This window comes from uncultured Pseudokineococcus sp. (genome assembly GCF_947495735.1).
Taxonomy (GTDB): Bacteria; Actinomycetota; Actinomycetes; order Actinomycetales; family Quadrisphaeraceae; genus Pseudokineococcus.
In genome coordinates, this window is sequence record NZ_CANMAA010000001.1 from 346,030 (window position 1) to 460,352 (window position 114,323).

105 protein-coding genes, 2 tRNA genes and 1 pseudogene (2 of these 108 only partly in view) are annotated in these 114,323 nt (G+C 77.4%); 77 read left to right on the forward strand and 31 right to left on the reverse strand.

The annotated features are described in order from the left end of the window. Positions 1-1,478 carry the 3' portion of an Asp-tRNA(Asn)/Glu-tRNA(Gln) amidotransferase subunit GatB gene (gatB, locus tag Q0848_RS01410; RefSeq protein WP_299033742.1) on the forward strand. It extends 67 nt beyond the left edge of the window, so 1,478 of the gene's 1,545 nt are visible here — the last part of the coding sequence; its start codon lies beyond the left edge, outside the window; it ends in the stop codon at positions 1,476-1,478. Between the two features lie 101 nt (positions 1,479-1,579). On the opposite strand, the gene Q0848_RS01415 is transcribed toward gatB, so the two are convergent. After that, the gene (locus tag Q0848_RS01415) at positions 1,580-3,355 is read right to left on the reverse strand and encodes an alkaline phosphatase (RefSeq protein WP_299033745.1); all 1,776 of its coding nucleotides are present in this window, start codon (positions 3,353-3,355) and stop codon (positions 1,580-1,582) included. 340 nt (positions 3,356-3,695) lie between these two features. Between Q0848_RS01415 and Q0848_RS01420 the strand changes: the two genes are divergently transcribed. Both Q0848_RS01420 and Q0848_RS01425 read left to right on the forward strand, forming a co-directional pair. Continuing rightward, positions 3,696-4,928, forward strand: coding sequence for an enhanced intracellular survival protein Eis (locus tag Q0848_RS01420; RefSeq protein ID WP_299033750.1), 1,233 nt, complete (start codon positions 3,696-3,698; stop codon positions 4,926-4,928). Between the two features lie 85 nt (positions 4,929-5,013). Continuing rightward, positions 5,014-7,785, forward strand: a complete 2,772-nt coding sequence (locus tag Q0848_RS01425; RefSeq protein ID WP_366146368.1) for an ATP-dependent helicase C-terminal domain-containing protein — start codon at positions 5,014-5,016, stop codon at positions 7,783-7,785. Between the two features lie 63 nt (positions 7,786-7,848). Here Q0848_RS01425 and Q0848_RS01430 read toward each other — a convergent pair whose 3' ends face one another. After that, the gene (locus tag Q0848_RS01430) at positions 7,849-9,075 is read right to left on the reverse strand and encodes a sorbosone dehydrogenase family protein (protein WP_299033757.1); all 1,227 of its coding nucleotides are present in this window, start codon (positions 9,073-9,075) and stop codon (positions 7,849-7,851) included. A gap of 114 nt (positions 9,076-9,189) precedes the next feature. On the opposite strand from Q0848_RS01430, the gene Q0848_RS01435 reads away from it, so the two are divergent. The 12 genes from Q0848_RS01435 (at position 9,190) to Q0848_RS01490 (ending at position 24,053) form a co-directional block, all read left to right on the forward strand. Beyond that, the gene (locus Q0848_RS01435; protein WP_299033759.1) at positions 9,190-10,176 is read left to right on the forward strand and encodes a 2-hydroxyacid dehydrogenase; all 987 of its coding nucleotides are present in this window, start codon (positions 9,190-9,192) and stop codon (positions 10,174-10,176) included. 91 nt (positions 10,177-10,267) lie between these two features. Beyond that, positions 10,268-12,046: a dihydroxy-acid dehydratase gene (gene ilvD / locus Q0848_RS01440; protein WP_299033762.1), complete on the forward strand. Its 1,779-nt coding sequence runs from the start codon at positions 10,268-10,270 to the stop codon at positions 12,044-12,046. A gap of 110 nt (positions 12,047-12,156) precedes the next feature. Next, complete coding sequence (locus tag Q0848_RS01445) at positions 12,157-12,618, forward strand: Lrp/AsnC family transcriptional regulator (protein ID WP_299033765.1); 462 nt, start codon at positions 12,157-12,159, stop codon at positions 12,616-12,618. Positions 12,619-12,754: 136 nt separating this feature from the next. Continuing rightward, the gene (locus Q0848_RS01450) at positions 12,755-13,747 is read left to right on the forward strand and encodes a hypothetical protein (RefSeq protein WP_299033768.1); all 993 of its coding nucleotides are present in this window, start codon (positions 12,755-12,757) and stop codon (positions 13,745-13,747) included. Positions 13,748-13,791: 44 nt separating this feature from the next. Then, the gene (locus tag Q0848_RS01455) at positions 13,792-14,646 is read left to right on the forward strand and encodes a DUF1028 domain-containing protein (protein ID WP_299033770.1); all 855 of its coding nucleotides are present in this window, start codon (positions 13,792-13,794) and stop codon (positions 14,644-14,646) included. Between the two features lie 85 nt (positions 14,647-14,731). After that, positions 14,732-16,201 carry an L-lysine 6-transaminase gene (gene lat / locus Q0848_RS01460; RefSeq protein WP_299033773.1) on the forward strand — a complete coding sequence of 490 codons (1,470 nt, stop codon included), beginning with the start codon at positions 14,732-14,734 and terminating at the stop codon, positions 16,199-16,201. Continuing rightward, complete coding sequence (locus Q0848_RS01465) at positions 16,198-17,595, forward strand: VOC family protein (protein WP_366146369.1); 1,398 nt, start codon at positions 16,198-16,200, stop codon at positions 17,593-17,595. Before lat ends, Q0848_RS01465 begins: the two co-directional genes overlap by 4 nt. Positions 17,596-17,845: 250 nt before the next feature. Further along, positions 17,846-19,378: an aldehyde dehydrogenase family protein gene (locus tag Q0848_RS01470; RefSeq protein ID WP_366146370.1), complete on the forward strand. Its 1,533-nt coding sequence runs from the start codon at positions 17,846-17,848 to the stop codon at positions 19,376-19,378. 358 nt (positions 19,379-19,736) lie between these two features. Next, positions 19,737-21,707, forward strand: a complete 1,971-nt coding sequence (locus Q0848_RS01475) for an acetolactate synthase large subunit (protein WP_299033779.1) — start codon at positions 19,737-19,739, stop codon at positions 21,705-21,707. Beyond that, positions 21,704-22,270 carry an acetolactate synthase small subunit gene (ilvN, locus tag Q0848_RS01480; protein ID WP_299033781.1) on the forward strand — a complete coding sequence of 189 codons (567 nt, stop codon included), beginning with the start codon at positions 21,704-21,706 and terminating at the stop codon, positions 22,268-22,270. The genes Q0848_RS01475 and ilvN overlap by 4 nt, the downstream gene beginning before the upstream one ends. An 84-nt stretch (positions 22,271-22,354) precedes the next feature. Continuing rightward, on the forward strand, positions 22,355-23,380 hold the full coding sequence (gene ilvC / locus Q0848_RS01485) for a ketol-acid reductoisomerase (protein ID WP_366146346.1): 1,026 nt from the start codon (positions 22,355-22,357) through the stop codon (positions 23,378-23,380). A 109-nt stretch (positions 23,381-23,489) separates the two neighbouring features. Then, positions 23,490-24,053, forward strand: coding sequence for an ASCH domain-containing protein (locus tag Q0848_RS01490; protein ID WP_299033784.1), 564 nt, complete (start codon positions 23,490-23,492; stop codon positions 24,051-24,053). A 77-nt stretch (positions 24,054-24,130) separates the two neighbouring features. Here Q0848_RS01490 and sdhA read toward each other — a convergent pair whose 3' ends face one another. After that, positions 24,131-25,897 (reverse strand): succinate dehydrogenase flavoprotein subunit, encoded by a 1,767-nt coding sequence (sdhA, locus tag Q0848_RS01495; protein ID WP_299033787.1) that lies wholly within the window; start codon positions 25,895-25,897, stop codon positions 24,131-24,133. 169 nt (positions 25,898-26,066) lie between these two features. Here sdhA and Q0848_RS01500 point away from each other — a divergent pair, with 169 nt between their 5' ends. Both Q0848_RS01500 and Q0848_RS01505 read left to right on the forward strand, forming a co-directional pair. Next, entirely contained in the window at positions 26,067-26,954 is an 888-nt protein-coding gene (locus Q0848_RS01500; protein ID WP_299033790.1) for a LysR family transcriptional regulator, read from the forward strand. A 167-nt stretch (positions 26,955-27,121) separates the two neighbouring features. Continuing rightward, positions 27,122-27,670, forward strand: coding sequence for a hypothetical protein (locus Q0848_RS01505; RefSeq protein WP_299033793.1), 549 nt, complete (start codon positions 27,122-27,124; stop codon positions 27,668-27,670). A 103-nt stretch (positions 27,671-27,773) separates the two neighbouring features. Here the strand turns inward: Q0848_RS01505 and Q0848_RS01510 are convergent, their stop codons facing one another. Both Q0848_RS01510 and Q0848_RS01515 read right to left on the reverse strand, forming a co-directional pair. After that, on the reverse strand, positions 27,774-28,205 hold the full coding sequence (locus Q0848_RS01510) for a hypothetical protein (RefSeq protein ID WP_299033796.1): 432 nt from the start codon (positions 28,203-28,205) through the stop codon (positions 27,774-27,776). Beyond that, the gene (locus tag Q0848_RS01515; protein WP_299033799.1) at positions 28,202-28,522 is read right to left on the reverse strand and encodes an antibiotic biosynthesis monooxygenase; all 321 of its coding nucleotides are present in this window, start codon (positions 28,520-28,522) and stop codon (positions 28,202-28,204) included. The genes Q0848_RS01510 and Q0848_RS01515 overlap by 4 nt, the downstream gene beginning before the upstream one ends. 120 nt (positions 28,523-28,642) lie before the next feature. Here Q0848_RS01515 and Q0848_RS01520 point away from each other — a divergent pair, with 120 nt between their 5' ends. The 3 genes from Q0848_RS01520 to Q0848_RS01530 are packed head-to-tail and all read left to right on the forward strand — an operon-like array spanning position 28,643 to position 31,778. Beyond that, positions 28,643-29,455, forward strand: coding sequence for an alpha/beta fold hydrolase (locus Q0848_RS01520; protein ID WP_299033802.1), 813 nt, complete (start codon positions 28,643-28,645; stop codon positions 29,453-29,455). Positions 29,456-29,485: 30 nt separating this feature from the next. Continuing rightward, on the forward strand, positions 29,486-30,529 hold the full coding sequence (locus tag Q0848_RS01525) for a 3-isopropylmalate dehydrogenase (RefSeq protein WP_299033805.1): 1,044 nt from the start codon (positions 29,486-29,488) through the stop codon (positions 30,527-30,529). A gap of 43 nt (positions 30,530-30,572) precedes the next feature. After that, complete coding sequence (locus Q0848_RS01530) at positions 30,573-31,778, forward strand: branched-chain amino acid aminotransferase (protein WP_299033807.1); 1,206 nt, start codon at positions 30,573-30,575, stop codon at positions 31,776-31,778. A 67-nt stretch (positions 31,779-31,845) separates the two neighbouring features. Here the strand turns inward: Q0848_RS01530 and Q0848_RS01535 are convergent, their stop codons facing one another. Beyond that, positions 31,846-32,793, reverse strand: coding sequence for a 3-methyladenine DNA glycosylase (locus tag Q0848_RS01535; protein WP_299033810.1), 948 nt, complete (start codon positions 32,791-32,793; stop codon positions 31,846-31,848). A gap of 78 nt (positions 32,794-32,871) precedes the next feature. Between Q0848_RS01535 and Q0848_RS01540 the strand changes: the two genes are divergently transcribed. The 4 genes from Q0848_RS01540 (at position 32,872) to Q0848_RS01555 (ending at position 35,547) form a co-directional block, all read left to right on the forward strand. Beyond that, complete coding sequence (locus tag Q0848_RS01540) at positions 32,872-33,648, forward strand: fumarylacetoacetate hydrolase family protein (protein ID WP_299033812.1); 777 nt, start codon at positions 32,872-32,874, stop codon at positions 33,646-33,648. After that, complete coding sequence (gltX, locus tag Q0848_RS01545) at positions 33,645-35,186, forward strand: glutamate--tRNA ligase (RefSeq protein WP_299033815.1); 1,542 nt, start codon at positions 33,645-33,647, stop codon at positions 35,184-35,186. The genes Q0848_RS01540 and gltX overlap by 4 nt, the downstream gene beginning before the upstream one ends. Positions 35,187-35,360: 174 nt before the next feature. After that, positions 35,361-35,432: transfer RNA gene (locus Q0848_RS01550), tRNA-Gln, on the forward strand. 42 nt (positions 35,433-35,474) lie between these two features. Next, a tRNA-Glu gene (locus tag Q0848_RS01555) sits at positions 35,475-35,547 on the forward strand. Positions 35,548-36,215: 668 nt separating this feature from the next. On the opposite strand, the gene Q0848_RS01560 is transcribed toward Q0848_RS01555, so the two are convergent. After that, on the reverse strand, positions 36,216-36,935 hold the full coding sequence (locus Q0848_RS01560) for an IclR family transcriptional regulator (RefSeq protein ID WP_299033818.1): 720 nt from the start codon (positions 36,933-36,935) through the stop codon (positions 36,216-36,218). Between the two features lie 149 nt (positions 36,936-37,084). Here Q0848_RS01560 and leuC point away from each other — a divergent pair, with 149 nt between their 5' ends. The 4 genes from leuC (at position 37,085) to murA (ending at position 41,519) form a co-directional block, all read left to right on the forward strand. Then, a complete protein-coding gene (gene leuC, locus Q0848_RS01565; protein ID WP_299033821.1) occupies positions 37,085-38,509 on the forward strand; it encodes a 3-isopropylmalate dehydratase large subunit in 1,425 nt (474 codons plus the stop codon). A gap of 73 nt (positions 38,510-38,582) precedes the next feature. Then, a complete protein-coding gene (gene leuD, locus Q0848_RS01570; RefSeq protein ID WP_299033824.1) occupies positions 38,583-39,179 on the forward strand; it encodes a 3-isopropylmalate dehydratase small subunit in 597 nt (198 codons plus the stop codon). Between the two features lie 207 nt (positions 39,180-39,386). Further along, positions 39,387-39,995 (forward strand): HU family DNA-binding protein, encoded by a 609-nt coding sequence (locus Q0848_RS01575; protein ID WP_299033827.1) that lies wholly within the window; start codon positions 39,387-39,389, stop codon positions 39,993-39,995. 159 nt (positions 39,996-40,154) lie between these two features. After that, positions 40,155-41,519, forward strand: a complete 1,365-nt coding sequence (gene murA, locus Q0848_RS01580; RefSeq protein ID WP_299033830.1) for a UDP-N-acetylglucosamine 1-carboxyvinyltransferase — start codon at positions 40,155-40,157, stop codon at positions 41,517-41,519. A 79-nt stretch (positions 41,520-41,598) separates the two neighbouring features. Here the strand turns inward: murA and Q0848_RS01585 are convergent, their stop codons facing one another. Then, complete coding sequence (locus Q0848_RS01585; RefSeq protein ID WP_299033833.1) at positions 41,599-42,351, reverse strand: hypothetical protein; 753 nt, start codon at positions 42,349-42,351, stop codon at positions 41,599-41,601. A gap of 245 nt (positions 42,352-42,596) precedes the next feature. On the opposite strand from Q0848_RS01585, the gene Q0848_RS01590 reads away from it, so the two are divergent. Continuing rightward, entirely contained in the window at positions 42,597-43,598 is a 1,002-nt protein-coding gene (locus tag Q0848_RS01590) for an NAD(P)H-dependent glycerol-3-phosphate dehydrogenase (RefSeq protein WP_299033835.1), read from the forward strand. 228 nt (positions 43,599-43,826) lie between these two features. After that, a complete protein-coding gene (locus Q0848_RS01595; RefSeq protein ID WP_299033838.1) occupies positions 43,827-44,498 on the forward strand; it encodes a pentapeptide repeat-containing protein in 672 nt (223 codons plus the stop codon). 55 nt (positions 44,499-44,553) lie between these two features. Here Q0848_RS01595 and Q0848_RS01600 read toward each other — a convergent pair whose 3' ends face one another. Next, positions 44,554-45,717, reverse strand: coding sequence for a PLP-dependent aspartate aminotransferase family protein (locus tag Q0848_RS01600; RefSeq protein ID WP_299033841.1), 1,164 nt, complete (start codon positions 45,715-45,717; stop codon positions 44,554-44,556). A 145-nt stretch (positions 45,718-45,862) separates the two neighbouring features. After that, positions 45,863-46,558: a DUF2071 domain-containing protein gene (locus tag Q0848_RS01605; RefSeq protein ID WP_299033843.1), complete on the reverse strand. Its 696-nt coding sequence runs from the start codon at positions 46,556-46,558 to the stop codon at positions 45,863-45,865. Between the two features lie 104 nt (positions 46,559-46,662). On the opposite strand from Q0848_RS01605, the gene Q0848_RS01610 reads away from it, so the two are divergent. Beyond that, positions 46,663-48,006 (forward strand): D-alanine--D-alanine ligase family protein, encoded by a 1,344-nt coding sequence (locus Q0848_RS01610; RefSeq protein ID WP_299033846.1) that lies wholly within the window; start codon positions 46,663-46,665, stop codon positions 48,004-48,006. Positions 48,007-48,037: 31 nt separating this feature from the next. On the opposite strand, the gene Q0848_RS01615 is transcribed toward Q0848_RS01610, so the two are convergent. Then, positions 48,038-48,556, reverse strand: coding sequence for a DUF3515 family protein (locus tag Q0848_RS01615; protein WP_299033849.1), 519 nt, complete (start codon positions 48,554-48,556; stop codon positions 48,038-48,040). Next, the gene (locus Q0848_RS01620; RefSeq protein WP_299033851.1) at positions 48,553-48,783 is read right to left on the reverse strand and encodes an Lrp/AsnC family transcriptional regulator; all 231 of its coding nucleotides are present in this window, start codon (positions 48,781-48,783) and stop codon (positions 48,553-48,555) included. Before Q0848_RS01620 ends, Q0848_RS01615 begins: the two co-directional genes overlap by 4 nt. Positions 48,784-49,098: 315 nt before the next feature. On the opposite strand from Q0848_RS01620, the gene Q0848_RS01625 reads away from it, so the two are divergent. Beyond that, on the forward strand, positions 49,099-50,217 hold the full coding sequence (locus tag Q0848_RS01625; protein WP_299033855.1) for a thiamine-phosphate kinase: 1,119 nt from the start codon (positions 49,099-49,101) through the stop codon (positions 50,215-50,217). A gap of 94 nt (positions 50,218-50,311) precedes the next feature. Here Q0848_RS01625 and rpmB read toward each other — a convergent pair whose 3' ends face one another. Continuing rightward, positions 50,312-50,497, reverse strand: a complete 186-nt coding sequence (rpmB, locus tag Q0848_RS01630; protein ID WP_299033858.1) for a 50S ribosomal protein L28 — start codon at positions 50,495-50,497, stop codon at positions 50,312-50,314. A 358-nt stretch (positions 50,498-50,855) separates the two neighbouring features. On the opposite strand from rpmB, the gene Q0848_RS01635 reads away from it, so the two are divergent. The 4 genes from Q0848_RS01635 to rsmD are packed head-to-tail and all read left to right on the forward strand — an operon-like array spanning position 50,856 to position 56,207. Continuing rightward, a complete protein-coding gene (locus Q0848_RS01635; protein WP_366146371.1) occupies positions 50,856-53,141 on the forward strand; it encodes an ATP-dependent DNA helicase RecG in 2,286 nt (761 codons plus the stop codon). Positions 53,142-53,155: 14 nt separating this feature from the next. After that, positions 53,156-53,848, forward strand: coding sequence for an ABC transporter ATP-binding protein (locus tag Q0848_RS01640; RefSeq protein WP_299033864.1), 693 nt, complete (start codon positions 53,156-53,158; stop codon positions 53,846-53,848). After that, positions 53,845-55,638 carry a DUF6297 family protein gene (locus Q0848_RS01645; RefSeq protein ID WP_299033867.1) on the forward strand — a complete coding sequence of 598 codons (1,794 nt, stop codon included), beginning with the start codon at positions 53,845-53,847 and terminating at the stop codon, positions 55,636-55,638. Before Q0848_RS01640 ends, Q0848_RS01645 begins: the two co-directional genes overlap by 4 nt. Continuing rightward, the gene (rsmD, locus tag Q0848_RS01650) at positions 55,635-56,207 is read left to right on the forward strand and encodes a 16S rRNA (guanine(966)-N(2))-methyltransferase RsmD (protein ID WP_299033870.1); all 573 of its coding nucleotides are present in this window, start codon (positions 55,635-55,637) and stop codon (positions 56,205-56,207) included. Before Q0848_RS01645 ends, rsmD begins: the two co-directional genes overlap by 4 nt. 77 nt (positions 56,208-56,284) lie before the next feature. Here rsmD and Q0848_RS01655 read toward each other — a convergent pair whose 3' ends face one another. From Q0848_RS01655 to Q0848_RS01670, 4 genes are all read right to left on the reverse strand, one after another. Further along, positions 56,285-56,812, reverse strand: coding sequence for a DUF3995 domain-containing protein (locus Q0848_RS01655; protein WP_299033873.1), 528 nt, complete (start codon positions 56,810-56,812; stop codon positions 56,285-56,287). A 168-nt stretch (positions 56,813-56,980) separates the two neighbouring features. Continuing rightward, positions 56,981-57,664, reverse strand: coding sequence for an HAD family hydrolase (locus tag Q0848_RS01660; protein WP_299033876.1), 684 nt, complete (start codon positions 57,662-57,664; stop codon positions 56,981-56,983). 21 nt (positions 57,665-57,685) lie between these two features. Continuing rightward, entirely contained in the window at positions 57,686-59,389 is a 1,704-nt protein-coding gene (locus Q0848_RS01665) for an AbgT family transporter (RefSeq protein ID WP_299033878.1), read from the reverse strand. Then, on the reverse strand, positions 59,386-60,780 hold the full coding sequence (locus Q0848_RS01670; RefSeq protein ID WP_299033881.1) for an amidohydrolase: 1,395 nt from the start codon (positions 60,778-60,780) through the stop codon (positions 59,386-59,388). The genes Q0848_RS01665 and Q0848_RS01670 overlap by 4 nt, the downstream gene beginning before the upstream one ends. Positions 60,781-60,940: 160 nt before the next feature. Here Q0848_RS01670 and coaD point away from each other — a divergent pair, with 160 nt between their 5' ends. The 8 genes from coaD (at position 60,941) to smc (ending at position 69,911) form a co-directional block, all read left to right on the forward strand. Further along, a complete protein-coding gene (coaD, locus tag Q0848_RS01675) occupies positions 60,941-61,438 on the forward strand; it encodes a pantetheine-phosphate adenylyltransferase (protein WP_299033884.1) in 498 nt (165 codons plus the stop codon). Positions 61,439-61,482: 44 nt separating this feature from the next. After that, positions 61,483-62,103, forward strand: a complete 621-nt coding sequence (locus Q0848_RS01680) for a hypothetical protein (RefSeq protein WP_299033887.1) — start codon at positions 61,483-61,485, stop codon at positions 62,101-62,103. Between the two features lie 154 nt (positions 62,104-62,257). Continuing rightward, positions 62,258-62,827 (forward strand): DUF177 domain-containing protein, encoded by a 570-nt coding sequence (locus tag Q0848_RS01685; RefSeq protein WP_299033890.1) that lies wholly within the window; start codon positions 62,258-62,260, stop codon positions 62,825-62,827. Between the two features lies 1 nt (position 62,828). Continuing rightward, positions 62,829-63,032, forward strand: coding sequence for a 50S ribosomal protein L32 (gene rpmF, locus Q0848_RS01690; RefSeq protein WP_171202927.1), 204 nt, complete (start codon positions 62,829-62,831; stop codon positions 63,030-63,032). Positions 63,033-63,124: 92 nt separating this feature from the next. Continuing rightward, entirely contained in the window at positions 63,125-63,853 is a 729-nt protein-coding gene (rnc, locus tag Q0848_RS01695; protein ID WP_299033893.1) for a ribonuclease III, read from the forward strand. 6 nt (positions 63,854-63,859) lie between these two features. After that, the gene (gene mutM / locus Q0848_RS01700; RefSeq protein WP_299033896.1) at positions 63,860-64,762 is read left to right on the forward strand and encodes a bifunctional DNA-formamidopyrimidine glycosylase/DNA-(apurinic or apyrimidinic site) lyase; all 903 of its coding nucleotides are present in this window, start codon (positions 63,860-63,862) and stop codon (positions 64,760-64,762) included. Next, entirely contained in the window at positions 64,759-65,085 is a 327-nt protein-coding gene (locus Q0848_RS18955) for an acylphosphatase (RefSeq protein ID WP_366146372.1), read from the forward strand. The genes mutM and Q0848_RS18955 overlap by 4 nt, the downstream gene beginning before the upstream one ends. 1,142 nt (positions 65,086-66,227) lie before the next feature. Next, positions 66,228-69,911, forward strand: a complete 3,684-nt coding sequence (gene smc, locus Q0848_RS01710) for a chromosome segregation protein SMC (protein ID WP_299033900.1) — start codon at positions 66,228-66,230, stop codon at positions 69,909-69,911. Between the two features lie 42 nt (positions 69,912-69,953). Here the strand turns inward: smc and Q0848_RS01715 are convergent, their stop codons facing one another. The 4 genes and pseudogenes from Q0848_RS01715 to Q0848_RS01730 all read right to left on the reverse strand — a co-directional run bounded on the left by Q0848_RS01715 (position 69,954) and on the right by Q0848_RS01730 (position 72,609). Continuing rightward, positions 69,954-70,664: a hypothetical protein gene (locus Q0848_RS01715; RefSeq protein WP_299033901.1), complete on the reverse strand. Its 711-nt coding sequence runs from the start codon at positions 70,662-70,664 to the stop codon at positions 69,954-69,956. Between the two features lie 26 nt (positions 70,665-70,690). After that, positions 70,691-71,269 (reverse strand): hypothetical protein, encoded by a 579-nt coding sequence (locus Q0848_RS01720; RefSeq protein ID WP_299033903.1) that lies wholly within the window; start codon positions 71,267-71,269, stop codon positions 70,691-70,693. Positions 71,270-71,438: 169 nt separating this feature from the next. Next, positions 71,439-72,185 (reverse strand): annotated as a pseudogene (locus Q0848_RS18960) (methyltransferase domain-containing protein); the annotation flags it as partial. A 121-nt stretch (positions 72,186-72,306) separates the two neighbouring features. Next, positions 72,307-72,609, reverse strand: coding sequence for a helix-turn-helix transcriptional regulator (locus Q0848_RS01730; protein ID WP_299033907.1), 303 nt, complete (start codon positions 72,607-72,609; stop codon positions 72,307-72,309). Positions 72,610-72,675: 66 nt separating this feature from the next. On the opposite strand from Q0848_RS01730, the gene map reads away from it, so the two are divergent. Next, on the forward strand, positions 72,676-73,458 hold the full coding sequence (gene map, locus Q0848_RS01735) for a type I methionyl aminopeptidase (protein ID WP_299033909.1): 783 nt from the start codon (positions 72,676-72,678) through the stop codon (positions 73,456-73,458). 82 nt (positions 73,459-73,540) lie between these two features. On the opposite strand, the gene Q0848_RS01740 is transcribed toward map, so the two are convergent. The 3 genes from Q0848_RS01740 to Q0848_RS01750 all read right to left on the reverse strand — a co-directional run bounded on the left by Q0848_RS01740 (position 73,541) and on the right by Q0848_RS01750 (position 75,575). After that, on the reverse strand, positions 73,541-74,248 hold the full coding sequence (locus Q0848_RS01740; RefSeq protein ID WP_299033911.1) for a maleylpyruvate isomerase family mycothiol-dependent enzyme: 708 nt from the start codon (positions 74,246-74,248) through the stop codon (positions 73,541-73,543). Between the two features lie 38 nt (positions 74,249-74,286). Continuing rightward, on the reverse strand, positions 74,287-74,745 hold the full coding sequence (locus Q0848_RS01745) for a pyridoxamine 5'-phosphate oxidase family protein (RefSeq protein ID WP_299033913.1): 459 nt from the start codon (positions 74,743-74,745) through the stop codon (positions 74,287-74,289). Positions 74,746-74,816: 71 nt separating this feature from the next. Next, positions 74,817-75,575, reverse strand: coding sequence for an SDR family oxidoreductase (locus tag Q0848_RS01750; protein WP_299033916.1), 759 nt, complete (start codon positions 75,573-75,575; stop codon positions 74,817-74,819). Between the two features lie 98 nt (positions 75,576-75,673). Here Q0848_RS01750 and Q0848_RS01755 point away from each other — a divergent pair, with 98 nt between their 5' ends. The 6 genes from Q0848_RS01755 to Q0848_RS01780 all read left to right on the forward strand — a co-directional run bounded on the left by Q0848_RS01755 (position 75,674) and on the right by Q0848_RS01780 (position 82,097). Continuing rightward, complete coding sequence (locus Q0848_RS01755; RefSeq protein WP_299033918.1) at positions 75,674-76,264, forward strand: hypothetical protein; 591 nt, start codon at positions 75,674-75,676, stop codon at positions 76,262-76,264. A 101-nt stretch (positions 76,265-76,365) separates the two neighbouring features. Next, positions 76,366-77,580: a signal recognition particle-docking protein FtsY gene (ftsY, locus tag Q0848_RS01760; RefSeq protein WP_299033920.1), complete on the forward strand. Its 1,215-nt coding sequence runs from the start codon at positions 76,366-76,368 to the stop codon at positions 77,578-77,580. A 40-nt stretch (positions 77,581-77,620) separates the two neighbouring features. Then, positions 77,621-79,057, forward strand: a complete 1,437-nt coding sequence (locus Q0848_RS01765) for a sensor histidine kinase (RefSeq protein WP_299033922.1) — start codon at positions 77,621-77,623, stop codon at positions 79,055-79,057. Further along, complete coding sequence (locus Q0848_RS01770; protein ID WP_299033924.1) at positions 79,054-79,785, forward strand: response regulator transcription factor; 732 nt, start codon at positions 79,054-79,056, stop codon at positions 79,783-79,785. The genes Q0848_RS01765 and Q0848_RS01770 overlap by 4 nt, the downstream gene beginning before the upstream one ends. 171 nt (positions 79,786-79,956) lie before the next feature. Beyond that, positions 79,957-80,865: an ATP-binding cassette domain-containing protein gene (locus Q0848_RS01775; RefSeq protein WP_366146347.1), complete on the forward strand. Its 909-nt coding sequence runs from the start codon at positions 79,957-79,959 to the stop codon at positions 80,863-80,865. Continuing rightward, entirely contained in the window at positions 80,862-82,097 is a 1,236-nt protein-coding gene (locus tag Q0848_RS01780; protein ID WP_299033929.1) for an ABC transporter permease, read from the forward strand. Before Q0848_RS01775 ends, Q0848_RS01780 begins: the two co-directional genes overlap by 4 nt. Before the next feature lie 70 nt (positions 82,098-82,167). Here the strand turns inward: Q0848_RS01780 and Q0848_RS01785 are convergent, their stop codons facing one another. Next, entirely contained in the window at positions 82,168-83,151 is a 984-nt protein-coding gene (locus tag Q0848_RS01785; RefSeq protein ID WP_299033931.1) for an acetamidase/formamidase family protein, read from the reverse strand. Positions 83,152-83,389: 238 nt separating this feature from the next. On the opposite strand from Q0848_RS01785, the gene Q0848_RS01790 reads away from it, so the two are divergent. The 18 genes from Q0848_RS01790 to whiG all read left to right on the forward strand — a co-directional run bounded on the left by Q0848_RS01790 (position 83,390) and on the right by whiG (position 101,512). Next, positions 83,390-84,712: an ammonium transporter gene (locus Q0848_RS01790; protein WP_299033934.1), complete on the forward strand. Its 1,323-nt coding sequence runs from the start codon at positions 83,390-83,392 to the stop codon at positions 84,710-84,712. After that, positions 84,709-85,047, forward strand: coding sequence for a P-II family nitrogen regulator (locus Q0848_RS01795; RefSeq protein WP_299033937.1), 339 nt, complete (start codon positions 84,709-84,711; stop codon positions 85,045-85,047). The genes Q0848_RS01790 and Q0848_RS01795 overlap by 4 nt, the downstream gene beginning before the upstream one ends. Positions 85,048-85,207: 160 nt before the next feature. Beyond that, positions 85,208-87,724 carry a [protein-PII] uridylyltransferase gene (locus Q0848_RS01800; protein ID WP_299033940.1) on the forward strand — a complete coding sequence of 839 codons (2,517 nt, stop codon included), beginning with the start codon at positions 85,208-85,210 and terminating at the stop codon, positions 87,722-87,724. 9 nt (positions 87,725-87,733) lie between these two features. Continuing rightward, positions 87,734-89,338 (forward strand): signal recognition particle protein, encoded by a 1,605-nt coding sequence (gene ffh / locus Q0848_RS01805; protein WP_299033943.1) that lies wholly within the window; start codon positions 87,734-87,736, stop codon positions 89,336-89,338. Between the two features lie 16 nt (positions 89,339-89,354). Continuing rightward, entirely contained in the window at positions 89,355-90,470 is a 1,116-nt protein-coding gene (locus tag Q0848_RS01810; RefSeq protein WP_366146373.1) for an amidohydrolase family protein, read from the forward strand. Positions 90,471-90,598: 128 nt separating this feature from the next. Continuing rightward, positions 90,599-91,042: a 30S ribosomal protein S16 gene (gene rpsP / locus Q0848_RS01815; RefSeq protein WP_299033949.1), complete on the forward strand. Its 444-nt coding sequence runs from the start codon at positions 90,599-90,601 to the stop codon at positions 91,040-91,042. A 1-nt stretch (position 91,043) separates the two neighbouring features. After that, positions 91,044-91,289, forward strand: a complete 246-nt coding sequence (locus Q0848_RS01820; RefSeq protein ID WP_299033951.1) for an RNA-binding protein — start codon at positions 91,044-91,046, stop codon at positions 91,287-91,289. Positions 91,290-91,420: 131 nt separating this feature from the next. Then, positions 91,421-92,002 carry a ribosome maturation factor RimM gene (gene rimM / locus Q0848_RS01825; RefSeq protein ID WP_299033954.1) on the forward strand — a complete coding sequence of 194 codons (582 nt, stop codon included), beginning with the start codon at positions 91,421-91,423 and terminating at the stop codon, positions 92,000-92,002. Position 92,003: 1 nt separating this feature from the next. Beyond that, a complete protein-coding gene (gene trmD, locus Q0848_RS01830; RefSeq protein WP_299033957.1) occupies positions 92,004-92,900 on the forward strand; it encodes a tRNA (guanosine(37)-N1)-methyltransferase TrmD in 897 nt (298 codons plus the stop codon). 231 nt (positions 92,901-93,131) lie between these two features. Beyond that, positions 93,132-93,488 (forward strand): 50S ribosomal protein L19, encoded by a 357-nt coding sequence (gene rplS / locus Q0848_RS01835; RefSeq protein ID WP_299033960.1) that lies wholly within the window; start codon positions 93,132-93,134, stop codon positions 93,486-93,488. Between the two features lie 227 nt (positions 93,489-93,715). After that, on the forward strand, positions 93,716-94,549 hold the full coding sequence (lepB, locus tag Q0848_RS01840) for a signal peptidase I (RefSeq protein WP_299033963.1): 834 nt from the start codon (positions 93,716-93,718) through the stop codon (positions 94,547-94,549). A gap of 47 nt (positions 94,550-94,596) precedes the next feature. Continuing rightward, positions 94,597-95,391, forward strand: a complete 795-nt coding sequence (locus Q0848_RS01845; protein ID WP_366146374.1) for a ribonuclease HII — start codon at positions 94,597-94,599, stop codon at positions 95,389-95,391. After that, on the forward strand, positions 95,388-95,696 hold the full coding sequence (locus Q0848_RS01850; RefSeq protein ID WP_299033969.1) for a DUF2469 domain-containing protein: 309 nt from the start codon (positions 95,388-95,390) through the stop codon (positions 95,694-95,696). Before Q0848_RS01845 ends, Q0848_RS01850 begins: the two co-directional genes overlap by 4 nt. A gap of 261 nt (positions 95,697-95,957) precedes the next feature. Beyond that, positions 95,958-96,338, forward strand: a complete 381-nt coding sequence (locus tag Q0848_RS01855; protein WP_299033971.1) for a YraN family protein — start codon at positions 95,958-95,960, stop codon at positions 96,336-96,338. Next, on the forward strand, positions 96,338-97,879 hold the full coding sequence (locus tag Q0848_RS01860) for a YifB family Mg chelatase-like AAA ATPase (protein WP_299033974.1): 1,542 nt from the start codon (positions 96,338-96,340) through the stop codon (positions 97,877-97,879). The genes Q0848_RS01855 and Q0848_RS01860 overlap by 1 nt, the downstream gene beginning before the upstream one ends. Further along, on the forward strand, positions 97,876-99,135 hold the full coding sequence (gene dprA / locus Q0848_RS01865; protein WP_299033977.1) for a DNA-processing protein DprA: 1,260 nt from the start codon (positions 97,876-97,878) through the stop codon (positions 99,133-99,135). The genes Q0848_RS01860 and dprA overlap by 4 nt, the downstream gene beginning before the upstream one ends. A gap of 181 nt (positions 99,136-99,316) precedes the next feature. After that, a complete protein-coding gene (locus tag Q0848_RS01870) occupies positions 99,317-100,537 on the forward strand; it encodes a tyrosine-type recombinase/integrase (protein ID WP_299033980.1) in 1,221 nt (406 codons plus the stop codon). A gap of 198 nt (positions 100,538-100,735) precedes the next feature. Continuing rightward, on the forward strand, positions 100,736-101,512 hold the full coding sequence (gene whiG, locus Q0848_RS01875; RefSeq protein ID WP_366146375.1) for an RNA polymerase sigma factor WhiG: 777 nt from the start codon (positions 100,736-100,738) through the stop codon (positions 101,510-101,512). Between the two features lie 58 nt (positions 101,513-101,570). Here the strand turns inward: whiG and Q0848_RS01880 are convergent, their stop codons facing one another. Then, complete coding sequence (locus tag Q0848_RS01880) at positions 101,571-102,185, reverse strand: peptidoglycan DD-metalloendopeptidase family protein (RefSeq protein ID WP_299033988.1); 615 nt, start codon at positions 102,183-102,185, stop codon at positions 101,571-101,573. 643 nt (positions 102,186-102,828) lie between these two features. On the opposite strand from Q0848_RS01880, the gene rpsB reads away from it, so the two are divergent. Beyond that, positions 102,829-103,794, forward strand: coding sequence for a 30S ribosomal protein S2 (gene rpsB / locus Q0848_RS01885; RefSeq protein WP_299033991.1), 966 nt, complete (start codon positions 102,829-102,831; stop codon positions 103,792-103,794). A 151-nt stretch (positions 103,795-103,945) separates the two neighbouring features. Then, complete coding sequence (gene tsf, locus Q0848_RS01890; protein WP_299033997.1) at positions 103,946-104,779, forward strand: translation elongation factor Ts; 834 nt, start codon at positions 103,946-103,948, stop codon at positions 104,777-104,779. A 121-nt stretch (positions 104,780-104,900) separates the two neighbouring features. Here tsf and Q0848_RS01895 read toward each other — a convergent pair whose 3' ends face one another. Continuing rightward, a complete protein-coding gene (locus tag Q0848_RS01895; protein ID WP_299034000.1) occupies positions 104,901-105,827 on the reverse strand; it encodes an alpha/beta fold hydrolase in 927 nt (308 codons plus the stop codon). A gap of 250 nt (positions 105,828-106,077) precedes the next feature. Between Q0848_RS01895 and pyrH the strand changes: the two genes are divergently transcribed. The 4 genes from pyrH (at position 106,078) to Q0848_RS01915 (ending at position 109,156) form a co-directional block, all read left to right on the forward strand. Beyond that, positions 106,078-106,800 (forward strand): UMP kinase, encoded by a 723-nt coding sequence (pyrH, locus tag Q0848_RS01900; protein ID WP_299034003.1) that lies wholly within the window; start codon positions 106,078-106,080, stop codon positions 106,798-106,800. Between the two features lie 111 nt (positions 106,801-106,911). Beyond that, complete coding sequence (gene frr / locus Q0848_RS01905; protein WP_299034006.1) at positions 106,912-107,469, forward strand: ribosome recycling factor; 558 nt, start codon at positions 106,912-106,914, stop codon at positions 107,467-107,469. An 89-nt stretch (positions 107,470-107,558) separates the two neighbouring features. Continuing rightward, complete coding sequence (locus tag Q0848_RS01910; protein ID WP_299034009.1) at positions 107,559-108,512, forward strand: phosphatidate cytidylyltransferase; 954 nt, start codon at positions 107,559-107,561, stop codon at positions 108,510-108,512. Beyond that, positions 108,509-109,156, forward strand: coding sequence for a histidine phosphatase family protein (locus Q0848_RS01915; protein ID WP_299034012.1), 648 nt, complete (start codon positions 108,509-108,511; stop codon positions 109,154-109,156). Before Q0848_RS01910 ends, Q0848_RS01915 begins: the two co-directional genes overlap by 4 nt. An 87-nt stretch (positions 109,157-109,243) precedes the next feature. On the opposite strand, the gene Q0848_RS01920 is transcribed toward Q0848_RS01915, so the two are convergent. Together Q0848_RS01920 and Q0848_RS01925 are read right to left on the reverse strand one after the other, a co-directional pair. After that, positions 109,244-109,639, reverse strand: a complete 396-nt coding sequence (locus Q0848_RS01920; RefSeq protein ID WP_299034014.1) for a hypothetical protein — start codon at positions 109,637-109,639, stop codon at positions 109,244-109,246. Then, positions 109,632-110,741: a serine hydrolase gene (locus tag Q0848_RS01925; RefSeq protein WP_299034017.1), complete on the reverse strand. Its 1,110-nt coding sequence runs from the start codon at positions 110,739-110,741 to the stop codon at positions 109,632-109,634. The genes Q0848_RS01920 and Q0848_RS01925 overlap by 8 nt, the downstream gene beginning before the upstream one ends. A 316-nt stretch (positions 110,742-111,057) precedes the next feature. On the opposite strand from Q0848_RS01925, the gene rlmN reads away from it, so the two are divergent. Then, entirely contained in the window at positions 111,058-112,275 is a 1,218-nt protein-coding gene (rlmN, locus tag Q0848_RS01930; RefSeq protein WP_299034019.1) for a 23S rRNA (adenine(2503)-C(2))-methyltransferase RlmN, read from the forward strand. Between the two features lie 77 nt (positions 112,276-112,352). Then, positions 112,353-112,988: a DivIVA domain-containing protein gene (locus tag Q0848_RS01935; RefSeq protein ID WP_299034021.1), complete on the forward strand. Its 636-nt coding sequence runs from the start codon at positions 112,353-112,355 to the stop codon at positions 112,986-112,988. Here the strand turns inward: Q0848_RS01935 and Q0848_RS01940 are convergent. Beyond that, the gene (locus Q0848_RS01940) at positions 112,972-114,042 is read right to left on the reverse strand and encodes an alpha/beta hydrolase (RefSeq protein ID WP_299034023.1); all 1,071 of its coding nucleotides are present in this window, start codon (positions 114,040-114,042) and stop codon (positions 112,972-112,974) included. The two genes, Q0848_RS01935 and Q0848_RS01940, sit on opposite strands and share 17 nt — an antisense overlap. Next, on the reverse strand, positions 114,039-114,323 hold the 3' portion of the coding sequence (locus Q0848_RS01945; protein ID WP_299034026.1) for a PPOX class F420-dependent oxidoreductase. It continues 129 nt past the right edge of the window; the window shows 285 of its 414 coding nt (coding positions 130-414); its start codon lies off the right edge, out of view; its stop codon occupies positions 114,039-114,041. Before Q0848_RS01945 ends, Q0848_RS01940 begins: the two co-directional genes overlap by 4 nt.

Sequence of the window (114,323 nt, forward strand, 5' to 3'; positions counted from 1 at the left end):
CCACGGCCCGCTACGACGTCGTCATCGGCCTCGAGGTCCACGTCGAGCTCGGCACGGCGACCAAGATGTTCGACGGCTCGTCCACCGCGTTCGGCGCCGAGCCCAACACCCAGGTCTCGCCGGTGTCGCTGGGGCTGCCGGGCGCCCTGCCCGTGGTCAACCGGCTCGCCGTCGAGCACGGCATCCGCATCGGCCTGGCGCTGTCCTGCGACATCGCGGAGTCCTGCCGCTTCGCGCGCAAGAACTACTTCTACCCGGACATGCCGAAGAACTTCCAGACCTCGCAGTACGACGAGCCCATCGCCGCGGACGGCCACCTCGAGGTCGTCCTGGACGACGGGACGCCGTGGCGGGTGGAGGTCGAGCGCGCGCACCTGGAGGAGGACACGGGCAAGTCGACGCACGTGGGCGGGTCCACCGGGCGCATCCACGGGGCCGACCACTCCCTCGTGGACTACAACCGCGCGGGCATCCCGCTCGTGGAGGTCGTCACCCGCCCGGTCACCGGCGCCGGCGCCCGGGCCCCCGAGGTGGCGCGCGCCTACGTCGCGGCGCTGCGCGACCTGCTGCGCGCCCTCGGCGTCTCCGAGGCCCGCATGGAGCAGGGGCAGATGCGCGCCGACGTCAACGTCTCGCTGCGCCCCTCGCCCGACGCCCCGCTCGGCACCCGCACGGAGACGAAGAACGTCAACTCCTTCCGCTCGGTGGAGCGGGCGGTGCGCTACGAGGTCTCGCGCCAGGCGGCCGTGCTGGACGCCGGTCGCGCGGTGCTGCAGGAGACCCGGCACTGGCACGAGGACACCGGCATCACGACGTCGGGGCGCGTGAAGTCCGACGCCGACGACTACCGGTACTTCCCCGAGCCCGACCTGGTCCCCGTGACGCCGTCGCGGGCGTGGGTCGAGGAGATCCGCGCGACGCTGCCGGAGATGCCCGTGGCCCGCCGCGCCCGGCTCCAGGGCGAGTGGGGGTACAGCGACCTCGAGATGCGCGACGTCGTCAACGCCGGGCTCCTGGAGACCATCTCGGCCACCGTCGCCGCCGGCGCGAGCCCCGCGGCGGCCCGCAAGTGGTGGGGCGGCGAGCTGGCCCGCACGGCCAACGAGCGCCAGGTCGAGGTGACGTCGCTGCCCGTCGGCCCGGAGGGTGTCGCGGAGCTCGCCGGGCTCGTGGAGTCCGGGCGCATCAACGACCGCATGGCCCGCCAGGTGCTGGAGGGCGTCCTCGCGGGGGAGGGGACGCCGACCGAGGTCGTCTCCGCCCGGGGGCTCGAGGTCGTCTCCGACGAGTCCGCCCTCGTGGCCGCCGTCGACGAGGCGCTCGCCGCGCAGCCCGACGTCGCGGAGAAGATCCGCGGCGGCAAGGTCGCGGCCGCCGGGGCCGTCGTCGGCGCGGTCATGAAGGCGACGCGCGGCGCCGCGGACGCCCAGCGCGTGCGCGAGATCGTGCTGGAGCGGGTCGGGGCCGCGGGCTCCTGACCCGTGGCGGCGTCGCCCGCGCCCGAGGGGCCGGTCTGCGGTGCGGACCGGCCCCTCGGGCGTGCGACGCCTCGTCGCGGCCCGGAGCAGAGGCCCGGAGGTCACACGCGGTGGAGCCCCGGACGACCCTCCTCGACGACGAAGGACGCGCGGGTGGAGACCGGCGCGCCCGGCTCCTGGACGGCGGGGAGCACCTTGAAGTCGGCGCGCACCTGACCCGCCTCGAGCCGGGTCAGCACGTACCCGCGCTGGCTGCTCGCGAAGCGGATGTGCGGGTTCTCCACGAGCTGGAGGTCGGTGCCGGCCGAGGTGTCCGAGCCGTCGCCGCCGGTGGAGATGGACGTCGTGACGAGCTCGGTCGCCACCGGGGCGCGCGAGAGGTCGGGCACCCCCTCGCCGCCGGGCGCGTCGGGGTGGACGTCGCAGGCGTAGTGGCGGTGGACGTCGCCGGTGAGGACCACCGGGTTGCGCACGCCGCGCTCGGCGAAGCCCTCGAGGAGCCGTGAGCGCGACGCCGTGTACCCGTCCCAGCCGTCCATCGAGAGCCGTCGCTCCGGCCCCTCGGCGAAGTCCCGCGGCGCGAAGAAGACCTGCTGGCCCAGCACGTCCCAGGTCGCGGGGGAGTCCGCGAGGCCGTCGAGCAGCCAGCGCTCCTGCTCGTGCCCGGGCAGCGAGCGAGCCGGGTCCAGGCGCTCCTCGCAGCCGACGTCGGTGCCGTCGCCGCAGGCCTGGTCGTCGCGGTACTGCCGCGTGTCGAGCATGTGGAAGGCGGCGAGGCGCCCCCAGTCCAGGCGCCGGTAGAGCTGCATGTCGAGGCCCCGGGGCACGCTGGTGCTCCGCAGCGGCATGTTCTCGTAGTAGGCCTGGAAGGCGGCGGCGCGGCGGTCCAGGAAGCCCGGCAGGGGGTCGCGCTCCAGGCTCTCCGGCACCTCGTCGGCCCAGTTGTTGTCGACCTCGTGGTCGTCCCAGACGACGGCCCACGGGGCCACGGCGTGGGCGGCCTGGAGGTCGGGGTCGGCCTTGTACTGGGAGTGGCGCTGGCGGTAGCCGGCCAGCGTGGTGGTCTCCGGACCGGCGTGGTCGCGGACGTTGCCCCCGGGCGCGACGTAGGAGTCGGCCCGGTACTCGTAGATGTAGTCCCCGAGGTGCAGGACGAGCTCCGGCTCCTCCTCGGCGAGGCGCCGGTAGGCGGTGAAGTAGCCGTGCTCGTACTGCGCGCACGAGGCGAAGGCCATCGTCAGCGACGCCGGCGAGCTCCCGACCGCCGGCGCCGTGCGGGTGCGGCCCACGGGGGAGAGCCGGCCCAGGGACTGGAAGCGGTAGAAGTACTCGCGGCCGGGCTCGAGCCCGGTGAGCTCCACGTGCACGCTGTGACCGAGCTCGGGCCGGGCCGTCGTCGTCCCGATCCGCTCCAGGCGCCGGAAGCGCTCGTCGCGGGCGACCTGCCAGCGCACGTTGACGCCGCGCTCCGGCATGCCCCCGCGGCCGTCCTCCGCGAGCGGGTCCGTCGCCAGGCGCGTCCACAGCACGACGCCGTCGGGCGACGGGTCGCCCGAGGCGACGCCGAGCGTGAAGGGGTCCCCCGGGCGCGAGCCGGCCGCGGCGAGGGCGCGGGGCGCCTGCGCACCGCCGACGAGGGACCCGGTGAGGACGGCCGCCGCCCCCGCCCCGAGCAGGACGCCCCGGCGCGACGGCGCGGAGGGGGAGGCTGCGACGAGGCCGGCCAGCGGGGACGCGGCGACCGGCCGGCCCGCCCGAGCGGGCTGTCGCGCAGGCGTGCCCGCGGCGGCCGGGACGGTGCGGGCGGCACGAGGACCGGCACCCGCAGCGGGCGGGGCCGTGACGGCGGTGGGAGGGACGGAGCGGGGCACGGGCATGACGACCTCCGGACGGGCGGACGGGCGGACGGGCGGACGGGCGGACGGGCGGACGGGCGGACGGGCGCCGGAGCCGTGGTCGGCGGACGCGCGCGGCGACGCGGCGTGGGGCGGACGCCAACCACCCGGACAAGGGGCGCACAACGGTCAGGTCCACGCTGGACCGCTCGGTGCGGCTCGCGGGCGACGGCCGGGTGAACGTCTCCCGGCGGTGGCGTGCGCGCCCGGCGTTCACCTCGTCCACGGCGCCCCCGGCGCGACCGCTGCCCGGCCCGGTCCCCCGTGCCCGGGGCCTCGTCGTGGACGAGGGGCACGACCAGCCGGCCGGTAGCGTTCCGGGGTGCCTGCCGAGACGACCGCCCCGTCCCCGGACGCCCGCCCCGACGACAGCGCTCCCCGGGTGCGCCCCCTCGGGCCCGAGGACCACGCCCGGCAGTGGCGCCTGCACGCGCTGTCCTTCGGCGAGGACCTCACCTCCCCGCCGGACCCGGGGTCCGAGCCCGAGGGCGCCGTCCGCTACGGGGCGGTCGGCCGGGGCGAGGACCTCCTCGGGGCGGTGACGCTGCTGCCGCGCGAGCACTGGTGGGGCGGGCGCCGCGTGGGGGCCGCCGACGTCACCGACGTCGCGGTGCAGCCGGAGGCGCGCGGGGCCGGCGTGGCGACGTCGCTGCTGCGCGCGCTGCTCGAGGGGGGCCGCGAGCGCGGCGCCGCGGTGTCCGCGCTGTTCCCCACGGTCGCCGGGCTCTACCGCCGCGCGGGCTGGGAGGTCACGGGCACGCTGACCACCGTCGAGGTGCCGACCCACGCGCTCAACCGCGGCGGCCCGGCCCCGGGGCTGGCGACCCGCACCGGCGGGCCCGCCGACCTGCCGGCGGTCGCCGAGCTCTACGAGCGCGAGGCGCGGGCCCGGAGCGGGATGCTCGTGCGGCCGGCCCCGCCGACCGATCGTCTGCCCGAGGGCGTCGACGGGCTCACGCTCGTCGAGGACGGCGACCGGCTCGTGGCCGCGGCCAGCTGGCACCGCGGCCGCGGCTACGGGCGCGAGGCGGTCTTCACCGTGCGCGACGTGGTGGCCGACACCCCGGCCGCGGCGCGGACGCTCCTCGGCGTCCTGGGGGGCTGGGCGCCCGTGGCCCGCAACCTCCACCTGCGGCTGCTGCGCGGGGACGCGGTCGCCGCGGCGCTGCCGGTCGAGCTGGCGCGCGTGGTGGACCGCAAGGTCGTCATGCACCGCGTCGTCGACGTCGAGCGGGCGATGGCCCAGCGCGGCTGGCCGTCCGCGGTGCGCGGCTCCGTCGTCGTCGCGCTGGAGGACGACCTGGCCCCGTGGAACAGCGGGACCTGGGAGCTCGCCGTCTCCGGCGGCGAGGGCGCCGCGCGGCGCACCGACGCCGAGCCGGTCGTGCGGCTCACCCCCAGCGGGCTGGCCGGGCTGTACGCCGGGTCGACGACGGCGCTCGGCGCCGTCCGCACCGCGGGCGCCGAGGTCCTCGTCGAGGACCGGGCCGCCGGGCTCGCGGCCCTCGACGTGCTCGCCTGCGGCGACCTCGTCGAGGTCCTCGACTACTTCTGAGCCGCTCGCGGTACCCGGGCCGTGCGCCGGCTCGGGTACCGCCCTCGCGGACCGGGCCGCGTCGGGCAGGCTCTGCGGCGTGCTGCTGACGACCGCGGAGGACGCCCTGGCGCGGGCGGGCACCCGGCTGCCCGCGTCGGCCGTGCTGCCCGAGCTGGTCTCGGTGCTGGGCGCCGCCGGTCGCGCGCTCCTCGTGGCCCCGCCGGGCACGGGCAAGACCACGCTGGCGCCCCTGGCGCTGGCCGACGCCCTCGACGCCGCGGACGCCCGGGACGGGCGGCGGGGTCCCGCGCGGCGCGTCGTCGTGACCGAGCCGCGCCGCGTCGCGGTGCGCGCCGCGGCGCAGCGGATGGCCTCCCTGCTCGGGGAGGACGTCGGCGGCCTCGTCGGCTACGCCGTGCGCGGCGAGCGGCGCACGGGGCCGCGCACGCGGGTGGAGGTCGTCACCACGGGACTGCTGCTGCGCCGGCTGCAGGCGGATCCCGAGCTGCCGGGCGTCGGCGCGGTGCTGCTGGACGAGGTCCACGAGCGGGCGCTGGACGCCGACCTCGCGCTGGCCCTCGTCGTGGACGTGCGCGAGGTGCTGCGCCCCGACCTCCTGCTCGTCGCGGCCTCGGCCACGCCCGACCAGGCGGCGCTGCGACGGGCGCTCGCCGGGGCTCTCCCGCCGGGGGCGGGCGCTGTCGCCGGCGCGTCGTCCGCGCCCGCGACGCCCGGGGACGGGGTCCCCCTGGTGGTCGCGACCGCGCCCGTGCACCCGCTCGCGGTGGTCCACGACCCCCCGCCCGCCGGCCTGGACCCTCCGCGGGGGCTGCGGGTGGACCCGCGCCTGCTCGACCACGTCGCCGCGGCGGTCCGCCGGGCCCTGGACGCCCATCCCGGCGACGTCCTCGTCGTGCTGCCCGGGGCCCGCGAGATCGCCCGGGTGTCCTCGCTCGTGCGCGCGGCGCGCCCCGACGTCGACGTCCTGGCCCTGCACGGGCGCACGCCCCGCGCCGAGCAGGACGCCGCCCTGCGCGCCGGCCCCCGGCGGCGCGTCGTGTGCGCCAGCGCGGTGGCCGAGTCCAGCCTCACGGTGCCCGGCGTGCGGGTCGTCGTCGACGCCGGCCTGGCGCGCGTCCCGCGGTCCGACCACGCCCGGGGCCTCGCCGGGCTGGACACCGTGCGGGTCTCCCGCGCCTCGGCGGTGCAGCGCGCGGGCCGTGCCGCGCGCGAGGGGCCGGGCGTGGTCGTGCGCTGCTGGTCCGAGGCCGACGACGCGCGCCTGCCGCCGCGGCCCGAGCCGGAGGTCGCGACCGCCGACCTCGCGGGCGCCGTGCTGGACCTCGCCTGCTGGGGCAGCCCCCGCGGCGAGGGCCTGGCCCTGCCGGACCACCTGCCCGCGGGCGCCGTCGCCGCGGCCGAGCAGGCCCTCGCGGTGCGGGGCCTGCTGGACGCCGGCGGACGGGCCACGCCGCTCGGACGCGCCGTCGCCCGCACGGGCGTCGACCCGCGGCTGGGCCGCGCCCTGCTGCTCGGCGCGCGGGCGGTCGGCGGTCGCCGCGCCGCGGAGGTCGTCGCGCTCCTGTCCGAGGACGGCCTGCTCGGCCGCGGGGCAGGGCCCGCGGGCGGGGACGACGTGGTGGCGACCTGGCGGGCGCTGCGGCACGGGGACGACCCTGCGCGCACGAGCCGCTGGGAGCAGGAGGTCCGCCGCCTGCGGTCCGCCCTGCGCGGGCTCGAGCGGGACGGGCAGGAGCGGGACGGGCCGGAGCGGCACGGGGTGGCGCGGGACGAGCCGGCGAGGGGCGGCCTCGGAGGAGGCGGTGGCTCGGCCGAGGCGCCCGGTGGTGCGGCGACGAGCGCCGGTGACGAGGAGGCCGCCGGGCACGTCGTCGCGCTCGCCCACCCCGAGCGGGTCGCGCGCCGGCGCCGCTCGGCCGCCGGCGGTCCCGGGCGCGACGAGGTGCTGCTCGCGGGCGGCACGGGCGCGCGGCTGCTGCCGGGATCGGCCTGGGCCGCGAGCGGACCGACGTCCGGGGCGGCCGCGCACGGCGCCCAGCAGGACTGGCTGGCCGTGGCGCTGCTCGACCGCCCCGTGGGCGCCGTCGACGCGGTGGTCCGCGCCGCGGCGCCCCTGACCGAGGCGGGCGCCCGCGCGGCCGCCGGCCCGCTGCTGGCCACGACGAGCGAGGTCGTCTGGGACGGCGGTGCCGGCGGGGACGTCGTCGCCCGGCGCGTCGAGAGGCTCGGGGCGCTGGTGCTCGCCGAGGCCCGGCTCCCCGACCCCCCGCGGGAGCTGCTGGAGGCGGCGCTGCTCGAGGGGCTGCGGCGCGGCGGCCTGGCGCTGCTGGCTCCCTCGGAGGGCGCCGAGCGCCTGCGCCAGCGCCTGGCGGCGGTCCGCGCCGCGCTGGGGGACCCGTGGCCCGACGTCTCGCCCGAGGCGCTCCTGGCGGGTGCGCAGACCTGGCTCGCCCCGGAGCTGGCCGGCGCGCGCCGCCGGGCCGACCTCGCGCGCACGGACGTCGCCGCGGCCCTGCGCCGGCTGCTGCCCTGGCCGCAGGCCGCCCGTCTGGACGAGCTGGCCCCCGAGCGGCTCCCGCTGCCCTCGGGCCGCGGCGCGCGGCTGGACTACGCCGACCCGGCCGCGCCGGTCCTCGCCGTCCGGCTGCAGGAGGTGCTCGGGTGGGAGGCCGGCCCGCGCGTCGCCGACGGCCGGACGGCCGTCGTCGTGCACCTGCTCTCCCCGGCGGGGCGACCGCTCGCCGTCACCGCGGACCTCGCCTCCTTCTGGCGCGGCCCCTACGCGCAGGTGCGGGCCGAGATGCGCGGCCGCTACCCCAAGCACGCCTGGCCGGCGGACCCGCTGGGCGGGTGAGGACCCGGCGGAGGAGCGGCTGAGGTGCCGGGCGGCCGAGGAGGCGGGCCGCGCCGCCCGCCCTCAGGCGAGCGGCACCCGCAGGAGCTCGTCCTCGCCGTCGCCGTCGTTGGTCAGCACCCACAGGGCGCCGCCGCCGGGCGCGGGCGAGACGTCGCGCAGGCGCCCGTGCTCGCCGACCAGGTGCGCCTCCGGCTGGCCGACGGCGCCGCCCGCGGGGGAGGTCTCGACCGGCACCCTCCACAGCCGCTCGCCCCGCAGGGCGCTGACCCACACCGCGTCGCGGACGACGGCCAGCCCGCTCGGCGACGCCTGCGCCGGCGACCACCACGCCACCGGGTCGGTGAAGCCCTGGCGCGCCGCGTCGTCGCCGCCCGGCCCCTCGACCTCCGGCCAGCCGTAGTTCGCCCCCGCGGTCAGGAGGTTCAGCTCGTCCCAGGTGTCCGCCCCGAACTCGGTGGCGTACAGGCGCCCCTGCGCGTCCCAGCCGAGCCCCTGCACGTTCCGGTGCCCCAGCGTCCACACCGGCGAGCCCTCCTCGGGGTTCCCCGGGGCCGGGGCGCCGTCGGGCGCCAGCCTGAGCACCTTGCCCGCCAGGGAGTCCGGGTCCTGGGCGAGGACGGGGTCGCGCGCGTCGCCCGTGGTGACGTAGAGCATCCCGTCCGGCCCGAAGGCCACGCGGCCGCCGTTGTGGACGCGCGCGCGGGGGACGCCCTCGAGGAGCACCTCCGGCTCGCCGAGGGAGTCCCCGTCCAGCACGGCGCGGACGACGGCGTTGTCGTCGGCGCGCGTCACGTAGGCGTAGACGAGGCCGTCCTCGGCGAAGCCTGGGGACAGGGCGAGGCCGAGGAGGCCGCCCTCGCCCGCCGGGGCGGCGCCGCCGAAGGAGCCGTCGGGCGAGGTGGTCGCCACGTCGACGACGTCGCCGTCCGGGCTCACGCGGACGACGCGGGCCTCGTCGCGCAGGCTGACCAGCGCCGAGCCGTCCGGCAGGGCCGCGACCGACCAGGGCAGCGGGAGGTCTCCGGCCACCACCTCGGCCTCGTCGGCGGGCACCCCCGCGACGACCGGCTCGGGCGGCGGGGGCGTCGCGTCCGGGCTCGAGGAGGGGGTCTGCGCCGCCTGCGGGGTCGAGGGCGGGACGACGCCGGTCGGGACCGGGGTCGCCGGCTCGGACGCCCCGCACCCGCCGACGAGGAGGGCGCCGGCCAGGAGCCCGGCGACCCCGTGCCGCGGTCGCCGGCCGTCCGGGGGCAGGGGTCGGCGGGGGCGCGGCCGGAGGACGTCCATGCCCCTCCCAACGCGCGGGGGGCGCGCCGTGCTCCCGGCCCCGGGCGGGCGCCGGCCCGGCTCGCCCGGTCGCTCCGGCGGGCCGGTGCCCGCACGGGCGGCCACGATGGCTGGGTGAGCACCCCCGACGGCCCGCGGCTCGTGTCCTTCCCCGACGAGGAGCTGGCCCGCGAGGTGGGGATCCCCCTCGTGGGGTCCGGAGGAGGGGCCCGTCCGGACGGCGTCGAGGCGGTGGTGTGGGACGTCGGGACGCCGCCGGCGCAGGCGCTGGCCCCGCAGGAGCTGGACCGGCTGTCCCTCGTCGTGCTGCCGTACCACGGAACCCCGTCGGCCATCGGCTCGCTCGGCGACCTGCCGGCGCTGCGCGTCGTCCAGACGCAGACGACCGGCGCCGACGCCGCGGCGCCGCACGTGCCCGAGGGAGCGGCCCTCGCCACGGCGTCGGGGGCGCACGACGCCGGGACGGCCGAGATCGCCGTCGCGCTGCTGCTCGCGAGCGTGCGCCGGCTGGACGAGGCCGTGCGCGACATGGCGCAGGAACGCTGGCGCGCCCCCGACGGCCTGCGCCCGGGACTGGCCGGTCGGACGGTCGTCGTCCTCGGCGCGGGCGGCATCGCCAACGCGATCGCGCGGCGCCTGGCCCCCTTCGAGCTGGAGCTCGTGCGGGTGGCCACCCGCGCCCGCACCGACGACCTCGGCGCCGTGCGCTCGACGGACGAGCTGCCCGGGCTGCTGCCGTCCGCCGACGCGCTCGTCGTCGCCGTCCCCCTCACCGACGGCACGCGCGGGCTCGTCGACGCCGACGTGCTCGCCGGGCTGGCGGACGGCGCCGTGGTGGTGAACGTGGCCCGCGGCCCGGTCGTGGACACGGACGCCCTCGTCGCGGAGGTCTCGGTCGGGCGCCTGCGGGCGGCGCTCGACGTCACCGACCCCGAGCCGCTGCCGCAGGACCACCCGCTGTGGAGCCTGCCGGGCAGCATCGTCACGCCGCACGTGGGCGGGGCCACCGACGCGATGCGCCCGCGCGTCGTCGCCCTCCTGCAGCGCCAGCTGCGAGCCTTCGCCTCGGGGCAGGACCTGGAGAACGTCGTCGGCGGCTGAGGGCCCCCGCCGAGCCGGTCGACCGCAGGGCGCCGACCGACGGGCGGACGCGCTGCCCGGGGAGTGGGACGGCGTCCTTACACTCCCCGGCATGGACCCCCGCACGGCCGAGGCACCCGAGCGCACCCGTCCCTCCGGCACCGGGGGCGGCGTCCCGTCCGGCGGGCCCGTCGCCGGCGAGGTCGACCGCAAGCCGCGCAGCCGCCAGGTCACCGACGGCCTCGAGGCCACCGCGTCGCGCGGCATGCTGCGCGCCGTCGGCATGGGCGACGACGACTTCAGCAAGCCGCAGATCGGCGTGGCCAGCTCCTGGAACGAGATCACGCCCTGCAACCTGTCCCTCGACCGCCTCGCGAAGTCGGTCAAGGACGGCGTCCACAGCGCGCAGGGCTACCCCCTGGAGTTCGGCACCATCTCCGTCTCCGACGGCATCTCGATGGGCCACGAGGGCATGCACTTCTCCCTCGTCAGCCGCGAGGTCATCGCCGACAGCGTCGAGACCGTGATGCAGGCCGAGCGCCTCGACGGCTCGGTGCTGCTGGCCGGCTGCGACAAGTCCCTGCCCGGCATGCTCATGGCCGCGGCGCGCCTGGACCTCGCCAGCGTCTTCCTCTACGCCGGCTCGATCCTGCCCGGCATCGCCAAGCTGTCCGACGGCAGCGAGAAGCAGGTCACGATCATCGACGCGTTCGAGGCCGTCGGCGCCTGCTCGCGCGGCCTCATGAGCCGCGAGGACGTCGACGTCATCGAGCGCGCCATCTGCCCGGGAGAGGGCGCCTGCGGCGGGATGTACACGGCCAACACGATGGCCAGCGCCGCCGAGGCGCTCGGCATGTCGCTGCCCGGCTCGGCCGCGCCGCCGGCCACCGACCGCCGCCGCGACGGCTACGCCCGCCGCTCCGGCGCCGCCGTCGTCGAGCTGCTGGCCCGCGGCACCACCGCCCGCGACATCATGACCAAGGAGGCGTTCGAGAACGCCATCGCGGTCGTCATGGCCTTCGGCGGCTCCACCAACGCGGTGCTCCACCTGCTCGCCATCGCCCACGAGGCCGAGGTCGACCTCACGCTCGACGACTTCGACCGGATCGGCAGCAGGGTCCCGCACCTCGCCGACGTGAAGCCCTTCGGCCGCCACGTCATGACCGACGTCGACCGCGTGGGCGGCGTGCCCGTCGTCATGCGCGCTCTGCTGGACGCCGGTCTCCTGCACGGGGACACGCTCACCGTGACGGGCCGCACGACGGCGGAGAACCTCGCCGACATCGCCCCGCCGGACGTCGACGGCACCGTGCTGCGGGCCATGGACCGGCCCATCCACAAGACCGGCGGCCTGACCATCCTCAAGGGCTCGCTGGCGCCCGGGGGCGCCGTCGTGAAGTCGGCCGGCTTCGAGTCGGACGTCTTCGAGGGCACGGCGCGCGTGTTCGACCGCGAGCGCGCGGCGATGGACGCCCTCGAGGACGGCACCATCAGCGCCGGCGACGTGGTCGTCATCCGCTACGAGGGCCCCAAGGGCGGGCCCGGCATGCGGGAGATGCTCGCCATCACCGGGGCCATCAAGGGCGCCGGCCTCGGCAAGGACGTGCTGCTGCTGACCGACGGCCGCTTCTCCGGCGGCACGACGGGCCTGTGCGTCGGGCACGTGGCGCCCGAGGCGGTGGACGGCGGCCCCATCGCCTTCGTCCGCGACGGCGACCGCATCCGCCTCGACGTCACCGGCAAGACCCTCGACGTCCTCGTCGACGACGCCGAGCTCGCGCAGCGCCGCGCCGACGGCTGGCAGCCGCTGCCGCAGCGCTACACCCGCGGCGTCCTCGCCAAGTACGCCAAGCTCGTCGGCTCGGCCTCGCACGGCGCCGTCCTGGACTGAGCGGGGACCCGTCGGCGGCCCGGCCGCCGAGACCGACGAACGGCACCTCCCCGGTCCTCCGGGAGGTGCCGTCCGTCGGTCTCGACGCCGGCCTGGGTAGCGTCCCCGCCATGCCGACCCAGCCCGCGGAGGTCGACGACGTCGACCGCGCCATCGTCGCCGCGCTCGTGGCGGACGGCCGCACCAGCTACACCGACCTGGGCAAGCAGGTGGGGCTGCCGACGTCGACGGTCCACCAGCGCGTGCGGCGCCTCGAGCAGCGCGGCGTGGTGACGGGGTACACGGCCGTCGTGGACCCCGAGGCGCTGGGTCTGCCGCTGTCGGCCATCGTCTCGGTGACGCCCTTCGACCCGGCGGCGCCGGACGACGTCCCCGAGCGCCTGGCCACCGTCGCCGAGGTCGAGTCCTGCTGGTCGGTCGCGGGGGAGGAGTCCTACGTGCTCCTCGTCCGCACCGAGACGCCGGGACGCCTCGAGGAGGTGCTCGCCGAGATCCGCACCGCCGGCTCGGTCGCCACCCGCACGACGGTGATCCTCTCCACCCCGTTCGAGGGCCGCCGCCGCACGTCCTGAGGACACCGACGACCGATCTCCCTCTCGAGCGCCACCGAGGGGCACACTGGCCGGCGGTCGCGGCGCCCCGAGGGCGGGCGCGCCGCGGGGCTCGTCGGGGGACGAGAGCCAGGACGACGGGATCCGGGGGACCGCTGTGGCGATGCGCGAGGGCTGGCCGTTCGACCGCGACGACGGGCGTGAGACCGCCCCGACGGACGACGGCTCGACCACCGGGCGCGGGGACGGCGGGCCGCGGGTCCGCTCGGGGTCGCGCCCCGTGCTGCGCGCCCTCGGCATCACGGCCGTCACCACGACCTCCGCGCTGGGCGTGCTGGGGCTCGGCGCTCTCGTGGTGAGCGGCCTGGGCGGGCTCGACGTCGTCCTCACCGGTGCGCGGGAACCCGCGGAGGCGTCCGCGCCCGCCGGCTCGGCGGGGTCCCAGGGCTCGAGCGAGCTCGGCGACGACTACCTCGCCTCCCTGGCCGAGGAGGAGCCGACGCCCCCGCCTCCCCCGCCCGACGCCGTCGAGCCGGCGGACGTGCCCGAGCCCGTGGTGCGGGTGGTGCCGCTCGCGCCGGGGGAGTCCTTCGCCGAGGACGACCACCCGTGGGCCGTCGCGTACGAGGTCCCGGACACCGGGGCGAGGTGGTCGGAGGCCCTCCCGGAGGGCCTGCTGCCGCTGGGCGACATCGGGCAGCACCGCTCCCAGCCCACCGTGCCGGGGCAGAGCTGCAACGGCCCGTCCTCGGCCGCCGTCGCGGGCCGCCAGTGGATGTGGGCGGAGGAGGACTCGAACAGGCTCGACCAGACCAGCGTCAGCCTCGTCGTCACGGGCTGGCCCACGGGCACCGGGCCGGCGGCCTTCGCCGACGTCCGCCAGGACGACGGACCCTGCTCGTGGCTCGACGACGTACCGGTCGAGGTCGACGTCCACGTCCCCTCCGGCGACGAGGACTGGGCCGGCGTGCGCGCGAGCCCGACGGGCGACGGGTCCGAGGTCCTGCTCGGCGCAGCGCGCACGGGCGACCTGGTCGTCGGCGTCGAGGTGCGGCCGCCCGGCGACGGCTCCGCCGAGCTCGTCGGCGAGCTGCTCGAGGCTGCCGTCGTCGAGCTGCGGGAGGCCGATCCCGGCAGCGCCGCCGGGTGAGGTCCGGGGGCTGGTGAGGCGGCCCCGCGGCTACGGTCGCGCGCATGACCTTCTCGATCGTGGGCCGCAGCCCCGACGGCTCGGCCCTCGGCGTGGCCGTGGCCTCGAAGTTCCTCGCCGTGGGCGGGTACGTGCCCGCCCTGGAGGTGGGCGTCGGCGCGCTCGCGACGCAGGCGGCGGTCAACCTCGCGCTGAAGGCCGAGGGTCTGGACCTCATGCGTGCCGGGGCGACGGCGGGCGAGGCCCTGGACCGCTTCCTCGCGCAGGACGCGGGGCGCGCCGAGCGCCAGGCCGGGGCCGTCGACGCGCACGGGCGCGCGGCCACCCGGACGGGGGAGGACTGCCACCCCTGGGCCGGGGGCGTGACCGGCGAGGGGCCCGAGGGCTCGTTCGCGGCGCAGGGGAACGTCCTCGCCGGGCCGGAGGTCGTCGACGCCATGGCCGCCGCCTGGCGCGCCTCCTCCGGGGAGCCCTCGCTGGCCCGGCGGCTGCTCGCGGCGCTCGAGGCCGGTGACGCCGCGGGCGGGGACCGGCGGGGCCGGCAGTCCGCCGCCCTCGTCGTGGTCGCGCCGGGCGGCGGCTACGGCGGGCACGACGTGGTCGTCGACCTGCGCAGCGACGACGACCCCGCGCCCGTCCCGCACCTGGCGCGGATGCTCGCCGAGCACGAGCTGCTCTTCGGCCGCACGGCGCCGGAGGACCTGCTGGCCTGGGACGACGCCCTGCGCGCCGAGGTCCGCCACCTCCTCGACGCGGCGGGCGTGAGCGGTGGCGACCTCGAGGCGGACCTCGAGCGGTGGGCGGGGGCGCAGAACCTCGAGGAGCGCGTGCGCCCCGGCGGCCTGGACCGCCTCGACCCGGTCGTCCTGACGCACCTCCGGGACGCCGGGGAGCGCTGATCCTCCCGGCGGCCGCGTCTCGATCGGGAGAGAGTGCTCCAAGGGGGGTTGTCCGGCGGAGGATCTCCCACCTAGTCTCGGCGCCATGAGCGCACCCACCGTCGACCGCGCGGCGACGACGCCGCCCGCCGCCCCCGCGCCCGGCAGCGGGGTGGTGACCGCCGCCACCGCGCACGAGCACGTGGCGGCGCACATGCTCGACGACGGCCTCGGGCTCGTCCTGGACCTGGCGGCCTCGCGCGGCTCGCGCCTCGTCGACGCGCGCGACGGCAGCTCCTACCTCGACATGTTCACGTTCTTCGCCTCCTCGGCCCTGGGCATGAACCACCCGGACGTCGCCGAGGACGAGGACTTCGCGGCCGAGCTCCTGCGCTCGGCGCTGTCCAAGCCGAGCAACTCCGACATCGTCACGGTCGAGCGCGCGCAGTTCGTCGACGTCTTCGCCCGGGTCCTCGGCGTCCCCGAGCTGCCGCACCTGTTCTTCGTGGAGGGCGGCGGCCTCGCCGTCGAGAACGCCCTCAAGACGGCCTTCGACTGGAAGAGCCGCTGGAACGAGAGCCACGGCCTGGACCCGGCGCTGGGCACGAAGGTGCTGCACCTGCGCCAGGCCTTCCACGGCCGCACCGGCTACACGATGTCCCTGACCAACACCGACCCGAACAAGGTCGCGCGCTTCCCGCAGTTCGACTGGCCGCGCATCGACAACCCCCACCCGGTCGAGGGCGAGGACGAGGCCGTCCTGCGCGCCCGCGAGGACGCCGCCCTGGCGCAGGCCCGTGCTGCGTTCGAGGCCGCCCCCCACGACGTCGCGTGCGCGATCGTCGAGCCGATCCAGGGCGAGGGCGGGGACAACCACCTCACCCCGCGCTTCCTGCAGGGTCTGCAGGCCCTCTGCCACGAGTTCGACGCCCTGTTCGTCTGCGACGAGGTGCAGACGGGCTGCGGCCTGACCGGCACGGCGTGGGCGCACACCCAGCTCGGCCTCGAGCCCGACGTCGTCGCCTTCGGCAAGAAGACGCAGGTCTGCGGGATCATGGCCGGTCGTCGCGTGGACCTCGTGCCCGACAACGTCTTCCGCGTCTCCAGCCGGATCAACTCCACCTGGGGCGGAGGTCTCGTCGACATGGTGCGCGCGCGCCGGATCCTCGAGGTGTGCGAGCGCGACGACCTCTTCGCCGGTGCGGCCCGCGCCGGGGAGCACCTGCGCGCCGGGCTCCGCGACCTCGCCTCCCGGCACCCCGAGGTCACCGACGTGCGCGGTCGCGGCCTGATGTGCGCCTTCGACCTGCCCGACGGCGAGCGCCGCGGGGCGCTGCTCGCCCACCTCGAGGAGCACGAGCACGTGCTCGCGCTCGGCTGCGGCTCGCGCAGCGTCCGCTTCCGCCCGGCGCTGACGGTGTCCACCGCGGAGCTGGACGAGGCCCTCGCGGCGGTCGACCGCTCCCTGGCGGCCCTGGCCGGCGCGGCGGCGGGTGACACGGCGATGGCCGGCGCCGCCGCGGGCGCGTCGGTCGGGACGCCGGCACCGGGCGGACCGTCGGGGGAGCCGTCCTGACCGGGGTAGCGGGGTTCGTCGGGACGACCGAGCTGCGGGCCCGCTTCGCCGCCGCGCTCTCCGCGCTGTACGCCACCGAGGTGCCCGCCTACGGCACGCTCGTCGAGGTCGCCGGCCAGGTCAACGCCGACGTCCTGGCCCAGGACCCGGCCGCGGCGCAGGCGCTCGGCAGCATCGAGCGCGTCACCGCGGAGCGGCACGGCGCCATCCGCGTGGGCACGGCGCGCGAGCTGGGGCAGGTCGGGCAGGTGTTCGCGGCCCTCGGCATGAGGCCGGTGGGCTTCTACGACCTGCGGGAGGCGGGGCAGCCCGTGCCGGTGGTCTCGACGGCCTTCCGGCCCGTCGACGACGACGAGCTGGCCGCCAACCCCTTCCGCGTCTTCACCTCCGTGCTCGCCACGGACGACCGCCGCTTCTTCGACGCGGACCTCCAGGCCCGGCTCGAGGAGCGCCTGGAGGCGCGTGAGCTCTTCAGCCCGCTGCTGCTCACCCTCTCCGCCCGGGCCGAGGAGGACGGCGGGCTCGCGCCGGAGGACGCCGACGCCCTCGTCCGGCTGGCGACCGCGGCCTTCGCGCTCTCGCCCGAGCCCGTCGACGCCGCGTGGTACGCCGAGCTGGAGCGGGTCTCCGGCGTCGCCGCGGACATCGGCGGCGTCGGGTCCACCCACGTCAACCACCTGACGCCGCGGGTGCTCGACATCGACGCGCTGTACGCCCGGATGACCGGGCGCGGGGTCGCGATGATCGACGCCATCCAGGGTCCGCCCGGCGGTGGTGCGCCGGTCCTGCTGCGCCAGACGAGCTTCCGCGCGCTGTCGGAGCCGCGGGCGATGCGCGACCCCGACGGCTCCGTGCGCGCCGGGTCCCTGCGCGTGCGCTTCGGCGAGGTGGAGGCCCGCGGCTGCGCCCTGACCCCGGCGGGGCGGGCCCGCTACGACGCCTGGATGGCGGCCGGCGGCACGCCCTCCGAGCAGGACCGCCTGTGGCGCAGCCTGATCCCGGACGACCCCGACGAGCAGGCCGCTGCCGGGCTCACCAGCGTGCGGTGGGTGCCGGTGGCCGACCGCCCGCGCGACGGCGCCGTCCCCGCGGCCGACCTGGCGCGCCTGCTCGCCGACGGGTGGGTGCGCGCCGAGCCCGTCGTCTACGAGGACTTCCTGCCCGCCTCGGCGGCGGGGATCTTCGCGTCCAACCTGGACGGGACGGGGGAGCGGGACGCCTCGGCGGGCCGCAGCCACCGCGACGCCGGCTGGCTGGCCGACGCGCTCGGCCGCGAGGTCCTCGAGCCGGCGGACCTGTACGCCGCCACGAGCGCGGCGAGCGCGGCCGAGGTGGCGCGCGTGCTGGACCTGCCCCCGCTCGAGCAGCCCGTCGCACCGTCGGCTCCCGCCTGACACGCTCGCCCACGAGAACCGGGGCGTCCCGGCGGACCGCCGTCCCCGACGACCCGGGCGCCGCACCCGCCACCCGCGGTGCGGCGCGACCGCCCCCGCACCGACCACTCCCACCGGAGGAACCACCGTGACCAGCCCTGAGCCCCCCACCCCCGGCCGCACCCCCGAGGGCGAGCCGCTCGAGGGGGCGCTCGCCGAGCCGGGGGGCCCGGCCGGCGCCGCCCTCGGCCTCGTCGCCGGCACCGACGAGATCCGCGAGCGCGCTCTGGCCGCGCTGCGGGCCTGCGGCGTCGACATCGACGGCCTGCGCGCCGAGGGCGAGGGCGCGGCCGCCCGCGGCGCGGCCGTCGTCACCGCACGCACCCCGGTGACGGGGGAGGACCTGCTGCCCCTGCCGGCCACGAGCGCCGACGGCGTCGAGGCCGCCGTCACCCTGGCCACGGGCGCCTTCGGCGTCTGGCGCACCACGCCCGCACCGGTGCGCGGCTTCCTCGTCAAGCGCCTCGGGGAGCTGCTGGTCGACCACCTCGACGACCTCGCCGTGCTCGTGACGACCGAGGTCGGCAAGACGCCGTCCGAGGCGCGCGGCGAGGTGCAGGAGATGGTCGACGTCTGCGACCTCGCCGTCGGCCTCTCGCGCCAGCTGACCGGGCGCACCATGCCGTCGGAGCGGCCCGGGCACCGCCTCATGGAGACCTGGCACCCCCTGGGGCCGGTCGCCGTCATCAGCGCCTTCAACTTCCCCGTCGCCGTCTGGGCGTGGAACAGCGCCCTGGCGCTCGTGTGCGGGGACCCGGTCGTGTGGAAGCCCTCGGAGCTGACGCCGCTGACCGCGCTGGCGTGCACCGCGCTCGCCGAGCGGGCGGCCCGGGAGAGCGGCGCCCCGGAGGGCCTCGTCCCGCTCGTGCTCGGCGGTGCCGAGGTCGGGAAGGCCCTGGTCGACGACGCCCGCGTCCCCCTGGTGTCGGCGACGGGCTCGGTCCCCATGGGCCGGGACGTCGGCGCCCGCGTCGCCGGCCGGTTCGGCCGGACGCTGCTGGAGCTCGGGGGCAACAACGCCGCCGTCGTCGCGCCCTCGGCCGACCTGGACCTCGCCGTGCGCGGCATCGTCTTCGCGGCCGCGGGGACCGCGGGCCAGCGCTGCACCACGCTGCGCCGCCTGCTCGTGCACTCCTCGGTCGTCGACGAGCTGCTGGCGCGGCTCGTGGACGTCTACCGACGGCTGCCCGTGGGCGACCCATCGGCGCCGGGCGCTCTGGTCGGGCCGCTGGTGGCGCCCCGCGCGCACGAGGCGATGGAGCGGGCCCTCGAGGCGGCCCGCGCCGACGGCGGCGAGGTGCTCGTCGGCGGCGAGCGCGTCCTCGTCGAGGAGGCGCCCGCGGCCCGCTACGTGCGCCCGGCCGTCGTGCGGATGCCGGCCCAGACCGACGTCGTGCGCGCCGAGACCTTCGCGCCGGTGCTCTACGTCCTCACCTACGACGACCTCGACGAGGCGATCGCCCTGCAGAACGACGTCCCGCAGGGGCTCTCGAGCGCGATCTTCACCCTCGACGCCCGCGAGGCTGAGCGCTTCATGGCCGCCGACGGCTCGGACTGCGGCATCGTCAACGTCAACATCGGCACCTCGGGGGCCGAGATCGGCGGCGCCTTCGGGGGCGAGAAGGAGACCGGGGGCGGTCGGGAGTCGGGCTCGGACTCCTGGCGCGCGTACATGCGCCGGGCCACCAACACGGTGAACTACAGCCGCGAGCTGCCGCTGGCCCAGGGCGTCGACTTCGGCTGAACGCCCGCCCGGTCCTGAGACGCCCGTCCCGCATCCTGGGACGGGCGTCTCGTCGGTTGACGACGCCCGGCCGCAGGAGCACTGTTGGCCCCATGTCGAGCCAGCAGGGCCTCCTCGTAGTTCCCGGGCGTGCGTGAGCCCACCGCCCTGACGGCTCCGCACGCGACCCCTCGAACCGCCCGCGCCCCGCGCAGGCCGAGGGGTCTCGTCATGTCCGGGCCCTGACGGGCCCGCCGGCACGACCAGGCACGATGAGCACCAGGAACGAGCACCACGGCACCACGAGCAGCACCGGGCCCTCCTGGGCCCATCGGAGCCCCTCGGGGCCCCGTCGACACCACTCGCGTGGAGGACAGCCATGGCCAGCGCCGACCAGCGCACCGCCCCTCGTCCGGGACCCCGCCCCGCGCCCCCGGCGCACTCGCAGGTCACGGTCGGGCAGGCGCGCCCGGCCGACCCGGCACCGACCGACGAGCACGGCGAGCCGATGACCGGGGCCCAGAGCCTCGTCCGCTCGCTGGAGGCGGCCGACGTCGAGGTCGTCTTCGGCATCCCGGGCGGCGCCATCCTGCCCGCGTACGACCCGCTGCTCGACAGCCCGACGGTGCGCCACATCCTGGTGCGCCACGAGCAGGGCGCCGGCCACGCCGCCCAGGGCTACGCGCAGGCCACCGGCCGCGTCGGCGTCTGCATGGCCACCTCGGGCCCGGGCGCCACGAACCTCGTCACCGCGATCGCCGACGCCCACATGGACTCGATCCCCATGGTCGCCATCACCGGGCAGGTCTCGTCGGCCGCGATCGGCACCGACGCCTTCCAGGAGGCCGACATCGTCGGGATGACGATGCCGGTGACCAAGCACAACTTCCTCGTCACCGACCCCCGGGACATCCCGCGGACGATCGCCGAGGCCTTCCACATCGCCTCCACCGGGCGGCCCGGGCCGGTCCTGGTGGACATCTCCAAGGACGCCCTCCAGGCGCGGACGACCTTCCGCTGGCCCACCCGCCTGGACCTGCCGGGCTACCGGCCCACCACCACCCCGCACCGGCGCCAGGTGCGCGAGGCCGCGAAGATGCTGGCGGCGGCCGAGCGCCCCGTCCTCTACGTGGGCGGCGGCGTCCTCAAGGCGCACGCCGCGGCCGAGCTGGCCGAGCTCGTCGAGCTCTCCGGCGCCCCCGTCGTCACGACGCTGATGGCCCGGGGCGCCCTGCCGGACAGCCACCCGAGCAACCTCGGCATGCCGGGGATGCACGGCACCGTCGCCGCCGTGACGGCGCTGCAGAAGGCCGACCTCCTCGTCGCCCTCGGCTCGCGCTTCGACGACCGCGTGACCGGCAAGCTCTCCAGCTTCGCGCCGGACGCCCGGGTCGTCCACGCCGACGTCGACCCCGCCGAGATCGGCAAGAACCGGGTCGTGGACGTGCCGATCGTCGGGGACGCGCGCGAGGTCCTCGCCGAGCTGGTGCCGGCCCTGCGCGCCGAGCACGCCGACGGCTCCCGCGCCGACCTGGCGGAGTGGTGGCGCCAGCTCGACCAGCTGCGCCGCACCTACCCGCTCGGCTACGCCGAGGCCGAGGACGGCTCGCTGGCCCCCCAGCGGGTCATCGCCCGCCTCGGGGAGATCGCCGGTCCGGAGGCGATCTACGTCTCCGGCGTCGGCCAGCACCAGATGTGGGCCGCCCAGTTCATCGGCTACGAGCGCCCCGGGAGCTGGATCAACTCCGGCGGCCTCGGCACGATGGGCTTCGCCGTGCCCGCGGCGATGGGCGCCAAGGTCGGCGACCCCGACCGCGTCGTCTGGGCCGTGGACGGCGACGGCTGCTTCCAGATGACCAACCAGGAGCTCGCCACCTGCGCCCTGAACGGCATCCCCATCAAGGTCGCCGTCATCAACAACTCCAGCCTGGGCATGGTGCGCCAGTGGCAGACCCTCTTCTACGAGGGCCGCTACTCCAACACCGACCTGCACACCGGCGCGGCGGTCGAGATGGGCCAGCGCATCCCCGACTTCGTCAAGCTCGCCGACGCCTACGGGTGCGTGGGGCTGCGCTGCGAGCGCCCCGAGGACCTCGACGCGACGATCGAGGCGGCCATGGCCGTCACCGACCGACCCGTCGTCGTGGACTTCGTCGTCCACCGCGACGCCATGGTGTGGCCGATGGTCGCCGCCGGCGTCAGCAACGACGAGATCCAGTACGCGCGCGGCGTCTCGCCGGAGTGGGACCGCGACGAGGAGACGAGCACCGAGGACGACACCGCCCCCACCCCGACCGGCCCCGGCGTCGCCCTCGAGGACGTGGTGGGCGACGAGGAGGGGCAGCGATGACGCTCCTGCAGCCGGCCCAGCAGGCCGGGCGGCCGTCGACGACGCGCCACACGCTCTCCGTCCTGGTCCAGGACGTCCCGGGCGTGCTCGCCCGGGTCGCCGGGCTCTTCTCCCGGCGCGGCTTCAACATCGTCAGCCTCGCGGTCGGACCCACCGAGCAGGTCGGGGTCTCGCGGATGACGGTCGTCGTCGACGTCGAGTCCCTGCCGCTCGAGCAGGTGGTCAAGCAGCTCAACAAGCTCGTCAACGTGCTCAAGATCGTCGAGCTCGACCCGGGTGCGGCCGTCCAGCGCGAGCTGCTGCTCGTCAAGGTGCGCGCCGACGCGACCACCCGCTCGCAGGTGCTCGACGTCGTGCAGCTCTTCCGCGCGCACGTCGTCGACGTCGCGCCGGAGGCCCTGACGATCGAGACCACCGGCGAGCCCGACAAGATCGCGGCGCTGCTGCGCATGCTCGAGCCCTTCGGGGTCCGCGAGCTCGTGCAGTCCGGCCAGGTGGCCCTCGCCCGCGGCTCGCGGGCGATGACCGACCGCGCCTCCGACCGGCCGCTCCGCTCCGCCTGAGCCCCCGGCCCGGCCCGGCCCGGCGCACCGACCGCACCACCCGCACCACCGACCAGCACCGCCGAGACGCGAGGAGCCCCACCCGTGGCCGAGATGTTCTACGACGACGACGCCGACCTGTCCCTCATCCAGGGCCGCACCGTGGCCGTCATCGGCTACGGCAGCCAGGGGCACGCGCACGCGCTGAGCCTCCGCGACTCGGGCGTCGACGTCCGCGTCGGCCTCAACGAGGGCAGCGGCAGCCGCGCCAAGGCCGAGGCCGAGGGCCTGCGCGTCGTGACGCCGGCCGAGGCGGCCGCCGAGGCCGACTTCGTCGTCGTCCTGACCCCCGACCAGACCCAGCGGGGCCTGTACGCCGAGGCCATCGCGCCGAACCTGGCCGACGGCGACGTGCTGCTCTTCGCGCACGGCTTCAACATCCGCTTCGGCTACATCGAGCCGCCGGCCAGCGCCGACGTCGTCATGGTCGCCCCGAAGGGCCCGGGCCACCTCGTGCGCCGCGAGTACGTCGACGGCCGCGGCGTGCCGGTCATCGTCGCCGTGGAGCAGGACGCGAGCGGCCAGGCCTGGCCCCTCGCGCTCTCCTACGCCAAGGCCATCGGCGGCCTGCGCGCGGGCGGGATCAGGACGACCTTCACCGAGGAGACCGAGACCGACCTCTTCGGCGAGCAGGCCGTCCTGTGCGGCGGCGCCTCCGCGCTGGTCCAGGCGGGCTTCGAGACCCTCGTCGAGGCCGGCTACCAGCCCGAGGTCGCCTACTTCGAGTGCCTGCACGAGCTCAAGCTCATCGTCGACCTCATGTACGAGGGCGGCATCGCCAAGCAGCGCTGGAGCGTCTCGGACACCGCCGAGTACGGCGACTACGTCTCCGGGCCCCGGGTCATCGACGGCCGCGTGAAGGACAACATGAAGGCGGTGCTGACCGACATCCAGGACGGCACCTTCGCGAAGCGCTTCATCGCCGACCAGGACGCCGGCAAGCCGGAGTTCACGCGCCTGCGCGAGCAGGGCGAGCAGCACCCCATCGAGGCCACCGGCCGCGAGCTGCGCGGGCTCATGAGCTGGGTCAAGAGCGACGACGACTACACCGAGGGCTCCGCGGCGCGCTGATGCCGCCGACGAGCTCATCCGGCTCGCGGCCCTGACGAACGGCGTGGTCCCCCGCGGGGGGACCACGCCGTTCGTGCGTCCGGGCCGGGCGAGGAGGAAGACTGGTGCCATGGACGACGTCGACCCGCGCAGCTCCGCCACCGGCAGCGAGATCAACCGCTTCTGGGAGACCGCCCGCGGCCGGGCGGGCCTGGGCCGGCTGGCCGTCGTCACGGGCGTGAGCGCCGCGACCGCCGTGCCGCCGCCCGCCTGGGCGTTCGGCGCGACGCCGGAGCAGGCCGACGAGCTGCTCGCCCTCGTGCTCGACGGCACCAAGACGGCCACCGCCAGCGCGCACTGGGAGTACGAGGCCGAGGGCGAGGCGCTCCCGAGCCCCGGCGACCTGTCGATCGTCCTCGACGGCGCCGGGCACCCCCGTGCGCTCGTGCGGACGACGGCGGTCGCCGTCGTGCCCTTCTCGCAGGTGGGGGAGGAGCACGCCCGCGCCGAGGGCGAGGGCGACCTCTCCCTGGCGCACTGGCGCGACGTCCACCAGCGCTTCTTCACCGCGACGCTGGCCGAGGTCGGGCGCCCCTTCGACGACGCGATGCCCGTGGTGTGCGAGACGCTCGAGCTGCTCTACCCGAGGCGGCGAGGGGCGCGCGAGCGCTCCCCGGAGCTCGTGGACGCCTGAGCGGCGCTCCGCGCCGACGCGAGACGCCCGCCCCGGCAGCAGCCGGGGCGGGCGTCGTCGTCAGCGGGCGAGGGGCGTCAGTACTTGCGCTCCATCGGCTGGTAGCGCGTCTGCACGACGGGCTTGTAGTCCAGGCGCACGGCCTCGCGGCCGTCCTCGTCCACGGCCCGGTAGGCCATGGTGTGGCGCATGAAGTTCACGTCGTCGCGGGCGGTGTAGTCCTCGCGGAAGTGGCCGCCGCGCGACTCCTGGCGGGCGAGGGCCCCGACGACGATGACCTCGGACAGCTCCAGCAGGAAGCCGAGCTCGACGGCCTCGAGGAGGTCGGTGTTGAAGCGCCGGCCCTTGTCCTGCACCACGACGCGGCTGTAGCGCTCGCGCAGCCCGGCGAGGTCGGTCAGGCACTGCTTGAGCGTCGCCTCGGTGCGGAACACCTGGGCGTTCGCGTCCATGGTCTCCTGCATGGCCTGGCGGATGGTGGACACGCGCTCGCCGCTCTCGCGGCCGCGGATGGTCTCCAGCGTCGTGATGACGCCCGCCTCGGCGCCCTCGGGCATGTCCACCAGCGACGTCGTCTCCGCGGTGGCGAAGTGCGCGGCCGCGAGGCCGGCGCGCTTGCCGAAGACGTTGATGTCGAGCAGGGAGTTGGTGCCCAGGCGGTTGGAGCCGTGCACCGAGACGCAGGCCACCTCGCCCGCGGCGTACAGGCCGCGGATGACGGTCTCGTTGTCGGACAGGACCTCGGCGTCGACGTTGGTCGGCACGCCGCCCATGGCGTAGTGCGCCGTCGGGTAGACCGGCACCGGCTCGGTGTAGGGCTCGACCCCGAGGTAGGTGCGCGCGAACTCGGTGATGTCGGGGAGCTTGGCGTCGATGTGCGCCGGCTCGAGGTGGGTCAGGTCGAGCAGCACGTAGTCCTTGTTCGGGCCGGCGCCGCGGCCCTCGCGCACCTCGTTGGCCATCGAGCGGGCGACGATGTCGCGGGGCGCGAGGTCCTTGATGGTGGGGGCGTAGCGCTCCATGAAGCGCTCGCCGTCGGCGTTGCGCAGGATGCCGCCCTCGCCGCGGGCCGCCTCCGACAGGAGGATGCCGAGGCCCGCCAGGCCCGTCGGGTGGAACTGGAAGAACTCCATGTCCTCCAGCGGGATCCCGCTGCGGTAGGCGATGCCCATGCCGTCACCCGTGAGGGTGTGGGCGTTGGACGTCGTCTTGAAGACCTTGCCGACGCCGCCGGTGGCGAGGACGACGGCCTTCGCGCGGAAGATGTGGATCTCGCCGGTGGCCAGCTCGTAGGCGATGACGCCCGCGGCGCTCTGCTCGCCGAGGTCGTTGGTGCCCATGATGAGGTCGAGCACGTAGAACTCGTTGTAGAACTCCACCTCGTGCTTGACGCACTGCTGGTAGAGCGTCTGCAGGATCATGTGGCCGGTGCGGTCGGCCGCGAAGCACGAGCGGCGGACGGCGGACTCGCCGTGGTTGCGCGTGTGCCCGCCGAAGCGGCGCTGGTCGATGGTGCCCTCGGGCGTCCGGTTGAAGGGCAGGCCCATCTTCTCGAGGTCGAGGACGGCGTCGATGGCCTCGCGGCACATCACCTCGGCGGCGTCCTGGTCGACGAGGTAGTCGCCGCCCTTGACCGTGTCGAAGGTGTGCCACTCCCAGTTGTCCTCCTCGACGTTCGCGAGGGCGGCGCACATGCCGCCCTGGGCGGCGCCGGTGTGGGAGCGGGTCGGGTAGAGCTTGGTGAGCACCGCCGTGCGCGAGCGCTGGCCGGACTCGATGGCGGCGCGCATGCCGGCGCCGCCGGCACCCACGATCACCACGTCGAAGATGTGCGTCTGGACCACGGGGGCCACCTCTCGGTCGTGCGGCGGGCGGGTCTGCCACGCGGCCTGCGCGCGGGGTCCACCTCGAGTGCCCCCAGAGTAGGGCGCTACGCCCTCTCGGTCGACGATCGAGCGACTCGGTCCGATCGCGAGTGCCTATCGACGACGGCGACAGGGCTACCGTCGGCGCGTGCAGCTGCAGCAGCTCGCCTGCTTCGTCGCCGTCGTCGACGAGCGCCACTTCACGCGCGCCGCCCAGCGCCTGCACCTGGCCCAGCCGTCGCTGTCCGCGCAGGTGCGCGGCCTGGAGCGCGAGGTCGGGGGCCCGCTGCTGCACCGACAGCGCGGCGCCGTGCGGCCGACCGAGGCGGGGGAGCGCCTCCTGCCCTACGCGCGGCGGATCCTCGCCGACGCGGAGGCCGCGGCCGCCGAGATGCGCCGCGTGCGCGGCTTGGAGACCGGCGTCCTGCGGGTCGGCGCCACGCCGAGCGCCGGCACGGCGCTGCTGCCGCCGGTGCTCCGCCGCTTCCACGACGCGCACCCCGGCGTCCTGCTCCGGCTCGCCGAGGCGGGGTCGCGGGACCTCGTCGAGCAGCTGGCCGTGGGCGCCCTCGACCTCGCCGTCGTCGTCCTGCCGGTGGCCGCGCACGGCGGCGCGCTGGCGACGACGCCGCTGCTGCGGGACGCGCTCGTCCTGGCCAGCGCCGCCGGCTCGCCGGCCCCGGTGCCGGGGCCCAGCGCCGGTCCCGAGGACCTCGCCGAGGTCGGGCTCGTGCTCCCGGGGGAGGGCTACGACCTGCGCGCGACGGCGCTCGCCGCCTGCGCTGCGGCGGGGGTCGAGCCGCGGGTCGTCGCCGACGGCGGCGAGCTCGACGTCGTCGTGGCGCTGGTGCGCGCCGGGGTGGGGGCCGCGGTGCTGCCGCGCACCGTCGTCGACGGCGCGGGCGGGGCGCTGCGGTGGACGCCGCTGCGCGGGCCGTCCCTGCACCGGACCGTCGGCGTCGCCCACCGCAAGGACGTCCCGCTCGGGCGCGCCGCCGCCGAGGTGCGACGGCTGCTCATCGAGCAGACGTCCTGACCCCGGGCCTCGCCTCGACGTCGACCGCTCCACCACCTGGGTGTGGTGAGGCCCACAGGGCGCTGGTCGAGAAGTCGTGCCGCGAGGCGCTGCCCGCGCGTAGCGTCGTCCCGCAGGGCTCGACGGGGAGTCCTGCACCGATCCGGTGATGGGAAGGGACATCGGTCATGAGAGCTCCCACAGCACTCCTCGCCCTCCTCCTCGGCGCCGCGCTCCTGGCGCCGACCGCCGCCCCAGCGGCGGCAGCCCCCTCCTGCGGCATCCGCTGGGGCTCGCTCCCCGAGCAGGTCACCGAGCCGGCCACGGGCGTCGTCGAGGACGTCCGCGCCGGCCGGCACGGCTGCTTCGACCGCCTCGTCGTCGACGTCGACGGCGACGTGGAGGGCTACTTCGTGGCCTACGTCGACCAGGTGCGACGCCCCGGCAGCGGCGACGTCGTCCCGCTGCGCGGGGGCGCCGCCCTCCAGGTCGTCCCGTACGTCCCGACCTACGACGTCGAGGACGGCAGCGCCACCTACGAGCCCGCTGATCCCGACGAGCTCGTCGACGTGGCCGGGTACCGCACCTTCCGCCAGGTCGCCCTCGCGGGGAGCTTCGAGGGCACGACCGACCTCGGGCTCGGCGTCCGGGCGCGGCTGCCCTTCCGGGCCTTCGTCCTGGACGGCCCGGGCGACGGCTCCCGCCTCGTCGTCGACGTCGCGCACCGCTGGTCCTGAGCGCCACGGTCCCTGCGCAGGTGCTCCCCGCACCAGTGCTCCCTGCGCAGGGACTGGCCTCGCGGGCCCGCGTCTCACGCAGGCCGCCGGGCAGGAGGGCGGGTCAGCCGGCGCGGGACGGGCGGCGCCGGCTCGCCGCACGGGCGAGGCCCCAGCCGACGAGCGCCGAGACGCTGACGCCGACCGCCAGCCCCGCGCCCAGCAGCACGGCGCCGACGGCGAAGAGCGGGGAGCCCGACGTCGCGGCGGCCCACGTGGTCCAGGCGACCCAGGAGCCGCCGGCGAGGCCGAGCGGTGCGAGCACGGGGTGGCGTCGCGCCGCCAGCAGCGCCGCGACGACGCCGGTGGTCGCGGCGCAGCCGAGCACCTGCAGCGTGACGTAGGGGTCCTGCACCGTGCCGGTGACGACGTCGCGGGAGGGGGAGCGGTCCCAGCCGAGCCAGACCAGCCAGACGACGACGCCCGCGGCGGCCCCCACGGCCGGCTCGACGCCGGCGCGCCGCCGGCGGGGCGGCGCCCCGCCGGTGCTGCTCATGACGGCTCGGACGCCGTCCCGGCGAGGTCGACGACCTCGAACTCCAGCAGGCTCGCGCCCGTCGCCACCGGCTTCGCGCGCTCGCCGCCGTGGGCGCGCGCCGCGTCGCCGCCCTCGCTCCAGGCGCGGAAGGACGCGTCGTCCTCCCAGCGCGTGAGGACGAAGTAGCGCTCCTCGCCCGCGGTCGGGCGCAGCAGCTCGAAGCCGAGGAAGCCCGGGGTGCCGTCCACGGCGCCCAGACGGGCGGCGAAGCGGCGCTCGAGCTCGGGTCCGGCGCCCTCGGGCACCTCGATGGCGTTGATCTTCACGACGGGCATGGCGCCAGCATCGCGCGTCCGGGGGCCGAGCGGGCAGGTGCCCGCTCCGCCGAGGAGGACCCGCCCCGCCGAGGAGGAGCGCGCAGATGCCTGTCCGGCGAGATCGTGCAAGGCTCAACCATGCACCTCCACCACGAGCGCCGCGGCGCCGGCGAGCCTCTCGTCCTCGTGCACGGCCTCGGGTCCACCTGGCGCAGCTGGGACCCGGTCCTGCCCGGCCTGGCCGCCCACCGCGAGGTCGTCGCGCTCGACCTGCCCGGGTTCGGCGACACGCCGCCGCTGGAGGGCGAGGTGTCGATCGCCACCCTCGCCGACGCCCTGGTCTCCTTCCTGGAGGAGCAGGGGCTGCGCGACGCCGACCTCGTGGGCAGCTCGGTCGGCGCGCGGCTGGTGCTGGAGCTCGCCCGCCGCGGCGTGGGCGGGGACGTGGTGGCGCTCGACCCGGGCGGCTTCTGGAACCGTCGCCAGGTGGCCGTCTTCGGGGCCACCATCGGGGCGTCCATCCGGCTCGTCCGAGCGATCCGGCCGGTCCTGCCCGTGCTGCTGGGCAACCCGGTGACGCGCTCGGCGCTGCTGGCGCAGCTCAGCCCCCGCCCGTGGGCGCTGCCGCCGGACCTGGTGCTGCGCGAGCTCCGGGGCTGGGCCGCGGCACCCAGCTACGACGCGCTGCTCAGCGCCCTCGTCCACGGGCCGCCGCAGGAGGGCGCACCGGCCGGTGGGACGCCGGGGCGGGTCGTCCTCGGCTGGGGCCGCCAGGACCGCGTCGTCACCCCGAGCCAGGCGGCCGTCGCCACCGAGCGCTTCCCGGACGCGCAGCTGCACCGGTTCGACTCCTGCGGGCACTTCCCGATGTGGGACCAGCCCGCGGAGACGGTGCGCCTCGTCCTGGAGAGCACCGGCCGGGGCGTCCGCTCGCCGGGACGCGAGTCCTGAGGGGCGGGACGGCTCACTAGCCTCGCGCGCATGGCGGAGACGGTTCGGCTGGCAGTGGTGGCGGGCGACGGCATCGGCCCGGAGGTGGTCGCCGAGGGGCTGAAGGTCCTCGACGTGGTCGCCGGCGAGCTCGGGGTCTCGGTGGAGCGCACCGAGTACGACCTCGGTGCCCGGCGCTGGCACGCGACGGGGGAGACCCTGCCCGAGCGCGCCCTCGAGGAGATCCGCGGGCACGACGCGATCCTGCTGGGCGCCGTCGGTGACCCCGGCGTCCCGAGCGGCGTCCTCGAGCGCGGCCTGCTGCTGCGCCTGCGCTTCGAGCTCGACCAGTACGTGAACCTGCGCCCCAGCCGGCTGCTCCCGGGTGTGGCTTCGCCGCTCGCCGAGCCCGGGGACATCGACTTCGTCGTGGTCCGCGAGGGCACTGAGGGCCCGTACACGGGCAACGGCGGCGCCCTGCGCGTCGGGACGCCGCACGAGGTCGCCACCGAGGTCAGCGTCAACACCGCCTTCGGCGTCGAGCGCGTGGTGCGCGACGCCTTCGCCCGTGCGCAGGCCCGGCCGCGCAAGCGGCTGACCCTCCTGCACAAGCACAACGTCCTGGCCTACGCCGGCGACCTGTGGCGCCGCACGGTCGAGGCCGTCGGGGCGGACTTCCCGGAGGTCACGACCGACTACCTCCACGTCGACGCCGCGATGATCTTCCTGGTCACCGACCCGGCGCGCTTCGACGTCGTCGTGACCGACAACCTCTTCGGCGACATCGTCACCGACCTCGCCGCCGCCGTCACCGGGGGCATCGGGCTCGCGGCGTCGGGCAACGTCAACCCGACGCGCGAGGCGCCGAGCATGTTCGAGCCCGTCCACGGCTCGGCGCCCGACATCGCGGGCACGGGGAGGGCCGACCCGACGGCCGCCGTCCTGTCCGTCGCGCTGCTCCTGGAGCACCTCGGCCACCCGGGCGCCGCCGGGCGGGTCGTCGACGCGGTCGGGGCCGACCTGGCGGCGCGCGCCGGCGGTCCGACGCGGACCACGGCGCAGATCGGTGACGCGATCGCCGGCGCCCTGGCCTGAGAGCCCCTCGGCCGGGCCGGCGCTCGGCGCTACGGTGACGGCCATGGCCAGCGACACGAGCACCCCCTCCGCCACGGCCGGGGGCGGCGCGCCCTCGGCGGTGTCGGCGCCGGACGCCCCCGCCTCCTCGACCGCGGGCGTCCCCACCGCGGGCAGCCAGGACGTCCGCCTCGACTTCGCGGTCGCGACGGGCGTCCCCCGGCTGCCGGAGGCCGAGCGCGCGGAGGTGCTGGCGAACCCCGGCTTCGGCAAGCACTTCACCGACCACATGGCCCGCGCCGTGTGGACGCCCGAGGGCTGGGGCCAGGACGCCGTCCTCGCGCACGGCCCCATCACCCTCAGCCCGGCCGCCGCCGTCCTGCACTACGCGCAGGAGGTCTTCGAGGGCCTCAAGGCCTACCGGCACGCCGACGGCTCCGTGTGGGCCTTCCGCCCCGAGGCCAACGCCCGCCGCTTCGCCGCTTCCGCGCGCCGCCTCGCGCTGCCGGTACTGCCCGAGGACGCCTTCGTGCGGTCCGTCGAGCAGCTGGTCGCCGCGGACGTCGACTGGGTGCCCGCCGGCGGGGAGAACAGCCTGTACCTGCGCCCCTTCATGTTCGCCTCCGAGAGCTTCCTCGGCGTGCGGCCGGCGACCGAGGTGACCTACCTCGTCATCGCCTCGCCGGCGGGCTCCTACTTCGGCGGCGGGGAGATCACCCCGGTCTCGATCTGGCTGTCCCAGGAGTACAGCCGGGCCGCACCGGGGGGCACCGGCGCCGCCAAGTGCGGCGGCAACTACGCCGCGAGCCTGCAGGCCCAGGCCGAGGCCGCTGCGCACGGCTGCGACCAGGTCGCCTTCCTCGACGCGGTCGAGCACCGCTGGGTCGAGGAGCTCGGCGGCATGAACCTCTTCTTCGTCCTCGACGACGGCACCGTGGTGACGCCGGCGCTCACCGGCACGATCCTCGAGGGCGTCACCCGCTCGTCGGTGCTGCAGATCGCGCGTGACCTCGGGCACGACGTCGTGGAGCGCCGGATCGACGTCGCGGAGTGGCGCGAGGGCTGCGAGTCCGGGCGCATCACCGAGGTGTTCGCCTGCGGCACAGCCGCCGTCGTCACGCCCGTCGGGGCGCTCGTCGAGCCCGACCGCCGCTCGGTGCCCGGCGACGGCGGCACGGGCGAGGTCACCGCCGCGATCCGCCAGCGGCTCACCGACGTCCAGCAGGGCCGCGCCGAGGACGCCCACGGCTGGATGCACCGGCTGGTCTGAGCCTGCTCGCCCGCGGGCGCGTCTGGACGCGGGACGCGGCTGACCGCGTCCTGCGTCCACCACCTCCTCAGCCGTCGGTGACGACGGCGTCGAGCAGGGGGAGCAGGGCGTCGCGCAGCAGCTGCCCGCGGGCGGCCAGGGCGCGCTGCTCGGCGGCGTACTGCGCGCGGCCCTCGGCGGTCTCCACGCGGACCGGCTCGCGCCCGTAGCGGCTCAGGTCGTAGGGCGAGGCGCGCATGTCCAGCTCCCGGATGGCGCGCGCGTGGAGGAAGGCCTCGAGCACCAGCGACGACGGCGCCAGCGGGACGAGCAGGAACGCCGCCCGGTAGAGGTCCATCCCGGCGTGCAGGCACCCGGGCTGCTCGAGGGCCGGCTGGGTCTCCCGCGTCGGCTCCAGCGGGCTCAGCGCGACGGCGCTCGGCGGGTAGAAGCGGAACGCGTCGACGTGGGTGCAGCGCAGCCACCCCCGCCGGGCGCCCTCCTCGACGACGGCGTCGGTGCCCGCCGCGCCCAGGCGCAGGGGCTGGCGCTCGTGGCGCAGCACCGAGGGGTCGGACGCCGAGCCGTGCACCATCGCCCACTCGTGCAGGCCGAAGCAGCCGAGCTCGGGGGTGCGGCCCCGCGTGGCGGCGACGACGTCGCGCACGTGCCCCAGCCGCCGGCTCTGCGAGGCGGCGACCGCGGCCGGGTCGACGACGACGCCCTCGCGTCCGTCGTCGGCCGTCCAGGCGGCGTACCCGCGCCAGTCGAGCCGCTCGCGCGCGGCGCCGCCGAGGAGCACGACGCCGGCGCCGGGGTGCCAGCGAGCCAGCTGGCCGGGGCGGAAGCGGTAGTAGGAGAAGAGGAAGTCCTCCACGGGGTGCGGCTCGCCCGCGCTCGCCCGCTCGCGGTGGCCGGCGGTCAGCGCCTCGACGCGCTCGCGGTGGGCCTCGGCCTCCGGGAGCCACTCGTCCTCGGCCCGGACGGACGGGGCCCCGACGGTCTGGACCGGGTCGGTCGGGGCGGTGGTCGGCACGCCACCACGGTAGGTGCCCCGCCGGGCGCCCCCTGCGGCCGCGGGGCGCCCGTCGCCGTCCTCGATACGCTCGCGGGCGTGCGCATCGCGAGGTTCACCCGGGACGACGACATCAGCTACGGGTTCGTGGAGGGCGAGCCGGGGGAGGAGCGCCTGCACGTGGTCGGCGGTGATCCGCTGTACACGAAGCTGACCCCGACCGGCGCCGTGGTGGGCCTCGACGAGGTCCGCCTGCTGGCCCCGATCATCCCCCGCAGCAAGGTGGTCGGGATCGGCCGCAACTACCGCGACCACGCGCGCGAGATGGGCAACGAGCTCCCCAGCAAGCCCCTGATGTTCCTGGTGCCCAACACGGCCGTCGTCGGCCCCGACGACCCGGTGGTGCTGCCCTCGTTCTCCGAGCAGGTGTCCTACGAGGGGGAGCTGGCCGTCGTCATCGGCCGCCTCTGCAAGGACGTGCCGCGCGAGCGGGTGCGCGAGGTGGTCTACGGCTACACCTGCGCCAACGACGTGACGGCCCGCGACGCCCAGCAGAGCGACGGCCAGTGGGCCCGCGCCAAGGGCTTCGACTCCTCCTGCCCGCTCGGGCCGTGGATCAGCACCGACCTCGACCCCGCCGACCTGGCCCTGCGCACCCGGCTGGACGGCGAGCTCGTCCAGGACGGGCGCACCTCCGACATGGTCTTCGACGTCCCCGACCTCGTGGCCGCCGTCTCCGCCGCCTTCACGCTGCTGCCGGGCGACGTCATCCTCACCGGCACCCCGGCGGGCGTCGGGCTGCTCTCCGCCGGCCAGCGGGTCGACGTCGAGATCGAGGGCATCGGCACCCTGAGCAACCCGGTGGTGTCCCGATGAGCGCTACCACCGGCTCCGGCGCGTCCCCGCGCGCCGCGACGGCCACCGGCCTCGCCGAGGCGACCGGTGCCGACGTGCGCGTGCGCTTCTGCCCCTCGCCCACCGGCACCCCGCACGTCGGGGTCATGCGCGCCGCGCTCTTCAACTGGGCCTACGCGCGGCACACGGGCGGCACCTTCGTGTTCCGCGTCGAGGACACCGACGCCGCGCGGGACAGCCAGGAGTCGATGGACGCCATCGTCGAGGGCCTGGCGTGGCTGGGCCTCGACTACGACGAGGGCCCCGGCGTCGGCGGCCCGCACGCCCCCTACCGGCAGAGCGAGCGCCGCGACCTGTACGCCGACGTCGCCCGCCGCCTCCTCGAGGAGGGCTACGCCTACGAGTCGTGGTCGACGCCGGAGGAGGTCGAGGAGCGCCACCGCGCCGCCGGCCGCGACCCCAAGCTCGGCTACGACGGCTTCGACCGCGACCTCACGCCCGCCCAGGTGCAGGCCTTCCGCGACCAGGGGCGCGAGCCCGTCCTGCGCGTGCGGATGCCGGACGAGGACGTCGTCGTGAGCGACCTGGTGCGCGGCGAGGTCGTGTTCCCCGCCGGCTCGGTGCCCGACTTCGTCGTCGTGCGCGCCAACGGCCAGCCGCTGTACACGCTGGTCAACCCCGTCGACGACGGCGTCATGGGCATCACCCACGTGCTGCGCGGGGAGGACCTGCTCTCCTCGACGCCGCGCCAGGTGGTGCTGCACCGCGCTCTCGTGGAGATGGGCCTCTCCCAGCGGGTCCCGCAGTTCGGCCACCTGCCGCTCGTGCTGGGCGAGGGCAACCGCAAGCTCAGCAAGCGCGACCCGGAGTCGGACCTGTTCCTGCACCGCGAGCGGGGCCTCCTGCCGGAGGGGATGGTCAACTACCTGGCGCTGCTGGGCTGGTCCATCGCGCCGGACCGCGACGTCTTCACGCGCGAGGAGCTCGTCGAGGCCTTCGACGTCCGCGACATCGGCGCCAACCCGGCCCGGTGGGACCAGAAGAAGGCCGAGGCCCTCAACGGCGACCACCTGCGGATGCTGGCGCCGGAGGTGCTGCTCGACCGCGTCCTGCCGCACCTGCGGTCGGCCGGGCTGCTGGACGGCGACCCGACGCCGGCGCAGCGCCGCCTGCTGGAGGGGGCGGTGCCCCTGGTCCAGACGCGCATGGCCGTGCTCTCCGAGGCCCCGGGGATGCTCGGCTTCCTCCTTGTGCCCGACGAGGAGCTGGTCGTGGAGGAGGACGCCCTCGGCGCGCTGCGCCCCGAGGCGGCGGACGTGCTCGACGCCTCCGCCGCGGCGCTCGTGGACCTCGTGGACTGGGACGCGGCGGCCGTCGAGTCGGCCCTGCGCGCCGCCGTCGTCGACGGGCTGGGCGTCAAGCCGAAGTTCGCCTTCGGCCCCCTGCGCACGGCGGTGACCGGTCGGCGCATCTCGCCGCCGCTGTTCGAGTCCCTGGAGCTCCTCGGCCGGGAGAGCTCGATGCTCCGCATCGCCGCGCTGCGGCGTCGGCTGGGCTGAGCCGCAGCCCGTCGGCCGCAGCCCGCAGCCCGCCGGCCGGCGTCGCCAGCCGGCGGGCGCCCGGGCTGAGTCGGTCCGGGCCGAGGACGGGAGCCGATTTTGGCTCGGGGCTCAGCACCGGTACTGTCCTCTCTCGGTAAGGCGCTCGGCCACGCGGCCAGCGTGGTACCCCGGTGGGGTATGGTGTAATTGGCAGCACGACTGGTTCTGGTCCAGTTAGTCTAGGTTCGAGTCCTGGTACCCCAGCGCACGACCCGCACCACCTGTTCGCACCAGAGCGAACGACATGGCCCCGTTGTGTAGCGGCCTAGCACGCCGCCCTCTCAAGGCGGTAGCGCCGGTTCGAATCCGGTCGGGGCTACATCGAGCGGCCCGGTCCCCTGCGGGGGACCGGGCCGCTTCGTCGTCCAAGACGTCGTGAGCGTGCGTGCCGGATGACGCTCGTCGCTCCGGGCGGCGTCCTCCTGGAGCTGGTCGCGGGCTGTCCCAGCGTCGGGTGTCGACCCCGACGTGGCCACATCGGCGGACCACCGCGGCGACGTGCCGACACGGTGCCGAGGAAGCCCCTCGACCGCGGCAGAATGCCGACACAGTGCCGAGGAGGCCCCTCCACCACCGCAAGGTGTCGATACAGTGCCGAGGGAACCCCTCCATCGCGGCATGGTGCCGACACAGTGCCGAGGGAACCCCTCCATCGCGGCATGGTGCCGACACAGTGCCGAGGAAGCCCCTCCACCACGGCAAGGTGTCGACACAGTGCCGAGGAAGTCCGTCCATCGCGGCCGGGTGTCGACACAGTGCCAAGGGTGGCCCCTCCATCGCGGCACGGTGCCGACACAGTGCCAAGGGCGGCCCCTCCATCGCGGCACGGTGCCGACACAGTGCCGAGGAAGCCCCTCCATCGCGGCAAGGTGTCGACACAGTGCCGAGGAAGCCCCTCCTCCACCGCGAGGCCAGGCGACGGCCCGGAGGGCCGTGGCGCGCGGAGGCGCGGACGGTCGCCGCGGGACCCACCCGCGACGACCGTCGTCAGGCCTCGGCGCGCTTGAGGGCCTCGGACAGGCGCTGCGCCGTCGTGACGACGGCGGCGGCGTGCAGGCGGCCGGGCTGGCGCGTGAGGCGCTGCAGGGGCCCCGAGATCGAGACGGCGGCGACGACGCGCCCGGCGGGCCCGCGGACGGGCGCCGAGACGGAGGCGACGCCGGCCTCGCGCTCGCCGATGCTCTGCGCCCACCCGCGGCGGCGGACGCCGGAGAGCACCGTCGCGGTGAAGCGGGCGCCCTGCAGGCCGCGGTGGAGCCGGTCGGGCTCCTCCCAGGCGAGGAGGACCTGGGCCGCCGAGCCGGCGAGCATCGACAGCGTCGCGCCCACCGGCACGGAGTCGCGCAGGCCCATCGGCAGCTCGGCGGCGGCGACGCACACGCGGGCGTCGCCCTGGCGGCGGAAGAGCGACGCGCTCTCGCCGGTGTGGTCGCGCAGCGTGGCCAGGGCGGGGCCGGCGGCGGCGATCAGGCGGTCCTCGCCGGCGGCCGAGGCCAGCTCGGGGAGGCGGGGTCCGAGGACGAAGCGCCCCTGCATGTCCCGACCCACGAGGCGGTGGTGCTCGAGGGCGACGGCGAGGCGGTGCGCCGTCGGCCGCGCGAGCCCCGTGGCCGCCACGAGCTGGGCGAGGCTGGCGGGGCCGGCCTCGAGCGCGGCGAGGACGGCGGCGGCCTTGTCGAGCACGCCGACTCCGCTAGACTTGTCCATAGGACGATATTGCCGTCTCTCACTGTGAGATCGCAAGTCTCCCGCCCGGAGCGGCGGGAGGGTCGGGCGCCCCGGACCGGGGCGGTGCCGGCCGGTCCCGCGCAGGAGCTTCAGCAGCGGCGCCGAACGGCGCCCGATCGGAGGACGAGATGGGCCGGACCCTGGCCGAGAAGGTGTGGGACGAGCACGTGGTGCGCCGTGGCGGCGACGGCGAGCCCGACCTGCTGTACATCGACCTCCACCTCCTGCACGAGGTCACCTCGCCGCAGGCCTTCGAGGGCCTCCGGCTCGAGGGGCGCACCCTCCGGCGCCGCGACCTCACGATCGCCACCGAGGACCACAACACCCCGACCCTCGACATCGACAAGCCGATCGCCGACCCGACGAGCCGGACCCAGATCGAGACGCTGCGGCGCAACTGCGCCGAGTTCGGCGTCCGGCTGCACCCGCTCGGCGACGCCGAGCAGGGCATCGTCCACGTCGTCGGCCCGCAGCTGGGTCTGACCCAGCCCGGCATGACCGTGGTCTGCGGCGACTCGCACACCTCCACCCACGGCGCCTTCGGCGCGCTGGCGATGGGCATCGGCACCAGCGAGGTCGAGCACGTGCTCGCCACGCAGACGCTGCCGCTGACGCGCCCCAGGACGATGGCCGTCACCGTCGAGGGCGAGCTGCCCGAGGGCGCGACGGCCAAGGACGTCATCCTCGCCGTGATCGCCCGCATCGGGACCGGCGGCGGCCAGGGGTACGTGCTCGAGTACCGGGGCTCGGCCATCCGCGCGCTGTCGATGGAGGCGCGGATGACCATCTGCAACATGTCCATCGAGGCCGGCGCGCGCGCCGGGATGGTCGCCCCGGACGAGACGACCTTCGCCTACCTGCAGGGCCGCGACCACGCCCCGACGGGTGAGGACTGGGACGCCGCCGTCGCGCACTGGCGCACGCTCGCCACCGACGAGGACGCCGAGTTCGACGCCGAGGTCGTGGTGGACGCGGCCGAGCTGCAGCCGTTCGTCACGTGGGGCACGAACCCCGGGCAGGGCCTGCCGCTGTCCGGCGCGGTGCCCGACCCGGACTCCATGGAGGAGAGCCAGGCCGCCGCGGCGCGCCGGGCCCTGGAGTACATGGATCTCGTGCCCGGGACGCCGCTGCGCGACATCGCGGTGGACGCGGTGTTCATCGGCTCGTGCACCAACGGCCGCATCGAGGACCTGCGCGCCGCCGCGGAGGTCGTGCGCGGCCAGCGCAAGGCCGACGGGGTGCGCGTGCTCGTCGTCCCCGGCTCCGCGCGCGTGCGCCTGCAGGCCGAGGCCGAGGGCCTCGACCGGGTCTTCACGGACTTCGGCGCGGAGTGGCGCTTCGCCGGCTGCTCGATGTGCCTCGGCATGAACCCGGACCAGCTGGCGCCGGGGGAGCGGGCGGCGTCCACGTCCAACCGCAACTTCGAGGGCCGTCAGGGCAAGGGCGGGCGCACGCACCTGGTCTCCCCGCTGGTCGCCGCGGCCACGGCCGTGCGCGGCACCCTGTCGGCACCGGTCGACCTCGAGGCCCCGCAGCCGCTCGTGCCCGCCTGAGCGGGGCTCCCGCCCCCTCGCCCGTCCTGCCCTCCGGCGCCGCCCGCCCGGACCGAACCGCCCAGGAGCGACCGTGGACCCCGTCACCCGTCACACCGGCGTCGGCGTGCCGCTGCGCCGCAGCGACGTCGACACCGACCAGATCATCCCCGCCGTCTACCTCAAGCGCGTCTCGCGCACGGGCTTCGAGGACGGCCTCTTCTCCGGCTGGCGCCAGGACCCGTCCTTCGTGCTCAACCAGCCGGCGTACTCCTCCGGGAGCGTGCTGGTGGCCGGGCCCGACTTCGGGACGGGCTCCTCGCGCGAGCACGCCGTCTGGGCGCTGAAGGACTACGGCTTCCGGGCCGTGCTGTCCTCGCGCTTCGCCGACATCTTCCGCGGGAACGCCGGCAAGCAGGGCCTCGTCGCCGGCCAGCTGGCCCAGGAGGACGTGGAGCTGATCTGGAAGCAGCTGGAGGCCCGGCCCGGCACCGAGGTGACCGTGGACCTCCGGGAGCGCGTCGTGCTCTGCGCAGACCTCGTCGCCCCGCTGCAGATCGACGACTACACGCGCTGGCGCCTGCTCGAGGGCCTCGACGACGTGGGGCTGACGCTCCGGGACGTCGGCGCCATCGACGCCTTCGAGGAGCAGCGCCCCGCCTGGAAGCCGCGCACCCTCCTCGAGCGGTAGCCGGACGCCGCGCCTCACCTCTGCGCGAGGGCTGGTCACGGCGCGTCACCACTCCGGGTCCCTCGGAGCCCTCCCAGGGGCCGGATCGCCAGATCACGTGCCCCAGAACCCCTTCGGCTCTGGTGCGCCCACCCTCGCGGGCCCTAGCGTGCGGCCCGGAGGCGCACGGGCCCGACGGTCGGGTCATCCCGCGCCGCAGGAGGACTCATGAACAAGGGCGAGCTCGTCGACGTCCTCGAGGAGCGGCTGGGCAGCCGTCGTGCCGCCAGCGACGCGATGGAGGCCGTGATCGACTCCGTCGTCCGCGCCGTCGCGCGCGGCGAGCGCGTCGCCATCAGCGGCTTCGGCACCTTCGAGCGGGCTGACCGCGCCCCCCGGACCGGTCGCAACCCCCGGACCGGGGAGACGGTGCCGATCGCCGGGACCTCCGTGCCGCGGTTCAAGCCGGGCACCGCCTTCCGGGCCTACGTCTCCGACCCGGCGTCGATGCCGGAGGCCGAGCAGACCGACCCGTCCGCGGGCGGGGCCGTGCGCGCCGTGACGACGCGCCGCGGGGGCGTCGAGCTCGCCGAGGGGGCGGCCGGGCGCACGCGGCAGTCCTCCCGCTCCACCGCTGCGGCCGCGCCCGAGGAGGCGGCCCCGGTCGAGGACGCCGCCGGGGACGAGCCCTCGACCGACGCCTCGTCGTCGGCGGACGGCAGGGGGAGCAAGCCCAAGAAGGCGAAGGACGCCAAGGAGTCGAAGGACCCCAAGGACGCCGACGACGGCAAGAAGACCAAGAAGAAGGACGGCAAGAAGGGCAAGAAGAAGTCCTGACGCCGCCCCGCACCGGCCGTCGAGGCCCGGCGGGGAGCACCTCCCGGGCGCGGCGCCGCGCCCGGGAGGTGCGGTGGCACCGGGCACGTCGTCACCCGGGGCATCATGGTCGGCTGGGGCGGCGCCGCGCGGGTGCCGCCGGCAGGAGGTCTGGAGCCCATGGGCGACGTGCTGGCAGTGCGAGGCGGACGACCGGTGGACGGCCGCGTCGCCGTCCGCGGGGCGAAGAACTTCGTGTCGAAGGCCATGGTCGCGGCGCTGCTCGGCGAGACGCCGAGCGTGCTGCGCAACGTCCCCGAGATCCGCGACGTGGCGGTGGTGACGGGGCTGCTGGGCCTGCACGGCGTCGACGTGTCCCGCCCCGACGACGGCGTGCTGGTGCTCGACCCGACGGACGTCGAGTCCGCCCACGTGGCCGACATCGACGCCCACGCCGGGGCGAGCCGCATCCCGATCCTCTTCTGCGGCCCGCTCGTGCACCGTCTCGGCGAGGCGTTCATCCCCGACCTCGGCGGCTGCCGCATCGGCGACCGGCCGATCAACTACCACCTGGACGTGCTGCGCCAGTTCGGCGCCCAGGTGGACAAGCGTGAGGGCGGCATCCGCATCACGGCGCCGAACGGCCTGCGCGGCACGCGCATCGACCTGCCGTACCCGAGCGTGGGGGCCACGGAGCAGGTGCTGCTCACCGCGGTCCGCGCCGAGGGCTTCACCGAGCTGCACGGGGCGGCGACGGAGCCGGAGATCCTCGACCTCGTCGCCGTCCTCCAGAAGATGGGCGCCATCATCGGCGTCGACACCGACCGCACCATCCGCGTCGAGGGCGTGGAGCGCCTGCGGGGGTACGACCACCGGGCGCTCACCGACCGCATCGAGACCGCCTCGTGGGCCTGCGCGGCGCTGGCGACGCGCGGCCAGGTCTTCGTCGAGGGCGCCACGCAGCCCGAGATGATGACGTTCCTCAACGTCTTCCGGAAGGTGGGCGGGGAGTTCGACGTCACCGACGACGGCATCCGGTTCCTCAGCCCCGACGGCCCGCTGCGGGCCATCGCGCTGGAGACCGACGTCCACCCCGGCTTCATGACCGACTGGCAGCAGCCGCTCGTCGTGGCGCTGACGCAGGCGGACGGGCTGTCGATCGTGCACGAGACGGTGTACGAGAACCGCTTCGGCTTCACCGAGGCGCTCGGCGGGATGGGCGCCCGCATCCAGGTCTACCGGGAGTGCCTGGGCTCCACGCCGTGCCGCTTCGGCGGGGCGCAGTTCCGGCACTCGGCGGCGATCTCCGGCCCGACGCCGCTGCACGGCGCCGACATCGTGGTGCCCGACCTGCGCGGCGGCTTCAGCTACCTCGTGGCGGCGCTCGCGGCGACGGGCGTCTCCCGGGTGGCCGGCATCGAGCTCATCGACCGCGGCTACGAGCGCTTCGCCGAGAAGCTCGAGGCGATCGGCGCGGACGTGGAGTGGATCACGGACGGCTCCGGGGACTCCCGGGGCCGCGTGCCGGTGGGCGCCCACGCCTGAGGTGCCCGCGGCCCCGCGGCGCCGGGCCCCCGAGGTCCTGGCAGGTCGTCGCTCCGCGCAGGTCCCGCCCCGGTGGTGCTCAGCCGGCGACGGCGCGCGCCGGGTCGGCGAGCTCGAGCACCGCGCGCGTCCGCGGACCCACGCCCAGCGCCAGGACCGCGCGCAGGTCCGCCGGGGTGTCGACGTCGCGGCGCAGGCCGGGGAGGTCCAGCTCGAGGCGGACGGCTCCCGCGGCGGCGTGGCGCTCGGCCGAGCCCTCGCCGTACGCGACGGGCAGGTCCTGCGCCCGGGCGGCGGCGAGGAGCGCGGTGCCGCGACCGGCCGCGTCGGGGACGACGACCGCTCCCGCCCCGGCGGCCAGCTGGTCGGCTGCGGCGGCGAGCGCGGCTTCCAGCTCCTGGGGGCGCAGGGCCGGGACGTCGGCGAGCAGGACGGCCACCCCCGCGGACTCCTCGTCCTGGTGCGGGCTGCTGCCTGGCGCCGGACCGCCCGGGCGGGAGCGCTGCTGCGGGGCCGTCGCCGCGCGGGCGCCGTCGCGCACGGCGGCGTCCAGGGGGCTGCCGGAGGTCACGGGCGACGGCGTGACGACGTGCGCCCCGGCCGCGGTGGCCGCGGCCGCCGCCGCGTCGTCGTCGGTCACCACCAGGGCGCCGGCCACGGAGGGCGTGGCGAGCACGGCCTCGAGGCAGTCCAGGGCCATGGCCAGCGCCAGGCGCCCCCGGGGCGCCGGTGCGCCCCCCAGGCGGCTCTTGGCCCACGGTCCGCCCTTGACCGGGACGACCACGTACCACCGGTCGTGCCGAGGGCTGCGGCGGGCGTCAGGCTGGAGCACCCGACGATGCTGCCACCCTCGGGCGGGGCAGCGCCCGTCCGCGGCGGGTGCCGTGCCCGTTCCGCACCGCTGCCCGTCCGCACCGCACCGCTGCCCGCATCTCCCGCACCCACGACCCCCGCACCCACGACCCCCGCGCTCGAGGAGGACCCCATGGAGCCCGCCCCCCGCCGCTCGCCACGCCGCCGACCCGGGGCGCCCTCCGAGGCGGAGCCGTGGTCGCGCGCGCGAGCGGAGGGGCGCCCGTGACCCGCGTCGCCGTGCTGGGCACGGGCAGCTGGGGCACCGCCTTCGCGCTGGTCCTCGCGGACGCGGGCGCCGAGGTGCGCATGTGGGGCCGGCGCGCGGAGGTGTGCGCGGCGGTCGCGGCGGGCCGGGGCAACCCCGCCTACCTGCCGGGTGTCGCCCTCCCGGCGGCGGTCTCGGCCACCACCGACGCGCGCCGCGCGCTGCAGGGGGCGGACGTCGTGGTGCTCGCCCTGCCCTCCCAGTCCCTGCGCGGGGTGCTGGAGGGGGTGGCGGACGCCGTCCCGACGGGCGCTCCGCTGGTGAGCCTCGCCAAGGGCCTGGAGAGCGGCACGCGGCTGCGCATGAGCGAGGTGGTGGCGCAGGCCTCGGGCGCGGCCCGCGAGCGCGTGGCGGTGCTGTCGGGGCCCAACCTCGCGCGCGAGATCGCCGAGCGGCAGCCGACGGCCACCGTCGTCGCCGCGCACGACGCCGACGTCGCCGCCCAGGTGGCGGCGGCCTGCGCGACCCCCGCCTTCCGGCCCTACACCCACCACGACGTGCTGGGCGTGGAGCTCGGGGGCGTCGTCAAGAACGTCGTCGGCCTCGCGGTGGGCATGGCCGAGGGCCTGGGCTGGGGGGACAACGCCAAGGCCTCGATCATCACGCGCGGTCTCGCGCAGACCTCCCGGCTCGCCGTCGCCCTGGGCGCCGAGGCCGCGACGATGGCGGGGCTGGCCGGCATGGGGGACCTCGTGGCCACGTGCGCCTCGCCGCTCTCGCGCAACCACCAGACGGGCGTCCAGCTGGGGCGCGGCCTGAGCGTGGCGGCCGCGGCGCGCGTGGTCGAGCAGACGGCCGAGGGCGTGCGGTCGGCCCCCTCCGTCCTGGCGCTGGCGCGCGAGGCGGGCGTCGAGATGCCGATCGTGGAGCAGGTGGTCGACGTCGTCGAGGGGCGCGTGGAGGCGCGGGAGGCGGCGCGGCTGCTGCTGGCCCGGGACCTCAAGCACGAGGGCGACTGAGGGGCGGTCGGGGCCTCGTGGGGCCCCGGGGCCCGCAGGTCCGCCGCCGGGGAGGACGGAGCTCTTGCTGCGCCGCGTCACCGCAGGTGAGCGGCCTGGGAGGTCGTCGGTGGAGCACTTCGTCCTCCCCGTCTGCGGCCCCTCAGGTGCGTGGCTGCCCGTCCGGTCCGCCAGGTGCCGGGCTCGGGCATGCTGACGGTCCGGGGGAGCCGGTTCGGGAGGGGTGCTGTGGCGAGGTCGCGCAGGAGCGAGCGGGTCGAGGTCGTGCTGCCGGAGCTCGAGGAGCACGGTGGCGCCCCGGGCCCCGGAGAGGACCTCGACGGCGTGCTGCTGCGCGGGCTCGACCTGTCGCAGGCCCAGCTGGCCGACCTGCGGCTGCTCGAGAGCTCGCTCGTCGGCTGCCGGCTCGACGGGGCGTCGCTGCGCGGCGCCCGCCTGGTCTCCTGCGTGCTGGACGACGTCGCCGCCACCGAGGTGGACCTGTCGGGCTCCGCCTGGCGCGACGTCGTCCTCAGCGGCTCCCGCGCGGGGGTCCTGCGCCTCGGGGACGCCGAGCTGGTCCGCACCCGGGTGAGCGGCTGCCGGCTGCACCACCTCGACGCCCGGGGAGCCGACCTCGCCGACGTGCTCCTCGAGGACTGCGTGATCGGCGAGCTGGACCTCACCGACGCGGTGGTCGCGCGCGTGCAGCTCGTCCGCTGCCGCGTGGAGCGCCTCGTGCTCAGCGGTTCCCGCCTGGACGGCCTCGACGTCAGCCGCGCGGACGTCGTGCGCCTGACGGGGCCCGGCGACCTCGCCGGCGTCGTGCTCGGCGAGGTGCAGGCCGTCGGCTTCGCCGTCGTGCTGGCCGAGCACCTCGGCGCCCGCGTGGTGCCCGAGGAGCGCGCCGACCAGGGGTGAGCCCCGCTGGTGGCGGCGCAGTCGCGGCGGCGGTCGGGCGGCGGCGCCGCTCGCGCTACTCCAGACCGGCCAGCGCCTGCTCGAGGTCGGCCCAGAGGTCCTCGACGTCCTCGACGCCGACGGACAGCCGCAGCAGGCCCCGCGGCGTCGTCGTCGGCTCGTTGGCGTGGCGGCGCCGGCGCTCCACGAGGGACTCGACGCCGCCCAGGCTCGTCGCCGGGGTCCACAGGCGCAGGGCGTCGACGAGGGCGGACGCCCTGGCTCCGTCGTCGTCGCCCACGAGCTCGATCGAGAGCACGCTGCCGAAGCCGCGCATCTGGGCGCGAGCGCGCTCGTGGCCCGGGTCGGCGGGCAGGGAGGGGTGCCGCACGCGGTCCACGGCGGGGGAGGCGTCCAGGCGCCGCGCCAGGTCGGCGGCGGTGGCCCCGGTGCGCTCGACGCGCAGGGCGAGCGTCCGCACGCCCCGCAGGGCCAGCCAGGCCTCGAAGGGCCCGGGGATGGCGCCGTGGACCCGCCGGTGGGTCGACAGCCGCTGCAGCACAGCAGGGTCCGAGGTGGCGACAGCGCCCAGCAGGACGTCGGAGTGCCCCGACAGGAGCTTGGTCACCGAGTGCACGACGACGTCGGCGCCGAGGGCGAGCGGCTGCTGCACCAGCGGGGTGGCGAAGGTGCCGTCGACGGCGACGAGCGCCCCGGCGCGGTGGCCCGCCTCCGCGCAGGCGACCAGGTCCGCCACCTCGAGCAGGGGGTTCGTCGGCGACTCGAGCCACAGCAGGTCGGCGCCGTCCCCGAGCGCGTCCACGACCTCCTGCGTGTCGGCGACGTCGACGAAGGACACCTGCGCGCGGCCCTCGGCCTGGAGCTGCTCGAGCAGCTCCACGGAGGTGTTGTAGGACGAGCGCGGCGCCACGACGCGCCCGCCCACGGGCACGAGCGCCGCGACGGCCGAGACCGCCGCCATGCCGGAGGCGAAGGCGAGCGCGCCGCCGCCCTCGCGGGCGCCCTCGAGGGTGGCGAGGACCTCCTCCAGCGGCTCCCAGCTGGCGTTCGCCGAGCGGGCGTAGGTCCGGTCCTGCGGCCCCGGCGTGCCGGCGCCCACGAAGGTCGACGAGAAGACCAGCGGGGGGTTGACCGGAGCGTCCGGCGTGCGCGGCGGGCGCCCTGCGGCGACGACGGTGGTGGCGGGCGCCCAGGGACGCTCGGGGCGGGAGTCGGCCATGGCGGGGAGCGTAGGGCGCCCGGTGCGCCCAGCACCCGCGTGCCCGGCCCCAGTGCACCAAGCCCCGGTGCACCCAGCCCCGGCGCCGGTCCTCAGGCGCGCGCCGCCTCCTGCCCCGCGGCGAGGGAGGACAGGGGCTGCCAGGTCACCGGCACGCGGCGCATGACCAGCGCGTCGTCGAGGACCGCTGTGCCGGGCGGGTAGACGCGCGGGTCGTCGTGCAGGCTGGAGCGCACCTCCCGGGCGCGGCAGGCCTCCACGCGCCAGGCGCCGGTCTCCAGGCGCATCCCGTCGTGCCCGCAGGCCCCCGGCCCCCCGGGGCCGCCGACCAGCCGGTCGAGCCCGTCTCGACGAAGCGCGAAGCGGCGTCGAGGTCGGCGAGCAGCGCGCTGCCGACGAGCTCGGGCACCACCTCGACGTCGGCCGCCGGCGACGTCCCGCCGTCGGCCGTGACCCCGACCCGCACCCGCTGCGCCGTCTCGGCGACGTCGAAGCGCGCCCGCCCGTGGAGACCGGGGAACAGCCGGCCACCGGCGAGGGCCACGAGCCGGCTGCCGGTGTGCCGCTGGCGGACCCAGACCCCGGTGCGCTCGCCGTCCGGTCCGTCCCAGGCGACCGCGACGCGGTGGGCGGCGTTCTCGGCGCGCAGGCCCACCGCCGCGGGCAGTCCCCGCGGGCTCACGGCTCCAAGGCGGATGCAGCAGACGCCGACCACCGCGGCGCCGTCCACCAGCTGCGGCCGGAAGGGCTGCGGCAGCGGGCGGGTCACGACGTCGGGGTCGGCCCGCCAGGTGAGCAGCAGGCGCCGCTCGACCTCGGCCGACAGCACGGGTGCGCGCACGGCGACCTCCTGCCCGGGTCGGCGAGCCGGTCACCCGCCGAGGTCCCCGGCCTGGCCGCTGCTGCGGCTCGAGGGGCGGGGGTCGTCGACGACCGCACGGACGGATGAGCCCGCGCGCGGACGTCGACGGCGGGCTGCGAGCGGCTGCGCCGAGCGCGCCGGCGCAGGTGCCGCGCGTGGCGCCGCAGGCCCCGGCGGGCCCCGCCGGTAGCGTCCCGGCGGTGGAGGCGCACCCGGCAGGACCTGACCGCAGCGACGCCCAGGACGAGGGGGCTCCGGCCACGGCTCCGCCGCCGCGCCGCCGCGTGGCGGTGGTATTCGGCGGGCGCTCCAGCGAGCACGGCATCAGCTGCGTCACCGCCGCGGGCGTGCTGCGCGCGCTGGACCGCGAGCGCTGGGACGTCGTGCCCGTCGGCATCGCCCTCGACGGGCGCTGGGTCCTCGCCGCCGACGACCCCGCGCACTGGGAGCTCTCCGACGGCGTCCTGCCGGTCGTGGACGCCGACCAGGGCCCGGCCGTCCTCGCGCCCCGCTCGCCCGTCGAGCGCGGCCTCGTCGCCCTGGACGCCGGCGACGTGCCGCGCGCTCTCGGCGAGGTCGACGTCGTCCTGCCGCTGCTGCACGGCCCGTTCGGCGAGGACGGCACCCTCCAGGGGCTGCTGGAGATGTCGGACACCCGCTACGTGGGCTCGGGGGTGCTGTCGTCCGCCGTCGCGATGGACAAGCACTACGCCAAGACGGTGCTGGCGGCCGCGGGCATCCCCGTGGGCGCCTGGACCCTGGTGACCGACCGCGCCTGGCTCGCCGACCGCGAGGCGCGCCTGGACGCCGCGCTCGCCGTCGCCGAGGGAGCCGGCGCGAGCGTCGTCTTCGTCAAGCCGTGCCGGGCCGGGTCCTCGATGGGCGTCACGCGCGTGGTGCTCGGCGACGAGCCCGGCGCCCGGCGCGAGGGGGCCCGGGAGGCGCTCGCCGCGGCGGTGGAGGCCGCGCGCGAGCACGACCCCCGGGTTCTCGTCGAGGCCGGCGTGGTCGGGCGGGAGCTGGAGTGCGGCGTCCTCGACGCGCCCGGCGGCGCGGCGCCGCGGGCGTCGGTCGTGGGGGAGGTGGCCGTCACGGACGGCCGTGACTTCTACGACTTCGAGGCGAAGTACCTCGACGACGCGGCCGTGCAGCTGACCTGCCCGGCCGACGTGGACGACGAGGTCGCCGAGGCCGTGCGGGCGACGGCGCTGGCCGCCTTCGAGGCGCTCGGGTGCGAGGGCCTGGCCCGCGTCGACGTGTTCGCCACCCCGGACGGGCGGGTCGTCGTCAACGAGGTGAACACGATGCCCGGCTTCACGCCGTCGTCGATGTTCCCCCGGCTGTGGGCAGCCTCCGGCCTGGACTACCCGGCCCTCGTCGACCGCCTGCTCGAGCTGGCGCTGGAGCGGCGCACCGGCCTGCGCTGACGCCCCGAGGTCCGGCGACGTCCGCGCCGGCTCAGGAGCAGGCGCGCTGGGGCTCCAGGGCGGAGACGGCGCCGCCGAGACCGGGGAGCACGTCGGCGGCGGGGACGTCGCCGACGACGGCGACCTCCGTGGCCGGCGCGCGGCCGTACGTCGTCCAGGGCGGCCCGCCCTCGGGGTCGGAGGCCACCCAGTCGACGCCGTCCACCGACAGGCACGCGTCCGTGGTGGGCCCCGGCAGGGGGACGCCGCAGCGCAGCACCACCTGCCGGGACCGGTCCGCCGAGGCCCAGGCAGCGGTGGACTGGCCGGTCGAGGCGACCCGGGGCAGGCCCCCGAGGTCGCCGACCTCGCGCAGGAGCACCAGGACGGCGGCGCACCCCGGGTCGGTGGCGTCCTCGGCGGCGGGCGCCTCGACGGTCGACCCGCTGCACCCGACCAGGGACGCGGCGAGCAGCCCCGTCAGGAGCGGGGCCGCCGCGCGCGCGACCCCACGGGCGCCCGCGGGGCGCACGACGGCCGTGGCGCGGTGAGCTGGGGAGGGGCGCCTCACGCCACCACGGTGCAGGTGACCGTGCGCGTGATGCCCGGGACCCCCTGCACCTGGGAGGAGACCAGACGCCCGAGCTGTCCCGACGTCGGCGCCTCCACGCGGGCGATGACGTCGTAGGGACCGGTCACGTCCTCCGCGAGCACGACACCGCCGATGGCCGCGAGGGCCGCGGCGACCTCCGACGACCGGCCGACCTGGGTCTGCACGAGCACGTACGCCTGCTCCACGGGGGCACCTCTTCACTCACTGGTCGCGCCGCTGGGCGGCGCCGGGTCGGGACGTCGTCGAGCCCGCCCGGGGGTCCGGGCCTGCGCGGCGCTCCCGCACCCGCCCGGTGGGGCGGTGCGGGCGCGTCGCCGTCGCGGCCCGGTGGGGTCGCGCTCTCGACGGGACGCCGCCGCCGGCGACCGCCGGGACGGGCGCGGGCGACGCTACCGTGAGCGGACCGCCAGACCCCAGCCCGCACCCGCCGCGACCCCACGGCCCGGAGCGGCCCCACGCGGGGCGCCGTCCGAGCGCCCGCCCCGACGACCGGAGGACCCGTGCCCGGAGGAGTCGTGCCCGCAGGAGGGGCGCCCGGAGACGGCGCGCCCGGAGACGGGGCACCAGGACGCCACCGCCGACACGGGCGCGCCGACGACGGCCCGCCCGGCACCGGCGAGGACGCGCTGCTCGAGGGGCTCGTGCCCGAGCTCCCCCCAGGCGACTGGACCGAGCTCGGCCCCGGTGACGACGCCGCGGTCGTGCGCGCCGACGACGGCCGGGTCGTCGTGACGACCGACGCGCTCGTCGCGGAGCGGCACTTCCGGCCCCGCACCGCCTCGCCCGAGGACGTCGGCTGGAAGGCCGCCGCGCAGAACCTCGCGGACGTCGCGGCGATGGGCGCGGTGCCGACGGCCCTGGTCGTCGCGCTGGTCGTCCCCGAGCGCCCGCCGGAGCCCTGGGCGGAGGGGTGGACGACGTCCCTGGCGCGAGGGCTGGCCGCCGCGTGCAGGTCGCTGGACGGAGCGCAGGGCTGCGGCGTCGTCGGGGGCGACCTGACGGGTGGCGACCAGGTCGTCGTCAGCGTCACCGCCCTGGGCGACCTGCGCGGCCTCGCGCCGGTGCGCCGCGACGGCGCCCGCCCGGGCGACCTCGTCGCGCTCGCCGGGGTGCAGGGGCGCTCGGCCGCCGGCCTCGCCGTCCTCGAGCGGCGCGCCCGCCGTGCCGCGGCGGCGTGGGCGGGCAGCCGCGTCGAGTCGGCCGCCGACGAGGGGATCGCGGACCTGGTGCGCGCCCACCGCCGTCCGCGACCGCCCTGCGCGGCGGGCCCGGCGGCGGCCGAGGCCGGCGCCACGGCGATGCTCGACGTCTCCGACGGCCTCGTCCGGGACGCCGGGCGCCTGGCCCGCGCCGGCGCGGTCGTCCTGGACCTGTCGAGCGAGCTCCTCGCGCCCCACCACGAGGCCGTCCTGTCCGTCGCGGACCTGCTGGGCGTCGAGGCGTGGAGGCTCGTCCTCGAGGGGGGCGAGGACCACGGCCTGCTCGCGACCTTCCCCGCCGAGGCGGTGCTGCCCGAGGGCTTCGAGCTCGTCGGCGTCGTGCGGGCGGGCACCGCCCCCGGCGTGCTGGTCGACGGCGAGCCCTACGGCCGCACGGGCGGCTGGGACCACTTCGTCTGACGCCCGCGGGCGCGGCCGGGCGCCGGGGCGGGGGACGACGAAGGGCCGGCACCCCGTGCGGGGTGCCGGCCCTCCTCCAGAGCTCAGGTGCGGGTCAGCGCGTGACCTTGCCGGCCTTGAGGCAGGAGGTGCACACGTTGCGGCGCTTGGGGGTGCCGCCCTCGACCACGCGGACGCGCTGGATGTTCGGCACCCAGCGGCGCTTGGTGCGCCGGTGGGAGTGCGAGATGGAGTGGCCGAAGCCCGGCCCCTTGGCGCAGATGTCGCAGGTGGCAGCCACGGTCTCTCCTGGTGGTGTCTCGGTCGTGCGGGCGGCTCGCTGGTCCGGAGCCGCCCCGGCACGGGCGGGCGTGCGGGTCTGGTGGGCGGTGCTGCTGCGCGGCCCCCGGCTCGTGCCCGTGAGGGCAGCAGGGAACGCGATCGCTCCGAAGAGTAGCCGAGCCGCCCCGCACGCCCAAGTCGCCCGCAGCCGGCGGGGCTCGGGCCGCCGTCCGGGCCCGTGAGGGCTCAGCGGGGCGCGTCGTCCGGGGGCGTCGTCCGGGGCGTCGTCGGGGGCGGCCTCTACTGTGCGCCCCATGGTGGTGGCGGGGACGTCGGCCCCCGCGGCCGCGGGGGCGCCGGCGGGCGACCGGGGGCGGATGGCGGAGCCCCTCGCGCGCGCGGTCGGGGCTCCGACGGCCAAGGCGCTGTCGGCCCACCTGCACCTGGAGACGGTCGGCGACCTGCTGCGCCACTACCCCCGCGACCGCCGCCGGCGCGGGCAGCTCACCGACCTGCGCGGGCTCGAGGTCGACGAGCACGTCACCGTGCTCGCCCGCGTGGCCACGGTCTCGCACCGCCCGATGCGCCAGCGCAGCGGCTGGGTCGTCGACGTCGTCGTCACCGACGGGACGTCGCGGGTGCCCCTGACCTTCTTCCCGCGCCACAAGGGCGCGCTCGCGCACCTCCTGCGCGAGATGGTCGTCGGCCGCGAGGGCCTGTTCTCCGGCAAGGTCGGCCGGTACCGGGAGAAGCTGCAGCTGGTGCACCCCGAGCACCACATGACCGACGAGGGGGAGGGGGCGGTCGAGGGCGCGGCCATGGACGCCTTCCTGACCGGGTCCCTGCCCATCTACCCCGCGGCCCAGGGCGTCCAGAGCTGGACGGTCGCCAAGGCCGTGCAGCTGGTGCTCGAGGTGATGACGGAGGCCGACGCCCCCGACCCGCTGCCCGAGGCGGTCCGTGCGCGCCACGGGTTCCCGAGCCTGCTCGCGGCGCTGCGCTCGGCGCACCTGCCCGCGCAGCCCGAGGACGAGGAGGCGGCGCTGGAGCGGCTGCGCTACGAGGAGGCCTTCGTCCTGCAGGCCGAGCTGGCGCGCCGCCGCCTGCGGGCCGGGGCGCAGACGGCCGTGCCCCGCCCGGCGCTCGCGGAGGGCGGCCTCCTCGCCGCCTTCGACGCCCGGCTGCCCTTCGACCTCACCGACGGCCAGCGGGAGGTGGGGGAGGAGATCGCCGCCGACCTCGCGCGCCCCCACCCGATGCACCGGCTGCTGCAGGGCGAGGTCGGCTCGGGCAAGACGGTCGTCGCGCTGCGCGCCATGCTCTCCGTCGTCGACGCCGGGGGGCAGGCCGCGCTGCTGGCGCCCACCGAGGTCCTCGCCGTCCAGCACCACCGCTCGCTGACGGCCCTGCTGGGCGACCTCGCCGGCGCCGGGAGGCTGGGGGGCGCCGACGTCGCCACGCGCGTCGCGCTGCTCACCGGCAGCCAGGGCGCCCGGGCCCGCCGGGAGTCGCTGCTGGAGGCCGCGAGCGGGCAGGCCGGGATCGTCGTCGGCACCCACGCGCTGCTGCAGGACGCCGTGCAGTTCGCCGACCTCGGCCTCGTCGTCGTCGACGAGCAGCACCGCTTCGGCGTCGAGCAGCGGGACGCGCTGCGCGCCAAGGCGTCCGCCGTGCCGCACCTGCTGGTCATGACGGCGACGCCGATCCCGCGCACCGTGGCCATGACCTCCTTCGGCGACCTCGAGACCTCGGTGCTGCAGGGCCTGCCCGCGGGCCGCTCGCCCATCGCCACCCACGTCGTCCCGGCGGAGAAGGAGGCCTGGGTCGCGCGCATGTGGCAGCGCGTGCGCGAGGAGGTCGACGCCGGGCGCCAGGCCTACGTCGTCTGCCCGACGATCGGCGGCGAGGCGGCCGACGAGGGCCCGGGGGGCGAGCGGGCGCCGGGGAAGGGCTCGACGAAGGGGCCCGCGACGCAGGGCTCCGCGACGAAGGGCTCCTCGACGGAGCAGCCGACGGGCGAGGGGAGGGGCGCTGCCGACGACGAGCGCCCGCTGGTCTCGACGGCCCAGATGGAGGAGGTGCTCGCGGCCGAGCCCTCCCTCGCCGGCGTGCGCCGCGGCCTCCTCCACGGCCGGATGGCGCCCGAGGACAAGGACGCCGCCATGCGCGCCTTCGCGGCCGGCGACGTGGACGTGCTCGTGGCCACGACGGTCGTCGAGGTCGGCGTCGACGTGCCGAACGCGACCTGCATGGTCGTCATGGACGCCGACCGCTTCGGCATCTCCCAGCTGCACCAGCTGCGGGGGCGCGTGGGACGCGGCGGGCACGCGGGCCGGTGCTTCCTGGTCACCCCGCTACCGGAGTCCTCGCCGGCCGTCGGCCGGCTGAGCGCCGTGGCCGGGACGACCGACGGCTTCGAGCTCGCGCAGGTGGACCTGGAGGTGCGCGGGGAGGGCGACGTCCTCGGGGCGCGCCAGTCGGGCGTGCGCTCCTCGCTGCGCCTCCTGCGGGTCGTGCGCGACGCCGACGTCATCGCCGAGGCCCGGGCCGACGCGACCGCGGTGCTGGCCGGGGACCCGGAGCTGGCGGGCCACCCGGCGCTCGCGGGCGCCATCGGGGAGCTGCTGCGCCCGCAGCACGAGATGTTCCTGGAGCGCGGGTGAGGCCTGGAGCGCGGGTGAGCCGCCGGGACCGCGAGGCCCTCGTGCGCGCCGACGGCCTGCTGGTCGGCTACACGGGCGAGCCGGTGTCCCCGCCGACGAGCTTCCGGCTCGACCCGGGGCGCGCGCTGGCGCTCGTCGGGCTCAACGGCGCGGGCAAGACGACCGTGCTGAGGGCCGTGCTGGGCCAGCTCCTGCCGATCGGCGGGTCGCTCGAGGTGCTCGGGCGCGCCGTCGACGAGCGCTCGGTCGCCTTCCGCCGCGACGTGGCGAGCGTGCTGGACGTGGACGCCCACTTCCCCGGGCTCACGGTGCGCGAGCACCTGGACCTCGTGGCGCGCGGCCACGGCGTGCGGGACGCCGACGACGTCGTCGACCAGGTGGTCGCGGACCTCGGCCTCGCGCCGGTGGGCGAGCGGGAGCCCGCCTCGCTGTCCTCCGGCCAGCGGCGCCGCATGCTGCTCGCCGCGGCCTTCGTGCGCCCCCGCCGGCTGCTGGTCCTGGACGAGCCGGAGCAGCGCCTGGACCTCGCCGGCCGCGAGGACGTCGTCGACCGCCTGCTCGAGGAGAAGGAGGCCGGCGTCGGGGTCCTGCTGGCCACGCACGACCCGCTCCTGCTCGAGGAGGTCGCCGACCGGGTGCTCCTGCTGGCCGAGGACGGCGTGCACGCGGTCTCCGCCGCCGAGGCGACGCGGGAGCTCGGGCGATGACGGCCTCGACGGCCGGGCGCGAGACCCCTCCCCGCGACGACGGGGACGGGGGGCACCCCGAGGGCGAGGGGCACCACGGCGACGAGGGGGCAGACGTTCCCGGTCACGTCCTGCGGCCGGTCGCCGACGGACCGGGCACCTCGGCCGCGCAGCTGCGCGCCACCGTCCGCCGCGCGTCGCGACGGGCCGGCGGGGCGAGCCTCGGCGACCTCCTCGGTGACGTCTACGCCGGCGTCTTCGCCGTCGCCCTGTCGCTCCTCGTGCTCTCGGGCTCCCGCGGGCGCGTGGGCGAGCTCGGCGGGGTCACGTCGCTCGGGGCCCCGGTCTCGGGGCCGGGCCTGCCCGCCGAGGTGCTGGCCGCCGCGGCCCTCCTCCTCGTCGTCGGCGGTGTCGTCGGGCTGCTCGCGCGGCTCGGGCCCCTGTCGCTGGCGCCACCGCGGGCGGTGTGGTGGCTGCCGCTGCCCGTCGACCGAGGCCCCCTGCTGCGCCCCGTCCTGCTGCTGCGGGCCGTCGGGGTGGCGCTCGCGGTGGGTGCCGGTGCGTTCGCCGGCCTCCTCCTCGTGCTGCCCGGGTCCACGGGAGTCGGCGCGCTCCTGGGCGCCGCCGGCGCGGCGGCGAACGTCGCCGTCGCGGGGGTCGCGGTCGGCGGTCTCCTGCAGGTCGCGCGCGGGACCGCCGGGCCGCTGGTGCGGGCGGCCGACGTCCTGGTGCTGCTGGCGCCGCTGCTCGTCGTGGCCGCCGCCGTCGTGGACGCCGCGCAGGGAGGAGCCGGCGCGGGCCCCGCCTCGCCGGCGGCGGTCGGTGGCGGGGGCGGGACCCCGGCGGCGCCCGGTGCCGCGGGCGCCACCGCGGTGGTGGCGGCCGTGGTCGTCGCGGTCCTGGCGCGGCGCGCCGGGCGGGCTCCGGCGGCCTCGCTGGCGTCAGCGGGGGCGCTGAGCGCCCACGTCGCCGGCTCCGGCGCCCTGCTCGACACGCGGGCCCTGGGCCGGGTGCTGTCCGAGCCCCCGGGCGCGGTCCGGGCGCGGTCGCGACGCCGCTCGAGCCGGTGGACGCGCCGGGCGCTCGTGCGCGGACCGCGCAGCGCCCTCGTCGTGGCCGACCTGCTCGGCGTCCTGCGCACCCCGCGCCGCACCGTCACGGCGCTCGTGCTGGCGCTCGTCCCGGCGGGGGCGGCGTCCGCGGCCGGCGAGTCGCGCGCCGCCGTGCTGCTGGTGCTCCTCGCGTGCGGCTACGGCGCCGCCACGACCCTCGCCGAGCCGGTCCGCGTCCGGGTGCTGGCCCCCGCCCTGGACGGCGTCCTCCCGGTCTCGCCCGGCGCGGTCGCCGGGGCGCACCTGGGCGCGCTGGTGCTCCTGGGCACGGGCGTCTCCGCCGTCACGGCCGCGGCGCTGTGGCTGCTGGCTCCCGGGGCTCTCCCGCTGGGCCTGGTCGTCGCGACGGGCCCCGGGCTGGCCGCCGCTGCCCTCCGGGGCGCCGCGCGGCCCGAGGTCGACCCCGGCGCCGGGCTGGTGATGACGTCGGCCGGGCCCGTGCCGCTCGGGCTGGTCGCGAGCCTGGTGCGCGGGCCGGACCTCGCCGTCGTCGCGGTGCTCCCGCTCGCCGTCGGGACGCTCGCGCTCGTCGGCGGCGGCCGGCTGCTGCCGGACGCCGAGCTGGTGCTGGTCGCGGTGGCGCTGCTGCTGGCGGCCGGTCTAGGGGCGGTGGCCGCCGCGGGGTCGCGGCCCCCGCAGCCCGAGGCGCCGGACGCCGTCGCCGCGAGCGGGCCCACGAGCCCGGCGGTGCGGACGTGACCCGCCTGGTCGCCGGCTCGGCGGGCGGGCGCACCCTCGTGGTGCCGAGGAGCGGTGCCACCCGTCCGACGTCGGAGCGCGTGCGCGAGGCGCTGTTCAGCCGCTTGGAGCACGAGGGGCTGCTCGACGGCACGCGCGTGCTCGACCTCTACGCCGGCTCCGGCGCGCTCGGGCTCGAGGCGGCCAGCCGCGGGGCGGCGGCCGTCGTCCTCGTCGACGCCGGGCGCGAGGCCGCCCGCGCCTGCCGCCAGAACGTTGAGACGACGGGCCTTCCCGGCGTGGACGTCCGGGAGGCCCCCGTCGAGCGCGTGCTGGCGGCCGAGCCGGGCCCGCCGCTGGAGCAGGGGGCCGACCTCGTGCTGGTCGACCCGCCCTACGACGTGCCCGAGGACGCGCTCGGGGCCGTGCTCGCGGCGCTCGTGGAGCGTCGCTGGCTCGCCGCGGACGCCGTCGTCGTCGTCGAGCGGGCCAAGCGCTCGCCCGAGCCGACCTGGCCGGACGGCCTGTCCCGCTACGCCTCCCGCAAGTACGGGGACACCGTCGTCTGGTTCGCCGAGTACGGCGCCTGAGGCCGCCGGCCCACCTCCGGTGCCGGTGGCCCCAGCACCTCCGGCGCCGGCGCGGCACCGGGGGCGCACCGCCCCGGTCAGCTCGCCGGGTGGCCGGAGGGCTCCGCACCGGCGTCCGCGAGCTCGGCAGGACGCCCTCGGGAGAGCCCGAGCGACAGGACGAGAGCCCCGCCCCAGAGCAGGAACAGCGGGTCCCACAGGTGGGCGTGCCCCCGCATCGCCTCGGCGTCGTAGCCGCCGTCGGGGCGGATCGCGCCCAGGAGCACCGCGTTGCTGACGACCACGTTGACCCCGCCGTAGGCCACCAGCAGCAGCCCGCCCGCCCAGCTCACCGCGCGCCACGGGCGCGGGCGGGAGACCCGGCCGTAGGCCACGGCGACCGGCACGGTCGCGGCGAGCAGCTTGACCAGGGCGACGAGCCCGAGCCCCGCACCAGCCACCGCGGGCGACCGGGCGGAGGCCTCGACCGCCCACTGGCCCACCGTCGCCAGCAGCCACTGCCCTCCCAGCGCCCAGTAGAGGCTGGCCGCGGCGTGCAGGACGCCGGCCGCGGCGGCCAGCCACACCAGGGACCGGCTGAGCCGCAGCCGGCGTCGCGACGTCACCCGGCGCAGGCTAGCCAGCACCTCGCGCGCGGTGGCGACCTCGGCGACCTCGCCTCCGCTCGTCCTCCCGGGGGCGTGGGTGCGGCGAGTCGTCGCCTGCTCGCCTGTGCGGGGGCGTGGGGAGGGCGAGTCGTCGCCCGCTCGCCCCCCGCGGACCGGAGGAGCCGGTCAGACGCGCGGCGACACCGGTGCGACGGGCAGCCCCATCGCGGCGAGCTCGGCGCGCAGGGCCTCGGCGCCGGTGAAGTGCACGGCGCGCAGCCCGACCGAGGCGGCGCCGTCGACGTTGTGGCGCGCGTCGTCGACGAAGGCCGTCCGGGACGCGTCGAGGTCGAAGCGCTCCACGACGCGCCGGAAGAGCGCCGGGTCTGGCTTCGTCAGCCCCTCGACCCCGGAGACGACGACGGCCTCGAAGGCCGAGAGCCCCACGACCCCCTCCAGCAGCGGACGGGCGCGCTCGAAGAGCTCCGCCGACCAGTTGGTCAGCGCCAGCAGGCGCACCCCGGCGCGGTCGAGCTCCTCCAGGACCGCCCGGGTGCCGGGCACGGGGCCCGCGAGGGTGTCGAGGAAGCGGTCGACGTAGGTCTGCGCCACGACCTCGTGCCCGGGGGCGGCCGCCGCCACGTCCGCCACCGAGGCGGCCGTCGAGCGGCCGCCGTCCATCGCGAGGTTCCACGCCCGGAAGTCGACGCGCTCGTGGAAGGCGGCGACGCGCGCGGGGTCCAGGGCCGCCCACGCCCGCTCGGGCTCCCACCGCACGAGGACGTTCCCGAGGTCGAGGACCACGGTCGTGGGTGCCAGGGCGCCGCGGGAGCGGGCGTCGGCGGGAGAGGGCTGCCCGGGGTCGACCACGACGCGAGCGTAGGGGGGACCTCAGGAGTCCAGGCGGACCCCGGAGCCCGGCCCGAGCGGCGTGCCGGTGAGGAAGAAGACGGTCAGGACCGCCACCCACGCCAGCCAGAAGAAGACCGTGAAGGGCAGCATCCTGGAGATGATGCTGCCGAGGCCCGCCTCCGGCTCGTAGCGGCGCAGCATGGTCAGCAGCACGATCATGTAGGGGTTCAGCGGCGTGAGGATCTGCGTCGCGGCGTCGCCGATGCGGAAGGCGCCCTGCGTGAACGCGGGCTCGAACCCGAGCAGCGCGAACAGCGGGACGAACACGGCGGCCATCAGGGTCCACAGCGACGACCCCGAGATGATGAAGAGGTTGAGCACCGAGGCGAGCAGGACGAAGCACAGCACCGCCGGGTAGCCCGTGAGCCCGATCGCCTCGAGCCCGGCCGCCCCCTCCACGGCCAGCCAGGTGCCGACGCCCGACCACGTGAAGAGGGCGATGAAGTTGCCCAGCACGAAGGCCAGCGCGATGAACGGCGCCAGGTCGCGGATGGCGCCCTGCATGAACGCCGGCACGTCGGCGCCGGTGGCGAGCGAGCCCGACACCCGCCCGTAGACCAGCCCGGGCACGGCGAACATCACGAAGACGATGAAGACGATGCTGTCCAGCAGGGGGGACTCGGGCAGGTAGCCCCCGCCCTCGCCCCGCCACGGCGAGCCGGGCAGGAGGACGGCGACGAGCATGACGGCCGCGGCGAGCAGGCCCGCGGCGGCCGCGGCCCGCACCGCCCGCCGCTCGCGCGCCGTCAGGGGTGCGCTCGGGTCGCCGGGCTCCGTCCCGGGCTCCTCCTCGGCGCCCGCTGCGGCGCTGCGTCGTCCCGGCCTGCCGGCTCCCTCGCGGGCGGCGGGCGAGGGCGCGACGCCCGGCGCCGACCCGCCGGCGTCCGCCGCCGCTCCCACGGCGTCGGCCTGCTCCTCCTCGACCTGCTGGCGGGGCACGCCGATCCGCTCCAGGCGCGGCTCGAGCACCTTCGTGATGACGAGCCCGGTCACGACGGTGAGGACCACGGCGGAGACGACGTTGTAGTAGTAGTTCGAGATGGCCGTGACGGGTGCGCCCGGGTCGGGGAGGACCTGCGCGACCGCGGTCGTGATGCCGGCGAACAGAGCGTCGAGGCTGGTCACGACGAAGGACGTCGAGTAGCCGGCGCCCACGGCGGCGAAACCGCCCAGCAGTCCGGCGACGGGGTGGCGACCGGCCGCGCCGAAGACCATGGCGGCCAGCGGCGGCACGATCACGAACGCCGTGTCGGACATGACCGACGCCGTCACCCCGACCGCGCCGACCACGTAGGGCAGCGCCCAGGGCGGCGCCGAGTGGAACAGCATCCGGATGATCGCCGACAGCAGTCCCGAGCGCTCCGCCACGCCGACCGCCAGCAGGATCGTCAGGACGGTCAGCAGCGGCGGGAAGCCGATGAAGTTGGCGCCGAGGTTCGTCGTGAGCCACGTGAGGCCCTCCCCGGTGAGCAGCCCGCGCACCGGGATCGCCTCGTCGGACCCGGGGACCGTGACGCTCACGCCCAGGACGGCGCCCAGGGTCGAGACCAGGGCGATGACCACGAAGAGCCCGACGAAGAGCAGGAACGGCTCGGGCAGCTTGTTGCCCGTGCGCTCCACCCACCCGAGGAGCCGGTCGCCGCGGGTCAGGCCACCCGCGGGGGCGGCGCCCGGGGTGCTCACGCAGCGCTCCCGGCGACCGGGACGTGGTGAGCGGGGGCGTCGAAGTAGGCGGGCACGTCCACGGCGCCGCCCGCGGCCTCGAAGTCGGCGTGCACGGCGGCGCGCAGCTGCGGGTCGGCGAGGTGGTCGAGGAGGACCAGGGCGAGGCCGACGGCCCCGTCGACGACGGCGCGGTCCCCGGCGGGCCCGGCGGCGGCAGCGGCGAACTCCCGCGTGTGCAGGGACGTGCCCGGGTCGCTGACGCCGATCATCGGGTGCAGCGACGGCACGCGGAAGCTGACGTTGCCGAAGTCCGTCGAGGCGGCCAGCAGCGCCGGGACGACGCCGGAGGGCAGCACCGGGCGGCCCCGCTCGGCCATGCGGGCGCCCCAGCGCCCGGCCAGCGGGCCGTTGGCCCGCACGGGGAGCGTGGCGGGGCTCTCGTCCCACGCGAGGTCGACGCCGCACCCGGTCATCAGCGCGGCGCCCCGGCACATGGCGTCGAGCCGCTCGGAGAGGACCCGGAGGGTCTCGGGCCGCTCCGAGCGCAGGTAGAAGAGCATCTGCGCCCGTCCCGGGATGACGTTGGGGCGGTCCCCGCCCTCGGTGACGACGCAGTGCACGCGGTCCGACGGCGGCATCTGCTGCCGGTGCAGGCCCACCGCCTGGTAGGTGAGCGCCACCGCGTCGAGCGCGTTGCGGCCCATGAAGGGCTGCGCGGAGGCGTGGGCCGTCAGGCCCGCGAAGGTGGCGCGCAGCTGGCGGCGCCCCAGGAAGAGGTGGTCGGCGACGTCGTAGCCGAAGGGGTGGACCATGACGGCCGCGTCCACGCCGTCGAGGGCGCCGTGCTGCGCCATCGTCTCCTTGCCGCCGCCGCCCTCCTCGGCCGGCGTGCCCAGCCACCGGACGCCGCCGGGCAGGCGGTCGCCGAGGGCCGCGAGCCCCAGCGCCGCCCCCAGGCCCGCCGCGGCGATGACGTTGTGGCCGCAGCCGTGGCCGATGCCCGGCAGGGCGTCGTACTCGCTCATCACGGCGACGACCGGGGCGTCGGGCCCCCCGCCGCCGCGGACGTCCGCGCGCAGGGCGGTGGGCAGCCCGTGGGCGCCGCGCTCCACGTCCAGGCCGTGCTCGGTCGCGAGGTCGGCGACGACGCCGGCGCTGCGGTGCTCCTCGAAGGCGGTCTCGGGGTGCTCGGCGAGGTCGTGGGAGAGCGCGACGAGCCGGGGTCCCAGCGCCTCGACCGCCTCGACCACCGCCCGGACCAGCTCGGGCGGCGCGCCCTGCGCCGAGGACGACAGCGGCTCGGCGGCGCGGGCTGCGGCGGTCACCTGGGCCTGGACAGCCGCCAGGTAGGCGGGGTCGGGGGGCAGCGGCGCGCCGGAGGTGTCGGCGGGCGGCGTCGGGGTCGGCACGGGGCGGCCTCCGGGCTGGCGGGGGAGCGGACGCGCCACCATCCCCCCGAGCCGGGCGCACCGCAACGCTCCGCCCCAGACCGGGGCAGACGGTCTGGGGCAGGCGCAGGACCCGGCCGCGCAGCGCCGCCCACGGGCGCGCGGGAGGCACACTCGCGGCGTGACCACCGCCGCGTGCCCCGGCTCCTTCGACCCCGTGACGCACGGGCACCTGGACGTGGTCGCCCGCGCGGCGGCCCTGTTCGAGGAGGTCGTGGTGCTCGTCGTGCCGAACCCGTCCAAGCGCGGGCTCCTGGCGCCGGAGCGGCGCGCGGCGCTGCTGGAGGAGGTCCTCCCCGAGGTCCTGGGCGAGGCCGCGGGGCGCGTGCGGGTCCAGCTCGTCCCGGGAGGCCTCCTCGTCGACGCCTGCCGCGACGCCGGGGCCGCGTGCGTCGTCAAGGGCGTGCGCGGGGGAGCGGACGTCGACGCGGAGACGCCGCAGGCGCTGATGAACCGGCACCTGTCCGGCCTGGAGACCCTGCTGCTGCCCGCGGACCCGCGCTGGCAGCACGTCGCCTCCTCCCTCGTCCGTGAGATCGCCCGCCTCGGCGGGGACGTCGACGACCTCGTGCCCCCTGCGGTCGCCCGGGCGGTGCGTGAGGCGCTCGCCGCGGGATGACCGGCGGGGGAACCGCCGCGGCGGTCCCGCGCGTCCGAGCGGGCATGACCTCCCGGACGCAGCGCTGCCGCGCCGTGGCGCCGCTGCTGCTGGCCGCCGGGGCGGTGGCCCTCGCCGCGCCCCTCCTGCTCGCCGGCCCCGCGGCCGCCTCGTGCGCCGGACCGCTCACGCCCGCTGCGCTGCTCGACCGGGGCGCCGACGTCGTCCTGGGCGTGGCCGAGGAGGTGCGCGGCCATCGCGCGCTCCTCGACGTCGAGGAGGTGTGGTCCGGCGAGGACCGCGCGCCGGAGATCCGCGTCGTGACGGGGGAGACCGTGAGGAACGTGCAGAGCTCGACAGACGTGGAGCTCGTCGAGGGGGACCGCTACCTGGTGGCGCTCGACGGGAGTCGCACCTCGGTCTGCTCGGTGCTCGTCGTGGGCGACGGCAGGCCGGTCGCGGGGCAGGTGTCCGTCGCCGAGGTCGAGGCGGCCCGCCCCGCCACCGCACGCGCGCCGGTCGTCGGCGCCGACGCCGGGGACGTGCCGGGACCGCCGTGGGCGGCGGTCGCGGCGGGGGTGCTGGGGTGGGCAGCGATCACCGCCCTGGTGCTCCTCGCGGGGAGCCGGCTGCGCCGCTCCTCCCGGCGGTCGAGGGCGGACGGCGGTCGGCGACCCCTGCGGTAGCCTTGCCGGTCGGTCCGCCCGCCACCGCGGACGGCCGAGGACGACCAGGGCCCCTGACGCCCGACCGCACCGCCGCCGCACCGGCTCCGCCGGGACGTCGGCTCCCGCATCACCACCCCGGCACCGCTCGCGGCGCCGGTGGAGGAGGAACGCCGTGACCACGCTGGACCACCGCTCGCCGCTCGTGCTCGACACGCGCGAGCTCGGTCGTCGTCCCGGTTCGATGCGGCCCGTGCGTCGGACGGTGGAGGCGCCGGCCGACCTCGGCACCGTGGTGGTCGGGGTGGCCGAGGGCAGCCCCGTGGAGCTCGACCTGCGGCTCGAGGCGGTGATGGAGGGCGTGCTCGTGTCGGGGACGGCGCGGGCGACCTCCACCGGTGAGTGCGTGCGGTGCCTGGACCCGCTGGAGCGCGAGCTCGTGGTGGACCTCCAGGAGCTGTACACCTACCCGGGCCGGGCGCCGGAGGACGACGACGGCAGCCAGGAGGACCTGCACGAGCTGGACGGCGACCTCGTCGACGTCGAGCCCGTGCTCCGGGACGCGGTGGTGCTCGCACTGCCGTTCCAGCCGGTGTGCTCGCCGGACTGCCCGGGCCTGTGCGCCGACTGCGGGGTCCGCCTCGCGGACGCGGAGCCGGGGCACCAGCACGACAGCGTCGACCCGCGGTGGGCGGCGCTCCAGAGCATGGCCCTCGACCGGGGCCAGCACACGGAGGAGGACTGACATGGCCGTCCCGAAGCGGAAGATGTCGCGCAGCAACACCCGTCACCGTCGGTCGCAGTGGAAGGCCGAGGCCACGCCGCTGGTCGCCACGGTCGAGAACGGGCGCACCACCTACGCCCGCAGCCACCACGCGCGCGTGGTGACCGACTCGCAGGGCACCCCCCTGTACCTCGAGTACAAGGGCCGCAAGGTCAAGGACCTCTGAGCCTGAGCACTCGCGATCCCCTGAGCGGTACCGACGGCGCCCCCCGGGGCGCGGGCGAGCAGGACGCCTCCGCGGCGCGCCTGCTCGCGCTCGTGCCCGGGGCGCCGGAGCTGGAGGCCCGGCTCGGCCTGACGGTCGAGCCGGGCCTGCTGCTGCAGTCCCTCGTGCACCGCTCGTGGTCCTACGAGCACGACGGCGAGCCGACGAACGAGCGCCTGGAGTTCCTCGGTGACGCCGTCCTCGGCCTGGTCGTGACCGAGGCCCTCTACCGGCGCCACCCCGACCTCCCCGAGGGGCAGCTGGCCAAGCTGCGCGCCTCCGTCGTGAGCTCGCGAGCCCTCTCGGGCGTGGGGCGCGGGCTGGGCCTGGGCGACCACGTCCTCCTGGGCCGCGGCGAGCGGGCCACGGGCGGCCGGGAGAAGACGTCGATCCTGGCCGACACGGTCGAGGCCGTCATCGGCGCCGCGTACCTGTCCCACGGGCTCGACCCGGCCCGCGCCCTGGTGCACCGCCTCGTCGACCCCCTGCTGGCCTCGTCCGCGGCGCTCGGCGCCGGCCTGGACTGGAAGACGAGCCTGCAGGAGCTCTCGGCCGCCCGCGGACTCGGCGCCCCCGCGTACGAGGTGACCGGGGAGGGGCCCGACCACGCGCGCACCTTCACCGCCCACGTGCTGCTCGCGGAGGTCCTGCACGGCCAGGGCGAGGGGCGCAGCAAGAAGGAGGCCGAGCAGCGCGCCGCCGAGGCCGCGTGGCGAGCGCTCGGCGGCACCGGCGAGGACTCCCTCGCCCGGGCGGCGGGCGTCGCTCCCGACGAGGCCTGAGGCGGCGTGCCCGAGCTCCCCGAGGTCGAGGTCGTCCGCCGCGGTCTCGACGCGCACGTCGTCGGGCGCACGGTCACCGACGTCGCCGTGCTGCACCCGCGCCCGGTGCGGCGCCACGTCCTGGGCCCGCTGGACTTCGCGGGCCGCCTCGCCGGCACCCGCGTGGACGCCGCGGTGCGCCGCGGGAAGTACCTGTGGCTCCAGCTCGACTCGGGCGACGCCCTGTCGGCGCACCTGGGCATGAGCGGCCAGATGCTCGTCCAGCGCCCCGACGCCCCCGCCGAGCGGCACCTGCGCGTGCGCCTGGACCTCGACGACGGCCAGCAGCTGCGCTTCGTCGACCAGCGCATGTTCGGCGGCCTCGCGGTGGTGGGGCTGGTGCCGACGCCGGACGGGCTGCCCGCCGGGACGTCCGCGGCCGGGCCGTCGGACCCGCTGCTGCCGCCGGAGGTGGCGCACGTCGGGCGCGACCCGCTGGACCCGCACCTGGACCTCGAGCGGCTGGTCGACCGGGTCCGGGCGCGGCGCACCGGCGTCAAGCGGGCCCTGCTGGACCAGACGCTGGCCTCGGGCGTCGGCAACATCTACGCCGACGAGGCGCTCTGGCGCTCCCGCCTGCACTACGCCCGGCCCACCGACACGCTGACCCGCCCGGCGGTGCGCCGGCTCGTCGCGGACGTCGCCGCCGTGATGGCCGAGGCGCTCGAGCAGGGCGGCACGAGCTTCGACGCCCTCTACGTCAACGTCAACGGCGCCAGCGGGTACTTCGACCGCTCGCTGGCCGCCTACGGCCAGGAGGGCGAGCCGTGCCCTCGGTGCGGCGCCGCCATCACCCGGGAGGCCTTCATGAACCGCAGCTCCTACCGCTGCCCCCGCTGCCAGCCCGTCCCGCGGAACGCGCGGTGGTGACCGGCGAGGAGGCCACCGCTGACGACGGCGGCCAGGTGCGGCTGCTCGCCCACGTGCGCGGGCAGGTGCAGGGCGTCGGCTTCCGCTGGTGGACGCGCGCCCGCGCCCTGGAGCTGCGCCTGCAGGGCTCGGCCCGCAACCTGCCCGACGGCCGCGTCGAGGTGAGCGCGCAGGGCCCGCGCGCGGCGTGCGAGCAGCTGCTGGCCCTGCTCGAGGCCGCCGACGGCGACGAGGCCTCCCGCCGTCGCCCCGGGGCGGTGACCGGGGTCGCCGTCCAGTGGATGGCGCCCAAGGACGTGCCGCCCGGCTTCGTCGAGCTCTGAGGCGCTCGAGCCTCGGCACGGGCGGCGGGATCCATCCCGCCTCCCGTGCAGGGGCTCACGCCGAGAGGTGACGGCGCAGGACCGCGACGACGCGCGCGGCGTCGACGCGCAGGGCGCGGGCGGCAGGCGCAGCAGCACCTCGCCCGGGCGTGCCACCTCGGCCGCCCGCAGGAGGTCGTCGTACCAGCGCCCCTCCTCGACGTGGCCCACGCCGTCGACCTCCAGCAGGAGCCGCCGGCCGTCGGGCAGCAGCCACTCGGCGTCCAGGTAGCGGCGACGGCCGGAGGCGTCCTCGCGGACCTGCTGGCGCAGCGGCACCGGGAGTCCGGCGGTGCGGCACAGGCGGGCGAGGTCCACCTCCGCCATGGACCCGGACCCGGCCTCGACGTCGTGGAGGACGGCGCGCAGCGCGGCGCGGTGGCGGAGCGGCCCGGCGGCGAGGAGCTCGACGCGGAGGCGGGGCGCCGTCGTCAGCCGCTGCTGGACGACGGCGGCGACAAGCCCGCCCGCGCTGCGCGGACCGGCGCACGAGCCGGCGGCGTCCACGGCGGCCCGGGCGACGTCGTGCACCGGCAGCCCGCGGCGGGTCCGGACCTCCGCGCAGCGCGTCGAGGTCGACAGCCGCGCGCCCGGTGCCCGTCGTCGTCCCCGGCCGGCCGGCACGACGAGGTGGACGGCCTCGCGCTCCCAGCCCCGCAGGCCGTGGACCTCCGGCGCCGTCCAGCTGCTGAGGGCGCCGGCGGGGCTCGTCAGGACGGCGGCCCACAGGTGCTCGTCCCGACCGAGGGGCCCGGAGTGCAGCACGACGACGTCGTCCCCGACGCGCTGCCAGGCCGCGCTGCGCACCCGGAGCCGCTCCGCGTCCGCGTCGACGCCGTGCGCGCGCAGCTGGGCACGGGAGAGGCACCGCGCCTGGCGCTGCGCGAGCAGCTCCAGCGCCCGGGGCAGAGGACGACGTCGCACGGCGCGCAGCGTGCCGCGGGCCGCCGCACGGCGCCCGGGTGCCTGTGGACGACCGGGGCGCTCGGCGAGTCTCTGCACGGGCGGCGGGACCCATCCCGCCGCCCGTGCAGGGGCTCGGTCGCCGCGACTGGCCGGTAGGGTCCCCGGCGCGCAGGGACGGACCACCGGGAAGGGCGGACGTGCACCTCAAGACGCTCGTCATGAAGGGCTTCAAGTCCTTCGCCTCCACCACGACCCTGCGCCTGGAGCCGGGCATCACCTGCGTGGTGGGCCCCAACGGGTCCGGCAAGTCCAACGTCGTGGACGCCCTCGCGTGGGTCATGGGCGAGCAGGGCGCCAAGAGCCTGCGCGGCGGGTCGATGCAGGACGTCATCTTCGCGGGCACGGCGGGCAAGGACGGCGCTCCCGGGCGCCCCCCGCTGGGCCGCGCCGAGGTCTCGCTGACCATCGACAACACCGACGGCGCCCTGCCGATCGACTACACCGAGGTCACCATCTCGCGGACGATGTTCCGCAGCGGCGGCAGCGAGTACGCCGTCAACGGCAACCCGGCCCGGCTGCTGGACGTGCAGGAGCTGCTGTCGGACAGCGGCATCGGCCGGGAGATGCACGTCATCGTCGGTCAGGGGCAGCTCGACGCCGTCCTGCACGCGACGCCGGAGGACCGGCGCGGCTTCGTCGAGGAGGCCGCCGGCGTCCTCAAGCACCGGCGCCGCCGCGAGAAGGCCGTGCGCAAGCTCGACGCCATGCAGGCCAACCTGGCTCGGCTGCAGGACCTCACGGGCGAGGTGCGCCGCCAGCTCGGCCCGCTCGGCCGCCAGGCGCAGGTGGCCCGTCGCGCGCAGCTCGTGCAGCTCGAGGCGCGGGACGCGCGGGCGCGGCTGCTCGCCGACGACATCGCCCAGCTGCGCGCCCTGCTGGCCCAGGACGCCGCCGACGACTCCGCGCTGCGGGCGCGGCGCGCGGAGGTCGAGCGGGACCTCGCGGCGGTCCGCGAGGAGCTGGCGGACACCGACGCGCGGTCGGCGGCCGCGGCGCCGGCGCTGGCCGCGGCCGAGGAGGCCCCGCACCGCCTCGGGCGGGTCCGCGAGCGGCTCCGGGGCACCGCCGAGCTGGCGGAGGAGCGCCAGCGCCTGCTCGGCGTCGAGGAGGGCCCCCCGGGAGGCCCCGACCCGGCCGAGCTCGGGGCCCAGGCCGAGCGCCTGCGCGCCCAGGCGAGCGAGCTGGAGGGCGAGGTGGCGTCGGCCCGCGCGGCCCTGCAGCGGGCCGAGGGGGCGCGCGGCGCCGCCGAGGACGAGCTCGCCGAGCAGGAGCGGCGCGTGGCCGCTCTGGCGCGCGCGGCGGCGGACCGCCGGGAGGGGCTGGCCCGCCTGTCCGGGCAGGTCGCCGCCCGGCGCAGCCGCCTCGAGGCGGGCCGGGCCGAGGTCGGCCGCCTGGGCGAGGCGCTCGCCGGGGCCGCCGCCCGGGGCCGGGACGCCGAGCGCGAGCACTCGCTGCTGGAGACGCAGGTGGCCGACGTCGAGGAGGGCGAGGAGGGCCTCGACGACGCGCACGAGCAGGCCGCCGACGCGCTCGCGCGCGCGACCGAGGACCTCGAGCGGGCCCGGGAGGACGAGCGGACCGCCGAGGGGGACCGGGCGAGCGCGAGCGCGCGGGTCGAGGCGCTCGAGCTGGGCCTGGCGCGGCGCGACGGCTCCGCCGCGCTGCTCGCGGCGGGGGAGCGGCTGCCCGGCGTGCTCGGGCCGGTCACCGAGCTGCTCACCGTGCGCCCGGGCTACGAGGACGCCGTCGCCGCCGCGCTGCGGGGAGCGGCGGACGGCGTGGCCGTGGAGAGCCTCCTCGTCGCCGTGGACGCGCTGCGCCTGCTGCACGACGACGACGCCGGCACGGCCGCGCTGCTCGTCGCCGGCGGCAGCGGCAGCGGCAGCGACGACGCGTCCTCGGCGGGGGCGCTGCTGGCTGCGGTCGCGGCGCCGGAGGACGAGGCGGTCGCCGTGCTCGACGTCGTCAGCGCGCGCCCGGAGGCCGAGGCCGTCGTGGCGCGCCTGCTCGCGCGCGCCGTCGTCGTCCCCGGCCTGGCGCAGGCGCGCGCCCTCCTGGAGCGGGCGGCCGCGGCCGAGGGGACCCCGGACCTGCTCGTCGTCACGCGCGGCGGCGACTGCCTCGACCGCGACCGGGTCCGCGGGGGGTCCTCCGCGGAGGCGAGCCTGCTGGGCGTGCAGGCGGCCGCCGACGAGGCGAGGGCGGCCGTGGCGGACGCCGTCGCCCGCGGGGAGCGCGCACGCTTCGCCCTCGCCGCGGCGACGACGGCCCGCGCGGAGGCCTCCGAGGCCGTCGACGCCGCGCTCGAGCGCCTCCACGAGTCCGACGCGCGGCTGTCGGCCGTGGCGGAGCGGCTGGGCTCCCTCGGCGCCGCGGCCCGCTCGGCGGCGGCGGAGGCCGAGCGCCTCCAGCGCTCGCTCGCGACGGCGCAGGAGGCCGCGGCCGAGGACGAGCGCGCCCTGGCCGAGCTCGACGAGCGGCTGGCGCAGGCGCAGCAGCAGCCGGTCGAGGCCGACGCGGAGGACGCCGCGGCCCAGCAGTCGCGTCGCGAGGAGCTCGCCGCGGCGGCCAGGGCCGCCCGGACAGCCGAGACCGAGGCCCGTCTGGCCCTGCGCACCGGGGAGGAGCGCGCGCGGGCCCTCGCGGCGCGCGTGGAGGGTGCCGAGCGCGCCCGTCGCCGGGAGGAGGAGGCGCGCGCCCGGGCCGCCGAGCGGGCGGCGGTGCGGCGCCGCGACGCCGCCGTCGCCGCGGCCGTGGCCACCGGTGCCCGGGTCGCCCTGGAGCGCTGCGCCTCAGCGCTGGCCCGCGCGGAGGACGAGCGGGCCGCGGCGCAGGACGCCCGCCGCGAGCGGGCCGAGGCGTCCGGCGCGGCTCGCCGCCGCCAGGAGGCGCTGGCGGCCGAGCTCGCGGAGCTGACCGACGCCGTGCACCGCGACGAGGTCGCCCGCGCCCAGCAGCGGCTGCGGCTCGAGCAGCTCGAGGAGCGCAGCACCGCCGAGCTGGGCACGGACCCCGACGTCCTCGTCGAGGAGCACGGGCCGCACCAGCCCGTGCCGGTGCTCTCGGCGCCCGACGAGGCCCCCGCCCCCGAGGGCGACGCCGCGGACGGCGCCGAGGACGACGACCGGGACGACAACCGGCCGCGCACGACGCCGTACGTCCGGGCCGAGCAGGAGAAGCGGCTGCGCCGGGCGGAGCGGGCGCTGGCGCAGCTGGGCAAGGTCAACCCGCTGGCGCTGGAGGAGTTCGCGGCCCTGGAGGAGCGCCACACCTTCCTCGTCGAGCAGCTCGACGACCTCACCCGCTCGCGCCAGGACCTGCTCGGCATCGTGGCCGACGTCGACGCCCGCGTGCAGCGGGTCTTCGCCGAGGCCTACGAGGACGTCGCCGCCGCCTTCGAGCGGGTCTTCGCCCGCCTGTTCCCCGGCGGCGAGGGACGCCTGGTCCTCACCGACCCGAGCGACATGCTCACGACCGGGATCGAGGTCGAGGCCCGCCCCGCGGGCAAGCGCGTGAAGCGGCTGTCCCTGCTGTCCGGCGGCGAGCGGTCCCTGGCCGCCGTGGCCTTCCTCGTGGCCATCTTCACGGCGCGACCCAGCCCCTTCTACGTGCTCGACGAGGTCGAGGCGGCCCTGGACGACACCAACCTGGGCCGGCTCATCACGGTGATGGAGGAGCTGCGCGCCTCGAGCCAGCTGGTCGTCATCACCCACCAGAAGCGCACGATGGAGGTCGCCGACGCCCTCTACGGCGTCACCATGCGCGGGGACGGCGTCACGACCGTGGTGAGCCAGCGCCTGCGCGACGTGGCGCCGGCCTGACGTCGGGCTCGCCGGGCGCCCTCCCGCGTCAGCCCCTGCGGGTCAGGCCTCGCGGGAAGGGGACGCGTCGGGCGCCTCCGACGGCGGGCTGACGGGAGGCGCGAGGCCGACGTGGTCCGGGTCGTGCGCGGCGGCGGTGGTCCCGCGGACCACGACGTCGGCCCGCTCCCAGGTGCGCTGAGCGGCGACGAACGGGATCTCCTGCGCCAGCCACTCGTGCCAGGAGGCGGTCGCCTCCTCGGCGTCGCCGTTCTCGCCGGCGGCGACGTCGCGGGCGATGGCGCGCCGCTCGGCCTCGGCGGCGTCGGACTGCACCCGCACCACGGCGTCCAGCAGGTGCGCCAGCTCGCGCCGTCCGGCGCCCACGCCCTCCACGAGCACCAGGTCGAGCCCCGCGGGAACCACGAGCGCCCCGGGCCGGCCCCGGGCCCGCCAGCCCGGCGGGCGGTAGCGCACCGCCTCGCCGCGGCGCAGCGGCTCGAGCACGTCGCGCGCGAGCAGGCCCTCCCAGTCGAAGGACGAGTGGTGCCAGGCGACGTCGTCGGTGTGCACGACCGCCGACCGGGGGACCGCGGCGTGCCGCTGCGCCGCGAGCGTGGACTTGCCGCCGCCCCCGCGGCCGTCGACCGCGACGACGCGCGGTCGTCGCTCCACCGGGCCGGCGGCCTCGAGCAGCAGGCGCACCAGCGCGTCGACCGGCTCGACCCGCCAGGGCCCGGCGACCGGTTCTCCCTCCAGCGGACGCAGCTCCACGCCGGGCAGCCCAGGAGCGGGAGCCGTCAGGTCGGAGGCTGCGGACGCGGGCGGCGTCCCGCCGCTGCGGGCTCCGGCCAGCCGCCGAGGTGGCCGAGCCAGGCCAGCGCCAGCCAGGAGCCGGTGAGCGTGGCCTGCGCGTCCGGGCCGCGGAGCTCCAGGGTCCAGCGGGCACCGGCGCGGCGTCGACGCCGGGAGTGGTCGCGGCACGTCGCGGACGTGACGGCCAGCTGCTCGAGCGGGAGCTCGCGACGGTCGGTGCCCCACGTCGGGGCGCCCCGGGTGGGTCGCAGCCACGCCGCCCGGCTGCTCGCGCAGACCTGCTGGGGCCCCAGGGTCGGGGCGGGCAGCCACGGGGCCGTGCCGTGGACCTCGGCCGGCCCGGGGAGGTGGAGCGCCGCGTCGGGGTCGGCGGGGACCCGTGGCTGCGCGGAGGGCGACTCCGGCACCGGGTCCAGGCTGGTCGCGGAGACGGCGGCCTCGACGCCCCAGACGACCCAGCGCCCGACGGCGAGCTCGAGGGGGCGGCGCTGCACCGACCAGGCGACGACGTCGGCCACCGCGGGGGTCTCGGCGCGCTGCGCCGCGCGTCCCGGTCGGTCCACGGCGCCAGTCTCGTCGCCGTCTCGCAGCGCTGTCGAGACGGCGCGCGAGCCGACCCCGCCCCCGGCGCCGGCCGGAGCCGGCCGGGCGGGACGGTGCTCCGTCGTGCGGGCCCTCCTCCGCGGGGCGCGCCGGAGCCCGTCCCGAGGGGGAGGGGCCCGTCGCGGTCTCCTGGTGCGGGCGGGCCAGGGCGCGCAGGGCCAGCAAGCCCACGGGCTCGCAGTGGAGCCGGGCGTAGACCTCCGGGCGCAGGTCCGCGGCCTCGGCGACGGGGCGCGGCTCGACCAGCCGCTCGACGAGGAAGCCCGCCCGCCGCAGCTCGTCGCAGGTCTGCTCCAGCGACGACAGCCAGCAGCGCAGGTGCCCGCCCCGGCTCCAGGTCTCCTCGACCACCCTGGCCTCGAAGCAGCTGCCGCCGTGCCTCAGCCGGTCACCCGCCGGGTGCAGGCGCGAGAGGACGAGCGCGCCCCAGGGGCGGAGCACCCGGTGCCGCTCGCGCAGCGCCGCGACGCGGTCGTCGACGTGCTCCAGCGCCAGGGCGAGCAGGACGGCGTCCGCGGAGCCGTCGGGCATCCACGGGAGCGGGTCGGCGGGGTCGTGGACGCGGCCGTCGACCTGCGGGGCCTGGTCCCGGGTGAGCTGCACCACGGCCGGGCTCTGGTCGGAGGCGATGACCCGCGCGCCGCGCCGCGCGAGCTCCTCGGCGTTGCAGGCCCGGCCCGCGGGCGGCGTCGAGGACCCGCTGGCCGGCGACGTCGCCGAGCAGGTCCAGGCACGCCGAGCAGGTCAAGGAACGCCGGGCAGGTGGAGGCACGCCGGGCGGTCGACGCGGGCGTCGTCGAAGCCGCTCTCCGCGTGGTCCGCGAGCTCCCCGGCGAAGACGTCGTGCTGGGCGCCACGGCCCACCCGCTGCTCCACCCGGGGATGCTCGCACCTGCGTGCGCCGCGGGGGCGCCACCGGCCCGACGCCGCCGCGGTCCGCCGTCCGTGACGCACGAGGCCCTGGCCGCGGCGAGGCGACCCAGTGCTCGCCCGACCCCTACGAGGCCATCTGCGGGCGCGCGTCCCGTCGCGGCGCGGCGGGCTGGGCCTCGCCGTCCGGGCGGGTGATCTCGGCCCACACGGCGTCCAGGGAGAGGCCGACGACGCTCGCGATCGCCGCGACGGTCGGGAAGGCGGGGGTGGCGACGCGCCCGGTCTCGATCTTGCGGAGGGTCTCCGGCGAGATCCCCGCCGCCAGGGCGGTGTCGAGCATCGAGCGCTCTCCTCTGGCCCGGCGCAGGACGGCGCCGAGGCGCTCCCCGCGCTCGACCTCGGCGGGGGTGAGCGGCAGCCTGACCATGAGCCCGACTGTAGTACCGGTACAGTTCGGCCGGGATAACTGTTGGAAGCTCGAGAGGGGCTCCGGATGATCGAGATCTTGAACCGCACCGAGGTGGCCCGGGCCCGGGAGACGGGCGCCCTGGTCGGCCACGTCCTGCAGACGCTCAGGGAGCGCAGCGCGGTCGGCACGAACCTGCTGGAGATCGACGAGTGGGCTCGGGAGATGATCGTCGAGGGCGGGGCCGAGTCGTGCTACGTCGACTACGCGCCCTCCTTCGGGCGCGGGCCGTTCGGCCACTACATCTGCACGTCGGTCAACGACGCGGTCCTGCACGGGCTGCCGCACGACTACGCGCTCGCCGACGGCGACCTGGTCTCGCTCGACTTCGCCATCACCAAGGACGGGGTGGCGGCGGACTCGGCCATCAGCTTCGTCGTGGGCGAGCCGGCGCCGCCGGAGAGCGCGGCGATGATCGACGCGACCCGACGGGCGCTGAGCGCGGGCATCGCGGCGGCCGGCCCCGGGGCCCGCGTCGGGGACGTCTCCGCCGCCATCGGCGCCGTCCTCACCGAGGCGGGCTACCCGATCAACACCGACTTCGGCGGTCACGGCATCGGGTCGACGATGCACCAGGACCCCCACGTCGCCAACAACGGTCGCGCCGGCCGCGGGTACCGGCTGCGCCCCGGGCTGCTGCTGGCCCTGGAGCCGTGGGTGATGGCGGACACCGCCGAGCTCGTCACCGACGCCGACGGGTGGACCCTGCGGAGCGCGACGGGCTGCCGGACGGCCCACAGCGAGCACACCGTCGCCATCACCGACGACGGGGCCGAGATCCTCACCCTGCCGGGGCGGTCGCAGAGCTGACGTCGGACGCCGCGGGGCCGGAGGACGTCGGCGGGCGAGGCGGGCTCCGCCGACCTCGCGGCGCCCGGGGCGTGGCGGTCGCTCACGAGCGCGGGCACCGGGCGCGCAGCACGGGCGAGCCCGCGCCCGTCAGCTCGTCGCAGAAGACCTCGCGCCCGGCCATCGCCATGGTCAGCGCCAGGGTCGTCCCCGTCACGAGCGGTCCCTCGCCGGCGGTGAAGGGACCGTCGGTGGCCTCCAGCCGCAGGCCCGCGGCGGCGGTGCGGCTGCTCACGGCGAAGTCCCGGGCGGCGTAGAACCGCGCCACCTCGGTGACCACCGGGACGGGGGGCTCGCCGGGCAGCCCCAGCGGGCGGCGGACGTCCTGGGCGTGCACGACGACCTCGCCGAGCCAGGCGGCGGTGTGCCCGCTCGGCGCGGTGGTGCTGGTGACCAGGGAGCGGAAGCGCTCCAGCGTGCCGGCGGGGGTGGCGCCGCGGTGCTCGGCCAGGCGGCGGTCGTTGTGCACGTCGGCGTCGAAGCGCGCTCCCACGATGCTGGTCAGCCAGCGCACCCGCCCCGCGCTGGCGGCGGAGCTCAGGTGGGCGACGACGTCCTCGACGCTCCACCGCCCGCACAGCGAGGGCCGGGCCCACTCCGCCGCGGGCACGTCCGCCAGGTCCCCCGCGAGGGCGGCGCGCTCGGCGCGGACCGCCGCCCACAGGTCCTCGGTCGTGGTGTCGGGAACAGGGAGCCTCCGGTCTCGTGGGACGTCGTCGCAGCGCTGACCCGTCGGGGCCGCGGACGTCATCGCCGCCGAGCGCGCCGCCCTCCGACGCGCCGAGCGCCTCAGCGGCGCTCGTGGCGCGTGGCGCCGCGCTCGTGGTGCCAGCACCGGATCAGCAGGTGGTCGCCGGGGGCGCCGACGGTGGTGAGCACGACCTGCGTGATGTCGAGGACGAAGCGGTGGGCCTCGTCCGAGCGCGCGGGGTCGGTGGTCTCGACGGCGGTGCCGTCGACCTTCGCCTCCGCCCACCGGGTCGGGTCGTCCTCCGGGGTGTCGACGGTGGGGCTGTGCAGGGCCACACGAGGGTCCCGCCGCAGGTCGAGCGCCTTCCGGGCCCCCGGCATCGAGCCGAGGACGACGTCACCGGCCTCGTCGTCGAAGGCGACCTCGGTGCCGCTGAGGCGGGGGGAGCCGTCGCGCCTCAGCGTCGCCATCGTGGCGTGCCGGCGCACCGCGAAGGCGGCGCGCACGGCGGCGGCGAGCTCGGGCTCCGCGGACAGGACCTGGGACCACGACGTCATGCCCGCACCCTGGCGGTGGGGTCCGACAGCGCACCGGTCCTCCGGCGCCGCGGGCCGTGGGGCCCTCCGCCTCACAGCCCGCCGGCGACCCGCAGGACGGCGCCGGTGACGTAGGAGGCCTGGTCGCCGAGGAGCCACGCGATCGCGGGGGCGACGATCTCCTGCGGCTCGCCGGCGCGACCGGTCGGGACCCGGGAGACCACGCGCTCGAGCCGGCCGGGGTCGCCCGCCCCGGCGTGGATGCCGGTGCGCACCAGCCCGGGGGCCACGGCGTTGACCCTCACGCCCTCGGCGGCGAGCTCCTCGGCCAGGCCGACCGCCAGGGCGTCGACGCCGGCCTTCGCCGCGGCGTAGTGGACGTACTCGTGCGGCGAGCCGAGCGTGGCCGCCGACGAGGAGACCACCACGACGGCGCCCCCGGTCCCGCCCCGGCTCGTGGACATGACCTGCGCGGCGCGGCGGGCGCACAGCAGGACCCCGACGAGGTCGACGTCGACCACGCGCCGCACGACCGCGACCGGGGTGTCCGCGAGGTCGCCCAGGTGCGCCGTGACGCCGGCGCCGGCCACGAGCCCGGTGACGGGGCCGAGTCCGGCCGCCGCGGCGAAGAGCGCCTCGACGTCGTCCTCGTCGGTGACGTCGCCGCGCACCGCGACCGCCCGGGCTCCCGTGGCCCGCACCGCGGCGAGGACGTCCTGCGCGCTCGCGTCGTCGCCGAGGTAGCCCAGCGCGAGGTCGTGCCCCTCGCGCGCCAGGTGCACCGCCGTCGCGGCGCCGATGCCCCGCCCCCCACCGGTCACGACGGTCACGGGGCGCGGCGGAGGAGTCATGCACCCACCGTGCCGCCCCTGCGCCCGGCGGATCTCGATCCGCTCACGGTCGGGCGCGTCGTCGTGACTGTGCGTCGTTCATGGGTGACGCTGTGCACATGACTCTCGGGGGCGCGACCATCGTGGTCGCCTACACGCTCTTCGCCGTCCTCCTCGCCCTGGTGGTCGTGGTGGGCGCCGCCTGGACGCAGCTCGACCGGCGTCGCGGCGACGACGACCGCACCGGTCGCGCTCTGGCGGCGGCCATGCCCCGCCTCGAGGCGGCCGGGGCCCGGAGCCGCTCGCTGGCGGAGGCCGCGACCGAGCGGGCCCGCGCACGGCTCGTCCGTCGCCCGGCGGGGGAGAGCTCGCGCGGCGCTCGCCCGGCGGGGAAGAGCCTCCGAGGCGCCGCTGCCGCGGGCCTCGACGCGGTCGCCCGCGGTGCGTCCTCCCTCTCCGGGCGGCTCGCGTCCCAGCGCGCGGCGGACCCGACCGCCGCGCTCGCCGCGGCGCCGCCGGCGCGCCGCGGTGCCGGGGCGCGGGTGGAGGGCGGCCGGTCCTGGCGGGCTCCTCGCGCCGCGGACCGACCGGGCGCCGGGGCGCCCGGGGAGCGCGCCGGCGAGCGCACCGGGGAGCGGACCCCCGGCGCGCCGGTCGAGGACGGCCGCGACCGGCTGCCGGCGTCCTTCCGGGACCGCCTGGTCAGCTAGCACCTCGCGCCCCGTCGGTCTCGGCGGAGCCCCCCGCCGCGCGGACCGGGGGCCGCGGCGCTCCGCCGGGCGGGCCCACGGCGTCTGCGAGGATCGTCGCCGTGGAAGAGATCGAGCTGATCATCGGCATCGCCGTCGCCGCGCTGCTGCTCCTGACCGGCGCCGTCGTCGGGCTGGTGCGTCGCGGGCGGCACGACGTCCGTGAGCTGACGCGGGGGCGCCCCCGGCCTGGCCTGGACTACTCCCCGGGCGTCGGCGACGACGACCAGTCGCCCCGCGACAGCGCCACCCGCACCGTCGAGGAGCTGCGCCCCCTCGACGACGTGGACGCCTCGGAGAACCCGGTCGAGGTGGACCCCGGTCCGCAGCTCGACCGCCCGGACCCGGTGGCGGGGCGCCTCGTCCGCCTGCGCGAGCGCCTGTCCCGCTCCAACACCGCTCTCGGGCAGGGCCTGCTGTCCCTGCTCGCGCGCGAGCGCGTCGACGAGGCGACGTGGGAGGAGGTCGAGGACACCCTCCTGCTCGCCGACCTCGGCGCCGGTCCCACCGAGGAGCTGGTGGACCGCCTGCGCGAGCGCGTGCGGGTGCTGGGCACGCGCGACGCCGAGTCGCTGCGGGCGCTGCTCGCCGAGGAGCTGCTCGATCTCGTGGGTGAGGACGTGGACCGCTCGCTGGCCACGACCCCGCACGACGGCCGCCCGGCCGTGGTCCTCGTGGTCGGCGTCAACGGCACGGGGAAGACGACGACCGTCGGCAAGCTCGCCCGCGTCCTCGTCGCCGAGGACAAGGACGTGGTGCTCGGCGCGGCCGACACCTTCCGCGCCGCCGCGGCCGACCAGCTGCAGACCTGGGGCGAGCGGGTGGGCGTGCCGACCGTCCGCTCCTTCACCGACGGCGCCGACCCCGCGTCGGTCGCCTTCGACGCCGTCAAGGCCGGCCGCGAGGGGGAGGTCGACGTCGTCCTGCTCGACACGGCGGGCCGGCTGCAGAACAAGGTCGGGCTCATGGACGAGCTCGGCAAGGTCAAGCGCGTGGCCGAGAAGGCGCTCGAGGGGGCCGGCGGCATCGACGAGGTGCTGCTCGTCCTCGACGCGACGACCGGCCAGAACGGCCTGCAGCAGGCCAAGGTCTTCTCCGAGGCCGTGCAGGTCACGGGCATCGTCCTGACCAAGCTGGACGGGACCGCCAAGGGCGGCATCGTCGTCTCGGTGCAGCGCCAGCTCGGCGTCCCGGTCAAGCTCGTCGGGCTGGGCGAGGGGGCGGACGACCTCGCGCCGTTCGAGCCGCGCGCCTTCGTCGACGCCCTGCTGGACTGAGCAGCCGGGCTCGGGCGGACGACGGGGCGAGGGGGGCGGCGTGGGTGCTGTCGCGCCTGCGGTCGACGGGGGCTCGGGCGAGCCCGCCGACCGCGCGTGGTCGCGTCCCGCCCCCGGTCCCCGCGCCCTCGGCGCCGACGTCGCGGCCGGCCTGCTCGCCGCCGCGGTCTGCGTGCTCGAGCTGGAGCTGACCCGCGCGGTGAGCACGGTCTCCCTGCCGTCCGCGGCGGGGCGCGCGGAGCAGGTCGTCTGGACCGCCCTCGTGGCCCTCGCGCTCTGCGCGCGCCGCCGCCTGCCGGCCACCGCCATGCTCCTCAGCGCGGCGGCCTTCATCACCCTCGGCTCGCGGTCCCCCCTGTCGGCCGCGACCTTCAGCCTCAACGTGGCGCTCTTCCTGGTGCTGCTGTCGGGCACCGCCTGGGCGCGGGACCGTCGCCGCGTGGCCGTCACCTGGGTCGTGGTGCTCGCCGCGATGGTGGCCTGGTACCTCGCGAGCCTCGCGGGCGTCGTCTCGCAGGGGCTCCCGCCGTCCAGCGCGGGGCTCGTCGCTCTGACGGCGCTCATCAACGTCGTGTACTTCTCGGGCGCGCTGCTCGGCGGGCGGGCGCTGTGGCGTGCGGCCCGCGACCGCGACGCGCTGCGCCGCACGGCGGAGCAGCTGCGGGCCGAGCAGGAGGTCACGGCCCGCGCGGCGGTGGTCGCCGAGCGGCTGCGCATCGCGCGGGAGCTGCACGACGTCGTCGCCCACCACGTCAGCACGACGGGCGTCCAGGCGGCCGCGGCGCGACGGGTCCTCGAGCGCGCCCCGGACGGCGGAGCCGGGGCCGCGGCGTCGAGGACGCGGGTGGCGGACGCGCTGCGCCAGGTCGAGGCCTCCAGCCGCGCGGCGGTGGGGGAGATGCGCGGCCTGCTCGGCGTGCTGCGGGCGCCGGAGGACCAGGACGGCTCCACCGGTCGGGCGGACGCGCGGGCCCGGCTGGAGGGCCCGGGAGCACCCCGGGGGCCCGAGCCGGGGGTCGAGGACCTGCCCCGCGTCGTCGAGGAGGTGCGCGACCGCGGTCTGGACGTCTCGCTGGCCGTCGTCGGCGAGCCGCGGTCCCTGCCGGGCACCACGGCGACGTCGGTGGTCCGCCTGGTGCAGGAGGCGCTGGTCAACGTCGAGCGGCACTCCACCGCCGGCTCCGCCCGCGTGGTCCTGCGCTGGCTCGACGAGGGCGGGCGAGGCGTCGGCCCCGCGGTCGAGGCCGAGGTCGTCGACGACGGGCCGGCCCGCCGCGGGGGCGGCAGCACCGGCCTCGGGCACCGGGGCATGCGCGAGCGGGCCGCGCTGGTCGGGGGCGAGGTGGAGACGGGCGCCCGCCCGGGCGGCGGCTACCGCGTGCGCGGCCGCTACCCCGTCGACCCCGCCGCACCCGCCGACGACCACCGGCCGGTCGTGGCCCGGGACCCGGCCACGACCGCTGGGCGGAGCGCGTGACGGGCCCGGCCGGCCCGGGTGACTCCGCCGGCCCGGTGGCCCACGGCCGGCCCGTGCGGCTCCTGCTCGTCGACGACCAGGCGCTCGTGCGCAGCGGCTTCCGGATGATCCTCGAGCTCGAGCCCGACCTGGAGGTCGTCGGCGAGGCGGCCGACGGGCGGCAGGCCGTCGAGGCGGCTGCGCGCCTGCGGCCCGACGTCGTCCTCATGGACGTTCAGATGCCGGTGCTCGACGGCGTGGCGGCCACGGCGGAGGTCGTGGCCGCGGGCAGCGGCCGCGTCGTCGTGCTGACGACGTTCGACCGCGACGACCACCTCTTCGCCGCCCTGCGGGCGGGCGCGTCGGGCTTCCTGCTCAAGAACGCCGACCCGGACGAGCTCGTCGCCGCGGTGCGCGCCGTCGCCCGGGGCCACGCCCTGCTGGCCCCGGAGGTCACCCGCCGGGTGGTCGAGCGCTTCAGCGCCCCGTCCGGCGCGGCCTTCCGCCCGGAGCTGGTCGCCGGGCTCACCGACCGCGAGCGCGGCGTCCTGCGGCTCGTCGCCCGGGGCCTGTCGAACGCCGAGGTCGCGGCCGAGCTGGTCCTCGGCGAGGCCACCGTCAAGACGCACGTGTCCCGGGTGCTCCTGAAGCTCGGCGTCCGCGACCGCGTGCAGGCCGTCGTCCTCGCCTACGAGAGCGGCCTCGTGCGGCCCGGCGGCGACGACGCGGGGGAGCGCCCGCCCGGCTGAGCCCTGCGGGACGAGCCCTCTCGGGCGGGCCTCGCGGCCCACGGCAGCGCCCTCGCCTCCGCCGTGCGGGGGAGGGGCGCGTCGCCGTCGCGGGGGACGCGGCCGGTGGCCCCGGGCTCCTAGCGTCGTCGACGGACGGCGGCCGACCACGGGCCGCCCGCGACGAGGGAGGTGGTGGCCGTGCTCGCGGCCAGCGGTCTCACCCGTCGCTTCGGCGACCGGACCGTGCTCGACGGGGTGGACCTCGAGGTCCACCCCGGGCGCATGACCGGGTTCGTCGGGGCGAACGGTGCCGGCAAGACGACGACGATGCGCATCCTGCTCGGGGTGCTGGCGCCGAGCGCCGGCGAGGTCTCCTGGGACGGGCGGCCGGTGACCGCGGCCGACCGGCGGTCCTTCGGCTACATGCCCGAGGAGCGCGGGCTCTACCCGAAGCAGCGGGTGGCCGAGCAGCTCGTCCACTTCGGCCGGCTCCACGCCATGAGCCGCGCCACCGCGGAGCGCACGGTCGCCGACCTGCTCGAGCGCCTGGACCTGGCCGCCCACGCCGACGACAAGCTCGAGAGCCTGTCCCTGGGCAACCAGCAGCGGGCGCAGATCGCCGCGGCGCTCGTGCACGGGCCGACGGCGCTCGTGCTCGACGAGCCCTTCAGCGGCCTGGACCCCCTCGCGGTCGACGCGATGGCGGCGCTGCTGCGCGACGAGGTGGCCCGCGGGGTGCCCGTCCTGTTCTCCTCCCACCAGCTCGACCTCGTCGAGCGCCTGTGCGACGACGTCGTCGTCCTGGCGCACGGGCGGCGCGTGGCCGCGGGGACCGTCGAGGAGCTGCGCTCCGGCGGCCCGGCGCGCGTGCGGCTCGAGGTCGCCGCGGCGGGGACCGGCGCCGCCGACCTCGGCTGGGTCCGGGACGTGCCCGGCGTGGAGGTGGCCGACGTCGACGGCGGCGCGGCCCTGTTCTCGGTGGTCGAGCCGGGGGCCGACCAGCGGGTCCTCGCGGAGGCCCTGCGCCGCGGACCGGTGCGCTCCTTCACCCCCGTCGTCCCGCCGCTGTCCGAGGTCTTCCGGGAGGTCGTCCGATGAGCACCGCCACCATCCCCGCGCCCACCGCCGGGCCGACCGCGGGCGGCCCGGACCCCGCGGGAGGGGGGACGGCGGCCTGGCGCGTGGTCGCCGAGCGCGAGGTCCGCGTCAAGCTGCGCGACAAGCCGTTCCTCGTCTCCTTCGCCGTCCTGGTGCTCCTGGTCGTGGTCGGGATCGTGCTGTCCGCCGTCCTCGGGGGACGCCCGAGCACGTCGGAGGTCGCCGTCGTGGGGCAGGACGCGCGCGCCACGGCGGTCGTGGGGTCCGCGCGGGAGCAGCTGCCCCCGGGGGACCGGCTGGAGGTGCGCGAGGTGGCCGACGCCGCCGCGGCGGAGCAGCTCGTGGCCGCCGGCGACGTCGACGCGGCCCTGCTGGAGGGCCCTGGCGAGGGCCTCGAGCTGGTGGGCGACGAGGAGGTCGACGGGGGGCTGGCCGCCCTCCTGGCCCAGGGCGCCGAGGACGAGGCGCTCGAGCGCGGGGCCGCCGCGGCGGGCACCAGCGCGGAGGAGCTCCTCGCGGGGTCCCAGCTGGACCAGCGGCTCCTGGCGCCCTCGGACGTCGACCCGGTCCTGGCCACGCTGCTGCCCCTGGCGTTCGGCTTCCTCTTCTACCTGCTGGCGATCCAGTTCGGCCTGGCGATCGCGCAGAGCGTGGTCGAGGAGAAGCAGAGCCGCGTGGTGGAGATCCTCGCTGCGGCCGTGCCCCTGCGCTCGCTGCTCGTCGGCAAGGTCGTGGCGAACGGGGCGCTCGCCCTCGCCCAGGTGGCGGTGCTCGTCGCCGTGGGCCTCGCGGGGCTCGCGGCCACGGGCCGCGCCGACCTCCTGGGGCAGGTGGGGGCGCCGGCGCTGTGGTTCGTCGCCTTCTTCGTGCTGGGCTTCGTCGCGCTCGCCTGCATCTGGGCGGTCGCCGGGTCGGTGGCGACGCGCACCGAGGACCTGCAGTCGACGACGGCGCCGCTGCTCGTGGTGCTCGTGGCCGTCCTGTACGTCGGCGTCTACGCCGGCGGCTGGCTCCTCGTCGTCGCGTCCTACGTGCCGGTGGCCTCGACCGTCGCCATGCCCGCCCGCCTGGTCACCGGTGGCGTGGCCTGGTGGGAGCCCGTCGTCTCGGTGGCGCTGGTGCTCGTCGCGGCAGCGCTGCTCGTGCGGCTGGGAGCCGCCCTGTACGAGCGCTCGCTGCTGCGCACGGACCGCCGCACGTCGGTGCGCGAGCTGCTGCGCGAGCGGGGCTGAGCCGGGGGGTGGGGGCGCCACCCCGCCGTGGCCGCACCTCGCCGGTGACGCCGGGCCCGCGGGCCCGGCGTCAGGAGCCCACCGGCTCCCCGCCCACCGCCAGGAGCCGGCCGGCGGGCAGGACGGCGTGGACGCCCTGGACGCCGTTGACCACCTGGGTCACGCGCAGGTCCACGACGGTCGAGGCGAGGGCCAGGGCCCGGGTGCGCGGCAGCCCGTGGCGGCGCCCCAGCAGGTCGAGGACCTCCTCGAGCGCCTGCGCGGTGGCCGCGCGCAGGTCCGCGTCGACGCCGAAGCAGACCTCGCCCGCCGGCGTGCTGGCCCGCGGCATCGCGGGCGCGCCGTCGGGGTGCAGGACCACCTCGAGCTCGACCCGCTCCATCGGGCACTCGAGCGCCAGCCCGGACACCTCGCCGTCGCCCTGGCAGGCGTGGCCGTCGCCCACCGACAGCAGCCCGCCGGGCACCTCGACGGGCAGCAGGAGGCTGCTGCCCGCGACCAGCTCCCGGCAGTCGAGGTTCCCGCCGGTACGCCGCGGCGGGACGGTCGAGCGCGGCCCCGGCCCGGCGGGGCAGGTGCCGACCACCCCGAGGAAGGGCCGCAGCGCGACGACGTCGCCGTGCTGGTCGGTGGCCGTGCCGGCGCCCCGCTCGCGCGACCAGTCGACCGCCCAGCGCAGCAGCTCGGGGTCGGCGCCGGCGACGTCCAGGGCGTCGTTGCACCAGCTCGACCACCCGCCCGCCCGGGTCCACCCCCAGGAGCCGGGCACGACGTCGCGCACGCGCACCTCGAGCGCGTCACCGGGCTGCGCGCCGGCGACGGCGAACGGCCCCGTCAGCGCGTGGCCGGGGTCGCGCTCGCGGTCGCGCCCCGGCCGGAGCGCGAGCGGCGCCCCGCCGTGGACGTCGGGCTGGGAGTCGGCGTGCCACCCGGCGTCGACGGTGCGCAGCACGAGCACGTCGCCGCTGCGGACCTCGAGCCGCGGCGGCAGGTCGGGGTCGAAGCGGCCGTGGAGGAGGTCGTCGCGGTGCTCGACGACGTGGGTCTGCGCCATGGCCGCGACGCTACGACGGCGGGGGACGGCGCACCGCGAGCGTCGGTCACGCCCTGCGACCACCAGCGGTGGTGCTCGGGGCCGTTCACGCAGGTCTTACGCGCCGGGCGCGCGCGACACGTCGGCGTAACACGGGGCGCGGCGCCGCGTAACCGGCGCTCGGGAACGTCGTCCCCGCAGCGCCGGCCGGCGCCGCCCGGCCCCCGCGGGGCTCGGCCCCTTGTCTGCTGGAGGACGAGTGAACACCGGCGACACCGCCTGGATCCTCACCAGCGCCGCGCTGGTGCTGCTGATGACCCCGGGCCTCGCGCTCTTCTACGGCGGCATGGTCCGCATGAAGAGCGTCCTCAACATGATGATGATGAGCTTCGGCGCCATGGCGCTCGTGAGCGTCCTGTGGGTCCTCTACGGCTACTCGATGACCTTCGGGGACGACGTGGGTCTGGGCCTGCTCGGCGACCCGACCGAGTTCCTCGGCCTCGCGGGCCTGATGGCCGAGGACCCGGACGCAGCCTTCCCGGCGATGGCCTTCGTGGCCTTCCAGATGGTCTTCGCCATCCTGACGCTGGCCCTCATCTCCGGCGCCATCGCCGACCGCACGCGCTTCTCGACCTGGATGGTCTTCGGCGCGATCTGGGTCACCGTCGTCTACTTCCCGGTGGCGCACTGGGTCTTCGCCTTCGACGACCCGGACGCCGGCGTCACGGGCGGCTGGATCGCCAACTCCCTGGGAGCCATCGACTTCGCCGGCGGAACCGCCGTCCACATCAACGCCGGCGCGGCGGCGCTCGCCCTGGTGCTGGTGCTGGGCCGGCGCAAGGGCTTCGGCCGCGAGCCCATGCGCCCGCACAACCTGCCGCTCGTCATGCTCGGCGCGGGCCTGCTGTGGTTCGGCTGGTTCGGCTTCAACGCCGGCTCGGCGCTGGCCGCCGACAACACCGCGGCGGTCGTCTTCGTCAACACGCTGTGCGCCACCGGCGCGGCGGTCCTCGGCTGGCTCGTCGTCGAGCGCCTCCGCGACGGGCACCCGACGTCTCTCGGCGCCGCGTCCGGCGTCGTGGCGGGCCTGGTGGCCATCACCCCGGCCTGCTCCGCGGTGTCCCCGGTCGGCGCCCTCCTCATCGGCGTCGTCGCCGGCGTCCTGTGCGCTCTCGCCGTGGGCCTGAAGTACACGCTGGGCTACGACGACTCGCTCGACGTCGTGGGCGTCCACCTCGTGGGCGGCCTGGTCGGCACGATCCTCATCGGCGTCCTCGCCGACCCGGCGGCGCCCGCCGGGGCGCAGGGCCTGCTCTTCGGCGGCGGGCTGGACCTCCTGGGCATCCAGACCGTGGGCGCCCTGGCGGTGCTCGCCTACTCGTTCGTGGTCACGCTCGTCATCGGGTTCGCCCTCAAGGCCACGATGGGCTTCCGGATCGGTGCGGAGGAGGAGGACGCCGGCATCGACCAGTCCGAGCACGCGGAGGCCGGGTACGACTTCGGCACCTTCGGCTCGGGCTCCGGCGTCCGCTCCGCGCCCAGCCACCGCCGCACCACCACCGACGAGGAGGTCTCCGCGTGAAGCTCATCACCGCGGTCATCAAGCCCCACAAGCTCGACGACGTGAAGTCCGCCCTCGAGGCCTTCGGGGTGCAGGGCATGACGGTCAGCGAGGCCAGCGGCTACGGCCGCCAGCGCGGGCACACCGAGGTCTACCGGGGCGCGGAGTACACCGTGGACCTGGTGCCCAAGGTGCGCGTGGAGGTCATCGTGGACGACGTGGACGGGCAGGACGTCGTGGGCGCCGTGGTCTCCGCGGCCTCCACCGGCCGCATCGGCGACGGCAAGGTCTGGGTCGTGCCGGTCGAGGACGTCGTGCGCGTCCGCACCGGCGAGCGCGGCCTCGACGCCCTCTAGCACCCGGCACCACCGGCGGCGCGGCGCCCGCACCCGTGCGGGCGCCGCGCCGCCGGCGCGTCACCCTCCGACCACCCCGGGTGACTGATGACCACGCGCGGTCCCGACCGCGCGACGAGCGGGACGGGACGCCCTCGGCGTCCGGGAGGACGGTGCGGCCATGGGCGACAGCGGTGACGGCGCGCGGCGCCGCGACCTGCGCACGGAGCGCCTGGCGCTGGCGGTCCGGTCCGGGCTGGACGACCGCACGGCGGGACCGGCGCGCCGGGAGCGGCTGGCCGGGCTCGTCGACTCCTGGCTGGAGGACGTGTGGGCCGAGGCGACGACGGCCTGCTCCGACGCCCCGGGCACGGGCCCCCGGCCCGGGGACCGCGGAGACGCGGACCCCTGGACGGCCGAGGCCCGCCGCGGCGGCGGGTCGGCGGGCGTCGCCCTCGTGGCCGTGGGCAGCCACGCCCGCCGCGAGGCCGGGCCCGCCAGCGACCTCGACCTCGTGCTCCTGCACGACGGCCGGACCCACGAGGCCGACGCGGTCTCCGCCCTCGCCGACCAGGTCTGGTACCCGGTGTGGGACGCGGGGCTGCGGCTGGACCACTCCGTGCGCTCCGTCGCGGACTGCCGGCAGGTCGCGGCGGACGACGTGGCCGCCGCGATCGGCCTGCTCGACCTGCGTCCCGTCGCGGGGGACGCCGGCATGGCGCTGCACGCCCGCGAGGCGCTGCGCGAGGACTGGCGGCGCACGGCGCGCCGCCGCCTGCCGGAGCTGCTGGCGTCGGCGGCCGAGCGCGCGGCCGCCCACGGCGAGCTCGCCTACCTCCTCGAGGGCGACCTCAAGGAGGCCCGCGGCGGCCTCCGGGACGCCGTCGTGCTGCAGTCCCTGGTCGCGAGCTGGCTGGCCGACGCCCCGCACGGCGCGGCCGGGGAGGCCCGGCTGCGCCTGCTCGACGTGCGCGACGCCCTCCACGCGGTGACGGGGCGGCCGGGGGAGCGGCTGCTCCTGCACGAGCAGGACGCCGTGGCCGTCGCCATGGGCCTCGACGACGCGGACGCCCTGCTCGCCGACGTCGCGCTCGCCGCGCGCTCGCTGGCGTGGGCGCTGGACGTCACGGCGCGTCGGGCCACCGGCGCCGCGACGACGCGCCGCGGCTGGCGGCGCCGGCGCCCGGTGCAGCGCGCCGTCGAGAGCGACCTCGTCGAGCACGAGGGGGAGCTGTGCCTGGGCGCCGCGGCGCGGCCGTCCGCGGACCCCACCCTGGCCCTGCGCGCCGCCGCGGCGGCGGCCCGCGACGGCCTGCCGCTCTCCCCGGTGACCGCCGGCCACCTCGCCACGGGGTCCGCGCCCCTCCCCGCCCCCTGGCCGGGACCGGCGCGCACGGCCCTGATGGAGCTGCTCGGCACCGGTGAGCGGCAGGTCCCGGTCTGGGAGACGCTCGACCAGGTCGGCCTGGTGACGGCGTGGTTCCCCGAGTGGGCGGCGGTCCGCAACCGCCCCCAGCGCACCGTGGTCCACCGGCACACCGTCGACCGCCACCTCGTCGAGACGTGCGTGCAGGCGGCCGACCGGCTCGGGGACGTGGCCCGCCCGGACCTGCTGCTGCTGACCTGCCTGCTGCACGACCTCGGCAAGGTCGCCGGCGCCCGCGACCACAGCGAGGTGGGCGCACCGCTCGCCGAGGCCGTCGCCCGCCGCACCGGGCTGCCGGAGGAGGACGTCGCGGTGGTGCGCCGCCTGGTGCGCCACCACCTGGCGCTGGTCGACCTCGCGACGCGCCGGGACCCCGACGACCCGCGGACGGTCGAGGAGCTGGTGGAGGTGGTGGACGGCCGCGAGGACGTCCTGGACCTGCTGCGCGCGCTCACCGAGGCGGACGCGCGAGCGGCGGGCCCCGCGGCGTGGACGGCCTGGCGCCGGCGCCTCGTCGACGACCTCGTGGCCCGTGCGCGCTCGGCCCTGCAGGGCCGCGAGCCGCCCGGACCGGCCCCGCTGACCGCCGCCGAGCGCGGCCTGGTCGCCGCCGTGCTCGCCGACGGCGGCCCGCGCGTGGAGACCAGCCCCCTGCTCGGGCTCCACGGCGTGACCGTGGTGGCACCGGACCGGCCGGGCCTGTTCGGCGACGTCGCCGGCCTGCTCGCGGCGCACGGCGCCACCGTGCGCTCGGCGCTGGTGCGCACGGTCGACGGGGTGGCCGTGGACACCTGGTGGGTCCACACCAGCCGCGGGCTCCCGGACCCGGCGGTGCTGCGCACCGACCTGCTCCGGCTGGGCTCGGGGGACACCTCGGTGCTCGAGCGCCTCGAGCGGCGCGACGCCGGGTGGCGACCGCCGCGGCTGGCCGCGGACGCCGCCGCCCGCGTGCTCCTGGTGCCCGGCGCCTCGAGCGAGGCCACGGTCGTCGAGGTCCGGGCCCCCGACCGCCCCCGGCTCCTGCACCGCCTCGGCAGCGCGCTGCGCGACGAGGGGGTGGACGTGCGCAGCGCGCACGTCGCCACCCACTCCGCGCGGGCGGTGGACGTCCTCTACCTGTGCGAGCCCGGCGGCGGCGCCCTGAGCCCGGGGCGCACGGCGCGCGTCGTCGGCGTCCTCACCGACGCCGCCTCCGGCGAGCCGCAGGCGCCCCCCGGCCCCGGTGCGGGGCCCGCGCCCCGAGCAGGACGGGAGCGCCGGGCCGACGGGTAGCCTCGGGGCGTGTTCTCCAACCTCTCCGACCGCCTGTCGGCCACCTTCAAGGGCCTGCGCGGCAAGGGGCGCCTGTCCGAGGCCGACGTCGACGCGACCGTGCGCGAGATCCGCCGCGCGCTGCTGGACGCGGACGTCGCCCTGCCCGTCGTGCGCCGGTTCACCGCCACCGTGCGCGAGCGCGCGCTCTCCGCGGAGGTCTCCGGCGCGCTGAACCCGGCGCAGCAGGTCGTCAAGATCGTCCACGAGGAGCTCGTGGGCGTCCTCGGCGGGCAGACCCGGCGCATGCGGTTCGCCAAGAACCCGCCGACGGTCATCATGCTCGCCGGCCTCCAGGGCGCCGGGAAGACGACGCTGGCCGGCAAGCTGGGCCGCTGGCTGCACGAGCAGGGCCACGCGCCGCTGCTGGTGGCCGCCGACCTCCAGCGCCCCAACGCGGTCACCCAGCTGCAGGTCGTGGGGGAGCGGGCGGGCGTCAGCGTCTTCGCCCCCGAGCCGGGCAACGGCGTGGGCGACCCCGTGGACGTGGCCCGCCGCGGCGTGGCCGCCGCCCGCGAGCGCCACCACGACGTCGTCGTCGTCGACACCGCCGGCCGCCTCGGCGTGGACGCCGAGATGATGCAGCAGGCCGCCGACATCCGCGCCGCGGTCGACCCCGACGAGGTCCTCTTCGTCGTCGACGCGATGATCGGCCAGGACGCCGTCACCACGGCGCAGGCCTTCCTCGAGGGCGTCGAGCTGACCGGCGTCGTCCTCTCCAAGCTGGACGGCGACGCCCGCGGCGGCGCCGCGCTGTCGGTGGCCTCGGTCACCGGCCGTCCGGTGATGTTCGCGTCCACGGGCGAGGGCCTGAAGGACTTCGAGGTCTTCCACCCCGACCGGATGGCCTCGCGCATCCTCGACATGGGCGACGTCCTGACGCTCATCGAGCAGGCCGAGAAGGCCTTCGACGCCGACCAGGCGCAGGACCTCGCCTCGCGGTTCGCCAGCGGCGAGGACTTCACGCTCGACGACTTCCTCGTGCAGATGCAGGGCCTGCGCAACATGGGCTCGATCAAGAAGATGCTGGGGATGCTGCCCGGCATGGGGGAGCTCCGCGAGCAGCTGGAGAGCTTCGACGAGCGGGAGATCGACCGCATCGAGGCGATCGTGCGCTCGATGACGCCGCTGGAGCGCCGGTCGCCCAAGGTGCTCAACGGCTCCCGCCGCGCCCGCATCGCCAGGGGCTCCGGGCGCACCGTGACCGACGTCAACCAGCTGCTCGACCGGTTCGCCGACGCGCAGAAGATGATGCGCTCGATGCGCCAGGGCGGCGGCGGCATGCCGGGCACGGCGGGCCTGCCGGGCATGGGCGGCGGTCGCGGGGGCCCGGGCGGCGGCATGGGGGGGCTGCCCGGCGGCGGCAAGAAGTCGAAGGGCAGGACGGCGCCGCCGCCCAAGAAGGGCAAGGCCAAGTCGGGCAACCCGGCGAAGCGGGCCCAGCAGGAGAGGGACGCGCCCGTGCGCAGCGCGCCCGCGGCGGGGTCGGCCTTCGGCCTCACCCCCCAGCAGGCCGATCAGCTGCCCGACGACCTCGAGCTGCCCCCGGGCTTCGAGAAGTTCCTCGGCCGGTAGGACGGCCGTGGCCCAGGTGCTGCACCTGACCGGGCGGGTCCTGCGAGGCCCCGGCACCGGCGGCGACGAGGACGTCGCCTCGGGGCTGTGGGTGCTCGGCGGCCGGCTCACCTGGACCCGGCCGCCGGGCGACCACGACGTCACCGAGATCGACGGCTGGGTGGTCCCCGGCCTGGTGGACGCGCACTGCCACATCGGGCTCGGCCCCTCCGGGCAGGTCGACGCCGAGACGGCGCAGGAGCAGGCGCGCGCCGACCGGGACGCGGGCGCGCTCCTGCTGCGCGACGCGGGCTCGCCCGCCGACACCCGGTGGGTGGCCGAGCGCGACGACCTCCCCCGCCTGGTGCGCGCGGGCCGCCACGTGGCGCGCACGCGCCGCTACCTGCGCGGGTTCGCCGAGGAGGTGGAGCCGCCCCGGCTGGCCGAGGAGGTCCGGCGCCAGGCCCGCCGCGGCGACGGCTGGGTCAAGGTCGTCGGCGACTGGATCGACCGCGACGCCGGCGACCTCGCCCCCTGCTGGTCGCGGGAGGACCTCGTGGCCGCGGCGGACGCCGCCCACGCCGAGGGCGCGCGGATCACGGCGCACGTCTTCGGGGCGCAGGCGCTGGCCGACGTCCTGGCGGCCGGCTTCGACGGCGTCGAGCACGCGACGGCCATGGGGCCCGACGACGTGGCGGTCATGGCGGAGCGTGGGACCGCGGTGGTCCCGACGCTGGTCAACATCGGCACCTTCCCGGACATCGCGGCCCGGGGGGAGGCCAAGTTCCCGCGCTACGCCGAGCACATGCGGCGCCTGCACGCGCGACGGCGCGAGGCCGTGGCGCTGGCCCACGAGGCCGGGGTGCGCGTCTTCGCCGGGACCGACGCCGGGAGCACGCTGCCGCACGGGATCCTCCCCGAGGAGGTGGCCGAGCTGTCCCGCGCCGGCCTGGGCCCCGCCGCCGCCCTCGACGCCGCGTGCTGGTCGGCGCGCCGCTGGCTCGGGTTCCCCGCGCTGGAGGAGGGGGCGAGCGCGGACCTGCTCGTCCTGCCCGAGGACCCCCGGGAGGACGTCGGCGTCCTCGCCGCGCCGTCCGCCGTGGTCCTGCGGGGGCGGCAGGTCGCCCGGGCCGGGCGGCGTCTGGCAGACTGACCCGCTGTACCGGGCGCCACGGGACCCTCTCACCCGCGGCGCGCGAGTCCTGCAGCACGGACGCCCTGGCGAAACCCCACGCCGGGCGGGCGTGCTCACCCCAGACGAACCAGGAGAACCCCTCCACCGTGGCAGTCAAGATCCGTCTCAAGCGCCTGGGCAAGATCCGGGCCCCGTACTACCGCGTCGTCGTGGCCGACTCGCGCACCAAGCGCGACGGCCGGGCGATCGAGGAGATCGGGAAGTACCACCCGACCGAGGAGCCCTCGTTCATCCAGATCGACTCCGAGCGGGCGCAGCACTGGCTGTCCGTCGGCGCGCAGCCGACCGAGCAGGTGCTCGTGCTGCTCAAGATCACCGGTGACTGGCAGAAGTTCAAGGGCCTCCCCGGCGCCGAGGGCACCCTGCGCGTCGCCGAGCCGAAGGCCGACCGCCGCGTCGCCTTCGAGGCCGCGGCCCGCGAGACCGGCCCGGCCGAGCTCGCGCCGAAGAAGGACACCGCGTCGAAGGGCTCGGGCGCGAAGGCCTCCGAGTCGGCGCCGTCCGAGGACGCCCCGGTCGCGACGGCCTGACGTGCTCGCCGACGCCCTCGAGCACCTCGTCCGCGGCATCGTGGACAACCCCGACGACGTCCGCGTCGCCAGCCGCTCCATGCGGCGCGGGACGGTGCTCGAGGTGCGGGTGCACCCGGACGACCTGGGCCGCGTGATCGGCCGGGCCGGGCGCACCGCCACCTCGCTGCGCACCGTCCTGTCCGCGCTCTCGCGCGGTGAGGGCCCCGTGCGCGTCGACGTCGTGGACGTCGACCGCGCGCGCTGAGCGCGCGTCCGGCAGCAGCACCGCACGACGCAGCCCCGCCCGCACCGCGGGCGGGGCTGCGTCGTCCCCGGGAGCCCTGCACCGCTCCCGCCCCACCCCGCCCAGCACCCCCTTCCCCTCGAGGAGCAGCCGTGGAGCTCGTCGTCGCCCGCGCCGGTCGTGCGCACGGACTGCGCGGCGAGGTCGCCCTCGAGGTGCGGACCGACGCGCCCGAGCGCCGTCTGGCCGTCGGCGCCCGCCTGCGCACCGACCCCGACGTCGGCGCCCTGACCGTGGCGAGCGTGCGCGCGCACCAGGGGCGCCTGCTCGTGGCCTTCGAGGAGACGGCGGACCGCACCGCCGCGGAGGAGCTGCGCGGGGTGCTCCTGCTCGTCGACGTCGACCTCGACGACCCCGCCGAGGCCGAGGACGACGCCTGGCACCGCAGCCAGCTCGTCGGCCTGCGGGCCACCACGACCGACGGGCGCGACGTCGGCGAGGTCGTCGGCCTGGAGCACCTGCCCGCGCAGGACGCCCTGCTCGTGCGCCAGCCCTCGGGGGCCACGGTGCTCGTGCCCTTCGTGCGCGAGCTGGTGCCCGAGGTGGACGTGGCCGGCGGCCGCGTGGTGCTCGACCCGCCGGGCGGCCTCCTCGAGGGCGACGAGGTCGCCGACGGCGAGGACGACGGCGAGGACGGCTCGCCGGACGACGGGCCCGGCGCCGGGGGGCGCTGACGTGCGCGTCGACGTCGTCACGATCTTCCCCGACTACCTCGCGCCCCTGCAGCTGTCCCTGCTCGGCCGCGCGCAGCGCCTCGGGCTCCTGGACCTGCACGTGCACGACCTGCGCGGCTGGACCGAGGACCGGCACCGGACCGTCGACGACACGCCCGCGGGGGGCGGCGCCGGGATGGTGATGCTGCCCGAGCCCTGGGGCCTCGCCCTGGACGCCGTGCACCGCGGCGAGGGGGCCGGCGGGCCGGTCGGGGCCGCGCCGACGGCCGAGCCGGGGAGCGACGCCGGGGACGGCGCAGCCGTGGAGCTCGCCGCCGCCCCGGACGAGCCCGCGGACGGGCGCCCCCTGCTGCTGGTCCCCAGCCCGTCGGGGCGGCGCCTGGACCAGGCGATGGCGCACGAGCTGGCCCGCGAGCCGCGGCTCGTGGTCGCCTGCGGCCGCTACGAGGGCATCGACGAGCGGGTCCTGCTGGACGCGGCCCAGCGCTACCGCGTCGTCCCCTTCAGCCTCGGCGACTACGTCCTCAACGGCGGGGAGGTGGCGGCCCTGGCGCTCGTGGAGGCCGTCGGCCGGCTGCTGCCGGGGGTCGTGGGCAACCCGGCGTCCCTGCTGGAGGAGTCCCACGAGCAGGGGCTGCTGGAGCACCCGGTGTACACCCGCCCGCCCCGCTGGCGCGGCCTCGACGTCCCGGACGTCCTGCTCTCGGGCCACCACGGGCAGGTGGCGCGCTGGCGCCGCGACGAGGGCCTGCGGCGCACGGCGCGTCGCCGTCCCGACCTGCTCGAGGCGCTCGCGGCCGCGGACCCCGGTGCCCTCGACCGCGCGGACCTCGCCGTGCTCGCCGAGGAGGGCTGGGTCCCCGGTGGCCGGCGGCCCGCGGCGCCGTCCGGCGACTGAGCGCCCGCCGCGGGGCGCCCGCTCCGGGGCGGTCGGCCCGAGGTGCCGGCTGTGGCAGACTGGCCCGCCGAGCCGGACGACGAGCCCGCCCCTGCCGCAGGGGGCGTGCGGAGCCCGGAGGAGACCGGCGCCCAGCGCCGGTCGACGGCTCGGACGAGACCAGCGGACGGGGCCCAGCCCCGCGACGAGTGCGCGGCCGACCTGCGGCGGGCGCGCGGAGAGCAGCAGACGATGCAGACACTGGACGGGCTCGACGCCCTCTCGATGCGCGACGACATCCCCGACTTCCGGCCCGGTGACACCGTCAAGGTGCACGTGAAGGTCGTCGAGGGCACCCGCTCGCGCGTGCAGCTGTTCCAGGGCGTCGTGCTGCGCCGCCAGGGCGCGGGCGTGCGCGAGACCTTCACCGCCCGCAAGGTCAGCTTCGGCGTCGGCGTGGAGCGCACCTTCCCGGTGCACACCCCGGCCATCGACCGCATCGAGGTCGTGACCCGCGGTGACGTCCGCCGCGCGAAGCTGTACTACCTGCGCGAGCTGCGCGGCAAGGCCGCCAAGATCAAGGAGAAGCGCGAGCCCGTCTCGCGCTGAGCAGCAGGGCCCCGGCCCGCACCGCTCCGACGCCCCCGCCCGCCCCGGTCCTGCCGGGTGCGGCCGGGGGCGTCGTCGCGCCCGGGCCGGTGCGGCTCGCACGGTCGGGGGCGGACGGGGTGCGAGGCTGTCCCCGCACCGCGGGGGGTGCGCCCGAGGGGGCGGCGCAGCAGCACCGCGGTGCAGGGAACCGGGCCGCAGCGGCCACGACGGGCGGAGGACGTGCGGTGAGCAGCGCAGAGGGCGGACCCGGGGGACGGGGCGCGCCGGGGGACGAGGGCGCCCCCGCGAGGGCCGTGGCCGACGACGAGGAGCCCCGGCGCCGCGGAGGGCTCGTCGGAGCGCTCCGCGAGGTGGTCCTGGTCGTCGTGACGGCACTCGTGCTGTCGCTGCTCATCAAGACCTTCCTCGTCCAGGCCTTCTTCATCCCGTCGGAGTCCATGCAGCCGACCCTCGAGGTCGGGGACCGGGTCCTGGTCAGCCGGCTCACGCCCGGACCCTTCGACCTGGACCGCGGGGACGTGGTCGTCTTCACCGACCCGGGCGGCTGGCTGACGCCGACCGTGGAGCCGGAGCGCACCGTCGTGGGCGAGGCCCTGGTCGACGCGCTGTCGTTCGTCGGCGTGCTGCCCCAGGACTCGGGCGACCACCTGATCAAGCGCGTCGTCGGCCTGCCCGGGGACACGGTGGCGGCCGACGGCACGGGGGCGCTGGTCGTCAACGGCGAGCCCCTGGGCGAGCGCTACCTCTACCCCGGCGACCTGCCGAGCGCGGAGCCCTTCACGGTCGTCGTGCCCGAGGGGCGGCTGTGGGTCATGGGCGACCACCGCTCGGACTCCCTCGACAGCCGGGCGCACACCCAGCTCGAGGGCGGCGGCACCGTGCCGCTCGAGGACGTCGTGGGGCGCGCGGTGCTGCTCGTGTGGCCGCTGGAGCGCTGGGACTGGCTCAGCGAGGGCGAGGACGCCTTCCGCGGCGTCCCCGCGACGGCGCCCGAGGGCGCCGAGCTCCCCGGGCCCGGCAGCGCCGCCCCGCCGACCCCGGCCGGCTCGGGGTCGTGAGCGCGCGGCGGGTCGGCGGGGCCGCGCCGCGGCCGGGCGCGGGGCCGATGGCCCGGACCCCGACGCTGCGCGCGGAGCGGGCGCTGCTGCGCGAGGGGCACCTCCTCGTCGCGGGCGTGGACGAGGTGGGCCGCGGTGCGCTGGCGGGCCCCGTCTCGGTCGGCGTCGCCGTCGTCGACGCGTCCACCCGCACCGCGCCGGCGGGGCTGCGCGACTCCAAGCTGCTCGCGCCCGAGGCGCGCGAGGACCTCGCGCCGCGGCTGCGCCGCTGGGCCGTGGCGCACGCCGTGGGGCACGCCAGCGCGGGGGAGGTGGACGCCCTCGGGATCGTGCGGGCCCTGCGCCTGGCCGGCCGCCGCGCCCTGGAGGCGCTCGACGCGGTCCCCTGCGTCGTCCTGCTCGACGGCTCGCACGACTGGCTGTCGACGCCCCGCCCGCGCGGGGCGGGGCGCACCGACCCCTGGGTCGTGCGCACGCAGGTCAAGGCCGACCTGCGCTGCGCCGCCGTGGCCGCGGCGAGCGTCCTGGCCAAGACCGAGCGGGACGGCCTGCTGCGCGACCTCGCCGCCCGCGACGACAGGTACGGCTGGGCGGGCAACAAGGGGTACTCGGCGCCGGACCACCTCGCCGCCCTGCGCCGCCACGGCGCCTGCGTGCAGCACCGCCGCAGCTGGCGCCTGCCCGGGCTCGAGGAGCCGGCCGCGGCACCGTCCGCCGGGGCCGCGCCCGCCGGTGTGCCGCAGCAGGCCACGGGCCGCGAGCCCGAGCAGGCGCTGTCGGGCAGGATGGCGGACCACGAGCCGGTGGTGGTGCCGGTGCTGAGCGCGCGGAAGGGCCCATGAGCGCCGAGGACCTCGAGGACTACGAGACCGAGATGGAGCTCGCGCTGTACCGCGAGTACCGCGACGTCGTCGGTCTGTTCGCCTACGTCGTCGAGACGGAGCGGCGCTTCTACCTCGCCAACTCCGTCGACCTCGTGCCGCGGAGCACCGACGGCGAGGTGTGGTTCGAGCTCACGCTCACCGACGCCTGGGTCTGGGACGTCTACCGCTCCGCCCGGTTCGTCAAGCAGGTGCGCGTGGTGACGTTCAAGGACGTCAACGTCGAGGAGCTGGCGAAGAACGACCTCACCGTCCCCGAGACCTGAGGCCGCCCCTCGCGACGACGAGGGCGCACGACCTGCGGGCGCCGCGCACGACACGGGACGACGAGCGCCCGCCCCACCGGCGCGGCCGCCCGCTCCCCGACCTCCTCCTGCGGACCCGGCAGGACGTCAGCGCGCGTGCCGGGCGCCCGGTGTCCGCGCCGCGCGCACAGGCCGGGACCTGCGCGTCCGCGCCCACACCCCGACGACCGCGCCGTGCGCGGGCCCCGGCCGGGACCACGCTCCGGCCCGGAGGTGATCGGCGTGCGGACGACGGACGCGGTGGGGCGGTACGGCGAGCAGGTGGCGGTGGCGCACCTGGAGGGGCTCGGCATGCGCGTGGTGGCGCGCAACTGGCGGTGCACCAGCCCGGTGCGCGGGGAGATCGACGTCGTGGCCCGCGACGGCGACGCGCTCGTGGCCGTGGAGGTCAAGACGCGGCGGTGCGGGCCGTCGGGCGCGCCCGGGGCGGGGCACCCCTTCGAGGCGGTGACGCCGGTCAAGGCGGCCCGGGTGCGCCGGCTCCTGGTGGCGTTCGCCGAGGCGACCGGGGAGCGCGCGGGAGGCCTGCGCGTGGACGCGGTAGCGGTCCTGCGCCCCTCGGCCGGGCCGGCGCTCGTGGAGCACCTGCGCGGGGTGGCCTGATGGGTCTGGGCGCCACGCGCGGCGTCGCGCTGGTCGGGATGGCGGGGGCGCTCGTCGACGTCGAGGCCTTCGTGACGCCGGGGCTGCCGGCCTTCGTCGTCACAGGCCTGCCGGACACCTCCCTCGGCCAGTCCCGCGACCGGGTGCGGGCCGCCCTGGCGGGGATCGGGTGCTCGCTGCCCTCCAAGCGGGTCACGGTCAACCTCTCCCCGGCGTCGCTGCCGAAGCAGGGGGCGGGGTTCGACCTGGCGGTGGCGGTGGCCGTGCTCGCGGCCGAGGGCGTCCTGGCGCGGGAGGTGGTGCGCGGCTGGACCCACCTCGGCGAGCTGGGGCTGGACGGGCGCCTGCGGCCGGTGCGCGGGGTGCTGCCGGCCGTGGTGGCCGCGGTGCGCGCCGGCTCGCCGCGCGTCGTCGTGCCGCAGGAGAACGCGGCGGAGGCCGAGCTCGTCCCGGGCGCCGAGGTGCGCCCGGCGTCCTCGCTCGCCGCCGTCGTCCGCGGGCACGGGGGCGAGGTCGACGGCGACTGCGACCCGGACGAGGACGCCCCGGCGCGGCCCCCGGCGCCCGCCGCGGCGCCGCCCCGGCTCGACCTGGCGGACGTCGCCGGCCAGGCAGAGGCCCGGCGCGCCGTCGAGGTGGCCGCGGCGGGAGGGCACCACCTGCTGCTCGTCGGCCCACCGGGGGCGGGCAAGACCATGCTGGCGGCGCGCCTGCCCGGGCTGCTGCCGGACCTCGGCGACGAGGAGGCGGTCGAGGTGACGGCCGTGCACTCGGTCGCCGGCACCTTCGACGCCGCGGGCGGGCTCCTGCGCCGCCCGCCCTTCGAGGACCCGCACCACACGGCGACGACGCCGTCGGTGGTCGGGGGCGGCAGCGGCGTGGTGCGTCCCGGCGCGGCCTCCCGCGCCCACCGCGGCGTGCTGTTCCTGGACGAGGCGCCCGAGTTCCGCAAGGACGTCCTGGAGGCGCTGCGGCAGCCGCTCGAGCACGGGAGCCTGGTCATCGCCCGCGCGGGGGGCGCGGCGCGCTACCCCGCGCGGTTCCAGCTCGTCATGGCCGCCAACCCCTGCCCGTGCGGCCGGGCCAGCGGGCGCGGCGAGGCCTGCAGCTGCGCCCCGCTGGAGCGGCGGCGCTACCTCTCGCGCCTGTCGGGGCCGCTGCTCGACCGCGTGGACCTGCAGGTGGAGGTGACCGCGCCCTCGCGAGCCGCGCTGGCCGTGGGGGCCGAGGGCGAGACGACGGCCGTCGTCGCGGCGCGGGTGCGCTCCGCCCGGGCGGCCCAGCTGGCGCGGCTCGAGGGCTCCGGGGCCCGGTGCAACGGCGAGGCGCCGGGAGCGCTGCTGCGGGGGCCCCTGCGGCTCCCGGCGGCCGTGGTCGGCGACCTGGACGCCGCCCTCGACCGGGGCCGGCTGACCGTGCGCGGCTACGACCGCGTCCTGCGGACCGCGTGGACCCTCGCCGACCTCGACGGCGCCCGCGCGCCCGACCGCGACCACGTGGGCGCCGCCCTGCTCCTGCGCCTGCGCGGGCGGGCCGCGTGAGCGCCCGGGACGGCGGGTCCGGGCAGGGGCGGCTCCCCGGGGTGCAGCCGGCTGCGCCCGCGTGGGCGGCCGAGGACCGTTGGGCGCGCGCGGCGTGGAGCCGGCTCGCCGAGCCCGGGGACGCGGTGGCGGCGGCCCTGCGGGTCGCGCTCGGACCGGTGGCCGCGCTCGACGTCGTGCTCGGCGGCGCCTCCGACGCCCCGGAGCTGCCCGGCGAGGCGGGGACGCCGCGGGCCCGCGCGGCGCTGCGGGCGGGCCTGGAGCGGTGGAGGCCCCGGGTGCAGGGCCTGGACCCCCGGCGCGACGCCGACGCGCTCGCCCGGCTGGGCGGGCGCGTGGTCGTCCCGGGGGACGAGGAGTGGCCGCGCCGCCTCGACGACCTGGGGGAGGCCTGCCCGCCGTGCCTGTGGGTGCGGGGGACCGGCGCGCTCGGGCCCCTCGTGGAGCGCTCCGCGGCGCTGGTGGGCTCGCGGGCCTCGTCGGCCTACGGCGAGCACGTGGCCGCCGAGCTCGCCGCGGGGCTCGTCGAGCGCGGGGTCGCCGTCGTCTCCGGTGGGGCGTTCGGCATCGACGCCGCCGCCCACCGCGCCGCGCTCGCCGTCGGCGGCGCCACCGTCGCGGTGCTGGCGTGCGGGGTCGACCGCGCCTACCCGGTGGCCCACGAGGCGCTGCTCGCCCGCATCGCCGACGAGCACGTGGTCGTGGCCGAGCAGCCGCCCGGGGCGGCCCCGACGCGCTGGCGCTTCCTGGAGCGCAACCGGCTGATCGCCGCGGCGTCGTCGGCCGTCGTGGTCGTCGAGGCCGCGTGGCGCTCGGGCGCCCTGAGCACGGCGACGCGGGCGGCGGCGCTCCTGAGGCCGCTCGGGGCCGTCCCCGGGCCCGTCACCTCGAGCACCTCCGCGGGCTGCCACCGCGTCCTGCGCGAGCTCCAGGCCACCTGCGTCACGGACGCGGCCGAGGTGGTCGAGCTCGTCGACGCAGCCTCCGGCGCGGTGGTCCCCGTCCCGGTCGAGCGGGAGAGGTCCGGGCGCGGGCGGCCCCTGGAGGGGCTCGAGGGAGACGACCTGCGCGTCGCCGACGCCCTGCCGGTGCGGCGCGGCGCTCCCGTCGCGTCGGTCGCCCGCGCCGCCGGGCTGTCCGAGCGCACGGTCGTCGCCTGCCTCGGCCGGCTCTCGCTGAGCGGTCACGCGGAGGAGGTCGGCGCCGACGAGCGGGGTTCGCTGTGGCGGCGCGCCGCGAGCGGCAGGGGCGGGTGAGCGTCGGGGCCGCGCGGGGCGGCGGGGCCGTGCGGGGCCGGGCGGGGCTGAGCGGCCCGGTGGACGAGGGCTGGTCCGCGGGGCCGGCGCAGGGGGGCGGCGTGCGAGGCCGGTGTGCAGGGCGAGACGCGGGCGGGGTCCGCCCCTTGCCCCGGGCGCGGGGGTGCGTCAGCGTGGCGGGGTGAGCCCCTCCGACGCGCCGTCGAGCGCCCCGGCCCCGCGGGGACCGGTGCCCGGAGAGCCGCGCCCGGACCGGGGAGGGGAGCCGGGGGACGGGACGCCGGGGGACGGGGCGGCGCAGGACGGGGCGGCGCAGGACGGGGCGGCGCAGGACGGGGCGGCGCAGGACGGGGCGGCGCAGGACGGGACGGCGCAGGACGGGGCGCCAGGGGGCGGGCCACCGCAGGAGGGGGCACCGGACGGTGAGGGCGCCGGCGCGCTGAGCCCTGCGGCGGAGTCGCTGCTCGCGGGCTTCACCACCCACCTGGCCGTCGAGCGGGGGCGCTCGCCCCACACGGTGCGCGCCTACGCCGGTGACGTCCGCGACCTGCTCCGCGCCAGCGCGGCCCGCGGCGCCGAGGACCCGCGAGACCTGGACCTCGCCCTGCTCCGCTCGTGGCTGGCGGGTGCCGGTCCGGGCTCGCCGACCAGCAGCCGCCCGTCCGCCCGCCCGCCGGCCCGTCCGCCCGCCCGCCCGCACGCCCGGGCCACGACGGCGCGGCGCGCCGCCTCGGCCCGCGCCTTCACCGCGTGGCTCGCCCGCACCGGCGAGGTCGACGCCGACGCCGGGGCCCGACTGCGATCGCCGCGCACGGGCGGGTCGCTGCCCGGGGTGCTGGCGGCCGGGGCCGTCGCGCAGGTGCTCGCCGCCGCGGCGGAGGCGGCCGAGGACGGGGACCCGGCCGCGCTGCGGGACGCCGCGGCCCTGGAGCTGCTGTACGCCACGGGGGTCCGGGTCGGGGAGCTGGTCGGGCTCGACGTCCACGACGTGGACCGCACGCGCTGGACCGTCCGGGTGATGGGCAAGGGCGCCAAGGAGCGCGTCGTGCCCTACGGGGCGCCGGCGGACGCGGCCGTCGGGCGCTGGCTCGAGCGCGGACGGCCAGTGCTGGCGGGGCCGCGCAGCGCCGGGGCGCTCCTCCTCGGGGTCCGGGGAGGGCGCTGGGACCAGCGCGCGGCTCGAGATGTCGTCCAACGGATCAGTGCGAAAGTTGCGTCACGACACGTCACTCCACATACCCTGCGTCACAGTGCCGCGACACACCTGCTCGACGGAGGGGCTGATCTGAGGAGCGTGCAGGAGCTGCTGGGCCATGCCAGCCTCGCCACGACGCAGCTGTACACGCACGTGTCGGTGGAGCGCCTGCGATCCAGCTACCACCAGGCGCACCCCCGCGCCTGAGCCCGCCGCACCACGTCACGCACCACCCGCGAGCGCCCCGGAGCACCCGGGGTCCGAGGAACCAGAGGCCGAGGAGAGCACGTGAGCCAGCGCACGCCCTCGCCGGGACGGCGACCCGCCGCCCCGACGCAGGAGCGCCGGGGAGCCGGCGCCGGTCCGGGGACCCCTGTCGAGGACGACGACGACGTCGACCGTCCCCTGACGCCGGCGGAGGAGGCGGAGGCGGCCGTCCGAGAGCTGTGGGTGCGCTTCAAGACCACGGGGGACGCCGCGGTCCGCGAGCGCCTGATCCTCCACTACTCGCCGCTCGTGAAGTTCGTCGCCGGCCGCGTCGGGGTGGGCCTGCCGTCCAACGTGGAGCAGGCCGACCTGGTCTCCTACGGGGTCTTCGGCCTCATCGACGCGATCGAGAAGTACGACCTCGAGCGCGCGATCAAGTTCGAGACCTACGCGATCCAGCGCATCCGCGGCGCCATCATCGACGAGCTGCGCGCCCTGGACTGGATCCCGCGCTCGGTGCGCAGCAAGGCGCGCGAGGTGGAGAAGACCTACGCCGAGCTCGAGGCCCGCCTGCACCGCACGCCGACCGAGCCCGAGGTCGCGGCGCAGATGGACATCCCGCTCAAGGACCTCCACCACATCTTCAGCCAGGTCTCCTACGTGAACCTCGTCGCCCTCGACGAGCTGATGAGCGGGGGCGAGAAGGGCGACAGCCTCTCGCTGGGCGAGACGCTCGAGGACACCCGGGCCGAGGACCCGGTGCTCGCCTTCGAGGGCGAGGAGACGAAGTTCCTCCTCGCCCGGGCGATCGACCAGCTCTCCGAGCGGGAGAAGATCGTCGTGACGCTCTACTACTACGAGAACATGACGCTCGCCGAGATCGGGCGCATCCTCGGCGTGACCGAGTCGCGGATCTGCCAGATGCACTCCAAGGCGGTCCTGCAGCTGCGGACCAAGCTGGCCGACGTCAGCTGACGCCCGCCGCCGTGCAGCCCGCCGCCGCGGCGGTGCCGGGCTCCCCGCCGGTGCGCGCTCAGCGCACGGCCAGGGGCAGGAGGACGGGCGGTGCGGGCGGCCCCAGCAGGGCCAGCGGGTCGAGGTAGACGGCGTCCGTCCCCCTCCCGCGGCGCACGCCCCAGTGCAGGCAGCCGGGCGGGCAGTGCCCTCCGACCAGCCGCGCCACGGCCTCGCCGCGACGGACCGCGGCCCCGACGGGCAGCAGCGGCTGGACCGGCTCGAGCGTCGTCCGCAGGTCGCCGTCGTGCTCGAGCACGACGACGCCGCGGTCGACGACCGTGCCGGCGAAGCCGACGACGCCGTCGGACGGGGCGAGGACGAGGTCCCCCGCTCCCGCAGCCAGGTCGACGCCGCGGTGACCGGGTGACCACCGCTGCAGCGGGGCGACGAAGGGGCGCAGCACCGCGGGCTCGCCGGGCAGCGGCCACTCCCAGCCCCGCGCAGCCCGGGCGGGGACCGGGCGCGCGGCGGCGGGCGTCCCCGGGCTCGTGGCGGGGGCTGTCCCCGGGTGCGTGGCGGCGGGGGCGGCGACGGGCGCGGGGCGCTGGTGGACGGCGCCCTCGTCGGGCGCGGCGCGCGCGGCCGGCGCGGTGCCCGCGACGACCAGGAGGGCCGCGCCCGCCGCGCCCACCAGGCGACGCCGCCGGGAACGACGCCGCAGGGAGCGACGCGGCTGCGGCCCGGCGCGGCGCGCCGGTCGCCGAGGCGGGGAGGACGGGGGGCGGGAGGGCATCACCCCGGCAGCCTCTGCCGCGGACGAGCGGATCCGGTGCCGGGAGCCGCACCCTGGGGACGAGCGGGGGCTCCCGGGAGGCTGTGGGCTCCGGTCGGACAGCCGGGCTCCGGTGAGCGGTGGCCTCCGGTCCGACGGGGCCGGCGAGCTCCTGGTGCCGGCTCTGGTCGGACTCCGGTCGACGGCTCCGACCGGGCCCCTGGTCCGCAGCCCCGGTGAGCGGCTGGTCGCCGGCCCCGGTCACGGGGGCCACGCCGGCGGGCGGACGGCAGGGGCGCCGGTGATGCGGTCGCCGGTGCTGCGGGCCCCGGTGCTGCGACGGCGCGGCCGGGTCGGGGGAGGAGCTACCCTTGCCGCGGGGCCGGTCCGCGCCGGCCTACTTCGCGCGCCCGCAGACCACCGCACCTGGTGGTGGCGCACCTCCCGGTCCGGGCCGCACCGCGGCCCGGGGCAGGTGCGCCGCGGGTGCCAGGGCGGGGCCCGCACGGGGCGCCGCGACCAACCGGAGCCGCGCACCAGCGCGGCGTGAGAGGAAACACCCATGGCCGTCGTCACGATGCGCCAGCTGCTGGAGAGCGGTGTCCACTTCGGGCACCAGACCCGCCGCTGGAACCCCAAGATGAAGCGCTTCATCTTCACCGAGCGCAACGGCATCTACATCATCGACCTGCAGCAGTCGCTGACCTACATCGACCGCGCCTACGAGTTCGTGCGCGAGACCGTCGCGCACGGCGGCACGGTGCTGTTCGTCGGGACGAAGAAGCAGGCGCAGGAGCCGCTCGCCGAGCAGGCCACCCGCGTGGGCATGCCCTACGTGAACCAGCGCTGGCTGGGCGGGATGCTGACCAACTTCCAGACGGTCAGCAAGCGCCTCGCGCGCATGAAGGAGCTCGACCTCGTCGACTTCGACGACGTCGCCGCCAGCGGGCGGACGAAGAAGGAGCTCCTCATGATGCGCCGCGAGAAGGAGAAGCTCGACCGCACGCTCGGCGGCATCCGCGACATGGCCCGGACCCCCAGCGCGGTGTGGATCGTGGACACGAACAAGGAGCACCTCGCCGTCGACGAGGCGCGCAAGCTCAACATCCCGATCGTCGCGATCCTCGACACGAACTGCGACCCCGACAGCGTCGACTTCCGGATCCCCGGCAACGACGACGCCATCCGCTCCGTGACGCTGCTGACGCGCGTCGTGGCCGACGCCGTGGCCGCCGGCCTCATGGAGCGCGCGGGCGGCGGCCAGCGCGAGGGCGCCTCGGCGTCCGAGCCGCTGGCGGCGTGGGAGCAGGAGCTGCTCGCGCAGGGCCCGGACCAGTCCGGCGCCTCCGAGGGCCACGCGGCCCGTGGGACCGACGCGGAGGCCACGGCCGCCGAGGAGGTCAGCGACGTCGACGCCCAGGCGGTCGCCGAGTCGGCCGCCGAGGGCACCGAGAGCCCGCAGGCCGAGGTCGCCGAGCCCGCCCAGGACCCGCAGGCGCCCGCCGCCGAGGAGCCCGCGCAGGGCTGACCGGCCCCCGGACGGCGCCGCCCGCGCACGCCGCGGCGCTCCCGAGCTCGACCCCCGGCACCGGGGCGCCCTCCTCACGGGAGGGCGCCCCGGTGCCGCGCCACGGGCTTCCCGCCCGGGTCCACCCCGCCTCCACCAGAGGAGAGAGCACATGGCGTACACCGCCGCAGACATCAAGAAGCTCCGCGAGTCGACCGGCGCGGGCATGCTCGACTGCAAGAAGGCCCTCGAGGAGTCCGACGGCGACCTCGCCGCGGCGCAGGAGTTCCTGCGTGTCAAGGGCCTCAAGGGCGTCACCAAGCGCGAGGGCCGCACGGCCTCCAACGGCCTCGTGGCCGCGTACGTCGACGGGGGCGTCGGCACGCTGGTCGAGGTCAACTGCGAGACCGACTTCGTCGCCAAGGGCGACCGCTTCGGCGAGCTCGCCCAGCGCGTGCTCGACCAGGCCGTCGCCGTCGGCGCCACCGACGCGGCGTCGCTGCTGGCCTCCGACATGGGCGGCAAGACGGTCCAGGAGGTCCTCGACGAGGGCAACGCCTCGCTGGGCGAGAAGATCGAGGTCCAGCGCGTGGCGCGGGTCGAGGGCGACGAGGTCGTCTCCTACCTGCACCGCACGAGCCCCGACCTGCCCCCGCAGATCGGCGTCCTCGTGGCCGCCTCCGGCGAGCGCGCCGCCGAGGTCGGCCGGGACGTGGCCATGCACACCGCGGCCATGAGCCCCACCTTCCTCACCCGCGAGGAGGTCTCCGAGGAGGTCGTCGCCAGCGAGCGGCGCCTCGCCGAGGAGACGGCCCGCGAGGAGGGCCGCCCCGAGCAGGCCATGCCCAAGATCATCGAGGGCCGCGTCAACGGGTACTTCAAGGACAACGTCCTGCTCGAGCAGGGGTTCGCCAAGGAGAGCAAGAAGACCGTCGGCAAGTACGCCGAGGAGGCCGGGGTCCAGGTCACCGGCTTCGCGCGCTTCCGCGTCGGCGCCACCGCCTGACGACGCCCCGCACCGCTGCCCGACGCAGCAGGGCCCGCCGTCCCCGAGGGGATGGCGGGCCCTGCTGCGTCAGGGGCGGGTGGCGCCCGGACGCGGACGGGCGAGGCGCCGGCCGAGGGCCTCAGGCGCCCGCGCCGCCGATCCCGGCCGCGTCGAGGAGCTCGAGGAGCGCGTCGGCGACCTGCTGCGGGGCCTCCAGGGGCACGAGGTGGCCGGAGCCGGGCACGACCACGAGCTCGGCGTCCGGGCGGTCCTCGTGCATCTCGCGGCCCCGCTCCGCCGGCGGCGTCGCCCCGTCCTGCTCGCCGAAGAGCAGGAGCACGGGCCCCGGGAAGCCCACCAGCGCCGCCGTCGTGTCCTGCCGGGCGGCCAGCGCGCGGCAGGTCCAGGCGACGCCGGCCGGCCGCTGGCCCCGGATCATCGCGGTCACGCGCTCCACGAGGTCGGGCCTCTCGTCACGGGCGCGGGCGGACAGGCCCTCCTCGACCGAGCCCAGGACGGCGTCCAGCCCCTCGCTCCCCAGCACGCGCTCGGCGGTCTCGCGGCGCTCGCCGGGCTCGTCGGGAGGTCCGACGCGCGTCGTCGTGCTGAGGAGCGCCAGGCCGGCCACGCGCTCGGGCGCCCGCCCCGCCAGGGCCGTGGCCACGTACCCACCGGTCGAGATGCCCGCCACCACGGCCGACGAGGCGCCCTCGGCGTCCAGCAGCGCCAGCGCGCCGTCGACGGCCACCTCGAGCGAGGGGTCCCCGTCGGGCACCGGGGCGGCGCCGAGGCCGGGCAGGTCCGCCGCCAGCACCCGGCACCGCGACATCAGCAGGGGCACGACGTCGTCCCACGTCCTGCGGTCCAGCGGGAAGGCGTGCAGCAGGAGCACCACGGGCGCCCCGGGGCCGGGCCCCGGTGACGTCGTGCACGGCAGCGCGGCTGCCGAGGCCGCGGCGTCGGGGGGACCGGACGAGCCGACCCCGGCCTGCACGAGGGGACCGGCGGCGCCGTCCCCGGCACCCGACTCGTCCCGGGCCGGCTGGGGACCCTGCGGCTCCTGCACGGTGCGCTCCTCCCGCGGGGCGGTCCGCCCCCTGCTCGTCCCGGCTCCGCCCGCGGATCGGGCAGACTGCCCCGGAGGCCGCCCAGCCCAGCACCCCGCGTCCCGCTGCGCCAGCGGACGAGGACCAGGTCCCGCGCCCGCCCGGGTCCGGCCCCGCGCGGACGGCCCGGCCCCCGGGCCGGGCAGACCGCACCGACCACCGACCGCCGCGCCTCCGCCCTGGACGCGCACGCCCCGAGGAGCCCCTCCCGTGCCCACGACGCCCGCTCGCGCCCGCAGGGTGCTCCTCAAGCTCTCCGGCGAGACGTTCGGCGGTGGCGCCACCGGCGTCGACCCCGCCGTGGTCGACCGCGTCGCCGCGGAGGTCGCCGAGGGCGTCGCCGAGGGCGTGCAGGTGGCCGTCGTCGTCGGCGGCGGCAACTTCTTCCGCGGGGCCGAGCTCTCCGAGCGGGGGATGGACCGCTCGCGCGCCGACTACATGGGCATGCTCGGGACGGTGATGAACGCCCTGGCGCTGCAGGACTTCCTCGAGCAGCGCGGCGTGGACACCCGGGTCCAGAGCGCGATCACCATGGGGCAGGTGGCCGAGCCGTACATCCCGCGGCGCGCGATCCGCCACCTCGAGAAGGGGCGCGTGGTCATCTTCGGGGCGGGCGCCGGCCTGCCCTTCTTCTCCACGGACACCGTCGCGGCGCAGCGGGCGCTCGAGACCCACTCCGACGTCGTGCTCATGGCCAAGAACGGCGTCGACGGCGTCTACACCGCGGACCCGAAGACCGACCCCAGCGCGCAGAAGCTCGAGCACCTGACGTACGCCGACGCCCTCGCCCGGGGCCTGGAGGTGCTCGACGCCACGGCGTTCAGCCTCTGCATGGGCAACGGGCTGCCGATGGTCGTCTTCGGCATGGAGCGCGGTGACGTGGCAGCCGCCGTCCGGGGTGAGAGGATCGGCACGCTCGTCGAGGCCGGCTGAGCGACCGCGGCAGCCCGCACGCGGCGGCCCGCGGCCCCTCGCGAGCACGGACAGGCAGCGGTGAGACCCCAGCGCGCCCGCGCGGTGGTGGACGGCGACGAAGGAGCCCCAGTGATCGACGACACCCTCCTCGAGGTCGAGGAGAAGATGGACAAGGCCGTCGAGGTCGCCAAGGAGGACCTCGCCGCCATCCGCACCGGTCGGGCCAACCCCGCGATGTTCTCCAAGATCATGGTGGAGTACTACGGGTCCATGACGCCGCTGCAGCAGCTCGCGTCGGTGCAGGCCCCGGAGGCGCGCACGGTGCTCGTCAGCCCCTTCGACCGCAGCATCCTCGGGTCGGTGGAGCGGGCGCTGCGTGACTCCGACCTCGGCGTCAACCCGAGCAACGACGGCAACGTGATCCGCCTCCAGCTCCCCGAGCTCACGCAGGAGCGCCGGCGCGACTACGTGAAGCTCGCCCGCACGAAGGGCGAGGACGGCAAGATCACCGTCCGCGGGCTCCGTCGGCGCGCCAAGGAGGAGCTCGACCGCATCGGGCGCGACGGCGAGGCCGGCGAGGACGAGGTCGGGCGCGCCGAGAAGGAGCTCGAGCGCCTGACGAAGGTCCACGTGGACGCCATCGACGACATGCTCAAGCGCAAGGAGACCGACCTCCTCGACGTCTGAGCCGACCGCGCCGCCGCCCCGCCGGGCGGCGGCACCCGGACCGTCCTCCGCCGTGACGGCGACGACGGGCAGGACACCGAGGAGGAGACGTGGCGAGCGACGCCCGTCCACCGGGGCAGGCCCCGCCGGCACCGGCTGCCGGCGGCCCGCACCCCCAGGGCCCCGGCCCCGCAGCGCCGACCCGGCAGCACCTGGCCGACCCCGGGGTCGACCCCGGCACCGCACCGCGGCGCCGCAGCGCCGGCCGCGACCTGCCGGCCGCCATCGCCGTCGGGATGGGCCTGGGCCTCGTCACGCTGGCCTCGCTCCTGCTGCTCAAGGACGTCTTCGTCGTCCTCGTCGTCGCCGCGGTCGTGGTGGGCAGCGCGGAGCTCAGCGCCGCGCTGGCCCAGCGGCACCTGGCCGTGCCCCGCACGCCCGTGGTCGTCGGCGGGGTGCTGCTGGTGGTGGCCGCGCACGTCCTCGGGCCGGCCGCCGCGGTGGTGGTCCACGGGCTGACGTGCGTCGCCGTGGTCGTCTGGCGGGTCGCCGAGGGCCGCGACGGCGCCGTGCGCGACGTGGCCGCCGGGCTGCTCGTGCTCTCGTGGCTGCCGCTGCTCGCGACGTTCGCGGTGCTCATGCTCGGCGAGGCCGACGGCGCGCAGCGCGTCATCGTGTTCGTCGCCGCGGTCATCTCCAGCGACATCGGGGGGTACGCCGCCGGCGTGATGCTCGGCCGCCACCCGCTCGCCCCGTCCGTCAGCCCCAAGAAGTCGTGGGAGGGACTGGCCGGCTCGGTCCTGCTCTCGCTCGTCGTCGGCGCCGCTCTCGTCGTGCTGCTGCTCGACGGGCCGTGGTGGGCCGGCGTGCTGCTGGGCGCCCTCGTCGGGCTCACGGCCACCTTCGGCGACCTCGCGGAGTCGATGCTCAAGCGAGACCTCGGCATCAAGGACATGGGCAGCACGCTGCCCGGGCACGGCGGCCTCATGGACCGGCTCGACTCCCTGCTCGTCACCGCGCCGGTGGCGTGGCTCGTCCTGGCGCTCCTGGTGCCGGTCGCATGAGCCCGGCCGAGCCCGGCCCGGGAGCGACCCCGGACGCCGGGGCGGCGGCGGGAGGGGGCGCCGGGTCGCCGTCGCTCCCGGACGACCTCGCCGTCCACCTCGTCCGGCACGGCCGGCCCCTGGTGGACCCCTCGCGGCCGCCGTCGACGTGGAGCCTGGACCCCGAGCACCTCGACGGCGTCCGGACGCTGCGCGCCAGCGGCGCGCTGCCGCTCGGCGCGCGGTGGGTGAGCTCGGCGGAGCCGAAGGCGCGGGAGACGGCCGCCGTGCTGACGGACTCGCCCGTCGCCGTGGACGGCGCCCTGGGGGAGCAGGCGCGGCCCGCCGGCTGGCTGGACGACTACGCGGTGCGCATCCACCGCTCGCTCGTCGCGCAGGAGTCCCCGGCGGCCCCGGGGTGGGAGACCGCGGCGAGCACCCGGGCGAGGGTCGTCGACGCCGTCCACCGCCAGGCCGAGAGCGCCGCCCAGGAGGGCGCCACCGACCTCGTGCTCGTCGGGCACGGCACCGCGTGGACCCTCCTGGTGTCCGCGCTGACCGGGCGCCCCGTCGACCTCTACGCCTGGGAGCGGCTGCAGCTCCCCGACACCTGCTCGCTCGCAGGGGGCGAGCTCGTGCGGCGCTGGGGGTCCTGGCGCAGCTGAGGCGCCGCGGGCGGGCCCCAGCGGTCCGGTGCCGCCGCGCCCCCCGTCAGACCTCCCGTCCCGACGGCGTCCGGGCCGGGACCGCGGTCACACCTGGGCCAGCACGACGAGCGCCGCGAGCGCGACCGCGACGAGCGCCGAGAGGGCGCGGGTCCGGGGGCGGAGCCGTCCGCGCCGGTCGGCCGCCAGACGGGGCAGGGACGGCGCCGCGAGCACACCGCCCACGGCGACGAAGGCGGTGGCGGCGGCGGCCAGTCCCCAGAGGGCGACGGGCACGAGGTGCCACGGGGCCATGATCGCCAGGAGGGCGAGGGCGAGGACTGCGGTGGCGCCCTGCTCGAGGGCCTGCCAGCGGTCGCGCAGCAGGGGCAGCGCTCGCCTCGGCTCGGAGTCGAGCAGCGCTCGCACCGTCCCGAGCCCCGGCAGCAGGCACCAGACGACGAAGAGCCCAGCCGGGAGCGCGGCCACGAGGAGATCAGGCACGGGTCGCCCCCTGCAGGAGGAGCTCGACCGCGGCGGCGTCGACCGACCGGTCGGTCGACGCGAGGACGACGACGGCGCGCCCCCGCTGGCGGTCCAGGCCGACAAAGGTGCGGGAGCCTGCTGTCCCGCCGTTGTGCCACGTGACGACGTGCTCGCCCCCGTCGCCAGCGGTCTCGGACGAGACGATCCAGTGCAGCCCGATCTCCCGGTCCTCGCTGTGCTCGGTGACGGGCTCGAGCGCGCGTGCGCCGGGTGCGCTGGCCTCCAGCAGCGCCGTGGCCAGGCGCGCCAGGTCCTCCGCGGTGGACCACGGTCCGACGCCGGCGGGGGCCCAGCCGGCGGCCGTCCACGGCTCCACCTCCGAGCCGTTGGCCCGCACCGGCTCGGCGCCCTCGACCGGCACCTCGGCGGGGGTCGTGGCCACGGAGGTGGAGGTCATCCCCACGGGGTCCAGCACCCGCTCGGCGAGCAGGTCGGGCCACGGCCGCCCGGCGCGCTCGGCGAGGGCCTGCCCGAGCACGGCCGCGCCGAGGTTGGAGTACTCCGGCTCCGCGCCTCCCGGTGCGCCGGCGCCGGCGGCGTCCTCGAGCAGGTCGGCCGGAGCACCGGAGTAGGGGTCGCCGCCGCTGTAGCGGCTCATCAGGGCGGGGAGCAGCGCGCTGCGCGGCAGCCGAGGCAGGCCCGAGCGGTGCGTCGCCAGCTCCTGGAGCGTCGCCTCGCCGTCCGCGGCCAGCGGGGAGCCCGGCACGAGGTCGCCCACGCGCTCGTCGAGCCGCACCTCCCCGCGATCGACCATGTCGGCGAGCAGCAGTCCGTCGAGCGCCTTCGCCACGGACCCCGTCTCGAAGGGAGTGCCCGGGTCCACGGGCGGGCTGCCGGCCCCGGCCGTCGTGCCGACCGCGGCCAGGCGCACCTGCTCCGGAGGCGGCGCGGTGGTGTCGACGACGGCGACGGAGAGCGCGCGGACTCCCTCGGGCCCCAGCGCCTCCACGGCCCGGGCGGCGAGATCGGCGTCCCCGGTCACGGGGGCGTCGGCGAGCGTGGGAGGTGCCGGGCCGACGAGGGCGGTCGCGCCGACCCCCAGCAGAACGGAGACGCCCACGGCCAGGGCGAGGCGAGGACGAGGTCGCACGGTTCCTCCGGCGGTGGTGGGGACGGGGACGGCGCGGTCAGCGCCGGCCGCGCCCGAGGACGGTCGGTCGGGTGCGCGCGCGGGCGCGCTCGTGGACGGCCCCGGGCTGGACCGCTGTCGGGCGGCAGCCGGCCGAGGTCCGGGCGACGAGCCGCGCCCCGCCCGCCCGGTCACCGTCCACGGTCGTGAGCCTGTCGAGCGCAGGGCGTGACGTCCACAGGTGAGCGGGTCCGTCCTGCAGGAGAGGGCGTGGACGCCCCCCGTGCCGTGCGACCCTGGGGGGGCCATGCCTCCTGCACCTGGTCAGCTGACCTTCTCCGCCCCGCGCCGCGGCAAGCCGCCGCGCCACCTCGCCGACCTCACGACGGAGGAGCGCGCCGCCGCCGTCGCCGAGCTGGGCCTGCCCGCCTTCCGGGCGAAGCAGCTGTCGACGCACTACTTCGAGCGGCTCGTCACCGACCCCGCGCAGATGACCGACCTGCCGGCCGCGCGCCGCCAGGACGTCGTCGACGCGCTGCTGCCGACGCTGCTCACGCCGGTGCGCGAGATGAACGCCGACGGCGGCGCCACCCGCAAGATGCTCTGGCGCCTGTTCGACGGCGCGCTCGTCGAGAGCGTGCTCATGAAGTACACGGGCCGCGTGACCCTGTGCCTGTCCAGCCAGGCGGGCTGCGGCATGAACTGCCCCTTCTGCGCGACCGGCCAGGCGGGCCTCACGCGCAACCTCTCGACGGCGGAGATCGTCGAGCAGGTCGTGGCCGCGGCGCGCTCGCTCGCGGCCGAGGCCGGCGACGCCGGGCCCGACGGCGTCGAGCGGGCGCTGCGCGTCAGCAACGTCGTCTTCATGGGCATGGGCGAGGCGCTGGCCAACTACAAGGCCGCCATCGCCGCCGTCCGGCGGATGGTCTCCCCGGCGCCCGAGGGCCTGGGCATGTCCGCCCGCGGCATCACGATGTCGACGGTCGGGCTGGTCCCGGCCATCGACAAGCTCGCCGCGGAGGGCATCCCCATGACGCTGGCGCTGAGCCTGCACGCGCCGGACGACGAGCTGCGGGACGAGCTCGTGCCGATCAACACGCGCTGGAACGTCGGCGAGGCGCTGGACGCCGCCCGTCGCTACTACGAGGCCACGGGGCGCCGGGTCTCGATCGAGTACGCGCTCATCCGCGACGTCAACGACCAGGCGTGGCGCGCGGACAAGCTCGGCACCGAGCTCAACCGCCGCGGCCGGGGCTGGGTGCACGTCAACCCCATCCCGCTCAACCCCACCCCGGGCTCGCGCTGGACGGCGTCGGACCCCCAGGTGGAGCGCACCTTCGTCGAGCGCCTGCGCGCCCACGGGATCCCCACGACGGTCCGCGACACGCGCGGTCGGGACATCGACGGCGCCTGCGGGCAGCTGGCGGCCTCCGACCTGCAGCAGCCGCTGGCAGGGACCCCGTCCACCGCGACGGGCCCGGCGCCGGTCGAGCTGGGTCTGCCGGCCCCCGCCGCGGCGGACTGACCACCGGCCCACCGCGCCCGGACCACCGCAGCAGGCCTTCCGCGTCCGGCCCTCGGCGTCTGGCAGAGTCCCGGCGCGTGAGCACCTTCCCCCGGGTCGGCCGGCTGTCGCGGGGCTACGCCACCGGCCAGGTCGACACCTTCTTCGCCGAGGCGCGCCAGGCCTACGAGCGGCGCGGGGGCCGCGTGCCCGCCGGCGCCGACGGCGAGCGCGCCGGCGAGGGCCCGCCGTCGACCGGTCTGCCCGCCGCCCGGGGTGACGCGCCGCTGGACCTCACCGCCCAGGAGGTGCGCGCGGCGTCCTTCGACCTGGCGCGCCACGGCTACGCCGTCGACGCCGTCGACGGCGCGCTCGCCCGCCTGGAGGACGCCGTCGCGCGGCACGAGCGCGAGGTCGCCGTGGCGCGCGGCGGTCGCGACGCCTTCCTGGGCGACCTGGCCGCGCGCGCCGGGCTCGTCACCGGTCGGGTGCGGCGACCGGACGGCGCGCGCTTCTCCCGCGCCCGCGGGCTGCACCGCGGCTACGACGTCGGCGAGGTGGACGCCCTCTGCCACCGGCTGCGCGCGTACTTCGACGAGGGCGCGGCGCTGGCCGTCGACGACGTGCGGGGCGCGCTCTTCCGCAGCCGCCGCGGTCGCCGCGCCTACTGCGAGGCGCCCGTCGACGCCCTCCTCGCCCGCGCCGTCGAGGTGATGGTCACCGCGCCGGACTGACGTCCGCGAGACCGACCTCGTCGAGGAACTCTGCGCTCGCGCGGGAGATCTCGGCCCGGGCGGTGCTGCGGTCGACCGTCGGGACGCCGTCGCCCGGCTGGGACCCGTAGTCGCCGAAGAAGGCGTGCACGGCGCCCTCGACGACGACGAAGGAGGTCTCGGCGGGCAGGTCGTCGGCGGACGCCCGGACGTCGGCGGGCGTCGTGAGCCCGTCCTGCGACGCCGAGACCGACAGGACCGCGGCGTCGAGGGACGCGCTCACGTCGCCGGCCGGGTAGGAGCCCCACAGCAGGAGGCCGACCGTCGGGGCGCGGCCGTCCTCGTCGGGGCCGTCGCCGTCGGCCTCGAGGGCGGCGACCGTCCCGCCGAGGGAGTGCCCGCCGACGACCCACCGGGCGACGTCCGGGTGCGCGTCCTTCGCGCGGTCCAGGGCGCCGAGAGCCAGGAAGGCGATGCCGAGCGGCTGCTTCGGCACGACGACGAGGTGGCCGTCCTCGGCGAGGGGGCGCAGCACGGCGGCGTAGGCGCGCGCCTCGACCCTGGCGCCCGGCTGCAGGACCAGGCCCGTCCCGCTGGTGCCGCCGGGGTGACCGGTCGGGGCGAGCACGAGCGCGGTCGGCGTCTCGGTCACCGTCACGGCGGCGTCGGAAGCCGTGGCCGAGAGCGCCGGCTCGACGGCGGAGGAGGGGCGCAGCCACCCGAGCAGGGCGACCCAGCCCAGGGCGCCCACGACCATGACGACGCCGGCAGCCCGCCGCCACCCGCGAGGCGCTTTCGCGGGCCGCCGGCCCCCCACGGCGAGGGCGACCCGGACGAGGACCGTGCCGGCGACCAGCAGCGTGAGGGCGAGCAGCACGGCGTGCAGCGGGTGCCCGTGCACGACGGCCCCGGGCTCGGTCGCGAGCACCCAGGCGGCGACGAGGACGGCGGCGGCAGCGGTCGCCCCCGCGACCCAGCGGTGCCAGGTGGCACCGGGCCACGACGACGCGCGTTCCTGCGCCTCGTCGACCGGCCCCCGGGACGACCTCGCGGCGAGCGGCGGGCGGCTGGTCACGAGGGCTCCGGCACCCGGCCCAGGACCCGGTCGACGGCGATGGCCAGGACCACGCGGCGCGGGTTCTCCCGGGGCACCCGGTACCGCTCGGCGTAGCGCCGCTCGCCCTCGCGGACGGCGTCGGGCTCCTCGAGCACCTGCACCGGGCCCTCGAGGGTGAGCCACCGGCCGCCGTCCACCTGGCAGACCGCCGCCCGCCCGCCGCGGCGCGCCAGGCGCGCCTTCACCGAGTCCCCGGACGTGATGACGCGCGCGAGCCCCGCCCCGTCGTCCCAGGTGAA

Bases quoted from the DNA above. Each gene is read 5' to 3' on its own strand.
- Q0848_RS01850 (WP_299033969.1), top strand. From the start codon at position 95,388: ATGAGCGCCGAGGACCTCGAGGACTACGAGACCGAGATGGAGCTCGCG.
- murA (WP_299033830.1), top strand. From the start codon at position 40,155: ATGGGCGACGTGCTGGCAGTGCGAGGCGGACGACCGGTGGACGGCCGC.
- Q0848_RS01915 (WP_299034012.1), top strand. From the start codon at position 108,509: ATGAGCCCGGCCGAGCCCGGCCCGGGAGCGACCCCGGACGCCGGGGCG.
- Q0848_RS01785 (WP_299033931.1), bottom strand. From the start codon at position 83,151: ATGGCGCAGACCCACGTCGTCGAGCACCGCGACGACCTCCTCCACGGC.
- Q0848_RS01530 (WP_299033807.1), top strand. From the start codon at position 30,573: ATGGCCAGCGACACGAGCACCCCCTCCGCCACGGCCGGGGGCGGCGCG.
- Q0848_RS01635 (WP_366146371.1), top strand. From the start codon at position 50,856: ATGGCGGAGCCCCTCGCGCGCGCGGTCGGGGCTCCGACGGCCAAGGCG.
- Q0848_RS01730 (WP_299033907.1), bottom strand. From the start codon at position 72,609: ATGGTCAGGCTGCCGCTCACCCCCGCCGAGGTCGAGCGCGGGGAGCGC.
- Q0848_RS01780 (WP_299033929.1), top strand. From the start codon at position 80,862: ATGAGCACCGCCACCATCCCCGCGCCCACCGCCGGGCCGACCGCGGGC.
- rpmF (WP_171202927.1), top strand. From the start codon at position 62,829: ATGGCCGTCCCGAAGCGGAAGATGTCGCGCAGCAACACCCGTCACCGT.
- Q0848_RS01755 (WP_299033918.1), top strand. From the start codon at position 75,674: ATGACTCTCGGGGGCGCGACCATCGTGGTCGCCTACACGCTCTTCGCC.
- Q0848_RS01455 (WP_299033770.1), top strand. From the start codon at position 13,792: ATGACCTTCTCGATCGTGGGCCGCAGCCCCGACGGCTCGGCCCTCGGC.
- Q0848_RS01680 (WP_299033887.1), top strand. From the start codon at position 61,483: ATGACCTCCCGGACGCAGCGCTGCCGCGCCGTGGCGCCGCTGCTGCTG.
- Q0848_RS01475 (WP_299033779.1), top strand. From the start codon at position 19,737: ATGGCCAGCGCCGACCAGCGCACCGCCCCTCGTCCGGGACCCCGCCCC.
- Q0848_RS01845 (WP_366146374.1), top strand. From the start codon at position 94,597: ATGGCCCGGACCCCGACGCTGCGCGCGGAGCGGGCGCTGCTGCGCGAG.
- Q0848_RS01610 (WP_299033846.1), top strand. From the start codon at position 46,663: ATGAGCCCGCGCGCGGACGTCGACGGCGGGCTGCGAGCGGCTGCGCCG.
- leuC (WP_299033821.1), top strand. From the start codon at position 37,085: ATGGGCCGGACCCTGGCCGAGAAGGTGTGGGACGAGCACGTGGTGCGC.
- ilvN (WP_299033781.1), top strand. From the start codon at position 21,704: ATGACGCTCCTGCAGCCGGCCCAGCAGGCCGGGCGGCCGTCGACGACG.
- Q0848_RS01510 (WP_299033796.1), bottom strand. From the start codon at position 28,205: ATGAGCAGCACCGGCGGGGCGCCGCCCCGCCGGCGGCGCGCCGGCGTC.
- Q0848_RS01860 (WP_299033974.1), top strand. From the start codon at position 96,338: ATGGGTCTGGGCGCCACGCGCGGCGTCGCGCTGGTCGGGATGGCGGGG.
- ilvD (WP_299033762.1), top strand. From the start codon at position 10,268: ATGGACCCCCGCACGGCCGAGGCACCCGAGCGCACCCGTCCCTCCGGC.
- Q0848_RS01745 (WP_299033913.1), bottom strand. From the start codon at position 74,745: ATGACGTCGTGGTCCCAGGTCCTGTCCGCGGAGCCCGAGCTCGCCGCC.
- Q0848_RS01800 (WP_299033940.1), top strand. From the start codon at position 85,208: ATGGGCGACAGCGGTGACGGCGCGCGGCGCCGCGACCTGCGCACGGAG.
- Q0848_RS01430 (WP_299033757.1), bottom strand. From the start codon at position 9,075: ATGGACGTCCTCCGGCCGCGCCCCCGCCGACCCCTGCCCCCGGACGGC.
- gltX (WP_299033815.1), top strand. From the start codon at position 33,645: ATGAGCGCTACCACCGGCTCCGGCGCGTCCCCGCGCGCCGCGACGGCC.
- tsf (WP_299033997.1), top strand. From the start codon at position 103,946: ATGGCGTACACCGCCGCAGACATCAAGAAGCTCCGCGAGTCGACCGGC.
- rplS (WP_299033960.1), top strand. From the start codon at position 93,132: ATGCAGACACTGGACGGGCTCGACGCCCTCTCGATGCGCGACGACATC.
- Q0848_RS01750 (WP_299033916.1), bottom strand. From the start codon at position 75,575: ATGACTCCTCCGCCGCGCCCCGTGACCGTCGTGACCGGTGGGGGGCGG.
- Q0848_RS01645 (WP_299033867.1), top strand. From the start codon at position 53,845: ATGACGGCCTCGACGGCCGGGCGCGAGACCCCTCCCCGCGACGACGGG.
- Q0848_RS01600 (WP_299033841.1), bottom strand. From the start codon at position 45,717: ATGGCCGACTCCCGCCCCGAGCGTCCCTGGGCGCCCGCCACCACCGTC.
- Q0848_RS01740 (WP_299033911.1), bottom strand. From the start codon at position 74,248: ATGACGTCCGCGGCCCCGACGGGTCAGCGCTGCGACGACGTCCCACGA.
- Q0848_RS01515 (WP_299033799.1), bottom strand. From the start codon at position 28,522: ATGCCCGTCGTGAAGATCAACGCCATCGAGGTGCCCGAGGGCGCCGGA.
- Q0848_RS01560 (WP_299033818.1), bottom strand. From the start codon at position 36,935: ATGGACAAGTCTAGCGGAGTCGGCGTGCTCGACAAGGCCGCCGCCGTC.
- rpsB (WP_299033991.1), top strand. From the start codon at position 102,829: ATGGCCGTCGTCACGATGCGCCAGCTGCTGGAGAGCGGTGTCCACTTC.
- rlmN (WP_299034019.1), top strand. From the start codon at position 111,058: ATGCCTCCTGCACCTGGTCAGCTGACCTTCTCCGCCCCGCGCCGCGGC.
- Q0848_RS01505 (WP_299033793.1), top strand. From the start codon at position 27,122: ATGAGAGCTCCCACAGCACTCCTCGCCCTCCTCCTCGGCGCCGCGCTC.
- lat (WP_299033773.1), top strand. From the start codon at position 14,732: ATGAGCGCACCCACCGTCGACCGCGCGGCGACGACGCCGCCCGCCGCC.
- Q0848_RS01525 (WP_299033805.1), top strand. From the start codon at position 29,486: ATGGCGGAGACGGTTCGGCTGGCAGTGGTGGCGGGCGACGGCATCGGC.
- Q0848_RS01490 (WP_299033784.1), top strand. From the start codon at position 23,490: ATGGACGACGTCGACCCGCGCAGCTCCGCCACCGGCAGCGAGATCAAC.
- Q0848_RS01415 (WP_299033745.1), bottom strand. From the start codon at position 3,355: ATGCCCGTGCCCCGCTCCGTCCCTCCCACCGCCGTCACGGCCCCGCCC.
- Q0848_RS01575 (WP_299033827.1), top strand. From the start codon at position 39,387: ATGAACAAGGGCGAGCTCGTCGACGTCCTCGAGGAGCGGCTGGGCAGC.
- Q0848_RS01445 (WP_299033765.1), top strand. From the start codon at position 12,157: ATGCCGACCCAGCCCGCGGAGGTCGACGACGTCGACCGCGCCATCGTC.
- Q0848_RS01520 (WP_299033802.1), top strand. From the start codon at position 28,643: ATGCACCTCCACCACGAGCGCCGCGGCGCCGGCGAGCCTCTCGTCCTC.
- map (WP_299033909.1), top strand. From the start codon at position 72,676: ATGATCGAGATCTTGAACCGCACCGAGGTGGCCCGGGCCCGGGAGACG.